A 115343-nucleotide genomic window follows, 5' to 3' on the forward strand; every position below is an offset into this window, starting at 1 on the left:
ACCTTTTTTGTATAACTTCTTGAAGGATTAGAGAATTTTATAATTTTTTAGGTTGTGATTATTAATTGTAGTATTCCTAAATATGGAATATAAGTATAATGATAGAGAAGAACTAGAAATAGGGGTGAATACTATGATTACATTAGAGCAAAAGTTAGAGCAATATAAACATACATATGTACAGTTAAAGGGAGAACTAAAATGGAAAACGAGTGATTCTCGAACAGGAATGATGATTGCTGCTATGTATGCAGGTAGTGATAAATTGTTTAATCTCGAACGTTTTTTAGAAATTAGTAGTTATATTAAGAATCAAGTAGGGATGTTTTCATACTTAAAGTCTTATCATCGTTTTGTAGTGGCCGCAACATTAGATATTCACTTTACAGATTACAAGAAAGCTTTTCGGACGTTTTTAGATTTATATGAACAATTGGTCACTAGTGGCTTTAGCCGGAGTATATTTACTTATCTCGCAGCAGCTGTGCTTTTAACAGAAGAAAATGAACAGCATGGCGCGCACATTCAGCGTTCGATGCAAGTATATAAACGCATGAAAAAGGATCACCTCTTTCTTACAAGTACAAATGATTATCCGCTCGCGGTTTTATTAGCAGGACAATCAGAGAATGTAGAAACATTTATGGATCGTGTAGAACGTCTGTATCAGAAACTAGCGAAAGCTGGTTTGCGTAAAGGGAATGATCTTCAGTTTTTAAGTCATATTCTTTCACTAAAGAAGGATGTCCGTGAAGAAATGTTAGTTGCAACATGTACAAACATATGGAATTTGTTAAAACAAGAAAAGGTAAAAGTGAAACAGATGCATTATCCAGCAATCGGGCTACTAGCGTTACTTGAAGATGGAGAAAAAGAGATTTATGCTATTAAAGCGTTGATTGAAAAACTGCAGGGGGAGAAATTATTCCGTTGGCATACAGATACGAATATTCTTATTGCTATTCAACTGTTCGTAAGTCAGAAAGGTGAGGAAAGTAAAGCTACCAACACAGGTTTACAAACTATGATAGAAGTCCTCATACAAGCACAACAAGCAGCTATGATGGCAACGATTGCCGCTTCATCTGCAGCAACATCTTCTGCTAGTAGTAGCTCATAATATGTAACTACTTTAATAAGGAAGGTAAAAAAGCCCATCACTTTCTAATGAGTGATGGGCTAACTATTTTTACATAATCAGCATTATTTTTTCGACTCTTTCAAATGTTTGAGTTGTGTAACAATCATAATGCTAATAACAACGAGTAAAAACCATGAACTAATTTTGCTTAAGTGAACGAGATTCCACGCTTCCCGTTGATTTGGATATTGCCATGCTCCGAAAAATGTTGCGATGTTTTCTGCAATCCAAATGAAGAATCCGATAAGGAAAAAGGAGAGAACGAGTGGCATTGTATATGTAACGCCTTGTAATGAAAATTGTACAAATGTGCGAGAGAAAACAATGAATAGTAGTAAAGTTAATATCCATCTAAAATCGTATGTAAAGTGGTGTGTGAAAAAATTGAAGTAAATCATAGCTCCTAACGGCACGGCAAAAATAGCTTTCGGCCAATGATGCATTTTTAAATGCAACCTTCTCCACGCTTGGCATATGTAACTTGCGACACTTGCGTACATAAAGCCGCTGTAAAGTGGAACTCCAAAAATCTTTGAATACGCCTCTTCAGGATAACTCCATGAACCGAAATGAACTTTATATATTTCTAGTAAAAGGCCGATGAGGTGAAAGACAGTAATTACTTTTAATTCGTCTTTCGTCTCAAGTCCAGTCTTGTACATAATCCACTGCATAAGAAGACATGCAATGAGTATGAAATCATAGCGATATAACCCTGGAATAGAAACGATTTTTGAAAGGGCTAGTGTTAAGAAAATAACGACTGGGAATAAGCAAGATAATGCTTGCTCGTAAGTGAAGTGTAGTAGTTGTTTTATATATAACATTGGGTCACCTTCGGTATTTTTATTTGAAAACTCGAAATAATGATTAAGTATACTACACTTTTAAAAATAAGCTAGTAGTCTATTTTGTGTGTATTTGTAATTTTTGGAAGGGAATTGTAATAAGTATTTTAATATTTAGCGAAGTGAAAAAATAGTTTGCTATTTAAAAAAAGTGGCGATATAATATCTAAATGAAAATGATAATTATTATCAATAATAATTACAAATAAAAAATAATTATAAAAAACAACTGAATATAAAGGATGAAATGAAACATGTTACATAAGTCTACTGTACATGCTGGTAATAACCGCTGGATACATATTAAGTTCATATGTTTCATGAGCTTAACAATTTTATGTTTAATTGGATCTATATTTTTAGCCATTTCATTTGGTGCAAAAGATATTCATTTACAAACGGTGTGGGCAGCGGTTTTGGATTACAACCCGAAACTAACACAGCACCAAATTATTTATGAATTAAGGCTCCCGAGAGTAATTGGTGCAGCAGTTGTAGGGGCAGCTTTTGCGGTTGCTGGTGCTGTTATGCAAGGTGTAACACGAAATCCTTTAGCTGATGCAGGTGTACTCGGAATAAATGCAGGTGCGATGTTTGTAGTAGCACTTAGTTTTGCTTTTTTCCCACATATGTCGTATTCCTATTTAATGATTGTTTCCTTTATTGGAGCTGTCTTAAGTACAGTACTTATCTTTGTTATTGGATCAGCAACATCAGGCGGGTTAACACCAATGAGGTTAACGATTGCTGGAGCGGTTATGGCAGCGCTTTTACATTCATTAAGTTCAGGTGTTGCGATTTATTATGATTTAAGCCAAGATTTAGCGTTTTGGTATGCTGGTGGTGTTGCAGGGGTTAAGTGGGAACACTTGAAATTTTTAGTCCCTATTATTCTTATAACGATTATTTTTGCGACAATGCTAGGGAGATCAATTTCACTCATATCAATGGGAGATGATGTTGCTACAAATTTAGGAGTGAAAACGAACCGAACGAGAATACTAGGGATGATTATAGTAGTTATTCTGGCAGGTGTTTCTGTTTCAGCTGTTGGTTCTATCGGATTTGTAGGACTAGTTATCCCGCACATTGCTAGAAAATTAGTTGGTGTTAATTATCGACTCATTATTCCTATGTCAGCATTATTAGGAGCTATGTTATTAGTTGTAGCTGACCTAGGAGCAAGAGCAGTAAACCCTCCTAAGGAACTTGCGATAGGGATTATGGTAGCTCTTGTTGGAGTTCCGTTCTTCCTCTATATAGCACGTAAAGTTGGGAGGGAGCTATAAGTGAAAGATCTTTTTAACACGGATAAAAAGAGAGCTATTACTGTAACTACAATATTCGGATGTGTAAGTATCGCTGTAATTTTAATTAGTCTAAATACAGGGACACTGAGTATAGAGCCACTTAAAGTAATTGAAACACTTTTTGGTTATGGTGATTTTGAGAGCGCAACCGTGCTATACGATTATCGTATGCCAAGAATTATAATCACAATGTTAGCTGGTATTGGCCTTGGGATTTCCGGTGCGATTTTACAAGGATTATCACGTAACGCACTTGCAGACCCTGGTATTTTAGGACTGCATTCAGGTGCATCTTTCGGGCTAATTATATTTGTTACATTCTTTCATTCTATTAATGAAAGTGCATCCATTTTAATACCGTTATTTACATTTGGCGGAGGAGTATTAGCTGCATTTCTTATTATTTTACTTGCGAGTGATCGGTCAAATGGTTTACTTCCCATTAGACTTATTCTCGTTGGTATTGCAGTTTCAGCTGGTTTTAGTGCAATTTCGTTATTTTTCTCTCTCAAGTTAAATGATGAGACGTATACATTCGCTTCTAGATGGCTAGTTGGTAACGTGTGGGGAAGGGATTGGATTCATGTCCTTGCATTATTACCTTGGATTTTCATACTAACCCCGTATGCATGGCTAAAATCTAAAACGTTAAATGCATTGTCACTAGGTGATAGTGTAGCAGCAGGACTTGGTGTTTCTGTTCAAAAAGAACGGTTATTACTTTTAGCTACAGCGGTTGGATTATCTTGCGCAAGTGTATCGATGGCAGGAGGGATTGGTTTTATCGGTTTAGTTGCTCCGCATATCGCAAGGAAGTTAGTAGGTACTACATATCAACACTTTCTTCCTTTAGCTGGCATTATCGGAATGATTATTTTAGTGCTAGCAGATACGATAGGTCGTTCTATATTTGAGCCAAACTCTATTCCAGCTGGTGTAGTAGTGGCAGCTTTAGGAGCACCGTATTTTCTTTATTTACTTACAAAAACAAAATAAATACTTCAAAGAGGAGAACATATGAAAAAGAAACTTACTATTTTATTTAGCATGATGTGTATTTTAGTATTAGCAGCATGTGGTCAAACGAAAGCTAATGAAGAGGCAACGAAAAAAACGGAAAAAAGTAATGACCCAAAAATTGCTTCAATGTCTATTCATTTAACGAATGATTTACTTGCATTAGGAATTACACCAGTAGGTTCTGTTATTGGTGGAGATTTAAAAGATTTCTTACCGCACGCAAAAGAGCAGTTGAAAGATACGAAGAAGCTTGGTGTTGTAACAGATCCGAATATGGAAGCGTTACTTCAATTAAAGCCAACTGACATTTATGTTGATGAAAAATATGCTGGTAAAGATGTAGCGAAATACGAAAAAATTGCAAAAACACATTCTTTCAATTTAGATGAAGGTACGTGGAGAGATCATTTAAAACAAGTTGGTAAACTTGTAAACCGTGAGAAAGAAGCAGATAAATATATTCAAGATTACGAAGAGCAATCAAAACGAGTAAAAGGTTTAATAGATAAAGAGCTAGGTAATAACGAAAAAGTAATGGCAATTCGCGTTACTGCAAAAGAATTGCGTGTATTTAGTACGAAAAGACCGATGGGACCAATTTTATTCCAAGACTTAGGGTTACAGCCTGCAAATGGTGTAGAGAAAATTGATGGAAACCGCCCTTTCGAAGTCATTTCACAAGAAGTATTACCTGACTTTGATGCAGATGCGATTTTCGTTGTTGTAAATAGAGATGATAAAGCAAAAGCAGCATTTAAACAACTTCAAGAAACGCCAATTTGGAAAGACTTAAAAGCAGTTAAAGGCAAGCACGTATACATTATCAATGATCAACCATGGCTGGACTATTCTGCTTTAGGAAACAAAATGGCAATGGATGAAGCGGAGAAAATGTTTACGAAATAATATAGTTTTGCTATTAGGAAAGGCCCTCTAAATTTGGAGGGCCTTTCTATTGTTGTTAGAATAAATAAAAAATTATACAATGAAGTTAATTCAATATGGAGGAGATGTGCCAATGTCAGCGCTTATTGTAAGTATCCCGTTTATGAAACAGTTTATGGAATAAGGGGATAAATAGGCTAAAATAAGTATCCCTGTTATTTAAAAGGGGGAGTTTGAAATGACAATGAATCTTTTTCGAAATAAAACGATTAAATTATCAGCTATGAGAGAAACAGATGCTGAAGTAATGGCTATGTGGCAAGAAGATAGTGAGTATTTAAGATATGTTGATACAGATGTAGCATTCCCGCAATCGATACAAGAAATAGCAAGTGATGGGCTATTAAAGGGACGGAGATCGAATAGTGTTTCTTTCATGTTAAGGACAGTTCAAGAAAATCGCTTAATTGGTTTTGTTGCAATTCATGGCATAGAGTGGAATAACAGAACGGGTTTATTAGCCATTGGTATAGGAGATGCAAATGATAGAGGAAAGGGATATGGAAGGGAAGCAATCCATCTTATCTTAAAATATGCTTTTTATGAATTGAATTTACACCGCGTCGGTCTTGATGTGATTTCTTATAATAAAGCAGCCATTGCGTTGTATAAAAAGATAGGTTTTCAGATGGAAGGGTGTATGAGAGAAGCGGTTCAAAGAGATGGGAAGTGTTTTGATCGTATCATTATGGGGATATTGCGGGATGAATGGATAGAGCTGCAAGGTTAGAAAGTACATTCAAAATTATATATGTAGTATGCAGGAGATATAATGATAATTGGCGAATTTTTACAATGTACTGATTGAACTTATAAGGAGTCATGAAAAATGAATTTAGAAAAAAGTAAACCAGTAAATGAAGAGGTCGCTGAATTAAAGGAATTAATTAAAGAATTACACGGAAGTGTACATCAACTTCAAAGTGAAGTGCAGCAATTAAGGCATGAAAGACCGGTTGTTGAAGTAAGAAAAGGTGTTCAATTATCACCAGCAATCGTTGGACAAATTGGTGGTATGATATTGGGTGGGTTAGCAATTATCGGTATATTTTGGTGATGAAAAAAGGTTTGCAGCACGATGCTGCAAACCTTTTGGATTTGAAGATATAATTTCATGCAATATAACTTTTACATTAAATAACGTAAATATATATAAGCATGTGATAACAAGAGTGCAACAATAGTTAATGGTAAACCAATTTTTAAGAAGTCCATATAAGAGAAGCCATGTCCTTCACGTTTTGCAATACCAGCAACGACTACGTTTGCAGATGCACCGATTAGTGTTCCATTTCCTCCTAAGCAAGCTCCAAGAGATAACGCCCACCATAGTACTTCGATTTGCGGAGAATCGACAGATAGTCCGAGTCCTGTAGCTAAGTCTTGAATAAGAGGAATCATCGTTGCGACAAATGGGATGTTGTCGATTGTCGCAGATGCGATGCCAGATACCCATAAAATAAGTATAGCTGCGAATCCGATGTCACCGTTTGTTACGTCGATTACTTCTCTTGCAAGTGAAGAGATAAGTCCGATATCAATTAACCCGCCAACGAGAACAAATAATCCGGCGAAGAAGAAAATGGTTACCCATTCAACATGGGCAAATACATCTTCAATATCATGTTCTTTCACGCCGATTAACATAAGAAGTGTAGCGCCTGTCATCGCGATAACAGCAGCGTCTACATGAATAATCGAATGAAGTACGAAGCCTAAAATAGTTAGTCCTAAAATCGAAATAGATTTTAAAAGGAGGCTTTGATCTTTAATGTAATCTTTTTCGTTTAATGCCATTAGTTTTTCGATTTGTTCAGGTGTTGTTTTTAGTTTGTTACGATACATGAAGTAAATAATGCCAAGTGTCACGATAGAAATAATAATTACGATTGGAGCTAAGTTAAGTAAAAAGGCGTTAAAGTCTAAATGCTTGTTTGCTGATCCAATCATAATATTAGGTGGATCACCGATTAATGTTGCTGTTCCGCCTATATTTGAAAACAGCACTTCTGAAATCAAATAAGGCACAGGATTTACTTTTAAAATACGTGTAATGGATAATGTAACAGGAACGATTAATAAAACAGTCGTTACATTGTCCAAAAATGCTGATCCGACAGCAGTTAATAGGGATAGTAATAATAAAATGCGAATCGGTTTTCCACCAGCTGCTTTTGCCGCTTTAATGGCCACAAATTCAAAGACGCCTGATTGACTCGTAATATGTACGAGAATCATCATCCCAATTAAAAGGGTAATCGTTTCCCATTGAATATGTGATGTGAAAGCAGTATGTAAATCTACAACTCCAAAAATAATCATAATAGCAGCACCGAATAGTGCGATTACAGCACGATTCAATTTCTCAGAAATAATAAATCCGTACGTGATTAAAAATACGGCAATTGCAAAATAATATTGCCAATTTGCTACTTCATGTGCTGACTGTTCCAATCATGTCACCTTCTTTAAATTATGTATTCAATTGTCGAAATGTATCTCGCTGCAATAATACGGGATAAAATATATTGTAGCAAATTCAAAAAAGAAAGAAAACTATTTAACAAAGTGAAGGAAAAAATGTATTTTTTACATATCATATAAAAAATATAAAAAACACAGTGCAAATTATTAGGAAAAGTGAGCGTTGTCCTCTAATATAGAGATAGCAATTTACATTATTTTTGCGTAAAATGGTTTAAAGAGGTGAATTCCGATGGAAATAGTAAAAGATAGTTCTCTTATTCAAAATGAAATTGAACGTTTTGTAAATAAAGATGTATATATTCATTTAGAAACGACAAACGGAGCGTATGCATCACACATAAATGAAAAGATGATGACAGTTGGTGCTTTCATTCGAAATGCGATTATCCGTTTTGAACGCGGGAAGATAACTGGAACAAATCCATACCGAGTTGGTTTGAAAATGGATCACGGTTGGGTATATGCTGAAGGTATTACGCACTGGGAAGTAGACGATCAAGAGCGTTTATTATTAGCTGGACATGATAATTTAGGTCGTCTAGCAGTTGCACTTGAGTTAAGCTTAACACCATTTAAGTAAGAAGGAGGGAAACTTATGGAGAGACATGTACTTGTTGTATTTCCGCATCCAGATGATGAAGCATATGCTGCGGGAGGAACAATTCGCTTATTAACAGATCAAGGAGTACCTGTAACGTATGCATGTGGTACTCTAGGACAAATGGGACGTAACATGGGTAAGAACGTATTCGCTAACCGTGAAACGATTCCACATATCCGTAAGAAAGAATTGAAAGATGCTTGTGAAGCGATGGGTATTAAAGATTTAAGAATGCTTGGCTTCCATGATAAAACGTTAGAATTTGAAGATGTTGATTTCGTTGCTGACAAAATTGAAGCAATTATTCAAGAAGTAAATCCATCTCGAATTATTACATTTTATCCAGAGCACGGTGTACATCCAGATCATAATGCATTTGGCCGCGCTGTCGTTCGCGCTGTATCACGTATGCCAAAAGAAGAGCGCCCAGTTATCCATGCTGTTGCGATTACGAAAAATCGTGAAGCAGTATTAGGAGAACCGGATGTTGTAAATAACATTAGTGAAGTATTTGATCATAAATTAACTGCATTAGGTGCGCACCGTTCACAAACAGAAGCAATGCTTGAAGACACGCATGCAAAAATAAAAAACAAAGATGCAGCAACATTAAAATGGCTGCAACTTGAACAGTTTTGGACTTATAAATGGGAGTAGGCTAGAAGGATACCTTCTAGTTGCTCTTACATAGAAAAAGCGCCGTCACTTGTGATGGCGCTTTTTCTTGTTGAAGACTATATATTTCTTAGGGTGCTTCAAAATTTTTAAATTAACGTGCAGTATAGCCTCCATCAACAAGAAGTGTTGTACCGTTAACAAAACTAGCATCATCACTTGCTAAAAATAAGACAGCTTTAGCGACTTCTTCTGGTGTTCCAAGTCTGCCTTGTGGATGAAGTGAAGCTAAATATTCTTTCTGTTCAGGATTAACACTACCAAGTAAAGGGGTGTCAATATAACCGGGGCACACCGCATTAATACGTATTCCATATTTAGCGTAGGCAGTACATAAATTTTGAGTTAATAGTTTCACACCACCTTTTGCAGAGGAGTATGCTGTTGGGGTAGGTAATGAAACAAAACTATGAATCGAACCAGCGTTAACGATGACACCACCTGTACCTTGTTTAAGGAATTGTTCAATCGAATATTTATTAGAAAGGAATACCCCAGACAAATTAATATCAATAGTCCTTTTCCACTTTTCATAGGATAATTCGTTTGCTGGTGCATCATCAGCAACGCCGGCATTGGCATACATAATATCTAATTTACCGTATGTACTTACTGTCTCATGAATTAGCTGTTTAATATCTGCCTCTTTTGTTACATCAGTTTTAATAAATAAAGTATTATATCCATGTGCATTCAATTCATCTGATAGTTCTTTTCCACGTTCAGAAAAGTCAGCAATAACTACTTTTGCACCTTCTTCGATAAAAAGACGAACAGTAGATTCGCCAATTCCACTTGCTCCACCAGTTATGATTGCTACTTTGTCTTTCAATTTCATATAAACCTCTCCATTCATCAATGAATTTAAGTCGAATTTTTAAATCTGGTTATGTCACTATTAACCTTAAATAGTAAGTAGATAGAAGAAACAGTTTGCGTTTACTTAATTGTGAGAGTGCTATTTTTTTATTGTAATTTTTTATACAGTGATGGAAGAAAATATTAATTAGGTCAATTTTATCATCAGATTGAATATTCAGTAAAGTATTCTTGAATAGAGTGAGTGCTGAAGTTAAACTACTAATCTACATAGATAGAACGAGAGAGACTACATATAGTTGCTCTTTTTATTTTATTAATTAACAAATTTTCAAACTTGCTGATGATGTAGTCGACTTAAATAAGTCACTTGTTTTTAAATTGAATCAAAAATAAAAAACAGTAAAAATAAAACGCTTAATAATAATTATTTATTGAAAAACGATAAATATAATGATATTATCAAATTGAAAATTAGTAAGAGAGGTGCTTTTTATAAAATGTAAAACGAATGTTATGTATTAAAAAGAAATTGATGTAAATTAGAGAAATTATATATTTTAATAGCGAAATAAAAAAAGGGAGTTAGAGCATGATTAATAAAACAGTAAAGAAAGTTATCTTGATTGCAGGTGGTTTGTATATTACATATTTAGTAGGTGTAGTTATTTTAGCGGAATCTATACCGTATCCTACATCTCAACAACTTAAAGAAGCCGAAAGAGTAGTTGAACGCTATGTAGGTGAAAATAATGGAGTAAAAATGATAAATACATCTAGCAGCTTCACGGCTGAGATGTTCAATCATACAATTCATATTGAAGGAAATTCAAAAGAAAATCCGGAACAATTATATCGAATGAATTTAGATCAAGTTTCTAATGAAAGTGAAAAAATAACCGAAAAATCGATAAATACAGTTTGTAAATCAAATGATGGAGGAAAGAATTTTACGTGTGCTGATACTGAATAGCTAAAAGTAGGATCCGTAGCAGCATAGTAACAGTTGATAACCATTACTCTAGTTAAATAGGAAAAAGCCTCGCAGGGGGGCGAGGCTTTAAACAGGGTATTAAAAATTATCGATTCATTAAGAATAACTTCTTTTGAATAAGCTAATTTTAGCATGATAACTCATCTATATGTGTTACGAATTTATGAACAAAAAATCAATGATAAAAATACAGAAAAGACAATAATTTATTTGGAATCTGTATCATTACATAAAGTTTGAGTGAAAAAGAAAGTATACTTTTGTATTGAGGAATAAAGATATAGTCTGCCTACGGAAATAGGCAGGCTATTTTTTTATAAAGAAAAGACAACTTGAGGTAGAGTCCGTGTTAAGAAATAAGATCGTTCAAAAGATAAAGATATTGTATTGAAACACGTCATTATTCGTGGAATAAGTTATATTTTTGATAAAAAATCTTTAAAAAGCATTATAATCCCTAGAAGAGATAAGACTTCAATTGAAAACCAAAATACACTTTTTTGAGGTTTTTTAAACTCCATTAGTATGGAGAAAAATAAAAAGATAGCAATGAGAAATATAATTAAGAGACGAAGTATATCAAACATAAATAGCACTCCTAATAGTTAATTTGTTTTACTATATAGTTATTTCCAATATTACAGAATGTAAGAAGCGACTTATCAATATTAAAGCAAAAAGTTCTCAGAAGCTATGAATTAAAAATAAAAATTTTTTTGAATCACTGAGCACAGGGGGATTATCTATTAATTAGCTTGGTGATTGAAAGAGTAATTTTTTAATCTCTTAAATGTCCGATTGGTTTAACTAAATAATCAGCGGGGAATGGACAAACCACCTACTGATTAGAATTTCACTTTATTTGTTTTCTTTTTTATCTAAATCCTTAGAATTGATATTTAGTAGTGATTTATAAGAAACATATATTTTGAATTATTTAATAGAATAATATATATTTATATTGATTTAGTGATTTTAGTTTGTTAAAAATGGGGAAATCGATATGAAAGTTAAATTTGCCGTAATAAAAGATGAGAATTTTGATTGTAGTATATTGGAAACAAAATTATTGAAAACTTTTAAAGAAGTAGATTGTGAAGCAGATATTGTAAAGGTTGAGGATGAAATTTTTGAAAACAATGATATACAAACGCATTTATCAGAAATAACCATTCATGTTACTGGAAAAAATATTGGATATAGATCCGTTTCAGCCAGTATATTTATTGTTCTAGAGAGTTTATCAATACAGCTATTTCGTATTCATATTAGTATACTTTAAGCAGTTCAAAAAGTGAATTCTTCAGAAAATCATACTGATTATATTGAGTTGTAAATATGAAAACAATAGAAATTATCGTAGGTGCTCCCGAATGGTGGATTGCACCTTGTTTGTTGTTAAATAAACAAGGGATTCCTTTTTAAATTTTAATCTATCTTAACGCTAATTTATAAATAGAAGAATGGAAACATGTGAGTAATTCAATTAGATTGTACAAATAATTTGGTACGCGGATATACGCAATGTATTCACAGGTAAGAGGGTTGTCTCATAATATATATAGATTTTTCTATTAAGATGAACAGAGGGTGTGAATATATGGAAGATGTTTACGCTAAAATTGACAGTCTCAAGGCGGAGCAAAAAGAAATGATGAGAGACATTCGAAATTTAGAAACGCGTACTACTATTAATGAGAAAGACATAGCAACAATCAATAAGCAATTAGAAAAAATAAGTACAAACACTACTTGGATTTTGCGAATTATTATTAGCGCGATAATAATGTCAGTTTTAGGATTGATATTAAAAGGGATGATTTAAAAGAAAGAGGGGAGCTCCCTCTTTCTTTTATGTAAATGAGAAACTATAAATTTTCCGTTTCCTTTTCGTCTGCATACTTATCCTCTAAGGAAATTAATAGAGGGATTGATATAGTTACAAGAATGATTAAAGTGGTGATAAAAGATTTAGAAAGAGAAAAAGAACCTTCAATTAAAGGTGATAAAAACTTGAATGAAAGTATACTTGTTATGAAGGAAATTACTAAAAAGCTCAAAAGAGATATATTTTTATTCTTTATAGATGTCTCTATAAAGTCTTTAACACAGGTTATTACGACAAATATAGTTAATATGATAAGAGAAACAAAATAATGTGTTAAATTCGTCATACTAATAGTAGGATCGTCTATTATGTAAGCAAGTAACTTAGATACTAATATTCCTCCAAACAATAAAATAATAAAAGCAAGTAATCCTTCCGATATATAAGTGCTTAAATTGTTTTTCTTGTCAAAGAGTTTATAGTTTAGAGTAGATTGGGTTATTTGAATTAGGAATAGGGTAATAATCCATACATAATATACAAATGGTAATTCTCCTGAGAATAGAGAAATTAGAAAGTTGACTACTGTCCTTAAAATTTCAATCATTACGAAAGTCCTCCTACTTGTTCAGCTTTATGACATTAGGAATATATGAGTATATCATTTTATAATTACGTTTACAGATTCAAACTATTTCTAATTATTCCATAATAAGGTGGTTATATCAAGTAGTTATCTTCTATGGCGTGTATTAGTTGTTCACTAATATAAAAAGAACATTTGAACGTTAATACTAGAAAAATAAAAGTAATATGTAATATAATTGAAAAAGTATATTTAAAAATCGATGTTAATATTACCCTCCTATAAGTATTAACATACGTAATTGAGGTGTTTTCTTTGTTGTTTTATGACCGGATTTCTATAATGGCCCCTCCTGTTCCGTAGCTAAGGAAAGTCTTTTTATTTCTGGGATTTTCAAAGTTATAGGAGGGTATGAAAAATGAAAAAAGTCTCAGTACCATCACTTTTGTTAATGATTGTTCTTGTCGCATTTCCGCAAATTAGTGAAACGATTTACACACCGTCTTTACCGGACATTTCAAAGGCGTTACATGTAAGTAATAATGAGGTGCAGTTAACGCTTAGTGTGTATTTTGCTGGATTTGCTTTAGGTGTATTTTTTATTGGATGGCTATCAGATATAATTGGCCGTCGCCCAGCAATGTTATTTGGAATTGTAATATATGGCGCTGGGAGTTTCTTATGCTATATTGCAAATTCCATTGAAGTTTTATTGGTAAGTCGTTTTATTCAAGCGTTTGGAGCAAGTGCAGGATCCGTGGTTACACAAACGATTCTTCGGGAAAGTGTAGAAGGGCATAAGCGGCATGTTATGTTTGCTCAAATCTCGGCAGTCATTGCTTTTACACCAGCGATAGGACCGTTAATTGGTGGCTTTCTTGATCAAATGTTTGGATTTAAAATAGTATTTTTAAGTTTAGTAGTTATGAGTATCGGTATTTTTCTGTATACGTTTGTTTCTCTTCCTGAAACAAAAACGGGCTCAGTAACGAATAAAATAAATGTATTTTCAGTCTTGAAGAGGTTAATTACAAATCCGAAAGTGGTAACATATGGGCTGTTAATTGGAGGAGCAAATGGTGTTTTATTTAGCTATTATGCAGAAGCGCCGTTTATCTTTATTGAATATTTTCAATTATCGCCTAGTATGTATGGATTTCTAGGAATTGTTGTTGCATCTGCTTCTATTGTTGGAGCGAAAATTTCAAAATGTTTACTTGCTACTTATAAACCAGAGAAAATTATATATATCGGTTGTCTCGTAATGACAGGAGGAGCTATCCTTTTATCTGTTATTACGTTTGTGGGATCAAATCCGAATGTAATATATATGGTTGTATTTTTAATAGCGATGTTTATATTGCTATTAGGAATTGGAGTAGCATTACCTAATTGTTTAAGTTTAGCGTTAGTAGATTTTCAAGATGTCATTGGTACAGCTGGAGCGTTGTTTAGCTTAGGATACTATGTAATTGTAACGATGACAATTTGGGGAATGAGTCAATTGCATACGGGCTCGTTACTGGTGATGCCACTTTATTTTCTAGTTATTGTAGTTATAATGGCAGTGTTTACTAGGATATTTATCTTTGGTAAGCAAACTTCGAAATCGATTTAAATATGAAATTGTAAAAGAGTCTCATTTTTTAATGAGACTCTTTTATATTTTGGCTGGGGTAAAGAAGTTAGTAGTTTATTAATATATTAAATTTCTCATTGGTATATAAATCGAATGTGTGGGAAATTACGTTATCAACTATAAAGGTTGAAGTATTTGACATATGAAACCGAGAAAGAAATGCTCTCCTCTGTTATTTATATTGTAATAATATACATGCCGGAATCATATTGAATAGATGTATTTTATTGTTAATTTAGTTAAAAATTAATCAGACTTATGTATAATAATTTATTGAAAAAATAATTGAATTTTTCAGATTAATGAATTAATATAAGGTAAGTAATTTTAAGATTTATAGAATATTGGAAGATGAAAGGTTTTGAGAATTTTATTAGGAGCGCAAAACGATTTTAGGATAGCTTTAAAGCTAGTGTAAAATGACGTTTGCTTCATCATTTTCAGAGCCGAAAGGAATTAGGCGAAAGCATCTTGTTTTAAAATGCGGCTATGAATCATCTAAGAGGGGGAAGTGAAGTGGCAAACAAAGAATTGAAAAGGGGTTTAGAAGCACGTCATATTCAAATGATTGCTTTAGGCGGAACGATTGGTGTTGGTTTGTTTATGGGGTCAGCCAGCACAATTAAATGGACAGGTCCGTCAGTAATGCTTGCTTATGCAATTGCAGGTATTTTCATCTTCTTCATCATGCGTGCCATGGGAGAAATGTTGTATATGGAGCCAAGTACAGGCTCATTTGCGACGTTCGGTCATAAGTATATTCATCCGCTAGCTGGTTATATGACAGCTTGGAGTAACTGGTTCCAGTGGGTTATCGTTGGGATGTCAGAAATTATCGCGGTTGGAGCGTATATGCAATATTGGTTCCCGGACTTACCAGCTTGGATACCAGGTATAATCGCAATGGTCATTCTTGGCGCAGCTAACTTAATTTCTGTGAAGTCATTTGGTGAATTTGAATTTTGGTTCGCGATGATTAAAATCGTTACGATTCTATTAATGATTATTGCGGGATTTGGCCTTATTTTCTTCGGAATTGGTAACGGCGGAGAAGCGATTGGCATATCTAATCTTTGGTCAAATGGCGGTTTCTTTACAGGTGGTTTCTCAGGATTCTTCTTTGCTTTATCACTTGTAGTTGGTGCATACCAAGGTGTGGAATTAATCGGTATTACTGCTGGTGAAGCGAAGGATCCAAAGAAGACACTTACAAGAGCGATTCAAAGTACAATTTGGCGTATTTTAATTTTCTACATCGGTGCTATTTTCGTTATTGTAACTGTGTATCCGTGGGATCAATTAAGTACAATTGGTAGTCCGTTCGTAGCAACTTTTGCGAAAGTTGGTATTACGGCAGCAGCTGGATTAATTAACTTCGTTGTTATTACAGCAGCAATGTCTGGTTGTAATAGTGGTATTTATAGTGCTGGTCGTATGCTTTATACGTTAGGTGTAAATGGACAAGCACCGAAATATTTCACGAAACTTTCTGGAAATGGTGTGCCTTTATTTGGTACAGTTGGCGTAATTATCGGTCTGGCGGTTGGTGTTGTTTTAAGTTACATCGCACCGAAAAACTTATTCGTATATGTATATAGTGCGAGTGTACTTCCTGGAATGGTACCATGGTTTGTCATTTTAATTAGTCAAATTAATTTTAGAAAAGAAAAGGGAGCAGAGATGAAAGATCATCCGTTCAAAATGCCATTTGCTCCTGTTACAAACTATTTAACAATTGCCTTTTTAATTATGGTATTAATCGGAATGTGGTTTAACGATGATACTCGTATTTCATTAGTTGTAGGTATTATTTTCTTAGCTATCGTTACAATTAGTTTCTATGCTTTTGGAATAGGAAAGCGAGCTCCGTTAGACGTTCAAAATAATAAAGAGATTTCAAGTAAATAAAGAAGAGGCTGTTCATCTGGAACAGCCTTTTCTTATTGTTGTTATTTGTTGATAAATCGATATAACTTGTCGAATCGTTGATATAATTTGATTTGTGATAGATATATTTGAAAAATCGTTGATATATTGTACGTTATGATAGATATATTCGAAAAATCGTTAATATAATTTTACATACTATCTGTCGCTATCATGATTAAAATTTCTCTAATACGATTTTCCCAATGGTGTGCCCGCTTTCAAGTAGTGTATGTGCTTTCTTTAAGTTTTCAGCGTTAATCGGTGTTAATGTTTCATTTAAAGTAAGAATCCTTTACTTCTATATTATAGATGGTGAAATATTGCTATGTAAAAAAATACCCTTTTTTTATGCAAGCTGTACTGATAGTCTAGAAGGAGTTTATTTCTAAAAAGAAGAATTTTTTACTGTATTACTTTATCCAAAACTAAATGTAAAGGTGGATACATAATGACAGTAAAGAAACTTTATTTCATCCCAGCAGGTCGTTGCATGTTGGATCATTCGTCTGTTAACAGTGCGTTAACACCGGGGAAACTATTAAACTTGCCGGTGTGGTGTTATCTTTTGGAGACGGAAGAAGGTCCTATTTTAGTAGACACAGGTATGCCAGAAAGTGCAGTTAATAATGAAGGGCTTTTTAACGGTACATTTGTTGAAGGACAGATTTTACCGAAAATGACTGAAGAAGATAGAATCGTGACTATATTAAAGCGTGTAGGGTATGAGCCGGACGACCTTTTATATATTATTAGCTCTCACTTACATTTTGATCATGCAGGAGGAAACGGTGCTTTTACAAATACACCGATTATTGTGCAGCGAACCGAATATGAGGCAGCACTTCATAGAGAAGAATATATGAAAGAATGTATATTACCGCATTTGAACTACAAAATTATTGTAGGGGATTATGAAGTGGTACCAGGTGTTCAAGTATTGTATACGCCAGGTCATTCTCCAGGCCATCAGTCGCTATTCATTGAGACGGAGCAATCCGGTTCAGTTTTATTAACGATTGATGCATCGTACACGAAAGAGAATTTTGAAGATGAAGTGCCGTTCGCAGGATTTAATCCAGAATTAGCTTTATCTTCAATTAAACGTTTAAAAGAAGTTGTGGCGAAAGAGAAACCAATTGTTTTCTTTGGTCATGATATAGAGCAGGAAAAGGGTTGTAGAGTGTTCCCGGAGTATATATAGTGCAAAAAGTCATGAGTTCGCGTGCTCATGACTTTTTCATTTAAATAATTTTTTTAAATAAATTATAAACTTTTTTTGAACTATCTTCGTTTAACTGATAGTACGTAAGGTTTACATCATCAGGAGTATTTTGCTGAGCAATCATCACTTCGCTGCTGTGATGATCAACTACCCATATGAAATATTTTTTATAAGTTCCATCCTCGAAAGTAATCCACATATCACAATCTATTAAGTCTGATCCTTCTTCATCTAATGTTAATTTCCCTTTTTTTGTCGGTATTCATACTGTTAATAAACGTTTTTAATTCATCTGTTTTTGTGAGAAAGATATCCTGTTTTGTTTTAATTGATTCTACATGTATATCTTTTATTTCCTGTTTTCCTAAAAAACAGGGGGCTCATTTGGATCTCGCGAGCTTGAAATAATAGTAGCTTTCTTTTTCGGTTTATTTGCAGTATAGAGATCTTGAATAGATTTTCCCGAGTTTATAAACCATGCAATTCCAGAAATAATTAATACGCTACCTAGCAATAAAATAATTTTTTTAATAGGATTTTCTCCTCTCTATTACTTCGTGTGAAGAGCTTTTCTATTAATATATGATAGGTAAGCGTAAAGTATTATAGTTGAACTTGGTTATGCTTCACAGTTTTTATCGGGCGATCTATGAGTAAATTGTAAGTGAGCCCAATTAATACGAAAATGCCACCGATAACTTTACCAATTGAGAGTTCATTTGTCAGGAAGAAATCAATAATAGTCCCCGCAAATAATTGTCCGATAAAGATGAGTAATGTTAAATAAAAGGCTGATATTTTAGGAGTAATATAGTTGGATAATGAAATAACGATAACTCCTACTAATCCGCCTAAGTATACGGCGATAGGAATAGATTGCAACTTATGAATAGGGATATACAATGAATCTGAACTGAAAATTAAAAATAACATAGAGAAAAATAATCCAGTAATATAATTGAAAAACGTGCCTTCCCAGTTTCCAATTTCCTTTGCTAAATTCGCGTTAATAATTCTAGCAACAACGATAGAAACACCAGCTAAAATAGCGATCGTAATATATAACATTTTCTTGCCCCCATTAATAAATTGTCATGATTATAATTCCAGAAGAGATGAAACATAATCCAATTAGTTTTTTCTTTTCAAACTTTGCAACTTTCATTCCTAATAAGCCGAAATGATCAATAATAATGGAAGCAATGGATTGGCCGAGTAAACTTAATGCGATCGTAATAGAGGCACCAAGGACGGAGAAACTTATATTGTTAAAAAGAACAGTGAATACTCCAATCGCTCCAGCGCTATATAAAAAAAGCGGAATACTTTTATCGAAATGAATTTTATGTTTGTTTAAGATTAAAATGAAAATAACTGCAATTAAACCGACAAGGTGAATGACAACGCTTGCTGTGTACTTGCCAATTAACTCAGATAAAATCCCATTCAATGGAAGCATAACGGCGATGAGCACACCAATAAAGACAGAAAGAAAGTTATACAATGTAATATCCCCTTTGTATTTCATATTTGTAATGACTGTATCATGCTGAAATTGTGTATTGTTATGACATATGTCATAGTGGAAGAAGAAAATTTTGATTACAATGGGGATGAGTTGTAAAGGTGGGGAACTATGAAGAAAGTATGTAATTCTATTAAATTAGCAGAGTATATGAAGAAAAATAATATTGATTCATTTTTTAGTCATGATATGAAGCCATATATGGAACTTATATTTTTTAAAAAGAATGAGTTTATTTGTAGAGAAAATGAAGAGATAGATTATTTATATTTCTTTGTTGAAGGAAAAGCGAAAGCGTTTAACACATTAAGTAACGGGAAATCCGTATTACTGTGTTTTTATGATAGTTTGCAGTTACTTGGAGATGTGGAGTTAATTCATTCCCAAAGGATTACTTCAAATGTACAAGTAATGGCAGATTCATATTGTGTTGGTTTACCATTAGGAAAAGTGAGAAATCAGCTATTTCATGATGCGAAATTTTTAAGATGTATTTGTGGATCGTTAGCACATAAGTTAAATCGACTTTCAAAAAATAGTACAATTAATTTATTGTATCCGCTTGAAAATAGACTTGCGAGTTACATGTTAGCAGCAGGGGAACGAGCAGTTCAGCATGAAAATAGAATTGTATTTAGTGGGAATTTAACGGAAATAGCGGAATTGTTAGGAACGAGCTATCGGCATTTGTTGCGAACATTAAATATTTTTTGTGATAAAGAGATAATAAAGAAGAACGATGGATGCTATGAAGTAGTAAACGTGGATGTTTTGAGAGAATTGGCAGCAGATGTTTATAAATAGGAGGAGAGTATAAATGATAACACCTATATTTAGAATTTTTGATATTGAAAAAGCAAAACTATTTTACTTAGGTTTTTTAGGATTTAAACTGGATTGGGAACATCGGTATGAGGAAAATATGCCATTATATTTGCAAATTTCGTTACAGGATGCTGTGATACATTTATCAGAACATCATGGTGATGCCTCACCAGGTGGTGCGATTCGGATTAAAATAGATGATGTAAAGGATTATCATTCTGTATTATTAAGTAAAGAATATACTTATTCGAAGCCGAATATAGAAAAAACACCTTGGGGTACAATTGAATTAACTGTAATTGATCCGTTTTCAAATAGAATTACACTATACGAGGAAAAATTGTAGAAATGGAATGAAGAGTAGTTCATAGAGCAGTGAACTGCTCTTTTTTATTTTGAGTAGATATTGAATTATATAAAAATAAAATGTTATGATTATGGAAACGTATGAATATATGAACAAGTATTCATACGTTTAAGAGAAGGAGGGATTAGAATGATAGACCTAATTATTATTGGAGCGGGTCAAGCTGGATTAACAATGGGATATTACTTGAAGCAAGAAGGGTATAATTTTTTATTACTTGAGGCAGGAAAACAAGTTGGTGATTCATGGAGAAATCGATATGATTCTTTGCAGCTTTTTACCCCAAGGTCTTACAGTAGCTTGCCGGGTATGGCGTTAATAGGTGAAAAAAATGAATTTCCATATAAAGATGAAATTGCAACTTATTTAGAAGAATATGCAAGACATTTTCAATTACCGGTACAATTACAAACGGAAGTTCTAAAAATAAAGAAAGAAAAAGAAATATTTGAATTACATACTCCTACAGAAGTTTTACAAACGAAAAAAGTTATTATCGCATCAGGTGCTTTTCAGCAACCGTTTATTCCCTCAGTTTCAGCAAATCTATCATCACATATTTTTCAAATACATTCATCACAATATAAATCACCATCACAAATTCCTAAGGAAAAAGTACTAGTAGTAGGTGGTGGGAATTCAGGAATGCAAATTGCAGTAGAACTGGCAAAGACTCATGAAGTTACGGTGTCTATTAGTCATCCTTTAACGTTTTTACCGTTACAACTTTTTGGAAAAAGTATTTTTAATCTGCTAGAAAAAGTGGGTTTATTGTACGCTGAAATAAATACAAAGAGGGGAAGATGGTTCCAGAAGAGAAAGGACCCTATTTTCGGTTTTGAAGGTAAGAAACTTATTCGTAATGGAGCAATCAAACTGCAAGAAAAAGTAGTAAGTGCATCAGGAAATAACATTATGTTTCAGAATGGTGATACTTATAGTGCAGAAAGCATTATATGGTCAACTGGTTTTGTTCAAAATTATAATTGGATTGAAATTGAACAGGCAGTGAATGAGAAAGGATTTCCTAATCATATAAAGGGAATCAGTCCAGTAAAAGGATTGTATTATATCGGTTTACCATGGCAATCTCAAAGGGGTTCCGCACTTATTTGTGGTGTAGGAAAGGATGCAGAGTATGTACTTTCTGAAATCAAAAAAATAGATCAGTAGCAATAACTACTGATCATCCATATGTACATGAATTAGGAGAGGTCAAACATTTATTAACTTTATTATAATAGATTTTTATAGAATTAAAAACTGAAAATTCAAATTTAATGTTGAGAAAGTTTTTTGTATCGAAATATATGAAAAAATAGGGATTTTTATTAAAACAGAAAAAGATATTTCTATTTTAGTAAATTATGATATAGTCTAAATAAGCGTGTTTTTCCATAAATGTAATTATTTTCATTGTAATTTTGTTTATATGAGGGAAGGAGAAGTAATTATGAAGTTTGATGATCAACGCTTACTAGGAGTCCGATTAGGTTCTGTACTTGTGACAGAGGAAAATCAATATTTAGTAATTAAGAAAAAAGATCATTATGCACTGTTAAATATACATAATTTAGAATGCACTCATGTTGAAGTGCAGTTAGAACATTTGGAAGAAATGTTGCGGGAAGATTTCCAAGAAAGTATAACGGAGATTATCGCACCAGAACATATAAAAATTGTTGCGAAAAATGTTATATAGATAAAGAAGCTGGAAGGAACAGCTTCTTTATTTTCATTATAAGGATAACGTTTTTACAACCTCACCAATGAAGTGTTTTCTTTTTTAGTTAGTTTGAAGTGAACTTTTGAAAAAATTTGTCTCGGTACATGTACATAACCCATGAGATTGTTATTAAAGAAATGATGATTTGTTTGTTTTTAATTGGTGCATTGAAAACAAGCCAACCAACTATATCAAATAACAAATGTAGCACGATTGAAAGAACTACAAATTGAAGTAACGTATTTAAAAATCTTTTTATAAAGTGTCCTCTTAAAATAATAGGTTTTATTAACAGTTTGATATAGTGATATTATACATTAAATGTGTATTGTGGTAAAATTTACATAAGTTAGTGGAATAAAGCAAATGAAAGTTAGTAAGGGGGAACATTCATGGAATTCTGGATGGTTATACTGATAGTAGCTGTTGGTTTCATTTATATCGCTGAAAAATTAACTACAATTGAAAAGAAAAATGATGCGCGTTTAAAGAGAATTGAAGATAGATTACAATTAATTACGAAAGAAATGGGAATTATAGAAAGAGAACCTGAAATTAATAAAGAACTACGCCAGCTTGTAGAAGAAGGCAAAAAAATTACAGCAGTTAAGAGAGTAAGAGAAGCTTTTGGTTTTTCCTTACTAGAAGCGAAGCAATATGTTGATAAATTATAAAAAAGATCATCCATTTGGGTGATCTTTTTCACTGCACCATGCGTGTATTTACATAAGCGGCGATTATAAAGTGTCCAATTAGAGTGATAGGAATAACGATTGTGACATTAGGCGTAGTGAAGACACTACCGATTGTCGCAATGACACCAGCAATTAAATTATAAAGACCTACTATTTTTGATAGTTTCACTTTATCAGGCACGCGGCGTTCGTTGAATCCTGATAAGAGCCAAGTGTACTGCTTTACTCCGATGAAATAAGCTAGTGCAAATGAAATGATTGCTACTATAAATAATGTTGGTGAAGCGAAGAGAGTCATTGCAAACACCTCCGTTAATGGACTATAAATAAATTATAGTCCGAATGTTATAATTTAACAAAATATAATTTAGGTTTTAAGTGTAATAGAAAAATGGAGTATTGGTAATGAGGGGAGATTAAGTATGAATATTGTGGAGTTTCAGAGGTATGTATCAAATTTCAGTAAAGAAAAAGGATTTCAAGATACAACAATTGAAGAGCGTACGATATATACGATGGCGGAATTAGGTGAATTAGCGGAAGTCATATTAAAGCGTGATACAATACAAGATGCGAAAAGAGAAATCGGTTTAGAAATGTTTGATGTAATTTGGAATGTATGTGATTTAGCAAATAAATTAAATATTGATTTAGAGAAGGCGTTTAAAGAAAAAATGAAAATTAATAAAAAGCGTGAATGGTAAGTAGAATTTTAATTTGTAAAGATGGGTGATATGAATGAAAAAGAAGCTTTTTATAGGAGGAATCTTTACTTTAATAAGTGTAATAAGTGTTGTCGTTTACTTAGTTTTTCAAGGCATATTCATTCCGAATCAAATAAGTGCTGATAAGTATGAAATAAAAGGTGTAGATGTCGCATCGTATCAAGGGGATATAGATTGGAGAGAGTTGGAAAAGCAAAATATGAAGTTTGCGTTTATAAAGGCGACTGAAGGAAGTTCGTTTGTGGATGAGTACTTTTCGAAAAATTGGAGGAATGCGAATAAGACAGATATGCGCATCGGAGCGTATCATTTTTTTAGTTTCAATAGTAAGGGTGAAACACAAGCAGAGCAATTTATACGAACTGTTCCAAAATATAAACAAGCATTGCCACCCGTGATTGATGTTGAGTTTTACGCTAACAAAAAAGATAATCCGCCTAAGCGTGAAGATGTTACGAAAGAGTTGGCGGTCATGATTGAAATGCTAGAAAAACATTACGATAAGAAAGTAATATTGTATGCAACGCAAGAGGCGTATGATTTATATATAAAGGATGCGAATCCAAAATGTGATATATGGATTCGTAGTGTTCTTACAAAACCGAGTTTATCTGATGAGAGAAAATGGACGTTTTGGCAATACACGAACCGCGGGAGATTAAGCGGTTATAATGGAAAAGAAAAGTATATTGATTTGAATGTATTTTATGGGAATGAGGAAGAGTTTGAGAATTATGGAATGGAAGATTAAGTTTTAAAGCGTACAACATTTTGTACGCTTTTTTATCATTTGTGTAAAAAAATGTAAAAAACGATGGAACAAAGATTTGAGATGAATTGTCTAATATAGGTAATAACTATTTAGTTTGAAAGGAAGGATGGAGAAAATGAAAAAGAATACATTATTAAAATTAGGGGTATGTGTTAGTTTACTAGGAATAACTCAATTTGTTAGTACAATTTCTTCTGTGAAAGCAGAACAAAAGCTAGAGCAAATAGTAATCAAAAATGAGACGGGAACCATTTCAATATCTCAGTTAAACAAGAATGTATGGGTTCATACGGAGTTAGGTTATTTTAATGGAGAAGCAGTTCCTTCGAACGGTCTAGTTCTTAATACTTCTAAAGGGCTAGTACTTGTTGATTCTTCTTGGGATAACAAATTAACGAAGGAACTAATAGAAATGGTAGAAAAGAAATTTCAGAAGCGCGTAACGGATGTCATTATTACACATGCGCACGCTGATCGAATTGGCGGAATAACAGCGTTGAAAGAAAGAGGCATTAAAGCGCATAGTACAGCATTAACCGCAGAACTAGCAAAGAACAGTGGATATGAAGAGCCGCTTGGAGATTTACAAACAATTACGAGTTTAAAGTTTGGCAATACAAAAGTAGAAACGTTCTATCCAGGGAAAGGACATACAGAAGATAATATTGTTGTTTGGTTGCCACAATATCAAATTTTAGCTGGAGGCTGTTTAGTAAAATCTGCGGAAGCTAAAGATTTAGGAAATGTTGCGGATGCGTATGTAAATGAATGGTCTACATCGATTGAGAATGTGCTGAAGCGATATGGAAATATAAATTCGGTAGTACCTGGTCATGGAGAAGTAGGAGACAAGGGATTACTTTTACATACATTGGATTTATTAAAATAAGAAATTGTAGAAATACAAAAGAAAGGAGAAATAATTTTCTCCTCTCTTTCTTCTAACTATATTTAAATGCTGAATCTGTCGATTACGTCAGCATATATTACTGAGATTTTAATTCCAAGTATACAAATACTAGTACTGTCATAATTGCAATAACAACGTAAGTAGCATCAAGCATTATAAGTGTTTTTAAAGTTTCAGTCATCGTAATTCACCCCTGTTATAAAAATATAACATGATCTTTTTATTGATTAGATTAGAGATCATAAAGATAAAATGTATATGAAATTTCTTAAGTAGCTTCTATATAAATATATCATATAAATAATGTAAGTAATGTTAAGATAGTGTAAATGTATTGTAAATAAAGAGGTTTACAATGAAGGCTGTAATAAAAAAATGATAGTTCCTTAAAATAAAAAATACGCTATTTTCATATGTGATGAATTGCAATTATTTGTATAAGGGATTCAAAAAAATTTTTCGTTGTATATATTTCTCCAAATTAATTATTTAGCTATTTAAAAGTATCGAAAGATGTGTGTACACTAATGTATATTTTTTGGATGTCAATAAAAGTATTATGTCAACAATATGAACTGTCACAAATCTTTATATATTATTGTGATTGATATCACATCACTTTTTTTCAATGGGTATTATGCTTAAGGTGTAATGAATGATTGGGAGAGGGTGGGATGATATGTTTTGTTATCAATGTGAACAAACGCCAACAGGCGGATGTAAAGTAATGGGTGTTTGTGGCAAGAATGAAACGATTGCGAGTTTACAAGATACGATTGTGTTTGGGCTAAAAGGAATTGCAGCTTATCGCACACATGCTGCTCAGCTAGGGTATACGGATGCATTTGTAGATGCTACAACACAAGAAGCTTTATATATGACATTAACAAATTCTAACTTTAACGAACAAGAGCATATTGATATGGCTATGAAAGTTGGGAAATCAGCTTTACGGGTGATGGAGTTATTGGATGAGGCACATACGAATCATTTTGGTGTGCCAGAGCCTGTACAAATTACACAAAATCGTGTAGAAGGTAAAGCAATTGTAGTTACGGGCCATAATTTATTTGCATTAGAAGAACTATTAAAGCAAACAGAAGGAAAAGACATTAATATTTATACGCATTCTGAAATGCTACCAGCACACGGATATCCGCAGCTGAAAAAATATAAACATTTAAAAGGAAACATCGGTAAGGCATGGTATGATCAAAGACGCCTTTTTGAAAAATTTACTGGTGCCATATTAGCTACAACGAACTGTGTTATGCCAATTAAAGGCTCGTACTCTGATCGATTCTTTTCATATGAAATTGCAGGTTTAGAAGGTGTACAAAAAATTGAAAATGATGATTTTACATCATTGATTCAAAAAGCACTAGAACTTCCAGAAGTACATATGGAGTCGGATGAACAGTTAGTGACAGGGTTTCATCATAATACAGTATTATCATTAGCTCCAGAAATTATTGATGCAGTAAAAGAGGGGAAGATAAAGCGTTTCTTTGTTATCGCCGGTTGTGATGCACCGGGAAAAGGCGGAGAATATTATCGTGAATTAGCAACGTCACTTCCGCCAGAAACGGTTATTTTAACAACTTCTTGCGGGAAATTCCGCTTTAATGATGTGGATTACGGTGTTGTACCTGGTACGGAAATTCCGCGTTACATTGATTTAGGACAGTGTAATAATTCAATTTCTACAGTGAAAATAGCGGCTGCTTTAGCTGATGCTTTTCAATGTGAAGTGAATGAATTGCCAGTAAGTATTGTACTATCATGGTTTGAACAAAAAGCGGTTGCCATTTTACTAGGGCTATTTAGTCTTGGGATTCAAGATATTCGCATCGGTCCAAAGGCCCCTGAATTTATTTCACCTGGCGTGCTTGATGTATTACAAGAAACATTTGGTTTAAAACTAATTACAAATGCAGCAGAAGACATGGCTATGATGTTATCGTAACAAAAAATGATCTGTCTTATTAATAAGAAGAGCTAGCCATATTCATTAACTTTGGTATAGTATAGCGCCCCAAAATAAAAATGTAGAATTTTTGTTTTGGGGTATTTTCTTTTCTTAGTGGGATAGGTATGGGGCAAAATAAAAAAGAAAATAGGCTGTATCGAATAGGTAATAGTTGATTTTAGAAAAATATAAAAATCGAGTTGACATCCATCTCTACTTAGTCATACAATGTACTTGTAATAAGCAATACTGAGTAGTGTTGTTTCTCAAAATATTTTCAGTAGACAATAGGTAATAGCGGATTTTAGAAAAAATTTGAAAATCAGTTGACATCTATCGCTACTTAGTCATACAATGTGGATGTAATAAGTGATACTGAATAGTATGAATTCAAAAAAACTACTCAGTAAAAAATTCGCCTTAGTACTCTGTAATACTGAATATAAGTCAGACAGAATAGGGGGTAAAGGAGGACCAGGATATGGAAAATTTAACTGAAATGTTGAAAGGTTCACTGGAAGGGTGTGTACTGGAAATCATTAGTCGCCGTGAAACGTATGGCTATGAGATTACCCGCCACCTGAATGACCTTGGGTTTACCGAAGTTGTGGAAGGTACGGTGTATACTATCCTCGTACGATTAGAGAAGAAAAAGCTTGTGAATATTGAAAAGAAACCATCAGATATGGGGCCGCCTCGTAAGTTTTATTCATTAAATGAAGAAGGTCGCCAGGAGCTTGAATTGTTTTGGAAAAAATGGGATTTTGTATCGTCAAAAATTAACGTCTTGAAGTCAAAATAGGTTCATAAGATAAAACGTTCCGGCCGATACTTTGGGAATTTCTTGTTCGGTTTTATAAAAAAGGAGGAAAATAAGATGTTAGAAATGTTCAAAAAGTTAATTGGTGATAAAAAAGAGTACAAAATGATGATGGCACGAGTTGAGGCTCTGCCAGAGGACTACCAATTTGTATTTAAGAAAATTCAAAACTACATGTGGAATTTCTCAGCGGGTAACGGGATGGATATGTTACACATACAGTATGAATTAATCGATTTGTTTGAAGCTGGTGCAGCAGAAGGAAGACAAGTGCTTGACATTACTGGGGATGACGTGGCTTCCTTTGCTGACGAACTAGTGGCAAATGCTAAAACTTACGTCTCCAAGTATCGTGAAGATTTGAATGAAAGTATTATGAAGAAATTGAGAAAAAAATAAATGGAATAAGTAGTACCGACTGATTAGCTGGTTACACATATGAATTGCCATCATAGCTATTCAGTTATATTTTTAACTCGGTACTAAGTAATACAGAATATCAGTGATACTAAATAGATAGAGATAAATAAATAGTCTTCGCAAAACATTTTTATAGGGAGGAAAAAAGTATGAGTCATGCAGCGATTTCTGTAAAAGGCTTGAAAAAATCCTTTAAAGACAAGGAAGTTTTAAAAGGGGTAGATTTTGAGGTGCAGCGTGGAGAAATTTTCGCGCTGCTAGGCTCAAATGGAGCGGGAAAGACGACAACGGTCAACATCCTTTCGACACTAATGAAGCAAGATAGCGGTGAAGTAAGTATTTGTGGATTTGATGTACAGAGTCAATCAGATCATGTTCGTCAAAGTATCAGTTTGACAGGGCAGTTCGCAGCTTTAGACGGTATGCTGACTGGGAGGGAAAACTTGATAATGATCGCCAAATTACGTGGTGTTTCCAATCCCGCTCAAGTTGCTGACAATCTACTTGCAAGATTTAGCCTGACTGATGCGGCAAACCAAAGGGCAGATCAGTATTCAGGCGGGATGAAGCGCCGGCTTGATATCGCGATGAGTTTGATTGGGGCGCCAGCAGTTATTTTTCTTGACGAACCAACGACTGGACTTGATCCTGAAGCGCGAATCGAAGTGTGGGATACAGTCAAGGAACTTGCTGGTAGCGGTACAACTATTTTGCTTACGACTCAGTACTTGGAGGAAGCAGAACAACTGGCAGACCGTATCGCTATTTTGCATGGCGGAAAAATTATTACGACAGGTACTCTTGCTGAACTAAAAGAGATGTTCCCGCCAGCAAAAGTGGAGTATATCGAGAAGCAACCGACATTGGAAGAAATATTCCTTGCGATCATTGGCAAAAAGGAGGAGATGTAAATGAAAAGTAAAACAGGTGTATTACTAGGTCGTTTAATGCGTAACATTATGCGCAGTCCGGATACAATTATTACAGTAGCGATTACACCGATTATGATGATGCTATTATTTGTCTACGTGTTTGGCGGCGCAATAAAAACTGGAACGGAAAACTACGTTAATTATTTATTGCCGGGAATTTTGCTAATGGCTATCGCATCCGGTGTAGCTTACACTTCCGTGCGACTCTTTACGGATGTAAAGAGTGGGCTGATGGCACGTTTCATTACGATGCCTATTAAGCGCTCATCGATATTGTGGGCTCACGTTCTAACCTCTCTGGTTGCTAATGTACTTACTATCGTGGTGGTTATTCTTGTTGCACTCTTAATGGGTTTCCGTTCCAGTGCTAATATTCTAGATTGGCTCGCGGTAGCTGGGATACTTGGGATGTTTACGCTGGCGCTAACATGGCTAGCTATCATTCCAGGATTGAAAGCGAGGTCTATGGAAGGGGCGACTGCTTACTCGTACCCGCTAGTTTTTCTTCCATTTATTAGTTCGGCCTTTGTGCCTACCGAAACGATGCCAAAAATTGTTCGTGTGTTTGCAGAGAATCAGCCTGTAACTTCAATCGTGAATGCGATTCGTGCTCTTTTATATGAAGGAACTGTTGGAAACGATATTTGGATTGCGCTCGCTTGGTGCGTAGGTATAATGGTCATCTCTTACTTTTTCGCCAGTAAAGCATTTAAACGTCAGTTAGGGTAAGAAACGTGATAAACGAAACCTTCAGGAATAATATATATTTAGAAAAGCACGGGAGATTTTCCGTGCTTTTATTATTTATCATGCTCTCATTGTAGTAAATGAAATGGTATTTAAAAATAGGATAATTATCCAGTGATAAAGCTTAATATTTGAGGCTCACTGCTTATGGAATGTATAAGCACACTCGTTTTTGTAAATCTGCTAATACTTCATCGGGTATTTCTTTGATTTTAATATCCTTCCCTAGAAAAAGCAGCCAATTTATTATTTCCGTCACTTCATCGGGATTGTTAACATTGATAAAAGTTTTTAAAATGGCTGTAGATTGGTAAGGATTAGTATAAGATATTGAAATTTTTAAAGGATGGTATTTTTTGAACTGGGCAATTGCTTTTGGTCCAAGTTCAAGTACCAAGTTGATTATTTCGTCCTTCTTACTTAGTTTTTCTAAAATCTTTTTCTTATTTAGCCTTTTGTTCGTCGTGTATGGTTCGATATTAATGAGATCATCGACAGGAAACATCATCTTCTTTTCTTTTTTTAAGTCAAACCCTTCAATGATCCAATGGCTTTTTTCTTGATAAAGGTGCAATAGATAAATTGGATAAGTCTTGATTTCTTCATCTTCTTTCATAGTAATCAATAAATGGTTATCCAAAAGAAGGATTTGAATGAGTTTTTCTAACATAGGATGGGGGAGATCAGAAAGCTCAAGTAGATCGGGATTATGAGGGTTAGTCCCTTGGAAAAGCAAGAGTTGATTTAAAAGAACGAGATCATCTTGCTGGGTTTCTGAGATGAGTCCTAGTAGTTTTTCGGCTAAAGATTGACGACTCTTTAGGTAGGGAAGTTGTTGATTCCTCGTAGCCATAAAGGCAATAAAAAGAGCTTTCACTTCATTATCAGTAAAGCGAACAACGGGCAGGATAGAATTATGCATAACAAAATATCCACCCGTTCTCCCAACTTCAGCGACCAGTGGCATTCCCATAGCTTCAATTTCTCTAATGTCTCTAATAGCTGTCGACCGTGAGATGTTAAATTCTTGTATAATTTCAGAAATTGTAAAGTGAGAGCGGTTGTTGATATACCGCATAATTGTATTAATCCGTTCAACTTTTTTCATTTTGGTCTCCTAAACAGTATCATTTTTTGACATGGTTTAAAGATATTATAAACGTATCAGATGAAAAGATAAATCGTTTGATTAATAAAAAAAGAGGCAGGTTTTGTATATGAAAAATTATACTATAGAAGAAAAAGATAGCTTTATTGTGTTAGGTATTGGAACTGAAATTAAGAGTGAGTACACAGACTTTGCTGGAATAAATAAAGAAAAGGAAGACTTTTGGTCGGCTGTTAAAGAAGATGGAAGGCTGGACACTTTAAAAGCTTTAGCGACAAATGAATACATTTTTTCTGTGAGCGAAGCGGTGAATAACAAAATGATGTATTATGCGGGTGTCATGACAGAAGCACAAATAGAAGAAGAATCTAGAGTGATTCAGTTTCCGAGGGGAGAATACTTAGTAGTAAAAGGGGAAGACAAAACAGCTGAAGAGTTAAGTAATAAGTTGACTGGCATCGCCTTCGGTCAAGCTTTACCAGATGCAAATGAGTTTGCTTATGTTGGTGGACCAAATACAACGGTTGAGATGGGGAAAAGAAACGGCTTAGTGTTTGGTGAAATATGGATTCCAGTTGTTAGGAAGTAAAGTGATAAAAGGTACGAATATGGGAAGTAGAGGCTAACAATCTTGGATTGTTGGCCTTTTTAACATGAATATAATATTCATGTGCTGCTACACAGTATGTTCTGATAAAATGGAATGAAAGGGAATTACTGTAAGGTGGTGGTGGGGTGAATAAAAAAAGGCTATTTGAGCTATTCATAGTAACGTTTGTTTTTCTATTCCTTCATGTAAGTACATTTACAAATGAGAAGTTTAACGATAAATTGGGTGCTTTTACTTACATTGTTTTATTTCTTATGCTTACTATCAACGCTATATTTATAGAAAGGTATTTTGGTGATATACAAAAGTGGATTCGAAATATTACATGTTGCTTTGCTTTATTCGTAGTGGTTTTAGTAGCTCTATGGATAGGTTATTTTTAGTCCTTACTTAAGAGAATGAGAAATATGTGATTACACTACATTCGATCCGATAATATTACTTAGCTGCATCGGTTTATATTAATTTTTTCTCTCCCCAATCATGATAAAATGTATAATAGGAAATTTTATGTAACATAAAGGGGGAAGGTTTATGGTCAGCTTGAGTACCTTGATAGCTTTTGCAATTGTTTCGCTTAGCATGGTTTGTTCACCTGGGCCTAATATGATTTATCTCATTTCCCGTTCCATTACGCAGGGACGTATGGCGGGATTTATTTCTTTATTGGGCATCATGCTCGGATTTGTAATCTATATAATCGCAACTATGTTTGGACTTACAGTTCTATTCCTTGCGGTTCCCGCTGTATATGAGGCAGTAAAGTGGGCAGGTGCTGCTTACTTACTCTGGCTAGCTTGGAATTCGATTAAACCGGGTGCTATATCTATTATGGAACCTCGTACGATTTCTAATGAACCACCACGGAAATTATTTTTAATGGGACTCATGACTAATCTTCTGAATCCAAAGATTGCTATTTTGTATGTATCACTTTTACCTCAATTTGAAGATCCAGAGAAGGGATCGTTGCTTTTTCAAGGTGCAGTTTTGGGCCTTACGCAAATCACTGTTAGCTTTATAGTTAACCTTCTAATTGTATGTACAGCAAGTAAAATTGCGAAATGGTTTGGCACACGTCCAACGTGGCTGCGAGTGCAGCGTTGGCTTATGGCAAGCGTATTGACAGGTCTTGCAGTACGTTTAGCTTTTGAACGTCGACAGTAAGAGCCTCTTTACCTTCAGTTTCTATAATATAACCTAATAAATATTAATATAAGTTATGTATAACAGATATTTACCTTATAAAATAAGGGGGGCATATTATGACTGAGACAAACGAATCTTCAGGAGTCAATTTGAAAAAAGATGTGAAGTTTTCTATTATAATTCCTGCACACAATGAAGAAAAGTACATTAGAAAATGTTTAGATTCAATTGCAAAGGCATCAGAGGCATATAAAGAGCAAACGGAAGTTATAGTTGTTTTAAATCGTTGCACAGATAAAACAGAGGAAATAGCAAAATCTTATAATTGTGTTACATTGAAAAATAACGATAAAAACTTATCTAAAATTCGAAATGCAGGGGCTAAAATAGCTAATGGAGAAATAATCGTCACTATAGACGCTGATACGATAATGACAGAGTCTATGTTGTCTAATGTAGATAAATATTTAGCTTCAGGTAAATACATTGGTGGTGGGGTAAATGGAAAGTTTGAAAGAATATCTTTAGGAATATTTCTCTCCGCAATGTTAATAATCATCCCCTTACTTTTTAAGTACGGAGCTATATCTGTAGGGATTTTTTGGTGCTATAGAAAAGACTTTATGGCAATTAAGGGATTTAATGAAAACATGCTTATGGCAGAAGATGCAGATTTCGCTAAACGGTTAAAAGAATGGGGAAAGAAAAATAATAAGAAATTCGGTACTATTAAAAATGGAATGATAACTTCATGCAGAAGATTTGATACATATGGAGACTGGACTTTACTTAAAAATCCAAAAGTAATTTTAGCTTATCTAAAAGGAAATGATAGAAAATACGCAGATAAGACATATTATGATAACCAAGAAAGATAAAAATGGAGAAAACCGGTAGAAAATAGTTAGTGCTTTTTTAGATATAATGAGAATCCAACTTAATTTAATAGATATTATAAGAAAACCATCAATTTGATTACCCTTTTTCAAATTGATGGTTTTTATTTTTGAAATAAATATGTATTTTTTTATGAAAATATTTTTTGACCCCCATAAAACTTTGTACTCCTCCGAATATGTATAGTGAAAAAAATAAATAGAAGAAAAATGACTATGAAAGAATATAGAAGTATTAATAAAATTACTAGATTAAGTGGCATCCAAAATGGAAGGATGAAATTACCAATTATATAGAGAAGAGTTATTCAAGAATTGCAGATAAAATAGAAAAAGAATAAGCAAAACGAACGGTAGAAAATAAGAAAGTAGATAAAAATACAAACTTAACTTTAGTGCCGAGAGAAAAGGAAAATTATTAAGAAAACGTTGGGAAAAGTTAGACTCGAAAAATATAACTAACAGCAAGAAAACAAGACCGAAGAAAAGTACCAAGAAAATCTGGTTAAATGGTCACTTGTGTAGTGGCCATTTTGCTATTTGAAGGAGGCTGGGAGATTACAAGTGTTGAGTTTAGTAATGAAGATCTTAAGAAAACCGAAAATAGAAGATATCGTATGTAACATACAAAACAACGAAGAAGACAAAGAAGCGTTTATCGTACAGTATCAGCCTTTTATTAGAAAATCAATCTCATCTGTCTGCCGTCGATATATTACAGAACAGGATGATGAATATAGCATTGGATTGTTTGCTTTTAACGAAGCAATTGAACAGTATTCCTATACAAAAGGAAAATCCTTTTTAGCGTTTGCTGATCTTCTTATAAAAAGAGATGTAATTGACTATATACGTAAGGAGTCTAAACATAACTTTGTCTTTTTAAAAGAAGATGAGCAAGAGGAAATGTTAGAAATGCAAGTGTCGCTTACGGAGTATATGAAAGAGATGGAAAATAGTAACCGTAAGGAGGAAATTCTTCATTTTCAAAGTGTGCTAGCTGAGTTTAAAATCACATTCTCAGAGCTTGCTAAAGAATCTCCTAAGCATCGTGATACACGTGAGCACTTAATAGAAATTGTGAAAATAATTATAAAAGAAGAGGAAATGATGGAAGAGCTGTTCCGAAAGAAAAAGTTACCGCTTAAACAGATTGAACCGCGTGTTAGGGTAAGTCGTAAAACGTTGGAACGACATAGAAAATACATTATTGCAATGTGTATTATTTTTGCAAACAACTATACATATATTCTGGATTACATAAGAGGGGAAAAGCATGATGACTAAAGGAATTGTGATGGATATAAAAAAGCATAGCGTAGTTGTTTTAACACCAAATGGAGAGTTTATTACGTGTAAAAGAAAAGGGGATTCTTGCATAATCGGGGAGGAAATCTCGTTTGATGAGCAAGAACAAAAAGCATCGCATTTTTCGATTCCTTTCTTTTTAAAGCCTGCATCAATACTTGTTGCTTGTTTTCTATTTGCAGTTTTGTTTTTCTACAACCAACCAGAAGAAAAAGTATTTGCTTACGTCTCAGTTGATATAAATCCAAGTTTAGAGGTGAGCGTAACGAAGGATTTTCGTGTTATAGATTTGCAGGCTTGTAATGATGATGGAAGGCGTATTTTAAAAGAATTGAAGCAATGGGAAAATAAACAATTACAAGAAGTAATACGTACTATTATAAATCAAAGTCAAGAGGATAAGTATTTAACGAATGATAAGCAAGTTATGCTAACAGCTGTTGCAAAGGACAAGGCACTAGAACCACTTTTGGAAAAGGCAATGAAAGAATTAAAGAAAGAATATGAGCTAAAACATATTACAGTTGAATATCAAAGTAGCACAATGCAAATACGAGAGAATGCTAGAAAAGCTGGAATTGGCACAGGTGTCTATATAAAGCAAGAGAATGAGAAGAACAAATCACTTACGCCTCCTGTCACCCCGTCTAATCCGGTGGAAAACGAAGAAGAGGTGCAATCACAGCCGGAGTCATCTCCTGATGCAACACTCGATTTGTCTCCTGTAAAAGAGAAAAAATATGAAAAGCAAGAGCAGAAAGAACAAAAGAAAACAGAGGAACAGCCATCGAAGCAAATAAAAGAAAACAATGGAAGAGGATCTCAGCAAGAAAATAGAGGGAATCAACAGGAGAATAACAGTAGAGAAGCTCAACAAGGAAATAATGGGAATCAGCAAGGGAATAACGGAAGAGGATCTCAACAAGGGAATAATGGAAATGGGCAAGGGAACAACGGAAGAGGATCTCAACAAGGGAATAATGGAAATGGGCAAGGGAACAACGGAAGAGGATCTCAACAGGGAAATAACGGAAACGAGCAAGGGAACAACGGAAGAGGATCTCAACAGGGAAATAACGAAAACGAGCAAGGGAACAATGGAAGAGGGTCTCAACAAGGGAATAATGGAAATGGGCAAGGGAACAATGGAAGAAATCCTCAACAAGGAAATAATGGGAATCAGCAAGGGAACAATGGAAGAGGATCCCAGAAAGAAAATGACGGAAACGAGCAAGGGAACAATGGTAGGGGGTCTCAACAAGAAAATAGAGGCCACCAGCAAGGGAATGAAAAGAAGAATCAATAGAATATGGAAGTGAGAGATTCATTTCAAAGCTAAAAGGATTTATTCCGCTATTTGCTGGGCAGCCCGATTGGTGAGGGCTGATGATTAGTGGGGGGTGAACAAAACCCCCACTGATTAAAGTTGCACTTTAATATTCTATAGTTCTATTAAGAAGGAGTATGTGAAAAATATAATGGAGAAAAACATTCAACAAGATAAAGAAAAACCTGTTTTTTATGATCAGAAAGGAAGGAGAAACATAGCCTTTATTTGGTTTCTATGTATCTCAATAGTTAGTGTAAGTGTTGTATTTTATTTTTTCTTTCAAAGTATTTTTTCAACACCAGAAATTCCAAATATGAATACCGCTGTACAACAAGATACTAAACTTGTACCAATTAATCAAAAACTTAGTGATCAGCAGTTAAAGAAGGAAGAATTTAACCCAAATACCGAAACGAAGGATAATAAAAATTTGGTGAATCCGCTGAAGGATAGTAAACATCCTAAAGAAGTGTATGGTTTTTATGTAAACTGGGATGAAAATAGTACCGCTTCTTTAAAAGAAAATATCGATTCATTAACTACGTTAGTACCAGAGTGGTATCATTTAAAAGCAGATTTAACGATTAGAAGTGAGATAAAACCTGAGATTGTAAAACTAGCAAAAAAAAATCATGTGAAGATTATGCCGTTACTTACTAACTATACAGAAAAAGCTTCTGGCCCTGATAGTGAGCTTATCCATAAGTTACTGAATTCGCCGAATGATGTGAAGACGAAATTTATTAATAATTTAGTAAGCGAAGTTAAAAAGAGTCAGTTTTCAGGTATTAATATTGACTTTGAGTCCGTACCTGAAAGTGATAAAGAAAACTTAACAAATTTTATGAAAGAACTTACTAAGGAATTTCATGAACATGATTTGCTCGTTACACAAGATGTTCCAGCTAATGATAAGGCTTTTGATTATAGTGCGTTAGCAAAAATAATAGATCGAATGATTGTAATGATGTACGATGAGCACTATGGAGCCGGGGAACCAGGACCAATTGCTTCAAATAAATGGTTCCAACATACATTGAAAGAACTGAATATTCCGTCTAATAAACTTATAGTTGCTTTCGGTAACTATGGATATGATTGGGAAGTAAATAGTAAAGAAGCTGCAAAGTCTATGACTTTCTCAGAAGTTATGGCAATGGCTCATGATTCAAATATAAAAATTCAATGGGATAAGATGAGTGGAAATCCGTATTTTAGATATAAAACAGGAGAGAAAGAACATACTGCTTGGTTCTTAGACGGTGTTACTCTTTATAATCAAGTGAAAATCGCAATGGACAATCATGCAAAGGGGTTTGCGCTATGGAGATTAGGAGCAGAAGATCCTACAATATGGAAAGTTTTAAAAAATCCTATTGAGGTACAAAAAAATCCTAATGTATTACATAAAATCAGTAGTTTAGATGAAGTGAATTATTCTGGACAAGGTGAAATTTTACAGATTGAGAATGAAAGAAAAAATGGATTGAGAGATTTTAAAGTAGGCAAAGATGAGTATATTACAGATGAAGTATATAGATCCTTACCATCTGCATATGAAGTGCAACGATATGGAAAACCAAATGGGAAACAAGTAGTATTAACATTTGATGATGGACCAGACCCGAAATATACGCCAGAAATATTAGATATATTAAAAGAGAATCAAATAAAAGCTGCTTTTTTTGTACTTGGTGAAAACGCGCAACTAAATACTAGTATTGTAAAAAGAATATACGATGAAGGGCATGAAATTGGCAATCATACTTTCAAGCATCCTAACATAGCAGATACGTCTTTACTACGAACGAAAGTAGAACTTAATACGACGCAACGTTTAATTCAGGAAGTAACTGGACATTCTACGGTTTTATTTAGACCACCATATGAAGCGGATGCTAACCCAGATTCATCAAATGAAATATTGCCTATTTTACGTGCACAAAATATGAACTATACAATGGTAGCGGAAAAAGTTGATCCCGAAGACTGGGCAACACCATCAACAAATGAATTAGTAAAGCGTGCTCTTAATCCCATTTATAAGGGAGAGGGAAATATTATTCTTCTCCATGATGCGGGAGGGAACCGTACACATACAGTAGAGGCGCTCCCAATCATTATTAAAGACCTAAAAAAGCATGGATATAGTTTTGTAACAATTTCAGATTTAATGAATAAAGAACGAGATGAAATTATGCCTCCTGTTTCTTCTGAGGGGAAGCAATATTTACTTTACAATAAAGCTGTCTTTTCAGGGGCAGGATACTTTAAGCATATATTAACAACTATTTTTTATATTGCTATTGGATTAGGGATTTTTCGATTTTTATTCTTAATTTATTTTGCATGGAAGCAGAAAAGAAAAACGTTATCTCGCTATATTAATTCGTCCTATCAACCTTTTGTTAGTGTTGTCATAGCAGCATATAATGAAGAAAAGGTGATAGCCAAGACAATTCACTCAATTTTGGATAGTAATTATAGAGAATTTGAAGTTATTGTTGTGGATGACGGATCGACAGATGGTACGTCAAAAGTAATGAAAGAAACATTTTATAAACACCCTAAAGTTCGTCTCATTCAGAAAGAAAACGGCGGGAAATCATCGGCAATGAACCTAGGGTTTCAACAATCGCGAGGAGAAATCATTGTCACTTTAGATGCGGATACTATTATTGCGCAAGACGCCATTTCTCTAATGGTTAGACACTTTGAAGATCAGAATGTAGCTGCAGTTTCAGGTAATGTCAAAGTGGGGAATAGACGGAATTTGTTAACTACTTGGCAACATGTTGAGTACATTACAGGGTTTAATTTAGAACGTAGAGCTTTTGATGAGTTAAATTGTATTACAGTAGTTCCAGGAGCTATTGGGGCGTGGCGCAAAAAGAATGTAGTTGAATCTGGATATTTAAGCGAAGATACGTTAGCAGAAGATACGGATCTTACTATTACATTTTTACGTCAAGGGCATAGAATTGTATATGAAGAAAAAGCGCATGCTTTTACGGAATCACCTGAAGATGTGAAAAGTCTCATTAAACAGCGGTATCGTTGGTCATATGGTACACTTCAATGTCTTTGGAAACATCGAAAAGCGTTATGTAATCCAAAGCATAAAACATTAGGATTTATTGCACTGCCTAATATGTGGTTATTCCAATATGTGCTGCAATTCATTGCTCCTTTTGCAGATATATTAATGATTATAGGACTATTTAGTAGTAATCCGCTAAAAGTTTTAGGATTTTATCTTGTTTTCTTTTTAATGGATCTTCTCGCTTCTCTATTCGCATTTAAATTAGAGGAAGAGAACCCAAAACCACTAGCATGGTTAATTTTACAACGCTTTATTTATCGTCAATTTATGACTTATGTTGTCATTAAATCTATATTCTCATCAATTCGAGGAGTAGCGGTAGGGTGGAATAAATTAAAGAGACTGGGGAGTGTTAAACATTCCACGGAACATAAGGAGGCATCATAAAAGGGCAGACTATCTGCTCTTTTTTTCATTGGTTTTAGTTAGTTGAATGTAGAGGTGTAGTATAAAAACTGCTGCTTCTATAATGAGATTCCTATTCATCATTAATGGTGAGACATTATGTTAAGCTAATCCTTTAGTTTCGGATTAAAGTTTTTTTATATTTTTTTAAAATGACGGACACAAAAACGCATATACCTTCGAATTATATATATGGATAACATAAATATGTATATAAAAGGGGAGAAATAAGATGAAAGAAAAAAAAGAAATGTTTCAAGAAATCGCTGAGGTGTTAAAGGTATTGGCGCATCCAGTTCGTCTATCTTTAGTAAAAATAATGCTTGCAAAAGGTCCTACTAATGTAACAACAATGTATGGGGATTTACAAATGCCTCAAAGTACAATTAGTCAACATTTATCTAAACTAAAAGCTGCTAAAATGGTTACAGGTACTCGGAAAGGATTAGAAATTTATTATGAGGTAACTGACAATCGCACAAAATCAATATTAGCATGTTTAGTTTAAATGATGATTTCTATTTCAAAATAAAAAGCGCTATTCTTTTCTATGATTTTACAGAGAGAATAGCGTTTTTTATTTTTAAGGAGTATCTTTTTATATGCCTATAGAATGGAGTGAAAGGTTCATGGGTTTAAATGTACCTACTATTACCTTAGGTTCTAATGCGTCTAATAATGAAAAAATTCTCGGTTTAGGGGTGCTTCTTTATAGCTTACGTACAATTGAGATTAGAAAAAGTAGAGCGAGCGTTTAATGAGGCGGAAGTAGTGTTTATATGCGAAACTTTATAGAAATCTCATTTTTCTAATTGTATCTTTTTAGATTGATGGATGTGGGGTCACGTCCATCAATCTAAGAAAACAAGTTAGCTAAAAAATGATGAAAATAAACTTTATAGAAATAAAAAATATGAACGTAGAGGATGAAACAAAGTATATAGTGCTTTTTTAGTCATGTAATCTTTTAATCTGATGATCTTTTCCCCATTCAAACAGATTATCCATTATTTGCATTAAAGATTTTCCGTATTCACTTAGTGTGTACTCAACCTTTGGTGGAACTTCTTGATATACGGTACGATAGATAATCCCATCAGCTTCAAGTTGCCGAAGTTGTTGTGTAAGAACCTTTTGTGTAATGTTTGGGATTTCTCGTTTAATTTCATTTGTTCGCATTTTTCCATCTGACAAAATACATAAAATATGAACTTTCCATTTTCCACCGATTACATCGAGTGTTGTTGCAATTGGGCAATTATCATTTTGATTCATATAACACCTCCACAGGTACTTTAAGGTTCCTATAGCACTTTAAAGTACGTACTTTTCAATTATATGTGACTCATTCATACTAATACGTAAAGGGTTGAATAATTTATAAAGGGGATGAAAAAAGATGAAAACACTTGTAATTGTAGCACATCCTGATATTGAAAAATCAAAAATTAATAAAAGATGGATTGAAGAACTTGAGAAATATTCGGATGAAATTAAGGTGCATGAATTGTATAAAGTGGCACCGAATTGGGAGTTTAATATTGAAGAAGAGCAAAAGTTATTAGTAGAACATGACAGATATATATTTCAATTTCCGCTTTACTGGTACAGCTCACCACCATTATTAAAAAAATGGTTCGATGATGTATTAACATATGGATTTGCGTACGGATCTAAAGGAGATAAAGTGAAGGGGAAAGAATTTGGTGTAGCTATTTCTATAGGTGGATTAGAAAAAGACTATGAAAATAGTGGAATTACAATGGATGAGTTGACGAAACCATTCCAAGCTACATGCTTATACACAGGTATGGAATTTATACCTTCCTTTTATTTATATGGTGCAGAATATAAACTAAGCGATGAAGAGATTGATAAAAGTGCACCTGAGTATGTGCAATATGTGATGAACAAGAAGTATTCTAATATATAATGGGAAATATCCATTTACTTGTAAAGTAAATGGATATTTTATATTCTTCTTATATTCACTAAGTGTAATCTTTAGTAAATTAATAGTTAATCTGGTAAAATAAAAAACCTAACATATATAAAGGGGAGTTTTACTTGAGAACGATGCGACAATTATTACAAAAGAGAGCAATGCAATCACCAAATTTGGAAGCGCTTGTAGGGGGGAAGAAAAGATATTCGTTTCAGCAATATAATGAACGAGTAAATCAGTTTGCACATTATTTGTTACATAATGGTGTGCAAAGAGGAGATCGTATAGGAATACTATGCAAAAATAATCACCCATTTCCAAGCGTTATGATGGCAAGTTTAAAAATTGGAGCGGTATTTATTCCGCTAAATCATCAGCTGACTGTTTATGAATTAGAAACGATTGTAAAAGAAGCGAAATTAAAAGTGTTAGTTATTGATGAAGAATTTAATGAAGTGTTATTAAAGGTTGATGCTGTTAAAGAAATTCCTTATGTAATTCAAACAACAAAAGAAGACTTTGGTTCATTTGAATTAGAGTTGCAAAAACAGCCAACGACAGAACCGAACGTAGAAGTTCATGAAGAAGACGATGCCATTTACTTGTTTACATCAGGAACGACTGGACAGGCAAAAGCATGTGTAATTGGACATAAAAACTTACATCATTATTTTGCTGAAATTGCGGGACAAAGAGAAATCCCAGCAGGTGAACGCTTTTTATCTGTGCATCCATTGTTTCATATGAGTGGCGTGCTTTCTATTTTAAATTGTATTTATCATGGCGTTACGATGATCTTCTTAGCTGATTCGAATCCTGCTCTTATTTGGGATAAGATTGAAGAAGAGAAAATTACTACGATGCTTGCTTTCCCAGCCGTTTATAGTTACATGCTTGATGAACTAAATAAAAAAGAACGTAACATTTCAACCTTTAAAGTAGCACAAAGCGGTGGTACAAAAGTGCCAGAAACACTCATTCAAAAATATATGGAAAAAGGCATATATATGGTGCAAGGCTATGGTAGTACAGAAGGTTGGGTTGTAACCTCATGGCATCCAATGATGGGAAAAGAAAAGATGTCTTCTGTAGGAAAGACCTTGAAAAATGTAGAGGTGAAAATTGTTCACCCAGAAACAGGACATGAACTAACAACAAATGAAGTTGGAGAGATTCATGTGAAAAGTCCATACATGTTTAAAGGATATTGGAATAATGAAAAGGCGACAAAGAAGGTAGTAAAAGATAGCTGGTTTAACATGGGCGATGCTGGCATGATAGATGATGATGGATTCCTGCATATTATGGGAAGATATAAAGACGTTATTATACGCGGTGGTGACAACGTATATCCAGATCAGGTAGAAGATGTTATTCATGAAATACATGGTGTTTTAGAAGTTGCAGTAGTTGGAGTTCCAGATGACTTTTGGGGAGAGGTTCCAAGAGCTTACATTGTGAAGGATGGCGAAACAACATTAACAGAAGAAAGTATTATTCAGTATTGTAAGGAGAAGTTAGCAAGTTATAAAATACCAGAAGTAGTATTCATAGATGAGTTACCGAAAAACGCTTTAGGAAAAGTGTTGAAGAGGGAATTACGAGATGCAGTTCTTGTGAAATAGAAAATTATGAAACGATGGAGAACCCAGTTATGTATAAAGCATGACTGGGTTTTTATGTATCAAAAACATAATGATTTACTAGATTTTGTATTTTGTGTAAGATAATAAAGAATATTCAATTAATATTTCGAGGGATGAAATTAAATGAAGCTATCGTTATTAGAAGTAGAGACGGATAGACTTATTATCCGTCCATTTCAAAAAGCTGATTATGAAAGTTGGTTAGATCGATTTTCTTATTGATTATAAAAATAAAGAAATGGACAAATAAGGGGAAAAGAAAATGAAGACTATAAACGTATTTCATTACGACGCATTTACGAATAAACCAAATAAGGGAAATCCAGCAGGTATTGTATTAGAAGCAGATGGATTAACGGAAGAGGAAATGCAAATTATTGCTGAAAAAGTTGGATATAACGAAACAACTTTTGTTCTTTCCTCAGAAGTAGGAGATATAAGAATGCGCTATTTTACACCTGGTTTTGAAATGGAGTTATGTGGTCATGGGACAGTAGGGACGATATATGCCTTGCGCGAAAAAGGTTTATTAGAAGAGAAAAGTAACCTTATGATTGAAACGAAGGCTGGGATTTTACCGATACAAATAGGTGTAAATGAAAATGGAGAAACCTTTATTAAAATGAGACAGGCAGCACCTCAGTTTAAAGAATTTACAGGTTCAGCAGAAGAATTAGCTCATAGTATCGGTTTAGAAATAAATGATTTAGATGTAAGTTTACCGATTGTATATGGAAGTACTGGTAATTGGACTGTAATTGTACCGATTAAAAATCTTAATGCATGTGAGAGAATGAAACCTAATAATGCTGCATTTCCATCAGTATTAAAAGAAATACCTAATGCTTCTATTCACCCAATTTGTCTAGAAACTTATGATGAAATAGCACAAATGCACGGCCGTCATTTTTCATCAGCTTACGCTGGGACGATTGAAGATCCAGTGACAGGAACAGCTTCAGGTGTAATGGGAGCGTATTATGCGGAGTATTTAGAGAAAGGTTTTGAACATGAATTGAGTTTAATCGTTGAGCAAGGACAGGAAATAAATAAAGATGGTCGTGTAACTGTTTATGTAACGAAAGGGATAGAAAACGAAAAGTTACAAATAGATATTGCTGGAACAGCGGTGTATGTGAAAGAGTTTGAAGTTTCAATATAAAGTGAAACTTTAATCAGTGGGGGTCTTACTGCCCGGTGAATAGCGGGATAAAAAGAAAGCCCGGAATACATCCGGACTTTCATTATCTGTTCAATACTTCAATGTACGAAGCATTTCCAGTTGTTCTTAAAGCGGAGCGGAAATTATTATTTTCTAACGCCTTAGCAACTTGTTGTAACTGCTGTGCATCATCATGATGAATAAGTAAGCTGTCAGCACCGCTTTCCTCTATATGAATGTGTTCGACATTTCCGATTGCATCATGTACAGCTTTTAAAAATTCAGGTTTCATATTGTCCTCCTATATGTATGTAACGTTGTAATTTAGTATTTCCTTATTTATGAAATATAAAAGTAAATGAAAGGAGAAATAAAAATGAATATAAAGCAATTTAATGAACATATAACATCACTATTTGGAGAGCATCTTCATAAATATGGCGATGATGAATATGGTTTTACTTATATAAGTAAAGATGAATTTCACAAAATCGGTTACACAACAAATTTAACGTTAGAAACTATTGAAGAAGCGTATCGAAATGGAGTCGATATGATAGTTACACATCATGCGCCGTGGAGTTTTTTATTTGGTATGGAAGAGGCTTGTATTGAGAAATTGAAGCAATATGAAATGAATCATTTTTGGATTCATTTGCCGTTAGATTTTGTAAAGTTTGGCACGTGTACATCGTTATTTAACGAAATTAGGATAGATACAATACTGGAATATTCAACCTATGAGGAAGAAGAACTACCAGGAATAGGAGAATATAAAGAAGCCATTCCTTTTTCAAACTTAGTTGGAAAACTTGAAGAAAAAATGGAAGAGAAAGTGAAGAGCTGGAGAAATCACGATAAACCAGTAAAACGGATTGCAATCTTAACCGGTGCAGGAAATAATACAAATTTGATTGAACGTGCATTAGAAAAAGGATGTGACACGTACATAACAGGTGAAAAAACATTATATACAGTGCAACATGCGAAATTTAAAGGAATTAATTTAATTGTAGGTAGTCATACGTTTACAGAAGTGTTTGGTGTAGAAAGTTTGGCTCATAAATTACAAGACAGAGACCCTGCAATAGAAATTATTAGAGTATATGAAGAGCATTTAGAGTGATAAAATCACGTTATCATAAATGGAATATTGAAGAAAGTCATTGTAATAAAATAAAATTGTTGTTTGTTATATCAGGGCGATTGAAAGGATTTTACTTTTGTTTGTCAAATGATAGTAAAGTTGTCTTTTGAATTAAGGAAATATTCGGAGTTGAAGGGTGAGAGAATGGACATTTCAATAATCACTGCACAACTAGTTAAGGAAAAAGTTATTTCACATTATCCAAATAGCGTAAAAGCATTAAACGGGGGAACGACAAGTACTATATATTTGTTAGATGAACAATACGTTATAAAGTTGAATGAATCGGATGTCATACGTGAAGAAGCTTATTTTCTTCAGTTTTATAAAAAGGACGAATTATTTCCAAAGCTTTTATATAAGGAACCTTTAAATCGCTATATTGTTTACTCATTCCTTGAGGGCACAACTTCTTGCAAACTAGGCCATAAACGGAGTGTTCTTAGTAAACTTGTAAAGGAAGTTATCAATAAGTATGAAGTAGCTACAGAGGTTGATGGCTGGGGATGGAAAGAAAGCCCAGTTCAATCTTGGAATGAATTTTTAACGACAAATGTGATGGAAGCTCATGAAAATGTAAGACGTTACATAAGTGAGGAAGAGTATAGAACGGTTTTTAAGTTAGCAAATAGTCCAAGTAGGGGGACTGGAATAAATCAGCCATTTTTATTGCATGGTGATCTTGGATTTCATAATTTTATATTTCAAGAGAATAAACTGCACGGTGTAATTGATCCTTTACCAGTGTTAGGAGATCCTATATATGATTTAATTTATGCGTTCTGTTCAACTCCGGAAGATTTAACAAAAGAAACGATTGGTTATGCGATGAAACAATGTGTATTTTATAAAAAAGACCGTGATTTATATGAAGAAATAGTCATAGGATTATATTTGCGTATAGATACATGTTTACGGCACCACCCGAAAGATTTAGAAGATTATTTAGCAGCTTGGCGTTATTGGATGGACGAGGTTGAGGTGACTTTATAGTACAAATATTTTGGGGGAGATAGTGAGATGAATGTTGCAGAAGCCAAAAAGGATTTACTGTAATTCCATTGTCAGTTACAGTTGTTTATTTACTTACTTTTATAAGTTTATTAATTGAAAATAAAAAAGTAGATTATTATCAACAAAAATCAGTTTAATAAAAATATAGGGATAGGGGGAATTATGATGAAAAATTACGTTTGTACAACGTGCGGTGTGCAGTATGCAGCGAGTGTAGAGGAACCGGTGAGTTGTCATATTTGTGATGAAGAGAGGCAATATGTGAATCCGAAAGGGCAGTCTTGGACGACTTTAGAAAATTTGCAAACAGATGATACATATAAAAATGTAATAATCGAAGAGGAAAATGGACTTTATAGTATTACGACAAAACCAGGATTTGCGATCGGTCAAACGGCATTTATAGTGAAAACAGAGTTATATCGTTTACTATGGGACTGTATTACGTATTTAGATGAAACGACAATTGCGAAAATAAAAGAGCTTGGTGGATTAGATGCGATTGCATTGTCTCATCCTCATTATTATTCAACGCAAGTAGAATGGGCAGAGACATTTGATGTACCAATTTATATACACGAAGATGATAAAGAATGGGTGATGCGCCCAAGTAGTCGTATTATTTATTGGTCTGGTGAGTCTTTACAATTAGCGGATGGGATTACTGTACATCGTCTTGGAGGACATTTTAGTGGTGGTTCTGTATTGCATTGGGAAGAAGGTAATGATGGAAAAGGGATTTTGTTAACAGGTGATATTATTCAAGTTGTAGCGGATGAGCGGTGGGTAAGTTTTATGTATAGCTATCCAAACTTAATTCCATTACCAGCGAGAAAAGTGGAAGAAATGGTGAACCGAGTGAAGTCGTTACAGTTTAATCGTTTATACAATGCTTTTCATCGAGTAGTAAAAGAAAATGCAGATGAGGCAGTTGAACGTTCTGCTGAAAGATATATAAAAGCAATAGAAGGAAAGTTGTTTCATACGTAAAAGGAGAGTAGCTTAATGAAAACGTTAGTATGCTTTGGAGATAGTATTACAGCTGATGAAACATTTTTTGATGGAATGCCGAGATTAACACCACGTTTGCAAGAGATGTTTCCGAAGTGGAAAGTAGTGAATGCAGGTGTTCCAGGGGATAATACATTCGATGCGTTAAATAGGATTGAAGAAGATGTAATATCATATAAACCAGATTTCGTAACAGTTTTTCTTGGTACGAATGATGCAGTTTCTTTTTCTCAAGTGTCATTACAAGCATATAAAGAAAACTTAGAGAAGATTGTGAACCATATTTCATCAGATAAAGTACTACTGATTAGTCCTGCACCAGTTGATGAAGAAAGACAGCGTAATAGAACAAATAGAGTGCTTGGTCAGTATGCAGACGTGGTGGAGAAAGTGGCGAGGGAAACAGGAAGTTATTTTCTAAACGTATTCGCTGAAATGATTCAAGAACGGGATTATAAAAGATTTGTAGAAAATGGTGAAAAAGATGGATTACACTTTGGACCAGAAGGCTATGAGTATGTAGCGAGGTTAATTGGTGAAAAGTTAAAAGGAATTTTATAAGGAGCAAAGCACTTAGTGTTTTGCTTTTTCTTGTTTTTTTGCAGTCTATAAACTTATTCACCGCTGTAATTTGCACAGATATTTTGTTTTTTTATATGCGTAAAAGGTTAGCTCTGTTTTAAAGTAATATAAATTTATTTTTAAAAATTTATATTTCGTAGTTGAAAATCAATAAAGGTGTAACTATAATAGTTACAGTGAGTTTGTTATTTTGAAATATACACATTGAATTACAAGAATGAAAGGAGTTTTTATGTAAATCAAAAAGTTATAAAAATCTATTAATTTTTATAATAAGATAAAAAGCTTTTCGGTTCATACACATTATTAAATATGTTAATTCTAATAGAAAACTAGAGGTGGAAAGATGAAAAATTTTAAAGGTATGTTGATATCATCACTTGCAATTACAACTTTTGCTGGGGTAGGTACGACATTTGTAACAAATACAGTATATGCTGCTAATGACAATTCTAGTAAAATACTAGTTCGTTCTAATAAGAGTATAAATACAACAACTAGCTCGAGATTGCCTGTATTATCAGTCAATCCTTATGATGAACCTAGATTTTCGAGACAGGGATATCTTGAAGAGGCACCTTTAGGAATTAATGCTCCTTATGCCTGGGGAATTAAAGGAGGAGATGGTCAAGGAGCAACTTTTGTAGATTTGGAAGAAGGCTGGTTATTAAATCATGAAGATTTAGTCGGTCAAAATATTGAATTTATGTCTGGAAAAATGAGTAATGATCTTTCTCATGGTACTTCAGTTCTAGGTGTTGTTTCTGCAGCTGACAATCGGATTGGGAACATTGGGATTGCACCAAAAGCAAAGGCAAAAGTAATTTCAGTGATCCGAGATAATGGAAGAATCGATGTAAGAGATGCTATTTTAAGTGCCGTAGATTCTTTACAGGCTGGAGATGTTTTATTAATAGAAGAATCCTTTAAATATGATGGATATGGAGATGACCCTTTACCAGTAGAAGTATACCCGAGTATATTTAACGCAATTCGCAAAGGTACAGATAAAGGCATTATTATTGTAGAAGCAGCTGGTAATGGTGGGATTGATTTAGATGAATTTAAAGACCGTAATGGTAAACAGATTTTAAATCGAAATAGTCCAGACTTTAAAGATTCAGGAGCTATTATAGTTGGAGCATCTACTGCAAGAGTTCCTCATAAACGTTTAGGTTTCTCTAACTATGGTAGTAGAATTGATGTATATGGTTGGGGAGAGTATGTTGACACATTAGATACATATCAAAATCAAAATAGTAAAGGACAAAAAGTTACAGATCAGAGTATAATGAATCGTTATACTTCTAATTTCCGTGGTACTTCTAGCGCTTCGCCTATAATCGCTGGGGCTGCTGTATCAATTCAAGGGATTGCTAAAGAACATTTAGGTAAGGCATATACACCAAAAGAATTGAGAGCAATTTTAAGTAATCCTAATACAGGCACAAAGTCTAATAATCCATCATCTGATAAAATAGGGGTTTTACCAGATTTAAAAGCGATTTTGTCTAACCTTGGATTTCATAGTGATTTAACTACCAATGATCCTATGGTATTTCCAGATAACGTAGAAAAAAATGAAGGAAAAGAAAATTCAACTTTCGTATTTCCAGGTGAAGAAACAAAAAAAACAGGGGAGAAAAATTCAACTGTAACATTCCCAGAAGAAGATTTAAAACAGGAGGAAAAAGAAGAGGGATTAATTGTTTTTCCTGATTAATAAAAAAATACTACCTTCCATTTGGAGGTAGTATTTTTTATTTCTTGTCATTAACAAGCAGGCATGAAATTTGTATTTGTTTATCTTTCATAATGAACTTAACCACAAAATCGAATATTTGACTGTTAATTAACTTTTTCGTCTCAATCAATTACATGAATCAATCTAGAAATGCTTGCTGCAATGCTTTGAGCCCATCACTGTAGATGCGATGAAACAGATTTATTGCCTCTTCATCACTAACCTCAACAGGAGTGAACGTACAAAACCACTCTACTAATGATGTTTTACTTTCAGCACCTTCTTTAACCCGGATTGTGGACTCATAATTAGTGACTGGGAATGGTGAATTCATGATTGAATACGTGTAGTACCGTTCCTTATCATTGAATACTTCTAAACGTTCTATAATCGTATCACCATCTGGATTAGCTAGGTGACGTACACGACCGCCTTCAGTTAATTTACTGCTAGGTATATAAGGTAACCAGTCTGGAAGGGAGTTGAATCCTCCGATTAATTGCCATACTTGTTCAGGTGAACCGAAAATTTCCATAGATGTAGTAGTATGTGCCATATTTGTTATGCTCCTTTTTAACCTGAATTTTTTTATTTAATATATAATTTATAAATCAAAACTATATACTTTTTATAACTAAACTATATAATAAATATAGAAACGAAAATTTATGAGCAAGGAAGTTGAAAAATATGACATTAACAATGGGCTTTATTGGATTTGGAAAGTCAGCTAACCGCTATCACTTACCTTATGTAAACACGCGTAATAATATAAAAATAAAAACGATTTTTGTACGTCAAATAAATGAAAAATTAGCGGCTCCATATAAGGAAAAAGGTGTTTACTTCACTACTGATTTGGACGAATTGTTGAATGACAAGGAAATTCAAGTGGTGACGGTCTGTACGCCAGCACATACGCATTACGAATTAGCGAAAAAAGTTATACTTGCTGGAAAATCAGTTATCGTTGAAAAACCATTTTGCGATACAGTGGAACATGCGAAAGAATTATTAGCTTTAGGACGAGAAAAAGATGTAGTAGTTATGCCTTATCAAAACCGCCGTTTTGATGGTGATTTTTTAGCTGTGAAGCAAGTAATTGAACAAGGATTCCTTGGTGATATTATTGAGATTGAATCACATATTGATTATTTCCGTCCTGGTTCAATCACTCATGAAGCTCCAAAAGAAGAAGGTTCATTTTACAGTTTAGGTATTCATACGATGGACCGTATGATTTCACTATTCGGCCGTCCAGATACGGTTACATACGATATTCGTAATAATGAAATGGAAGGTGCGGTTGATAACTATTTCGATGTTGGTTTACATTACGGAAATCAGTTGAAGATTAAGCTGAAAACGAACCATGTCGTAGCAAAAGATTATCCACGCTTTATCGTCCATGGAACAAATGGATCATTTATTAAATATGGTGAAGATCAGCAGGAAAATGATTTGAAAGCGGGGATTATGCCCGAGAGTGCAGGGTTTGGTGAAGATTCACCGATGTACTATGGAGTTGCTAAATATCGTAATGCAAATGGTGACTGGATTGAAAAACAAATTAAAACGCCGCTTGGTGATTATGGTCGTTTCTATGATGCTGCGTATGAAACAATTATAAATGGTGCACCAAAACTTGTGAAAGACGAAGAAGCGGTAACGAATATTGAAATCTTAGAAAATGGATTTGCTGCCCCATCACCTTCAGTTTACAAACTTGAGGCTTTACATTTGAATGAATAGAAGAGAGTTTGCAGTATAAAGGAGGTATGGAAATGGCAAGCGGATCAACACAAGTAAAATACCTCGGCATTTATCAAAAGATTAAACAGCAAATTTTAGACGGTGAATATAAAATCAACGAAAAAATTCCGAGTAGCCCCGTCCTTGCTGAAGAATTTGGTGTTTCAGCCCTTACTATTAAGAAAGCGTTGGATCTATTAGTTAGAGATGGCTACATTATCCGCCGGCGCGGAAGTGGAACAGTGGTGCAAGATTGGCGTCAACAGGAAAAGGCACGAATGATTCAAACTTTAACGGGTACGAAAGCTGTATACGGCAGTGAGGTAGAAAGTAAAATTATCGAGTTTGCGATTGTTGGGGCTGATGAAGTAGTTGCTGAGAAATTGGGAGTTTCAATCGGTGATTTCGTCTATAAAATCATTCGCCTCCGCATCATTCACAGCATTCCGACGATTATGGAGCATACATGGATGCCAATTTCGGTTATCCCAGGTGTTGAGGCTTCTGTTTTAGAGGAGTCGATATACTCACATATTCAAAATAAACTTGGTCTTGAAGTAGGGACATCTGTTGTCAGGGTTAAAGGAATTCGCCCAGATGATAGGGAAAAGCAGTTTATGAACTTAACAAATCAGGACTTCCTAATGCGAGTTGAACAAGTAGCTTATTTAACGGATGGACGAACTTTTGAATATTCTTATGCAGATCATCTACCCGAAACCTTTGAGTTTGAAACAGTCATTACTGCAAAAAATTATAAAGAGATATAAAAATCGGTTGAGGCAAGTATTGTCTCAACTGCTCCTATTATACGTTAATAGAATGAATCCAAGACTTAACATTTGATTTATAGAACTGTAAAGTTTAAAATTACAGTATAGTTTTTAGAAGTGAGTTGTTATCGTCTGTAAAATGTAGATAAATTAAATATTCTCGAATAAATAATATTGCTTGTATTTGATTCTAAACTGTAATTTTTTTTAATACATTTCAATAACCGATGTTTAAAATGTACGTTTCATAACATTAAAGGAGTGAGTTAAATATGGTAATTCTATATACAACAGCAAGCTGTGCTTCATGCCGAAAAGCGAAGGCATGGCTTGAAGAGCATCAAATTGATTATATTGAAAAAAACATCGTATCAAATTCTATGACAGTTGATGAGCTTAAATCGATTCTTCGTTTAACTGAAGAGGGGGCTACTGAAATTATTTCAACTAGATCCAAAACTTTTCAGGACTTAAATATAAATATTGAGGAGCTCTCGCTCAATGAATTTTATACATTAATAATTGAGCATCCACTAATGTTACGTCGCCCAATTATGCTGGACGAGAAAAGATTGCAGATTGGTTTTAATGAGGAAGAAATTCGTAAATTTTTACCACGTAGCGTTCGAACGTTTTTGAACATTGAATTGCAAAAATTGGCCAATTAATAAGTAGTATTTTTAGAAAAAGTTTTTTGAAAGGAGGAAGCAGAAGATGATTGAAGTATGTGTTACAGTTAATTATAATGATAGAAATTATCAAACAAATGTTATTGTGAGTAAAGATACGATTTGGACAAAAATTAAACAGTTGGCAGAAGAACAAGTGAAGAAACAGTGGAGTGTTTAATTTTATTTTCAACTTAAAAAGCTAAATGAAGTTATCAGATATAGGTGGGACCGGATAGAATATAAGAGAATTAATTTTTTATGGCAAGAAGTATTCTATATGTTTTAACGTTCTAACCTATCTGTAATATTTATGGCTACAGTTAATATATGAGAAACAATATTTTTGATCGTAGGAGGAAAATCATGAACAGCGACTTTACCTTGGCTATACACAGTTTAACTTATTTAGCTTTACAGCCAGATCGGATGTCAACAAGTAATGCTATTTCAGAAAGTGCAGGTGTACATCCAGTACGCATTCGCAAAGTACTAAGTTTGTTAAAAAAACATAAGTTTATACAATCGAAAGAGGGGACTGGTGGCGGTTTTATTTTCGCTCGCGATTTAGATGAAATTAATCTTTGGCATATTTATCAGATAACCTCTGAAGGTGCTTTGCAGCCGAAGTGTCCAGAATCAAACAATCAGTGTGTTGTAGGTTCGAACATGCGAAAAGTTCTTTTCGCTATTTTCTTAGGTGCTGAAGAGCATCTAGGTGAATACTTAAAGAATTATACAATGAAAGAAGTTGTTGACCTTATCAATCAAGAGTGTTAAGCGGCTTAATTATTATATAGCCGTGAGTTCTTAACACTTAAATGTAATGAAAAATATTACAGTATAATTGTTTTTATATCTTTTTTATCGTCACAAAAAATATTTATAGGAAGGTGAAACGGTATGATGTCAAATAATAATCATGTTTTAAAAGTAGGAGATTGGGTTCGTGGAATATCAAATGAAGGTGAATTAATAGTTGGTTATATTGTATCACTTGATGATGTAGAGGATATAGTTACAGTTAGTATTGTGAAACGTGACGGCCAGTACACAATAAACGAAGCGATTTTACTCTTTAGTAAACACGTTAACAAACTCCCTGAATCAAAGGTAATAAATAAGGAACAAATCCTTTATCTTATAGATCTTGCATTATTAACAGGGGATGAAGAATGGTTTATCGAGCTTTCTTCAAAATTAAACTCGATAAAAGAGCTAGTTAATGAGGGATTTTAAAATTTAAACTTTTGAGGGTGCACACAATCCGCCTTATGAAGAGGACACAATTACTTTTTGCATAAAAGGAAATGATGTAAAAACAATGCATTACAAACATAGAGCTATCCTTGAAGAAGAGCCGAACAAACTACAATTAAGATGATATTGAAGTGATTTGTTTGTGTGTGTATTCCTGATAACGATAATTATGTAAATGAGCTGTCCATATGGGGCAGCTTTTTTGCTTTTTGCTCAGTGTAGCTTTTTAAATTGTATATGAATTCAATATTAATAATATATATCCTAAAATTTGGTTTTTGTATTTTGGGATTTTTTCTTTTTACCTACATTAATTATTTATTAGAATATCTTTTATGTTTAAAATAAGATTTTTTGATAAAAGGGGATATAAGTATCTTTATAATAAGTCACCTAGAAAAACAATGTATTATTATATTTTTTTACTAACTAATTCAGCTTTAAGCGATAAAAACAATGGCTACATGCTAACTGTAAAATATTATCCATATAAAATTATTCCTCTTTAATATTTCTGAAAATATAAAAATATTAATTTTATAAATATACACGTTATAATGAGGGCGTCGAGAGAAATTTTATTATCTCTGGAGAAAATATAAAAAATGCGATTATTAGTAAGAAAGGTGTGTGATTAGAGGCGAAATGTATGTAATGTGCTTCAGTGGCTTGTGTAAGCAATATCATCAGTGCTACCGAAGTTATGAAGGTAATGTATAGAATTGAGAAAGAAATGCCTCGCAAATGAAGAGAGGCCGGTTTAGCTAAAATTACTGTTAAAAGTAAAAAAGAGAAACCATTAAAGTAATACACTGTATTAGAAATGTTGCAACGTATTTATGAAGTCTATTCTATATTGTTCTCTTAAGGGGTCTTTATATAAAGAGCGGATATTACGAGTAAACTTTTTTGTGAACGCTAACAATTATATTAGGACGCTAATTAGCGAATGTTTCAATTTGGATTCATTATGATGAAGGACATACAATGTGGGGCAACTTGTAAGGAATTCATTTTCCAGAAAGGGAATATTTGTTAGATGCAAAGAGAGATGCAGGAATAGATACAAGGGGGAGTTATTATATGAACGGGAATACTGCAAAGAAAATAGAAGTTCAAGCTGAAAATACCGCACCAAAAAATGAGCAATATGCAGATCCGAAAAAGTGGCATAAGCAGGATACTACATGGGCACTGAGTCTATTTGGAACTGCAATTGGAGCAGGGGTGCTCTTTTTACCGATTAATGCAGGTTCAGGTGGTTTATTATCTTTACTACTAATTACATTACTTGCATATCCAGTTATGTACTACTCACATAGGGCGCTTGCTAAAATGATATACGCTTCTAATTCTGCTGATGAGGGGATCACAGGTACAATTAGAGAGTATTTCGGAAATAAAGCGAGTATCATTTTTAACATCGTATATTTCGGTTCAATTTATACAATCGTACTAATGTATTCGGTTGCGCTTACAAACACTGCAAGTAGTTTTATCGTGCATCAATTGCACATGCCAGAACCTCCAAGAGCTATTTTATCACTTGTATTAGTTCTTGGTCTTATCGCTATACTGAATTTTGGTCAAGATATTACTGTAAAGGTAATGAGTATGTTAGTGTATCCTTTCATAGTTTCTCTACTTTTTATCGCAATATCTTTAATTCCACAGTGGAATACGTCAATGCTTAGTTTTTCAGCTGTTTCAACTGCTTCAACAGGAACAGGCTATTTTGGAACGATATTGATGATTCTACCAATCATCGTATTCTCATTTAATCATTCACCTATGATTTCATCATTTGTTGTGAAACAGAGAGCTACGTATGGAATCGAAGCCACTGATGCTAAATGTGCGCAAATACAAAAGGTTTGTTATATTATGACATTCGCTGTTGTTATGTTCTTCGTTTGGAGTAGCGCATTGAGCTTGACTCCAGATGATATAAAAATGGCAAAAGAACAAAACTTATCAATTCTTTCATATCTTGCTAATGAGCTTAATTCGCCTGTAATCACTATTGCAGCTCCAATTATTGCTTTTGTGGCTATTACAAAGTCTTTCCTTGGCCATTATATAGGAGCATTTGAAGTAATGCGTGACATGATTATTAAGTTCGGTAAATCACGTGGAAAAGATATTGAAGAAAAAACAATTAAGACAGTAATCCTTACTTTTGTTGTATTATCATGCTGGTTTGTTGCTTATACAAATCCAAGTATTCTTGGACTTATTGATTCTCTAAGCGGTCCATTAGTTGCTACTATCTTATGTCTATTACCGATGTATGCGATTCAAAAAGTTCCAGTACTAGCTAAATACAAAGGGAAAATGAGTAACGTATTTGTTATTATTGTAGGTGTACTTACTGTCTTAGCAAGTATTAAGTCATTATTCTAATTCACTATTATTCGTATTAGTGTAAAAATAGTTAATACGAATAACTTTTTGGACAAACTTCTCACATTGGAGAGTTTGTCCTTTTTTAGTCATTTTATCAACTTGCCGACAAACAGCCACCTTCCAGGCAGAAGGTGGCTTGTTTCGGTATTAATTTATTTTAACTATTCACGTCTGAATGGCCCTTTTGGAGCAATTAGCTCTAAATTAGTACTATCTGAATCGGGGGAAGTAGGCAACTCCTGTACCAAATCCAGTTTTCTAGCCGTCTTCTTGAAAGATAATTGGTTCGTCATCTGGGTGCTATCCTATGCCCATCAAGCTAACAAAATGGATTGCCTCTGAAACAAAAAATGATTTTTATTACTATAAAAAACGTAAAGTATCTGTTTTTAGAAAAAATTAATTTTTATAAATTGATGGAGATATAACTCAATTCTTTTATATATGTAGTTAAATATGATTGTCAGAATGAACTTAAAGTAATTATGATTTCTAGAAATACGAACTGATGTTTTGAATTGGTTTAAAGTTGCTGGAACAAAATAAAACCAATTGAGCAAAAAAACTTGCAAAAATAAAAAGAGAGATGTATATTAATTGATGTATCAATAATTGATACATCAATTAATGTTTTAACAAGAAAGAAAAGGAACATTTTATGAAGGAAATGTTCGTAAATATCAGTGGAGAAGAACGCAAAATACTTATTCATGTTCTATTACAGATGCAAAAAAATGTAGAGAATATTAAAGAATAGAGAGTGTAGGGGGCAGAATAGTGTGGAAATAATCGCAGCTATTTTAGTCGGGATCGTAGCATTAGAACATTTGTTTATCATGATCCTTGAAATGTTTTTTATTGATTCAAAAGTAGCGAAACGTGCTTTCAAATTACCGAAGCATTTAGAAGGAGATCGAAACGTAGCCATTATGTTTGCAAACCAAGGTTTATATAATGGATTTTTAGCGGCTGGTCTCATTTGGGGACTTGTACTTGGGCTCAATCCAATTGGTTATATTGTCCAATTATTTTTCGTGATTTGTGTGGTGATAGCAGCTATTTTCGGAGGTTTCACATCTAATAAATCAATTATTGTGAAACAAGGACTTCCAGCTGTTTTAGCATTGGTTGCCCTTTTATGTATAATATAGAATCAAAGTTTTTCAATAAAAGAACTCATTTTTGAAAAGAATACGCTATTCTTTCTTTAGAATTATAGGAAAGGATGGCGTTTTTGTATGTCTATTTCTATATGTAGTGATTTATAACTATTCTCTCAAGGGACTCAACTGCTTTTCAGCTTTTGGATATATTTTCATCCATCTTTGTTTCCTCCTATTGTTGGATAGTGTAATAATTGATAAAAATTTTGATGAAATTGGATTATAACGATTGATCAAAAAAGTTAGTGATTAAAAATATTATTCTTTAGTACATACATTTTTAAGATGTTAAATATATTTCATAATAGTCTCTGTAAGATAGGGATAAGTAGAATAGTACTTTTTATAACTTTGAATGTCATTCATAATAGCACCAGTAAGAAGAAAACAGGCTTTACGGTACTACTAGTTACCAAAGATGTTACAGTAGTTTATTTAGAATCAGATTGATTGAAAGGTTGTACTATATGGCCTAATAATTTCGAAAAAATGTCGGTGTGGCATAAAACAATTATGGAGGTTAAAGATATGAGTACTTCAAATTTGAATGAAATAAGTAAACAAATTTTAAAAGAGGAGGAAACACTTCAATTTTCCTCTTTTACAAATGAAGATGCCTTGCAACTAGGTTTATTTATCGTTGAAACAGCAAAGCGAGAGGGGAAATTGATTGCTGTTGATATAACGAAAAATGGTGTGCAATTATTTCATTTCAAGATGACAGGGACAAATGAGGAAAATACGAAATGGATTGAGCGTAAAAAACGAGTCGTTTCCCTGCATGATCGTAGCTCGTATTATATGCAGATACAAAGTGAAATAACTGGGGTCTCCTATAATGAAAAATATCTTTTAGATACTTCAGAATACGCTGCGTTTGGTGGATGTTTTCCTATCAGAATAAAAAACGTAGGGGTTATTGGAATGATAACAGTTTCAGGATTACCACCAGAAGAAGATCACGAATTGGTAATAAGGGCAGTTGAAAATCATTTGAAGCAATAGTAAAAGTAAATGTGATGGTTAAGTAAAAGCCAAGAATGAACATATTATTGTTCGTTTTTGGCTTTTTATTATTTTTTCTTATAGTCGGCTAAGAGGGTTCTTTTACAGGTAGTACTTAATTTTGCAATGTTCTTTAAATTGCATCGTTTTGTTCGAGTGAGCGAAATTGCTGTAATTGAAGATGCTCTAAATTAATGTGAAATTTGGTGATTAAAGGAGCTACATTTCATATTTGTGTAAATATGAAACAAGCAGGATACATGAATAGAGAATGGGTAAAATAGTACCGAATGATGATTAGATTTTATGAATGATGTTATAAGGCTTTTTTTAGGAAAACTGAAAGAAGCAGTGTGTTTAGATTTAGAATGACTGGCAATGGGTGCTAGGAAGTTCAATGATTCAAAAATGAACTCATTTAAACGCATACTATCTTCGAGATGTATCATTTTGAAGAATATTAAAACTTAGGAGGAACGGAATTATGACAAAAGATTTCTATACTGCACTGAAAGAAAGACGTACTTACTATGGGATTAATAAAGAGGTACAAGTATCGGATGAAAAAATTAAAGAAATCGTGGAGTTTGCTGTGAAATATACTCCATCCGCTTTCAATTCTCAAACTGCACGATTAGTTGTATTATTTGGTGAAGCTCATGATAAATTATGGGATATTACCACTGAAACATTAAGAAAAGTAGTTGGAGATGGAGATTTTTCAGGAACGCAACAAAAAATGGATTCTTTTAAAGCTGGTTATGGAACAGTATTATTCTTTGAAGATGAGGCTATCGTTAAATCGCTTCAAGAAAAATTTGCTGCATATGCTGAAAACTTCCCAATTTGGTCACACCAAGCGTCAGGTATGCACCAATTAGTCGTGTGGACAGGTTTAGAAGCAGAGGGATTAGGGGCATCATTACAACATTATAATCCATTAATTGACGATGAGGTAAAACAAGAATGGAATGTCCCTGCTAATTGGAAACTAATTGCACAAATGCCATTTGGTAATCCAACAGCTGCACCAGGTGAAAAAGAATTCCAACCACTTGAAGAGCGTGTGAAATTTCATAAGTAATATTCGAATGTAATAAAATAGAAATTTAATCAGTGGTGGTCTTACTGTCCGCAAATAGCAGGGGAAGCTAACTGTATTGTAAAAATAAAACTGTTTATTAATAAAAAAGCTTATTCGTTTTTTTATTAATCGAGTATGTATGAATAAAAGATTTTAAAACACTATTTTAATCTGTAAGGGAACAAGGTGATCGTTTTGATCACCTTGCTTTATTTCTTACATTTTATTTATTAAAAAACGCTAGCTTTTCATAAATGCTTGAAAAATTAGCGTTTTAATAATAGGTATCTGTAATTTGATTACTTAAAACTATATACGAAAAAGCTTTTATGTTATTCCTCAAGTTCTATCCATTCCTGTGACCATTCTTCTATTCCGCGAATAATAGCTTCTAAAGCAAATCCTTTTTGAGTTAAAGAATATTCTATACGAACTGGTGTCTCAGGAAAGACTTTACGTTCGACAATTCCTTCTAGTTCTAATTCTTTCAATCTTTCTGAAAGTAATCTTCCGCTAACAGGAAGAGAAGATTCAAGTGTACAAAAGCGCTGAGATCCAGAAAAAAGTTGGTAAATAATTAGTGCTGTCCATCGTTGACTAAAAAATTTCATTCCTTTTTCAAAGCGAGGGCATAATGTAGAATCATTCATTTTCCTTCACCTCCTAAAATAAATTATATAACATCTTACTATTAGTAACAAATGTTTTTATGATTAATTACTTGACGTAAATTGATTACGAATGTATACTCACTTACATAAAGTAACTAGGTTGTTTTATGTAACTAAAACTCTTTTCTTTAAATGGCCAAAGTTGTAATGATACATATTGCATATAAGCTGAGAGAAAAAAGAATAGCATCTGTAAAAACACTTACGTTGTGTAAGTTAAACAATAAAAAATATAACAATGGAAGAGAATTTTAGAGATTCTCTATACTAGGAGGTACCTAATGGTTACAACAGATACAATTCATATGTTAGAAGATAAAATTCAATTTATACATCAAGATGGAAAGGATATTTATTTAGTAGGCCCTATCAAATTGCCAATTAATTTATATGGGGAGACTAAAGTTTTTCAATGGTATTCTTGGTTACAATGTAGTGAGGTTACAAATAGTGTAGAAGGAATTATCGAAAAACTCTCATCTATTAATTTAGCTGATATGCAGCAATCTAGTGTACTTGTATATGGTGATTTTGAGAATTCTGAAGATGCCCTAATTCGTATGCATAGTATTTGTCACACCGGTGATATCTTTGGTAGTAAACGTTGTGACTGTGGATTCCAATTAAAGCAGTCTTTACAAATGATTACAGAACATGGTTCAGGTGCTTTATTTTACTTAGCGAATCATGAAGGAAGAGGAATTGGCTTGTTTAGTAAAGCTATGACGTACCTCTTGCAAGAAAATGGATTAGATACAGTAGAAGCTAATCTGAACCTAGGTTTTGAAGATGATGTTCGAAACTATGATGATACAATTGAAGTATTAAAAGCGCTACGCTCAAAACCTGTAAAACTTATTACAAATAATCCGAAAAAATTAGAAGCGTTACAAAAAGCTGGATTAAATGTTACGAGTCGTGAACCGTTATGGGGTGATGTCTCAGAGTTTAATGAGAAATATTTGCAAACGAAGATTCAGCGTTCTGGACATTTTGAAGGGGGACACTTACATGCTTGAGCATGAATTGTATATGAAGCTAGCACTAGAAAATGCCAAGGCTATGAAGGGACAAACGACTCCAAATCCATTGGTTGGATCTGTAATTGTAAATGATAATCGAATTGTAGGGGTCGGAGCACATATGAAGGCCGGAGAACCACATGCCGAAATACATGCGATACGTATGGCTGGAGAACAGGCACGTGGTGGTACAATTTATGTAACTCTTGAACCTTGTTCTCATCATGGTAGAACAGGGCCTTGTGCTGAAGCAATTGTACAAGCAGGAATTAAGAAGGTAGTAGTTGCTACACTTGATCCAAACCCGCTTGTTTCTGGACGTGGAATTAAAATTCTACAAGATGCAGGTATTGAAGTACTTGTAGGAGTGTGTGAAGAAGAATCTAAAAAAATGAATGAAGTCTTTAATAAATATATTTTGACAAAGCGCCCATTTGTAACGATTAAATCAGGAGTTACATTAGATGGGAAAATCGCTACGTCTTTATCGGATAGTAAGTGGATTACATCTACAGAAGCAAGACAAGAAGTACACCAAATACGAAACGAAAATGCGGCTATTTTAGTAGGAGCGAATACTGTTCAAAAGGATAATCCATCATTGACAACGCGTATTCCAAATGGCCGAAATCCAATTCGAGTAATATTGGACTCGACGTTACGCATACCGATGGAAGCTAACGTTGTTACAGATAGAGAAGCTCCTACCTGGATATTTACAACAAGTAATCATGCAGAGGAAAAAAAGAAAGCATTAGAAAATGCAGGAGTTAAAGTATTTGTTACTAGCGGAGAAAAGCATATAAACTTACATGAAATGCTTGATGTTTTAGGACAAAAAGGAGTTTCCTCCCTGCTTATTGAAGGTGGTGGAGAAGTAAATGCTTCGTTTATTGAAAATAAACTAATGGATAAAATTATTTTATATTTCGCACCTAAAATTATTGGAGGTAGATTGGCGCCTAGTTTTGTAGAGGGGACTGGTATTACTAAAATGAAAGATGCAATTGAATTTAAGGATATATCATTTACCCAGATTGGAAAAGATTATAGATTTATTGGCTATCCAGCATATCGGAAAGATGAGAAATAAGGGGAATAAAAACTACTTATATGTTCCGATAAATGGATTGCAGAAAGGAGCGATGAAGAGTGAAGTTTGGATTTGATATCGATGATACATTAATTGATTTAAGGCAGCATGCTTTTCATTTATATAATAAGAAATTAAACAAAAAAGTAGGGTTGGATGTATTCCATTCTTTAAAAACAATTGAAATTCATGAAGCATTTGGCATGACTTCGGAGGAAGGCGGTCATATGTGGAATAGTTTGCTGGATGAGATTTATTATACTTCTTGTTCACCGTTTCCGTATGCTGTAGAGACATTGCAAGAATTAGAAAGACAGGGACATGAAATTTACTATATAACGGCGCGACCTAAAGAGCATGGAGAGCAAACAAAAAAATGGTTAATAGAAAAAGGATTTCCGGTACATGAAGATCGCTTTTTCTATGGAATGAAGGATGAAGAAAAAATACACTTCATACAAGAAATAAAATTAAACTATTTCTTTGATGATAAGCCGGCTGTTTTAGAAACGTTAATAGGAAAACCGATAAATGTATATGCAAAAACTACTTCTTACAATCAATATCTCAATATCCCGCGTATTACAAATTGGATGGAGTTAGGAGATATTATAAAGAAAGATATGTGAGGATTTAAATGGAAAATCAAATAGGGCCAAGAGCATATTGAGTATTACAATTTTAGAGGAAAGACATACGTATTATGTCTTTCCTTATTTTTTAATACTATCGTTTTTATTAGTGTGATGTGCTAGGAGTACTTCTAATAGAGGGGAAATAGAAAAATGAGCAATAAGAAAAATATTTTTAAGCTAGTCTTGTATGGAAGCGTAATTTATATATCATATCAGTGATGGTTTTCCCTGGTGCCACAGTATATGCGGATATTTTGGATAAGAAGTTCAAGAATTAATGAGATGTGTTCATAATCATGAATTTTTGGAAAACGAAAATTACAATGTTAGGTTATTTTGAATCAGTAGTGGACGATATGCAAAATTACATATTACAAAATAAACATCGTAATTTTGGGATTCTTGGTATAAAATACATTACTTAAACTATATATTAGAATGGAGAAAGTGAATTGGAATTATTAAGAAACAGTAAGGTTGGTACAAAACTAAACATATTAATAACTATATCAAGTATTGCATGTATAGTATTATCCCTAATAGGGTTTTGGGGATTAGAAAGAGGGAAAAGTACTTCCTCTAATATGTATGAGGATAATTTACTACCAATTGAGTAGATTGGAATTGTAGAATCTAATTTTTATCACGTTAATATGAACTTTATGGAAATAATGTTATCAAAAGATGAAAAAAGAATGAACGAATTAATAAGAGAAATGGATGGGATTCGTAAGGAAAATGATCATCTTTTAAAGCAGTTTGAGGCTAAGCTTATTTCTACTAAAGAAAAAGAATTATATAACACGTTTCATGAAACATTTAATGAATTAAGGACTCAAATGAAGAAAGCACAAGAATTAGGGAAGTCTAATAATGAGGAAGCATATGCATATTATCTAAAAGAGATTGAACCTAATATGCAAAAATCAATAAAATCAATTCGTGAATTGATTTTATATAATAGTAATAATGCAGAGCTTTTACAGAAGGAAAATAATAATAGTGCTCAAAATACAATGATAATGTTTGTTAGTATTTCGATTTTAGCAATTTTAATAATTATATTAATTGGATATGTTATTAAATTAACTATCCGAAAACCACTTGCATTACTACAAAATGATATGGAAAAAGTAGCAGCTGGAGATTTAACAACACGTACTCCTTATAAAGCAAATAATGAATTAGGGCATATTGTTCAGTCTTTTAATAGTATGTTAGATAACCTTCAACAATTAATTGCGAATGTTAAGATGACAACACAAGAGGTTATTTTTACTACGGAGGGCGTATTACAAGATACAAATCGAGCGTCTAGTATTTCAAATGAGGTTGTACAGACTGTTTTAGAAGTAAAAACAAAAATAGAAGGACAGGTAACTAGTATTCAGGAGAGCTCATCCTCAATGGAAGAAATTACAACCGGGGTGCAAACTGTAGCTGAATCTTCAGCAGTAGTCGCTGAGGTAGCAGTAACGACTACAGAACGAATAAATATCGGTAGTGAAGTGATAAATCACTCTATTCTTCAAATGAATAGTGTGCATGATGTTGTCGAGGAAACATCAAAAGTAATAAATAAACTTGTTACACGTACACAACAGATTGATACAGCTCTCGCTGCAATTACTAATATTGCCGAACAAACGAATCTTCTTGCCTTAAATGCCGCTATTGAAGCGGCACGTGCTGGAGAGAATGGGAAAGGATTTGCAGTGGTTGCCGCAGAAGTTCGAGACTTGGCTGAGCAATCTAAAGAATCTGCAAAAGAAGTTAATCATTTAATAAAATCCATTCAAAAAGATACCCAAGATACAGTTAATGTCATGCAAAAAGGACAACAAAAGGCAGTAGAAGGAAAAGAAGCTGCTTACAAAGCGAATCAAACCTTCTTGTCTATTATGAGAGATATTGATAAGATTACAGGTCAAATTCAAGAAGTATCCGCAGCGACAGAAGAGATGTCTGCTGGTACAGAAGAAGTAAATGCTTCTCTTTCGCTAGTTTCTGAAACTGCAACGGATGTGAAAAAGGAGACTCTTCAAACTGTAAATTCAATTCAATCACAGGCCGAATCAATTGAACAAATATCAATCCAATCCAACAAAATGAAAGAAAAGGTGGAAGAATTAACGGAATTGGTTTCAAAATTTAATATTACAGAACAAAAAGAATGAGTAAATTGTAAAAGATTAGGTACGGCTATCAGCCTAAAAATAATTGTATTTTTTACGATTAAAAAGATTTTAGTAATTAATTCAATCACAAGTGTAATAACATGTATAAAAAACATGAAGACTTAAGAGTCTTCGTGTTTTTTTATTGAATAATGTCTGAAAAAATATTGATAATTATACGATATTTTGGAATTTATCACAAAATATTCATATATGCAAAATTACATACATTTAATGATTGATAATCATGAGTTAATGTAACTATAATAATTACACTGATAAGTAACTTATTGACGACAATTATAAGTGAAGAAGGAGGGCTTTATTGTATTTTGTATATAAAAAAATAGAGAAGGAGATATGCAAATGAAAAGGTTACTTGTTATAGGCCTAATGTATACAATGTTTTTCCTCATAGGAAATATACACTTACATGCTGATGAACGAATAAATGCAAAAAAAATTACTAGTTTAGAAGAGCCTACTTGGATATTTCAGGCGGGCATAAGTAAGGGGAAATATCATGATCGACAAGATTTAGGATTTATTTTGAAGAGAAATACACCATTAAAGGTAAGACAAACAAATCCTAATTTTAAAGACAAATTAACATTACGTTTATTGTCTAATGACTCAAAAAATGAAAAATTCATACAAGTAGGAAATGAATGGGTTACTATCCAAGGTGATACGTCTTTAGTTCCTTTCATAGATACTCCGTATGGTGAAGAGCACGCTGTACTTGAGTACCAAGTAGGGAATGAAAGTGCTACTAAACCCCTTCCCATTTATAAACAACAAGGAAGTGTATCTCAATTTTTTAGTACATGGGATCAATTTGATGGAGAGTATGCGTTACTTCAAGGGGAGAGTTTTCAATTATTTGTACCTAAAAAAGATAAAGAGTTAGTAAGATCTTTAAAAGATTTTCAATCATTGGATGAGTTAATTGCGTATTATGAAGATATTTTTGTGATGTATGATTCAATTATTGGTTTAGATGGCTCAACGTTTGAAAATAAAAAAAGTCAAAATCGTTATTTCTTAAAAGCAGATATATCTGGTGCTGGCGGTGCCTATTATGGCACAAATTGGACAGCGAATAGTACAGATAGTACAAAGATGTGGTTAGATAAACTAAGTTGGGGAACTTTACATGAAATCGCTCATGGATACCAAGCTGGTTTTGATAATCAAGGAATATTTACAGGAGAAGTTTCTAATAATCTATTTGGTGTTCAATATCAATATAGTAAATACGGCAAAAAAGCAGATCAACTTGGTTGGTTGTTTAATTTCGGGAAAAAGGAACAGGTAGAACGGAATTTATATAATGCTTTAATGAAAGAAAATAAAAATTATGATGATTTAGATTTACGACAAAAACTTATTCTTTTAACGATGGCGAAACAAAAAGCTGGCGATGAAGCATTTGCAAAAATGTATCAAGGTTATCGAAAACTAGCTAGCAATGCTGCTTTCAAAAAAGGTGACCATTCTTTACCAGATTTAATGAATCAGTATTATAGTGAGAATGGACAAGTTGATTTTACACCTGTTTTTGAAAGGTGGGGCTTTAAGCTTAATCATAAACAAATAGAGATGAATAGGGCGAAAGGTTTTCCGGCTGTTACTTCTTTAGCTTATATAGTGCCTGAATCACAATTAGCGAAAGCAAGAGCTATAGTTGATCCTGATATTCCGATAAACTCCAACTTCGAAATAGTTACGAATCAGCAAATTGCTCCACTTGGGCTAAAAGGGAATTTGCATATCCATTTAAATACAAATGAAATAGATACATTAAAAGGAGGAAAAATTAAATTAAAAGAAGGGAATACAGTTATTCAAGAGAAAACAATTGAAACAACAGATATCAATTTACAAGACATACCAAATGGAGTGTATACGGTTGAAATTTCAGGTGGGAAAACGAATAGTATGTACCATTTCAGTTCGTATTATGCCTATGTAAAAGAAAAAGATAATAGTCTAAAGATTGATATTAACGAAATGAAAGTGAGTAAGTTGGTAAATGAAACGATTCAATTCCTAGGATTAGGAGATGATCAGTTTGCCGTATTAAATACAGACTTAGAGCAAAATCGAGCTATTTTTACGATTACTACTAAAACGCCTCATAGCTATTATGCAGGTGAAAAATATGCATCGATAGAGGTCTTTAATGAAAAAGGTGAAAAAATTTATACGAAGGAAATGGAAGGAACAAATGTAACAATTGTAAAAGATATCATTCCACTAAAAGAGGGATATAGAATTAAAATCTATCATGATGAAATAAAAAAACGATTAACTAGTAAAGCTACTATTATTAATCCTATGAATAAAACGAATGAATTTATAATAACAAAATTGGGATTGAAAAATACTTCTTTGCAAAATAATCCAGAAGAAAATCTTATACAAAGAATTGATGAAGAAATGGAAGCGATTATAGGTAATCAGTTTTTAAAAGAGATACCAATGCAAAAATTAGAAATGAAAAAGAATGTGTGGATGGCAATAAATATGTTATCAGAACCACAAAAAATAACGTATATGAATAAATATAAAGATAGCTTATATAATGAGTAATTTTTGAGAAATGAATTGAATTGAATCTAAAAAAGTAGCAAACCAATCTATTAACCTATGTATGTAGAGGTATGTAAAAACGATTGGCTATAGTTAAAATTTTTTATCTATGCTTAAAATTCTAAAATACATTTATTTAATTTAATAATACGATTATAAAGGAGTAAAAATATGAATAATTTCGTAAAGGTAGGTCTAACTACAGGAGTGGTGTTATCGGCGATTATGCCTTATGGAGGAGTACATGCGGAAACAGAAGATTTAAAAGTGGAAACAAAGGAAGATACGTTCCGAACAGGTAATTTAACAGCACCTTCTCAAAATTCGGCAGAAAATGTAGCAAAGGATGCACTAAAAGGAAAAACAGAACAAGCATTATCATCAAAGCAAGTTAATACGGAATCCAAAGTTAATTATAATGTTACGCAAAGTCGTAAATCCTATGATGGTACTACATTGGTACGTCTTCAACAAACGTATGAAGGACGTGATGTATACGGATATCAACTAACAGCACATATTAATGATGATGGTGTACTTACGAGCGTTTCGGGAGATAGTGCCCAAGATTTACAACAACAGGAAGATTTGAAACAACCTATTACTCTATCAGAAGAGGATGCAAAGAAACAGCTTTTCAACATCTATGGAAATGATCTCACATTTATTGAAGAACCAGAAATTAAACAAGTGGTATATGTAGATGAAAATACAAATAAAGCTACAAACGCATATCAAATTACTTTTAGTGCATCTACACCTGAATATGTATCCGGTACAGTATTAATTGATGCTTTTGGTGGTAATCTATTAAAAGAACTCGTTCAAAAATTGGGTATACAAGTAGAGAGTAGTATTGTCCAATCTGCGACATCAAATAAATCAACAGATCCTTCAAAATTAACAGGTACAGGAAAAGATGACTTAGGTATTAATCGTACGTTTGGAATTACACAAAGAAGTGATGGAACGTACATGCTTGCAGATTATTCTCGTGGTAAGGGAATTGAAACATATACTGCTAATTATAAAGATTATAATAATTATAGAAGAAATGTATGGGGTTATCTCGATGATTTAGTAACAAGTAATTCTACAAATTTTACAGATCCTAAAGCAGTTAGTGCCCATTATTTAGCAACGAAAGTATATGATTTTTATCAAGAAAAATATGGCCGTAACAGCTTTGATAATAACGGACAAAAAGTAATTTCTGTCGTTCATGGTTGGAACACAAATGGTACGAATAAAGGAAATCCTAAGCAGTGGTTTAATGCATTTAGTAATGGCGCTATGCTAGTATACGGAGATCCAATTGTTAGAGCATTTGATGTGGCAGGACATGAATTTACACACGCGGTTACAAGAAATGAGTCTGGACTTGAGTACGCAGGAGAAGCTGGTGCAATTAATGAAGCGTTATCTGATATTTTAGGAGTAGCAGTTGAAAAGTATGCCAATAACGGAAAGTTCAATTGGACAATGGGAGAACAATCAGGTCGTATTTTTAGAGATATGAAAAACCCATCATCTATCTCTTCTAGATATCCAGAGGATTATAGGCATTATAATAACTTACCTATTGATGCTGACCACGATCATGGTGGTGTACACACGAACTCTAGCATTATTAATAAAGTAGCTTACTTGATTGCTAGTGGTGGAAGCCATAATGGAGTAAACGTACATGGCATTGGAGAAGATAAAATGTTTGATATTTTCTATTATGCAAATACGGATGAATTAAATATGACTTCTGATTTTAAAGAATTAAAAGAAGCTTGTATTCGTGTAGCAACGAACTTATATGGTAAAGACTCATTAGAAGTACAAGCTGTCCAACAAGCCTTTAAAGCAGCGTATATTTAATATTATTGTGATGAATTACAAACTCTTTCATTTTAATATAGTGATTAATTTGTATTTATAGAAAAAAACCTTGTAGAATTTTTCTGCAAGGTTTTTTTGAATGTTATCCCGCTATTTGCTGGGCAGTAAGACCCCCACCTCAAAATTTAGCTGTTATTTTTTTACTTGTTGTAAAGGATGGAAAGCTTTTAAGGTTGTGGCACGCCTTTTAAGAAAAAGATAAGGCGAAGCGATCTCGCTGTTATTTTCCAACAACAAACATTTGTTATTTGTATTATTTAGTGAAAGTTACCAAACGTTTTTCAAAACTATTTTACCTATTGCTTTATTTGACTCCAAATATTCATGTGCTTGTGCAACTTCATCAAACGTAAAAGGTTTAGAATCTAGCAATGGACGAAGTTTTCCTTCTTCTACAATTCGCGTTATTTTTGTTAAGATTTCTCCGCAATCATTACGCTTATCTGTATGTAATATTTTTAATGCCATAAAAGTAACGTGCAGAGAGAGTCCTTTTGCGTGTAAAGGAGAGAGGTCATGGGTTGAACGAGCTGCAATAGTTACGACAGTTCCATTGACCGCAGCAGCTTCAAAAGAATGATCAAGATTCTTGCCGCCTACTGTATCAAATATAACTTCAAATCCGTTTCCGTTCGTATGTTTTTGTACATATTCTTGAACAGATTCTTCTTTATAATTAATAGCTATATCGGCTCCTAAACGATGGGCTATTTCCATTTTGTTTTGCTGAGAAGCTGTTGTGAAAACTTTAGCGCCTGCCCATTTAGCTAGTTGAATGGCTACGTGTCCTACGCCACCAGTAGCTCCATGAATGAGAACATTTTGACCAGGTTTAATATTTGCACGATCAAATAAAGATTCCCAAGCTGTAATTGCAACTAATGGTAGAGCAGCAGCTTCTTCCATTGTTAAATTGTTAGGTTTGTGAGCAATTAATCGTGCATCAGCAAGCATAAATTCTGCAAGTGCACCTCCAGTTTCTTTAAAACCTCCGGCACATCCGTATACTTTATCCCCTGATTTGAATTTCGAAACACCTTCTCCTACTTCAATAACAATACCAGCTACATCGCCGTGTAATATAGCTGGAAACTCAGGAGCGACGGCTGAAACGGCACCACTACGCATTTTTGTATCGATTGGATTTACACTTGTTGCTTTTACATCGATTAGAACATGACCTGGTAAAAGTTTTGGTTTTGAAACTTCTTCTAATTGAAATACAGATGAATCCCCAAAAGAATGGATAATTTGTGCTTTCATAGTTTATACCTCCTGTTTGTGGTTATAGCATAGCAAAGTACGAAAAATAAGTATAATATTTTGAATTTTGTTAGTGAGAATTTTATATAGAGAAGGGGAAAGTACGTGAAATAATGTAACGTACTTGCGAAAGCAATTGTAAAGCTTTATGAAGAAAGGGTAGATGTTATTTTTGCAACATGATTTATTCATTATGTTTATTATTACTCACTTAGTATAGGTATTTTAAAGTGCCTACATCACTTTAAAGTACGTACTGCTATTCATGTTATGGCCGATTTATAATAACACTCGTAGCACAAAGAAAGTTATAACGGTTACAATAGGCAACAATGTGGTGTTACAGTATTGCCTATCAATTTTGAGTAGAAATATGAAAAGTATAGATTTATATGAATGAAGGAAAGAAAGAAAGTGGATTGTGAGCTACAAAAGGATTAAATCGTCTTATTATAGAGAAGCCTTTTGGTTATAATGTAACGTCTGCTCGTGAGTTTAGCAATAAATTAATTGAATATTTTGATAAAAATGATATTTATTATAACGATCATTATCTTTGAAAATGAATGGTAACTAGGAATACACTTAGAAAAGTATTACGAAATAAATCGTATGTAATTCAAGACATTTTTATTGACGATAATAATTTATGTGGTTAATATATTAGACATAAGATTATTTAATTACTAAAAGTAATCAAATATAAAATGTTTCGTTAAATTCTATAAATAAGTAAGTTGTGGTAGAAATGCTTTGAATTGCCACTATTAATATTGGGGACAATTAAAAAGCGAAAGGTATAAAAAGAATTGGGATTTGATAACTCTTTGTTTTTATAAAACATGAGCTTCTGTACAATTCATTTTTAAAATATTGACAAGGATTATACAACAAGAGGGGGACTGAAATTGGAATCAATGACCTTTGTTTTATTTGGAGCGACAGGGGACTTAGCGAAACGCAAAATTTACCCAGCACTATATAATTTATATAGAGATCAAAAGCTTCCAAAGCAAATATCCGTTATCGGGCTTGGGAGACGTCAAGTATCTCATGAAGATTTTCAAGAAAGAATAAAAGAATCAATAGAGACGTTTTCCCGTCATAGAGAAGAAGGTACTCCGGAACTGGAAGGTTTTTTAGATAATTTTCGCTATTGTCCATTAGATGTGAGTAAGCCGGAAGACTATGAGAGGTTATTACAAGTCGTTCGTGAAAGGGAAGAAGAATTACATATAAAAGGAAATAGAATGTTTTATCTTTCCGTTGCTCCTGAATTTTTCGAGACCATTGCTTTAAATATTAAGGAAAGCGGACTTGATAAAACGGATGGATGGAAACGTCTGATGATTGAGAAACCATTCGGGCACGACCTTACATCTGCTCGTGAGCTGAATGATAAGCTTAGTCGCACGTTTGAAGAAGACGAGATATACCGTATTGATCATTATTTAGGTAAACCGATGATTCAAAACCTTGAAGCATTAGAATTTGCAAATCCTGTTCTCCAATCAATTTGGAATAAAGAACATATAGCGAATGTGCAAATCACAGCGAGTGAAACAGTTGGGGTTGAAGAAAGGGCAGGATATTATGACCAGGCAGGGGCCATTCGAGATATGGTTCAAAATCATATGTTACAAATATTAATGATGACTGCTATGAATCTGCCGGAAAAGGTTAATGCATGTGAAATTCGAGAGGAAAAGCGAAAGGTAATGGAAACGCTTCGTAAAGTGAAAAAAGAAGACGTTCAAAGCCATATCATTCGCGGACAATACGCTGCAGGTGAGATAAAAGGCGGGCAAGTTGTAGCATACAAAGAGGAGCCAGGAGTAAATCCTTCTTCTAACATAGACACATTTGTTGCTGCTCGCCTGTGGATCGATAATCCATTTTGGACTGGCGTTCCCTTCTATATACGAACAGGCAAACGAATGAAAGAAAAGTCTACTCGTATTGTAATCGAATTTAAAAATACGTTAAAACAGCAATATCAAGATAATAATCCAAATGCAGCACCTAACTTATTAATAATTGAAATTAGCCCAGGTGAGAACGTTTCATTACAGTTAAACAGTAAAAATCCATTGAAAAATGGAGAAATTGAACCGATGCGTATTAACTTTACTTGTGAGCAAGCGGATGTGGGAGTACCTGAAGCGTATGAAAGACTCATTCATGATGCTGTGAGTGGAGACGCTACATTCTTTGCACATTGGAGAGAAGTTGAATTGTCATGGGAATGGGTACAACCAATTCTTGAAGCGTTCGAGGAAAACTTATTACCGCTTCATGAATATGAGTCTGGTTCATATGGTCCAGAAGCGTCTAATGAACTGTTACAAGAAAGTGGATTTAAATGGTGGTTAGATCAAGAGACGGAAAAATAAGTACTTTCTTTAATGAAAGCATTTAGGGGGACGATTACTATGACACAAAACATAAATCAATTAGCAGTGAATACACTTCGTACGTTATCGATTGATGCTATTAATGCGGCAAACTCAGGTCATCCAGGTCTTCCGATGGGAGCAGCACCAATGGCTTATGCATTATGGGCGAATCATTTAAATTACAATCCTAATCACCCAGAATGGTTTAACCGTGATCGTTTCGTTTTATCGGCGGGACATGGATCTAGTCTGTTATATAGCCTACTTCATTTAGCTGGATATGACGTTTCAATTGATGACTTGAAAAATTTCAGAAAGTTAAATAGTAAAACACCTGGACATCCTGAGTTTGGGCATACTCCTGGAGTTGAAGCGACTACAGGCCCGTTAGGACAAGGGATTGCTAATGCTGTAGGAATGGCAATGGCAGAAGCTCATTTAGCAGCGAAGTTCAATAAGGATGGTCACTCTATTATAGATCACAATACGTATGCTTTAGTCGGAGATGGTGACTTAATGGAGGGTGTCGCTTATGAAGCGATGTCAATGGCAGGACATATGAAACTTGGCAAGTTAATTGTACTGTATGATTCAAATGAAATTTCACTTGATGGTGAATTAGGCATTGCTTTCTCTGAAGATATTCAGAAAAGGGCAGAATCTGTACATTGGCAATATGTAAGAGTTGAAGATGGAAACGATGTTGATGCGATTACAAAAGCTATTCAATCAGCGAAAGAAAATACGGATCAACCTACTCTTATAGAAATTAGAACCATTATAGGTTATGGAAGTCCAAAAGTTGCTGGAACGAACAAAGCACATGGTAATCCGCTTGGAGTAGAAGAAGCGACAGCGACAAAACAAGTGTATGGTTGGGATTATGAGGAAGATTTCTTTGTACCTGAAGAAGTAAAAGCTCATTTTAATGAACTAAAACAAAAAGGTATTGAAAAAGACAATGACTGGAATGAGCAGTTCAACTTATACAGAGAAGCGAATCCTACACTGGCAGATGAATTAGAAAAAGCGATTACAGGTGAGGTTTTAATTGAAGCGAAAGACATTCTATCTTTTGATACTGAAAAAACGATTTCCACTCGTGTTGCAAGTGGGGAAGCTATTAATCATTATGTGAAATCGATTCCTTCTATTTTCGGTGGAAGTGCGGATCTTTCTCATTCTACGATGACAGATATAAAAGGTGAAGCAGTATATGCAGTAGAATCATATGCTGGACGAAATATATATTTCGGTGTACGTGAACATGCAATGGGCGCTGCAGCGAATGGATTGGCGCTTCATGGAGGAGTAAAACCTTTCGTAAGTACATTCTTTGTATTTAATGATTATCTTCGTCCGTCCATTCGACTGGCTGCACTGCAAAAGTTACCTGTTACTTACGTATTTACACATGATTCGATTGCTGTAGGAGAAGATGGTCCAACGCATGAACCAATTGAACAATTGGCAGCTCTTCGAGCAATTCCTGGTTTAACAGTTATCCGCCCGTCAGATGCAAATGAAACAGCAAGTGCTTGGGCGTATGCTTTACAGCAAACGGATGGTCCAGTCGTTTTAGTACTGAGTCGTCAAAATTTACCGGTGTTTAATGAAACGAAAGCGAACATAGAGAATTTCTCTAAAGGAGCTTACGTATTAACACAAACAAATGAAAATCCGGATGTAATTTTAATTGCGACAGGTTCTGAAGTATCCTTAGCTGCTAGTGCGAAAGCAAAATTAGAGGAAGATCAAGTTTCTGTTCGCATCGTTGCAATGCCGAGCTGGGAGTTATTCGATCGCCAATCGAACGAATATAAAGAATCCGTTCTTCCGTCTTCTATAACGAAACGAGTATCTCTTGAGATGGGTGTATCTCTCGGTTGGGAACGTTATGTAGGACAAGAAGGAAAAGTACTATCAATTGAAACATTTGGAGCTTCAGGAACTGGAGCTGAAGTCATGAATCTATTTGGATTTACGACAGAAAATGTTGTTCAAATTACAAAAAATGTGTTGAATTCTTAAGCTATGACTGTGAATACCTTTCTGTACATACTAACATTTCAGTGCTGAAAGGTATTCCAGATTGTAGTGATATGGATTTTTAATAAAAGATGATTTGAGGAGGAATTATATTATGCAAGTAGGATTAATTGGGTTAGGTAAAATGGGATTAAATTTAGGGAAAAATTTAATGGATCATAAACATGAAGTAGTAGCGTTTGATTTAAATACGAGCGCAGTAGAAGAAATGAAAGAGTACGGGGCAACAGGTACATCTAGTTTAAGTGAACTTGTTCAGTCATTACAATCACCAAGAATTCTTTGGGTAATGGTACCACACGCTGTTGTTGATTCTGTTATTGATGAGGTTACACCACTTTTATCAAAAGGAGATATTTTAATTGAAGCTGGTAATTCACATTATAAAGAGTCTATCCGCCGATATGAGCAATTAAAGAAAGATGGCATTCACTTTATGGATGCAGGAACTTCTGGTGGAATGGAAGGCGCTCGTAATGGTGCTTGTTACATGATCGGAGGAGATCAAGAAGCTTGGGACATCGTTGAACCTATCTTCCGCGATACTGCTGTAGAAAATGGATTCTTATATGCTGGAAAAGCTGGTAGTGGTCACTTCTTAAAAATGGTTCATAACGGAATTGAATACGGTATGATGGCTGCTATTGGTGAAGGATTTGAGATTCTAGAAAAAAGTGAATTTGACTACGATTATGAAAAAGTATCAAGAGTATGGAACAACGGTTCAGTCATTCGTTCTTGGTTAATGGAATTAACAGAAAATGCATTTTCTAAAGATGCAAAACTGGATGAGATTAAGGGTGTTATGCATTCTTCTGGTGAAGGAAAATGGACAGTAGAAACAGCATTAGACCTTCAAACAGCAACTCCTGTTATCGCAATGTCTCTATTAATGCGCTACCGCTCATTAGACAATGATACATTTACAGGAAAAGTTGTAGCAGCTCTGCGCAATGAATTTGGCGGACATGCAGTAGAAAAGAAATAAAGTGAAACTTTAATAAGTAGGGGCTTCATTCCACACAAATCGGGCTTTTACGGGATAAGCATATTAAACATGTAACTCATCAACGTTTAAAAACTGGAGGGAATTAATCATGAAATTTTTTATTGATACTGCAAATCTTGAGGATATAAAAAAAGCATATAAACTTGGAGTTTTAGCTGGTGTTACAACGAATCCTTCTTTAGTAGCAAAAGAGGGCATTAAATTTGAAGACCGTATTGCAGAAATTTGTCAGGCAGTTCCTAAAGTTGAATCTGTTTCGGCAGAAGTAACGCCAGATGCTGTTACAGCTGAAGAGATGATCGCCCAAGCAGAAGAACTGATTAAAATTAACGGTGGCGATGAAAAAGTTACAATTAAACTTCCGATGACGTTAGCAGGATTAGAAGCTTGTCGCTACCTTACTGAAAAAGGTGTGAAAACGAATGTTACACTTATTTTCACGGTGAACCAAGCACTTTTAGCTGCTCGAGCAGGTGCAACGTACGTTTCTCCATTTTTAGGACGTTTAGATGATATTTCTGAAGATGGTGTACTATTAGTTGCTAAAATTGCTGAATTATTCGATGTTCATCAACTAGATACACAAATTATTGCGGCTTCTGTTAGACATCCAGATCATGTAACTCGTGTAGCGATGGCAGGTGCTCACATTGCAACAATCCCTTATAAAGTAATTGAACAACTTGCTATGCACCCATTAACAGACCAAGGTATTGAGAAATTTGCTGCTGATTGGGCGAAAGCGCCTAAATTATAATGTTATGAAAGTGAAGGTGCTTTCCGAAAGTTGTTTTTCATGAGAAGACAAATCCTAAGTAACTTCATCGTTTAAAGTGGAACCTGAGTTTGTAGTCTTACTACGTGAAAACAGCAAGAGAAGAAAGTGTCATTCACTTTTAAAAAAGGGAAAATTGATCGCGCGAAGCGTTTATCACAATAACATTATAATTATGGAAGAGAAATCCCCTTATCAGAGAGGTGAGTTAACATGTATCTCTGATAAGGGAGATTCTTTTTGTATAAATTATTATTTTGTGAAGATGATTTGTATATCGATATATAAATTCTTACTCATGAAAGAACTATATAGGTTCTCTTAATTGTATAGAAATTTTGAAAGGGTTTACATAAAGGGGTGGAACTGCGTATGAATATGTACCTTTTAATGATTACATTATTATCAATCGTAATTGTTATTTTAGGGGTATCGTGGTGGAGATGGCATGCATTTATTAGTTTAACGATTGCAAGTTTGTTTTTAGCAATTATGTCTGGGATGCCAATGGATAAAATAGTGAGTGCTTATGAAACGGGAGTCGGCAGTGTTCTCGGGCATTTAGTAGGTATTTTAGTATTAGGTACAATTTTAGGGAAAATGATGGCAGAGTCAGGTGCTGGAATGCAAGTGGCAGAGTTCTTTATTAAATCCTTTGGGATAAAAAACTTACCATGGGCGATGTTAATTGCAGGTTTTATTATTGGAATCCCGGTGTTTTTTGAAGTAGGCATTTTAATATTACTGCCGTTAGTAATTTCAATTCATAAAACAACGAAACAAAATATTTTATTGATAGCATTACCAGCAATTGCTGGGCTATCTGTCGTACACGGCCTTGTTCCTCCGCATCCAGGGGCCATAGTTGCAATTGGTATTTATAAAGCGAATCTTGGGAAGGTACTAATGTATTCACAAACGTGTAATTCCTGAAAATGAGCCGGAATTGATTCGTGTAAATACAAAATCAACGAAATTACCAGGAATAGGAGTTTCATTTTTAGTTATATTGTTACCTGTTATGTTAATGGTTTTAGCTGCAGCAGCTCCTTATGTGCCTCTTTCTAATACTTTGATGAAGATTGTCACATTAATCGGTAGTCCTATAATTGCACTATTGATTGCATGTTTTGCGGCGTTCTATTTTCTTGGATTTCGTCAAGGTATCGATAAAAAAGCTATTAAGAAGATAACAGAAGATAGCTTATTACCAATTGGTTCAATTGTTGCGATTATTGGTGCTGGTGGGGGATTTAAGCAAATTCTCATCGATAGTGGGGTAGGGAATGCTATTGCTCAAATGTCTGAGCATTTAGCTCTATCTCCAATTGTATTAGCATTTATAGTAGCTGGGTTAATTCGAATTGCGACAGGGTCAGCGACAGTCGCTTTAACAACAGCAGCCGGTATCGTTTCGCCAATCGTTGAAAATACGACAGGTGTGAACTTAGAGTTACTCGTTATTGCAACAGGTGCAGGAGCGTTAATGTTTTCTCACGTAAACGATGCTGGGTTCTGGATGGTAAAAGAATACCTAGGCTTAACAGTGAAAGAAACATTTAAAACATGGACAGTATTAGAAACGTTACTTTCATTTATCGCTTTTGGAGGCGTTTTACTACTCGATATGTTTGTTTAAGATAAAGATGTTTCTATTTAGATAATTGTGGCATACAACGTTATCAATAGATAAAAGGAATGTATTTTTATGGTGGGATACTGTAGCAATTTTTTGTTAGGAGGAAGAGATGGTGAGCTCAAAATATATGATTGGTGTAGATATTGGGACAACTAGTACAAAATCAGTTCTATTTTCTACTGATGGATCTGTTATTGCTAGTCATGGAATTGAATATCCTTTATATTCTCCTACACCTGAAACAGCAGAACAAGACCCAGAAGAAATCTTTCATGCAGTAATAAATACGATTAAAGAAACTGTACGAATAAGTAGTGTACAGCCGAATGATATTCTTTGTGTCTCTTTTAGTTCGGCAATGCATAGTATCATTGCTGTAGATGAAAAGGGAAAGCCGTTAACGAGATGTATCACTTGGGCAGATAATAGAAGTGCAAGCTGGGCGGAGAAAATAAAGAATGATATGAATGGTCATGAAATTTACCTTCGTACTGGGACACCAATTCATCCGATGTCACCACTTTCGAAATTAGTTTGGCTACAGAATGAGCAAGCAGAGTTATTCGCAAAAAGTTATAAATTCATTTCTATTAAAGAATATGTTTTTTACAAGTTATATAAAGAATATGTAATTGATTATTCTATAGCATCAGCGACAGGAATGTTCAATTTAAAATCTTTAAAGTGGGATGAAGAGGCTTTACATGTAGCAGGAATTACAGATGAAAAGCTTTCAAAGCTTGTTCCAACAACGCACAGTTTAACAGGATTAGATGAAGAGTTTGCCAAAGAGATGAATGTACTTGTTTCTACGCCTTTTGTAGTAGGAGCGAGTGATGGAGTACTATCTAATTTAGGTGTAAATGCAATAGATCCTGGCGTTGTGGCTGTTACAATTGGTACAAGCGGTGCGATACGTGCTGTAACAAATCGTCCTGTAACAGATCCAAAAGGTAGAATTTTTTGTTATGCGTTAACTGAAGACCATTGGGTAATCGGTGGTCCAGTTAATAACGGTGGTATGATTTTCAGATGGGCTCGTGACCAATTGGGCACTTCAGAGATTGAACTTGCAAAGCGCTTAGGAAAAAATCCATATGAGGTGCTTACTGAAATAGCAGCAAAAGTGAATCCTGGATCTGACGGTTTATTATTTCACCCGTATTTAGCAGGGGAAAGAGCTCCTTTATGGAATGCAAATGCACGAGGATCTTTCTTTGGACTCGGATTGCATCATAAGAAAGAACATCTTATCCGTGCTGTTTTAGAGGGGGTAATTTATAATTTATATACAGTTCTTCTCGCTTTAAAAGAACTAATTGGCGAACCGAAAAAAATTCAAGCGACAGGCGGTTTTGCAAGATCGGAACTTTGGAGACAGATGATGGCAGATATTTTCCATCAAGACGTATATGTTCCGGAAAGTTTCGAAAGTTCTTGCTTAGGAGCTGCAATCCTCGGTTTATATAGTTTAGGTGAAATAGATACGTTGCATGTAGTTTCTGAAATGGTAGGTGCAGATTTTCATCATGAGCCAAATATGGAAAGTGTGGAAAAATATAAAGATTTAACGCCAATCTATATCCGTTTGTCCCGTCAATTGGAAGAAGAATATGAAAGTATAGCAGCGTATCAAAAAAAGTGGGTTTAAAAGCTATTTACCAAGAAAATATGGTAACGTATAAAGAGGTACTCCGATTTTTTAGGATACTCTTTCAACATAAAATATGTTAAGAAGTATGATGAATGAAAAATATAGGGAGAGAGGGTTATGAAAATGAAGGATAACAAAGAGTTTATCGGATATGTTGGAACATACACGAAAGAAAATAGTGAAGGAATATATAAGTTTACTTTAGACACAGAAGCAAAAAAATTAGTAATGTAACACTTGCCGCTAAGCTGGATAACCCTACATATGTAACGATTAACCGAAATAATGAATATCTCTATTCTGTTGTTAAGGAAGGCGAATCTGGCGGTGTAGCTGCTTATTCCATTGATAGTCATACTGGAGAACTAAAAGCGAAAAATAGACAAGTAGTAGAAGGTGCTTCTCCTTGTCATATTAGTGTTGATAGTGGGAATCATACAGTAGTTACAGCGAATTACCATAAAGGAACGATTGAGTCTTTTGAAATAAATGAAGAAAATGGAACTGTAAATCCTGCTTCATCTATTATGGCACATGAAGGTTCAGGTCCGAATAAAGAAAGACAAGAAAAACCACATGCACATTACGCGGGGTACACTCCTGATGAAAAATATGTAGTGGGCGTTGATTTAGGGATAGATAAAATAATTACGTATGAAGTAAAAGATAGTACATTAATAGAAGTGAATAGCCTGTCTGTGAATCCAGGAAGTGGACCAAGACACATTGCTTTTCATCCAAATGGAAAATACGCTTATGTAATGACGGAGCTTAGTTCAGAGGTTATTGCGCTAACATATAACTCGGAAGAAGGATCCTTTACAGAATTACAGTATATTTCTACTGTTCCAGAAGAGTTTGATGAAAATAATCAAGGAAGTGCGATTCATATTTCTTCTGACGGCCGTTTTGTATATGCAGGAAATCGTGGTCATAATAGTATCGCTGTTTATAGCGTAGATCAAAATTCAGGTCAGCTTACATTTGTGGAACATACATCTACAGAAGGAAATTGGCCGAGGGACTTTGTATTAGACCCTACTGAAAAGTTTCTTGTTGCTACAAATGAAAAGTCACATAATCTTGTGTTATTTTCAAGAGATGAATCTACAGGTAAGTTAACACTTTTACAATCTGATGTTGTTGTGCCAGAGCCTGTTTGTGTGAAGTTTTTAAATATATAATTTCAGATGCCTAAACAAAAGCAAAGCGATATCGCTTTGCTTTTTATTATTTCTTTTTCGGTCTACGTACTAATTCGCCGCCGCAGTTTGGACAAACGTTATGTCTTTCTTCTGTACATGGTGCGCAAAATGTACATTCATATACACAAATGTATGCTTCAGAATCTTGTTCGAGCGATTGATCGCAAATTTGACAGTTTGTTTTCATTTCTAGTGCCATAATAAGTCTCCTTTTTAGTTAGAAAATTTATAATTTAATTATAATTCATTAAATAGAAATAGTCCTTTTCAATTGAAAGGAAATCGAATGATAAAGTTATGAGTTGAAACGAAAGATGCTGGTTTATTTTAAAATTGATTATTTATTACAGTTGGAATATTATGAAATAGTCAAAAGACAACAGGGGGTATAGATTTTGACTAATCATAACGATCATTTAAAAGCAAACTGCGAAAAATGCTTCGGTCTATGTTGCGTTGCATTATCGTTCGCAGCATCGGTAGATTTTGCAGTGAATAAAGATGGTGGTAAACCATGTTCCAACTTACAATCAGATTTCAAATGTAGTATACATAAAAATCTTAGAGGAAAAGGTTATAAAGGTTGTACAGTATTTGAGTGTTTCGGTGCTGGACAGAAGATTTCTCAGGGTACGTTTAAAGGGATTGATTGGCGGAAAGATGCAAAGCATGCAAGAAAAATGTACGATGCTTTTCCAGTTATGCATCAACTTCATGAAATGCTTTGGTATTTGAATGAGGCGATTCTTTTAAAGGCAACACAGCCAATTCATAAAGAGCTGGAGAACGCAATTGAGGAGACAGAGCGACTTTCGAATTTAAATCCAGATGAGTTAATGAAAATAAATGTTCCAATGCATAGGGCAGAGGTGAACATTCTCCTTTTAGAAACGAGCGAACTAGTATGGAAGGAAATGAATACTGCGCGTAAGAAACGAATCATACACCGCGGAGCAGACCTTATGGGAGCGAATCTGAAAAAGAAAAATTTACAAGGTGCAAATTTAAGAGGAGCTTACTTAATTGCGGCTAACTTAAATGGTGCAGATTTAAGAGGAGCAGATCTCATCGGAGCAGATTTGCGAGAGGCAGATATTCGCGGGGCTGATTTTACTAATAGTATTTTTCTGACGCAAGTTCAAGTTAATGCTGCGAGAGGGGATAAGCATACGAAATTACCGAAATTATTGTCCCGTCCATCGCATTGGAGTGCGTAAAGAGTGAGGAGTGTTTAGTGTGGATATATTTCAGTATTTAGAAGAGATGCAAGAGGATGTCTTTTCGTTAGCAGTAGAGCAAATAGAAGCGAAGTATTATGATATTTGTTGCATGTTGGCGTCTACAGAATGTGCAGAGCGAATTAAAGTAATTGATTTAGAATCATATAAGGAAAGTATTCGAGTAGGTTTGGATGCAACTGTAGAAAGGGCTACTAATGAAGAAGCAAAAGCGATTTATTTTGAGTATGACCTTGATAACGAATGGGATAGTCAGTTCTATATTTGTGAGGAGTATTTTCCAATGGAAGAAGAGGATGACGATTGGGCATCTGAATGGACATATAATATTGAGGGGCCGGGGTCTGTAGAATTAGCAGATATGTATACTGAAAATGGCTTTGACACAAGTGAAAAAGCAGTCGGTATAACTTTATATTTAATTGCTAAAACGCTGTGTAGTTTTATAAGTGTACGTAGTGAAGTGCAAAGTAATATACCGATTTGTATTGGTTTTCACGACCAAGATCCAATTATGCGAACAGGCAGAGACTAAGAATCTCTGCCTGCTTTTTATTTCTTTTCAAAAGTAGTAATGAAAACGCTACATATAATGAGAATACCACCAATGAAAAAGTTACTATTTAATGTCTCATTTAATAAGAGCCAGCCAAGTAATGATCCAACGATAGGTTGGAAGAAGAAAAATAAGGAACCGATGCTTGCATCCATTAATTCTAATCCTTTATTCCAAAGGAAAAAGGCACCTGCTGTTGAGACGATTCCTAAGTATAATACGCCTAATATGACGTACGTATTTACTGTTCCGATAGAGGATGTTTGTAGTTCCCATATCATAAAAGGTGTAATAAAAAAGAGTGAAAAGAATATGGCATACGTTGTAATAACTAAGGATGAGAATTGGATTGAAGCGATTTTTACATAAATAGATAGTAAAGCCCACGTAATAGCGGCTCCAACTAAAATGATTGTTCCGATAAAATAGGAGCCGATTTCAATATCCCACCCGATTACGATAATGACGCCGATTGTCGCTATTATAGTAGATAAAAGTCTACGAGCAGTTAGTTTTTCTTTCAAAATGAGCGCTGCAAATATAACCATAAATGCAGGTGTAGCTGATGTAACTAACGAGCCTGTATGAGCGTCGGATAATTTTGTTCCGATAAATTGGCATGTGATCGAAATGAAATAGCCGATAAATCCAATCCAAGCGAAGAGGAGCCAATCTTTTTTGCGAATGGTTACTTTTTTCTTTTGCTTTTTTTCAGCTAGTTTTAAAATTCCATACAAAACAACAAAAGCGATAATAAAGCGTAGCCAAACGAGTGTTAGTGGTGGGATAAAATCGAGTACGTATTTGCTAACAACATACATACCGCCCCATATACTTGCTGCTAGTGATAAATATATAGCTCCTAAAATTGTGTGTTTCATGTAAAGTACCTCCGTCTATTTTTAGGGTATTATGAGTTCCCTAAGACGAGGCGTAGTGTATGTGTTATATGATTGCCCGTCTTAGTTTATAGACGGCCTACAGGTTGATCGTTTTCGAATGAAGTGTTGTAGTACATGCGTGCATTCCTCCTCTTTAAGTTATAATGATATTATAACTTAATTTTCTGATTATTGGAGGTTGTTATGAAATATATCGTTATAAAATCACATGTTAGCAATTATCCTAATCCAATTCGCTTAGAAGAGGGGGATGTAGTGAAAATGATAGAGAGTTACGCTGGTCCGGAAAACTGGGAAAACTGGATGTTTTGTCACGAAGAGAAGTATAACCGGAAAGGATGGGTTCCGGAGCAAATTATAAGAAAAGATATGAATGGAACAGGAATTATTATAAAACAATATACTGCGAAAGAATTAAATGTGAGTATTGGAGAAAGATTGATCGGATTAGAAGAATTGAATGGATGGGTTTGGTGCGAAGGAAGAGATGGTGAGAAGGGCTGGGTACCAAAGGAAAACTTACAAAAATATTAATAATAATATTTGATCAATAATTAGGAAACATATTTTTGCTTATGAGTATATTGGTTGTAGGATAAAAAGTAGATTAATAGAGAAAGAGGAGGAGATTATTATAACTACAACCGTTATTTCACATTTTTACAATGAAGAGTATTTATTGCCATGGTGGCTTATGCATCATACGAAACTTTTTGATCATGGTATTTTAATTAATAAAGGTTCAACAGATCGTTCCGTTGAGATTTGTAAAAAATTCGCACCGCATTGGGAGGTGCGAGATTCTGTAAATCCAGAGTTTGATGCATATGCGACAGATCATGAAGTGATGAGGATAGAACAAGAAGTACAAGGATGGAAAATGATTTTAAATACGACTGAGTTTCTTTGCGTGCAAGATAAAAATCAGTTTTGGAAATCGCTAAATGAATTGGGGGGGAGGATGTATTGGCTGGACGGGCTTATTATGGTTGATGATCCTAACTACAACTATTCGGACCTTAACTTTGGAATACCTTTAATGAAACAGCGGTTTCATGGTTATTTACCAGAGGAGTGGAGACTATGGAGAAGAGGTAGATTTATTCATAATCATGAGCATGGAAGTTATACGGTTGGAAGACATTTATCTGCGCATGAATCGATGATTTATCCACCTCTTGCCTGTATATTATGGTTTGGGTTTAGTCCGTGGAACGATGCGATGAGAAAGAGAAAATTACAAATTGGTCCGACTCTTTCTGAAGCTAGTAAGCATGGGGGAATGGGTACGCATCATATTGTTATGCCGGAAAGATTAGAAGAATGGTATAAGGAATTAGCGAGAGGAACGAAGGATTTACGTTTTAATGATGCATATCGTTATGTTTTTGTATAAATGATTTCCACCATAAAATTGTTTCTTCAATTCCTGTATTTAGATCGTATGTTGGTTTCCAGTTTACTTCAGTTTTTAAACGTTCTACATTAACCCCGACAAATAAAGGTTCATCTTTAGAGAAAGGGATTGCACCTAGTTTAATTAAATGTTCTTTTCTTATCTTTTTAGCAATGATAGAAGCTAACTCTTTAATTTGTACAGATTGACCAGAAGCGATATTGATGGTGCCTGTAACGCCGTGTTCTAATATTGTTACGAGAGCGTCAGCGACGTCACTCACATGGAGGAAATCTCTCGATTGTTTTCCATGTGTACATAGTGCTTCCTCGTTTTTTAATAAGGAAGTGATAATGTTAGAAACGAGCCGATTACCTTGTTCGTGAGGGCCATATATATGAAAAATGCGGCCCCAACACATGCTGAGGCCTGTTTGTTGTGCATACGTTTCTAGCCAGGAGTGCAGTGCATTTTTACATAAAGAATATGGGGTTTTATAGGAAAGGAGCGGTGAATCTTCAAATAATACGCCGTTAAACCATTCGTATTCTGCGCCAGTACCTGCAACGACAACACGCTTTCCGCCGCATGTTGTGAAGTGTTGAATCAATGAAATACTAGACTTTAGCCAATAGTAATTATTAATAGATACATAGCATGCTGGTGGCACTGCTTCCCAAGCAAGGTGAATGAGATGGCTTGGCTGAACGTCGTAAATGAATTGTTTTACTTCGTCATCGCGAAGCAAGTTTACTTTATGCCAATGGCAAGGGAGGTGAGAGGGTTTATTTTTATTATACGTGGCGTGCACTTCATATCCCTTTTGTATAAGTGAATGTACAACATATTTACCTATCCAGCCACTACCACCTGTTACAACAACTTTCTTCATGGCTCGATTACCTCAACTTCTGGAACCGTCACTAAAAATTTACCGCCCCATTCACGAATGAAAGAGCATTCTTTCATAATTTCGTCTTTCAAATTCCAAGGAAGTATGAAAATGTAATCCGGTTTTGTACGTTTAATTTCTGCTGGAGATTTTATTGGAATACGAGTTCCTGGTAAAAGGAGATTTTGTTTGTGAGGATTTTTATCTACTGTATAAGCTAGAAATTCTTTACCTATCCCGCAATAATTCAAAAGGGTGTTTCCCTTAGCTGGAGCACCGTAACCGATAATTTGTTTGTTTAAAGCTTTCGCTTCAATAAAAAACTTTAAAATATTTATTTTCAATTGTTCGATGCGTTTAGAAAAAAGGAGATAGCACTCTAAAGTATCTAACCCGTGGTCGACTTCTTTTTGAATTAATTTTGTAACATTGGAATGGATAGTTGATTGGGCACTTAGATGGTTTACAAAAATACGTAATGAACCACCATGCGTTGAAAGTTCTTCTACATCAACAATTTGTAAATGATGATAACTTAAAACTTTTTGAAGGCTTATAAGTGAGAAGTAGGAAAAGTGCTCATGGTAGATAGTATCGAACTGTTTAAAGGATATGAGGTTTAATAAGTGTGGGAATTCAATTGTTATCGTGCCATCTTGTTTTAATAACGTTTTTAAACCGGCAACAAAATCATGCAAGTTTGGAACGTGTGCTAATACGTTATTTGCGACGATTAAATCAGCTTGTGGCAATTTTTTTGCTAAGTCATTACTGAAAAAATTCACATGAGTAGGAATTCCTTTTTTGATAGCAATTTCTGCTACGTTTTTCGCGGGTTCAATTCCCAATGTCTCGATATTTTCTTTTTTAAAGTATTGTAATAAGTACCCATCGTTACTTGCGATTTCAATCACTTTTGAATGTTTCGTTAAGTTGAAACGCTTAATCGCCATTTCTACATATTGTTTAGCGTGTAGTAGCCAACTTGAGGAGTAAGAGCTGAAGTATAAATAGTTATGAAAAATATTTTGAGGAGATTCAAATTCATCTAGCTGTACGAGTAAACAAGAGTTACAAACAAATGTGTGCAGCGGATAAAAAGGTTCCATTTTATATGAGCTTTCAGGAGCTACAAATGAATTAGCAAGAGGGGAAACGCCCAAATCTAAAAAAGTGTTGCTTAGTAATGAGTGGCAAAAACGGCATTTTTTCTGTTCCATTTTATAGCCCCCTTATAAATTTTTGAATGCATCGATTTGTTGTCGTGTGAAAGATTCTATATTTTCACCAGATGCATATTTTTTGTACCAATCAACAGTCCAAGCGATAGCATCATCTGTTGATAACTTAGGAGTCCAGCCGAGTTTGTTTACTGCTTTTGTACTATCGAGTGTTAAAACAGGTGATTCATAAGGAGTATTTGTAGAGGAGGAAATGATTGTTAGTGGGTTATTCCATAATTTTATTACAGATTCAATGACATCATGAACGGTTCTGTTATGTTCATTCATCGGGCCGAAATTCCACGCTTCTGCATATTTAGCATCATTCCAAAGTTTCTCAGCTAAAAGGATATAGCCATGTAGAGGATCTAAAACATGTTGCCACGGACGGACGGCATATTTGTTTCGAATACACAAAGTATGATTGTGCAAATATGCCCGAATGATATCAGGGAATAATCGATCTTCTGCCCAATCACCACCGCCGATGACGTTACCAGCTCTGACTGAGGCGAGTTTCTGTGTATTAGTACGGAAGAATGATTTTTGATAGGATGTTGCTACTATTTCAGCGCAAGCTTTACTAGCGCTATAAGGGTCGAAACCTCCTAGTCGGTCATTTTCCACGAACGCTCGGTCGCCACTACCGTCATTCTCATAACATTTATCGCTTGTCACATTAATAATGGCACGTACGCTTTCGACGGACTTTGCTGCTTCTAGCACGTGGACAGTACCTAAAACATTCGTTTTGAATGTATCGATAGGATTTTTGTATGAAGCGGTTACGATTGGCTGAGCTGCTAAATGAAATATTATGTCAGGTTTATGCTGCTTCATGGCATGAAATAAAGAATGGTAATCTGTAATATCGCCTTTCATTGTCGTGCACTCTTTTGCTACGTTACCTTGTTCAAAAATGTTAGGAATGGATGGGGGATGAGAAGAAAAGCCTACTACTTCTGCACCTAAAGAACTTAAGAAAAGGGTGAGCCAGGAGCCTTTAAATCCAGTATGTCCCGTAATAAATACTTTTTTCTTATTCCAAAAAGATGATGAAGCCATATTACCAAACCTTCCACGGAGCGTTATTACTTTCCCATAGCTCGACTAATTTATTTTTATCGCGCAATGTATCCATCGGATGCCAAAAACCAGAATGTTGATATGCGGCCAATTCATTTTTGTTTACTAACTGAACTAAAGTGTCTGTTTCAAAAACAGACTTATCTCCACTAATGTAATTGAAAACTTCAGGATTTAAAACGAAAAATCCACCGTTAACCCATCCGCCATCACCTAATGGTTTTTCTTGAAAAGATGTTACAGACTGTTTATCTAATATGAGAGAACCAAATCTACCAGGAGGTTGTACGGCAGTAACAGTAGCTATTTTTCCATGTTTTTTATGGAATGTAATAAGTTCTTTTATATTTACATTACTTAATCCATCACCATAAGTGAGGCAGAAAGGTTCGTCTCCGACATAATTTTGAATCTTTTTCACTCGGCCACCCGTTTCGGTATTTACACCAGTATCGATTAGTGTAACTTTCCATGGTTCTACACGATGAGAATGGCTAGTAATTGTATTATCGTTTAACTGTATTGTGAAATCAGACATGTGTAAGTTGTAATTTAGAAAGAACTCTTTAATTGCATATCCTTTATAGCCTAAGCAAATAATAAACTCAGTAATCCCGTAATGACTATACAAACTCATAATGTGCCATAGAATGGGTTTTGTTCCAATTTCAATCATAGGTTTCGGTTTTAAATGTGTTTCTTCCCCAATTCTTGTACCGTACCCACCAGCAAGAATAACAGCTTTCATTTTTTCCTCCTAAAATAAAAATTTATTATTTATACAGTATTCATGTTTTATGCAAATGAAATTGTTTTTGATTAAGTGAATGAAAATGTTTGAGGTGATGACGATGCAGAAAATATTACGGTTTGAATTTTGGAAATAATTCTTGATATTCAGGGTTATGACGGAGGTCTTGTGTTAGGTTACTAAGCTCTAAAAAACGTATGTCCAGTACTTCAGGAGATTGACCGTAATGTGTTTGAAGTCCCATTTGAACACCCCTTTTTGAAAGGGTAGGTGTAATTTGTAATTTTCTTGCCTTTGATTGTTCATTCCAAGGGCTAAAATAAAATTTTAAAATAAATGAAGGATAGTCATAAATTATATATCCGTGTCGCGAATGATGTCTACCAGGTAAATATGCACCGTCTAGATGATTGTGAATAAATCTCCAAGCACATCCGAGATTTGGGTTATAAGGGAAGACACCGTGGTATCGCTGTTCTACTAAGGGGATAGAATATCTAGGCTTTGAATAATTATAATTATGATTATCTATCATTAAAATCATTCTAATCGCATACATGTTTTGGCCTAGTGTATGAAGAGATGAAAAAAATTCTTCAGTATTATTACAACAAAAGAATTCAGTAGTATTTAAAACGATTTTCCAACCTGAAACTTCTCTTTCAATTTCCATCACTTCAATATCAGTATTAGTTGGATCAAACTCAAGAAATCTTGAATTTCGTACTTCCCAGTGGGGTGCTAATAGTTTACAAATCTCTACGGAACGATCTGTAGACCCTCTATTAATTAAAATGCCGTGATCGAATATTTTCGTGTGATGCATAAGCCACCATGGAAGTAGGTATTCTTCATTATAAAAATGAGAAATGATTGTCTTTTTCATATTAATTCCCTCCTATACAAGCAATCATTATTAGTAGGATATGCTTTTAAATAAGAAAGGTTAAAAGTGGCAGACAATGTAGTGATTAGGTAGTAGTTTAGTAATTTTATTGTATAAGTGTAGATTTCTCGTATTGAATCATCATAGGAGGAGATTGGAATTTTGTATAAATTGTGAATAATAAACCGTCACGTTTGACTGTACAGTTTATGTGTTGTATGATGTAAGTAATATAAACAAGGGGGGAAGATCGTTGGGAAGGTGTATCGAATCGGACAGTTGGCTCTCATGGCTCACGTGTCGAAACGAACGATTGATTATTATACGAATCTAGGTATCTTAAAAGCGGAGCGATCTCAATCTAATTATCGCTATTACGACGAAACAGCATTTGAGACATTACAATTTATTGAGAAGTGCAAAGAAATGCATATGCCGCTTTGTGAGATTAAAGAGAAAATCGAGGAGAAGAAGAAGCTGCTCGGTATCAATGAACACGTTTCGAAACAAGTGAATGAAGTGACAGACCATATTCATCAATTAGAAGTGGAACTTACTGAGTTAAAGCCGCTTTTAGATGGATTGACTGATTCACAACGTGAAAAAATATCGAAATCTTTATCTGGTCAAACGACAGCTTTAATACAGACACTTGCTCTATTATTATAGAATAAGTGAAATCCGACCTCTTTAATTTTTGTATCGGGCTATGTTTTCTAACAAACAAATAAGAAAACATTATAGTATACAGGAGGTGGACACCTTAGTTTTTTAACTAAGGGGATTCATTGGAAATATTTAATTTAGTCATGGTTGCGATTTTAATCGCATTTACTGGATTTTTCGTAGCAGCAGAGTTTGCGATTGTAAAGATACGTTCAAGTCGTATCGATCAGCTTGTTGCGGAAGGAAAACGCGGTGCTTTAGCAGCGAAAAAGGTAACAACAAATTTAGATGAATATTTATCTGCTTGTCAATTAGGTATTACAGTTACAGCTATGGGATTAGGTTGGTTAGGTGAACCGACAATCGAAAAGTTATTACACCCGTTATTTGAGAAATGGAACTTAAATCCTTCTATTTCATCAGTATTAACATTTGGTCTTGCTTTTATGATTATGACGTATTTACACGTTGTAGTAGGGGAATTAGCTCCGAAAACGATGGCAATTCAAAAGGCTGAAAGGGTAACGTTATTATTGGCAGGTCCATTAATGATGTTCTATAAAGTAATGTATCCATTTATTTGGGTATTGAACGGTTCAGCACGTGTGATAACTGGTTTATTCGGTTTAAAGCCAGCTTCAGAACATGAAGTAGCTCATACAGAAGAAGAATTACGTCTTATCCTTTCAGATAGCTATGAAAGTGGCGAAATTAATCAAGCTGAATACAAGTATGTAAATAACATTTTTGAATTTGATAATCGAATTGCAAAAGAGATTATGGTACCGCGAACAGAAATCGTTGGTTTCTACCTGGAAGATTCAGTAGAAGAACACATGAAAGTAATCCAAAATGAGCGATACACACGTTATCCGATTTTTGGAGAAGATAAAGATGATATTATCGGTATGGTCAACGTAAAAGATTTCTTTATTCGATATATGACCGAGGATCAAAAAGATTTATCATCTATTCGCTCGTATATGCGTCCGATTATTGAAGTGATGGAAACGACTCCAATTCACGATTTATTACTTCAAATGCAGAAGAAGCGAATTCCGATGGCTGTTTTATATGATGAGTACGGAGGAACAGCCGGAATTGTAACGCTTGAAGATATCTTGGAGGAAATCGTAGGCGAAATTCGTGACGAATATGATGAAGATGAAGCACCACCAATCCAACATGTAAACGAGCAACATATCATTGTTGATGGAAAAGTGCTTATCTCAGAAGTGAAAGATTTATTTGGATTACACATCGAAGAAGATGATGTGGATACAATCGGTGGATGGATTATGATGCAAAATCATGAAATCGAAGAAGGACAACACGTTGAGGCGGAAGGTTATGAATTTAAAGTGTTAGAAAAAGACGCTTACCAAATTAAACGTGTTGAAATTCGTAAGATGGAACAAGAACAAGAAGAAGAGAAAGCAGCAACTGTGTAAGTTGCTGCTTTTCTTCTAAAAGTACAAAAAATGAGAACTTAGGAGCGGATATTTTGATTCAAGAAGCCTTACGTGTATATCGATTACAATTGTATGTGATCTTTAGTGGTTTACTACTTATGTGGACGATTACTCCGTTTGGAAAACAAGTGACAGGGTTCGGTATTGGATTAGCAGTAAGCGCCTATTGTCTTTGGTTATTAGCTCGCAGAGTGGAGAAACTCGGAAAAAGTATCGTAATGAAGGAAAAGGCTCCTGGATTAGGAGTTTTAAACCGATTTGCAGCTGCTATTTTAGGAGCTATCATCATGTATGAAATTGAGCATGAGATGGAAATGTGGGCATTCGGTACAGGTATTTTAGGTGGTCACTTTTTAATGATTGCAAATTTAGCGTATGCAAATATGCAGTTAGTGAAAGAAGAAGAGAAGCAAAGGGAACATGCTTCGAAAAACATAGAGCTATGATGAAAGGGACCTAATCGGGTTCCTTTTTTATTTTAGTAATTTGATACAAGTAACCAAATTAACGACAAATATAATACGCTTCTTTTTTGTGTTTTTCAATACTATGAAAAATAATAAAAATTTTTAAAAAACCCATCGATTTCTAAAGGTTATGTATGTTATTATGACAAAAGACTTTTTGAAAGAGGTGGATACCAATGTTACAAGCGCTACTTATTTTTGTGCTTCAAATTATTTACGTTCCCATTTTAACAATCCGTACGATTTTGCTTGTAAAGAATCAAACAAGATCCGCTGCTGGTGTTGGATTGTTAGAAGGAGCTATTTACATTGTCAGTTTAGGTATTGTGTTTCAAGATTTATCAAATTGGATGAACATCGTTGCCTATGTCATTGGCTTTAGTGCGGGACTGTTATTAGGCGGTTATATAGAGAATAAATTAGCAATTGGTTATATTACGTATCAAGTTAGTTTACTAGACCGTTGTAATGAATTAGTAGATGAATTACGTCACTCTGGATTTGGCGTTACAGTATTTGAGGGCGAAGGTATTAATTCTATACGTTATCGCTTAGATATCGTCGCAAAGCGTTCTAGGGAGAAAGAGCTTTTAGAAATCATTAATGAAATTGCACCGAAAGCGTTTATGTCTTCGTATGAAATTCGCTCGTTTAAGGGTGGATATTTAACGAAGGCGATGAAGAAAAGAGCGTTAATGAAAAAGAAAGATGAACATGCATCGTAAAAAAGAGGAGTAGTGCTGCATTAAAAGCGCAGTATAAGTCCAAATGTAAAAGGGAGGAATCTATTTTGATGTAGATTCCTCTCTTTTTTATTGTTAATTGAAAAACTAAATCGTATAATTATTTTTTCTACTCATCCTCAAATTAATGATTAGCCATATAACTTGAAAAAATACCGGTATGATAAACGCGATTAATATAACGATAAGTGATATTGATTTAATTTCAGGTGTTTGAATAACACCAGCACCATCAACCTCTCGTAACCAAATAATAGCGGCCCATATTCCAAAAACGATAATCCAAAATAGGTTACCAATCCACCAAGAAATCCATCGTTTTTTCATGTTAGCACCCCTTACATTTATCTACTGTTAAAAGTATATTTTCGTTCGTTACATTTATAATGAAACAACTTTAAAATTAGTTTTTAACTGTATATCTAACTTGTTTGAAGGTTACTATTTCTCCATCATCATTATCATCTTTCGTTTGCAAAAGTTGAACTTTTGGTTTGTAGTCTGTCCGATGAGCGTGTTCGATATCTTTAATGTTAAGCTTGTAGGATTCACCATTCTTTAGCTTTTGTTCTAACACTTTTTTATTAGCAACATAAATAAAAGTTACTTTATTTTCATCAATTCCCTCTGTCTTAATTTCTAACTCATTATCTTTTGCTGTGATCGTTGGTGTTAATAATTCCATACTGCCTTTCCCGTTTTCTAAAGAATTCTCTGCTATAGTTGAACATCCTGATAGTATGATTCCGGTGAATAGAAGAACAAGTAATTTCCTTTTCATAACATCCCCTCCGATTCTATGTGATTTTTGATTTTGGCATTGTTAGACTGCTAGTGTGGAGCGTAAATGTTTAGCTAGTACTCTTTTTATTGTACCATAATATGTAAATTAAAAAAGGCTGTATATCCAATGTAAGAGAGACTGAAAAATTTACTTATTGTTGTAAATTCGTGTGTTTTAGCTTCTAGTTCAATCGAAATGTAGACAGGAGAAAGAAATTTTTTGTGGGAATTACAATTTTTACATTTTACAATAATGATAGGGAATAGATGAATTCATTCACTTCGGAGGTAGTTATTTGAACATTAACGAGAGGGCAATTGAAATGTTTGAACAAAATAAATATGAGGAAGCAATGGAACTTTTTCAACAAGCAGTACATAAATCTAGAGGGGTACAATCTCTCAATAATCTGGCTTGGATGTACTTTTATGAGGAAGAGAACGATAAGAAAGCTCTTGAATTAATAAAAGAAGTTGTTAAGTTGAATCCTTCTTCATACTTTCCCTATAACATCTTAGGGGACATTTACATGAAACAAGAAAAATGGACAGAAGCGAAAGAAGCATTAAAAAAGTCTATTTCGATTCAACCATCAGATGAAGCATATCATAATGTAGCTGTAGCTCATTATAACCTTGGAGAGCTGGAAAAAGCTTCAGAATTTTTCTTGCGAGTTGCAGGGGATTCGGACTATATCATGTATAGCTATGTAAAATGTTTAATTGATTTAGAACGAACGACAGAAGCAAAAGAGAAGTTAGATACTTTTAACAGGGAATCTGATAATTTTTTAGGGGAAATTAATGTAGCAGATTTATATGTTGAATTGAATTGCTATAAAGAAGCAATTGAATGGTTCGAAAAGGGATATAAAGAATGCTGGAAAAGTCCTAATTGGATTGGTAGATTTGTGTATGCTCTATATAAAACGAATAATTTCTCCCGTATAAATGAAGTTATACGGGAATCTATCGAAGCGAAAACAGCAGATATAGAAGATGTTCAGAATGAAGAAGTAGAAGAAAACTGGACAGAAAATGATAAGAAAGAGTTAGTTGAGGAATATACAGAAGAGAATAATTGTTATAAAACAATGGTAGAACGTATCAAATCTGGATATGTTCCAGGGTTAGAATTTGAAACGGATTTTATAGGTGGGTGCTATTTGTTTGGTTGTAAAAGGCATAATCATCTTGAATATGAACAATAAAAAGATTCGACTGTCACATATGATGGTCGAATCTTTTTCGTTATAGGTCGCTTGTATTACATAGGTGTATATCCTCTTTAGAGGCCACTTTTTTTATATTCAAAATATGTAGTGAAATAAAACCAATAAGTCCTATTCCGCCAAAAATAAGCCATGGTGTATACATTCCGCTTAAGTTGGATGTAAAAGATGTACCGGTATAATTACCAATGATAAAACCAAATGCGAGTGATAGTTGATAAAATCCGAAGAAAGTGGCTGTATATGATTCATTACTGTAATTTGCAATAGCGATATCAGCGTTAGGTAATACGAGTGTTTCACCGATTGTAAATAAAATTACACAAATAAAGAGCCAATATGGGTGTTGAAATAAAGGAATGAGTAAAAAGGAAATACTCATTAATAAAACACCGTATTTAATAATCGAAAGTGTGTTGTATTTGTGGAATAATTTTCGGAATAATACCATAAATATGACGCCTGTTATCGCATTTATCGTAATAACGAGTGTAGCAAGTTGATTGCTATTACTAATGTTTTTCATATGAAGTGGAAGTGCGACAGTAAGCTGAGTAAACATAATATAGAAGAAAATCATGATAAAGGAAAACAGAAGGAAAGATTTGTTTTGTAAGATGACCTGTATTCCTAATGTAATAGACGTGTTTTCAGTAGTGACTTGGAAGTGATTTTTAAGTAAGTAAAAAATAAAAGCAAATAACAGCATAAGAGATCCTGTTAGAGAGAAAGCGTAGAGTGGATCGAGTAAGAGTAAGAATCCTCCTGCAATTGGTCCGATTATTGCACCGCAATTAAAGCTAAGGTTTAAATATGTAAATAAATTTTTTCTCAAATGAGCTGGCTGTGAGCCAAATATAGCGCGAGCGGCAGGTTCGTAAAATGCAGTTCCGAAGCCAATAAGTGCAGAAGAAATAGAAATTGTATAGAAATCAGAGCATATTCCTAAAGCGATAAATCCGACTCCTCTTAAAAATAATCCGGCTATCATCATAATGATATAGCCTATTTTGTCAGCAATTAACCCTGAGAATAATGGGATAACTCGTGATGTAATTGTCATAATCGTCAACACTGTTCCTACTTGGACAGCAGAAAAATGAAGAAAGGTTAATAGATAAATAGCTAAAAATGCGTATACTGCAAAATACCCAAAAGACATAAAAAATGAAGAAATAAGCATGAAACGTATCGGTGTTGAGAAACCTTTCATAGAAATCCTCCTAATTATGTAACTAGTAAAATTATTTGATGGTTAACTATTTTATACTATAATTATACATAAAGTCAGAAAAAAGTAAATTTTAAGAAGAAGGTGGATCGAATTGAATCAAAACGCTCCAAATGAACTAGAATATATTCGGGAATTTTTAAATACATGGAGAATACCAAACGATACGAGAGAGCCAATTGATTTGCTGCAAACAAAAGAAGATATAAAGCTCTTTATGAAAGAATATTTTGATGAAGAGTTTCCATTTCATAGGATAGAGGAATTAAGAGGTTTTCGAGAAGATATTCGGATGACAATTGAAGGCAAAGGATCATTGCAAAAATGGTTAGAGAAATACCCATTTCATGTACATATAAAGGATGATATGAAAGGTATTACATATGAACCAGTATATGAAAAGAATGTGTATACAAAAGTGTTAAGCATTGTATTAATGTCAATTCAAGAAAATGTGTGGGGAAGGTTAAAAGCATGTCCAGATTGTCGCTGGGTATTTTATGATCATTCGCGAAATGGAAGTAAAAGATGGTGCGGTATGTATGCTGGAGAAGAAGGAGGAAGAGCATGCGGTACGATTGCGAAAGTGAAAAACTACCGGGCGAAGAGAAAAGGGCGATCTGGTTATGATATGTAAGTAATATTAGAGAAAGAAAAATGGATGGGGGGAATGTAAAATATGAAAGGTACGCAAATGTTAGCTTTAAATAAAAAGTGTTGGGATACAGTTGCACCTTATTTTTTCAAGTGGATTGTTTACCGAAATACGGACCGTATACGGCATCTGAAGATGAGATTCATTTGTTCGATTCAATTAAAGATAAAAAGGTACTTGATATTGGGTGTGGAAGTGGACATTCGTTGCAGTATATGGCGGAACATGGCGCAGAAGAATTGTGGGGACTTGATCTTTCGAGAACACAAATTGAAACGGCACATGAAACGTTACAGTCGTGGAATCCAAAGTTAATATGTGGAGCAATGGAAGAGGAAGGAGATATTCCGAAAGGGTATTTTGATATTGTATATTCCATTTATGCATTAGGTTGGACTTCAGATTTAAGAAAAACGTTGGAACTGATTTATTCATATGTAAAGCCAGGAGGAAGTTTTATTTTTAGTTGGGAGCACCTAGTATATTCAAGTTTACAGTATGGTACAGAAGAAGTTGCTATAAAGTCTTCTTATCATGAGGAAACGCCCATTACGTTTGAAACATTTAAAGGAGAAAATGTACAAGCGACATTATATAAGAGAAAAATAAGTACATACATAAATGAGTTAAATAGAGCGGGATTTAAAATTGAGAGAATAGAAGAGCCTGAATCATCAAGCTCGTTTGATGGAGAACTAGCTGAGCCGTCTACGAAGTATTATTCCTTATATAAAGCTAGAATGGTGCCGACTACTTTTATTATTAAAGCTAGAAAGTAAAGTGTTTTTATAAAAGAAGCCTATGATTTCAAATAGATGAAATGATAGGCTTCTTTATTTTAAAAAAATGAGGTCAAAGGTGTACTTTTCTTATAAAAATGCATTTCATATAAAAGGTGTAATTATTTTGGGGAAGGGGGATTGTTGTGCGTCATCATAGAAAGTGCAAAAAATTTGGAGTGGCACTGCCTCTTCCGCTTATAGGAGCAACGGGTCCGACAGGTAATAGTGGTCCAATCGGTCCAACTGGAGGGCATGAAGGTCCTGTTGGTCCTACAGGGGTGACTGGACCGACGGGAGCAACTGGGCCCCAAGGTCCTCAAGGTATCAGGGGAATACAAGGTCCCCAAGGGACAACAGGAGCACAAGGAATACAAGGGGCTATTGGTGATACAGGAGAGCAAGGTATAACTGGCCCGACTGGTCTCCAAGGTGCTCAAGGATTAATCGGTAACCAAGGTCTAATTGGTGATATTGGAGTACAAGGATTAGAAGGAATACAAGGAGCTACGGGTCCTGCCGGTAGTCAAGGTATACAAGGCATACAAGGAATACAAGGGGAAATAGGTGAGCGAGGACAAACAGGGGCACAAGGAATGCAGGGAGAGAGAGGCATAACTGGAGTCTCGGGTATAACTGGTCCACAAGGCCCTCAAGGTGTTCAAGGAATACAAGGAGAGCAAGGGGCTATTGGTATACAAGGGGAAGACGGCTTCCAAGGGATACAAGGAATTACTGGAGAAGAAGGCCCACAAGGAGCTCAAGGAATACAAGGTGAAGTGGGTCCAACTGGTTCTACTGGAATGCAAGGTGCCCAAGGTATAAGTGGAATAAAGGGGATAACAGGTGTAATAGGTTTACAAGGACCACAAGGTGTGCAAGGAATACAAGGTATAACGGGAGCAACAGGTTTTCAAGGGATAAAGGGAATAAGAGGTATAACAGGAGCGACGGGTAGTATTGGCACTCAAGGCTCAGAAGGACCACCGGGCGGTCCGACGGGAGTGACCGGTCCAATTGGCCCTTCTAGTGGGGTGACTGGACCAGCTGGCCCACCCGGTCCACCAGGAGGTCCAACAGGTCCAACGGGTGCGACCGGTTCAACAGGTGTAAGCGGAGGGATAGGACCAATTGGAGCGCAAGGAGTGCAAGGTATAACAGGTCCAACAGGTTCTCAAGGTGTAAGGGGAGCGCAAGGTTCCCAAGGTGTAGTTGGAGCAGTTGGAGTACAAGGAGCACAAGGTCCTCAAGGTAACCAAGGTATAACAGGTCCAACTGGTGCAGAAGGTTCTCAAGGAATACAAGGTCCGCTGGGAGTAACTGGTCCAACTGGTGCAGAAGGTCCTAAAGGTATTCAAGGTATACAAGGTGTGATAGGTCCAACAGGTGCACAAGGAATGGTGGGAATACAAGGGATAGCTGGTCCAGTTGGTGTTACAGGAGCGGAAGGAGCTCAAGGAACACAAGGAATCCGAGGAGCAACTGGTCCTGCTGGAGCACAAGGTATACAAGGAGTTCAAGGAATTCAAGGGGAAACAGGAGCAGCTGGAACACAAGGTCCTCAAGGTGTTCAAGGGATACAAGGGACTACCGGATTGACAGGTACACAAGGTGCCCAAGGTCCTCAAGGAGTGCAAGGAATAATAGGACCGACTGGAGCTATTGGTTTGCAAGGTCCTCAAGGATTACAAGGAATAACGGGTCCAACAGGAGCGCAAGGAGTGCAAGGAATACAAGGAGTGCAAGGAATTATCGGCCCAACAGGTGCACAAGGAATTAGAGGTCCCCAAGGAAATACAGGGGAAGTCGGTATAACAGGCTCACAAGGAGTCCAAGGAGCGCAAGGTAGTCAAGGCCCACAAGGCCCACAAGGAAATGTTGGAATTACAGGAGCAACGGGCGAAACTGGAGCCACAGGAGCAACTGGGGCAACTGGACTACAAGGTGTGCAAGGTGTTCAAGGGATTACGGGAATACAAGGAATAACGGGAACGACAGGCAATACAGGTGCAACGGGTCCGCAAGGAATACAAGGTATACAAGGGATTCAAGGGTTGCAAGGCCCAAGTGGAGCAAGTGGGGTGACAGGTGCTAGTGGTAGTATAGGCCCAGTTGGAGCACAAGGTAGTCAGGGCCCAAGTGGCGTGGTGGGACCGACAGGAGCAACTGGTAGTGCAGGTTCAATAGGTTTCTTGGGAATAGCGGGAGCGACAGGAGCGACTGGCTTACCTAGCGGGGGAGGTTATTTCTTTTCTACTTCAACGAGTATAATTGCAGCGAATGCGTTAATACCAATTAATTCTGGATCTACAGTTTTTGGTTCTGATGTCAGTTTAACAAATGCAACAACTGTAACGTTAAGTACGCCGGGAATTTATTTAGTAAGCTATTATTTTCAAGGCGATCCAACTGCCGGAAATGAAACAATTTCAGTGAGGCTTACTTTAAATGGAATACAAGTCGCAGGGAGTTTTATTTTTTATGTTACAGGAGGTACTTTTATATTAGAACCAGCAGTTTCGAATACGATGGTCATTGAAGTTACTTCTTCAAATGCAACTTTGTCTTTACAAAATGGTCCGTTAGCTATCGGGCATGTAACGACATTATCTGGTGTGATAACAGCTAGTTTAAATGTATTAAAAATAGTTTGATACGTTAGTTATAACGGGGGAGATGCTTGTGAAGAATCAAGATAAGTGTAGTAAGTTTCAAGCACCTATTCCTTTTCCACCGCCAGGTATTACGGGGCCCACTGGTCCAACCGGTCCAACTGGTGCTTTAGGTGGACCGACTGGACCGCAAGGAATACAAGGCGTACAAGGTCCAATCGGTCCAACCGGCCCACAAGGAATACAAGGAGTGCAAGGGGTGCAAGGAGAAAATGGTCCAACCGGCCCAACAGGAGTACAAGGAATACAAGGAGTGCAAGGGGTGCAAGGAGAAAATGGTCCAACCGGCCCAACAGGAGTACAAGGAATACAAGGAGTGCAAGGGGAAATTGGTCCGACTGGACCAACTGGAAATACTGGTATACAAGGTGTGCAAGGTAATTTAGGAGGTAGTGGTTTACAAGGTGTAACCGGAATACAAGGAATACAGGGTCCGATTGGTCCAACAGGGCCAACTGGTTCTCAAGGAATTCAAGGGGAGCAAGGACCAATGGGTCCACAAGGGGAAACTGGTGTTCAAGGTTTACAAGGTCCCCAGGGAGAGATGGGGCAGGTAGGTCCAACAGGAATACAAGGAATACAAGGAGTGCAAGGTGTAATCGGTCCGACTGGTCCAACCGGTTTACAAGGTGATCCAGGTCCAACTGGCCCAACAGGAGCCACTGGGATAACTGGTCCGACAGGTTCTGCAACTGGCCCGACTGGAGCAACCGGTCCAACTGGTCCACCAGGAGGTCCAACTGGTCCAACCGGTCCAGCAGGATCACCAGGGGGTCCAACTGGTCCGACTGGAGCAACAGGGGCAACAGGAGCGACCGGAGCAACAGGAGCGACTGGAATTCAAGGGGTACAAGGAATACAGGGACCGACCGGAGCAACTGGTGTAACAGGTTTGCAAGGAGTACAGGGACCAATGGGGGCAACGGGTCCAACGGGTGATCAAGGCATTCAAGGTCCACAAGGGATACAAGGAGTAACCGGTCCGACTGGTCCGCAAGGTCTACAAGGAATCCAGGGACCGGTAGGAGCAACCGGTCCGACTGGTCCACAAGGAGTGCAAGGGGCACAGGGGCCAATCGGTCCAACCGGCCCTCAAGGGATACAAGGCATACAAGGTGAGCAAGGAGTAAGGGGAGCGACAGGTCCAACTGGTTTGCAGGGGCTACAAGGAATCCAAGGTCCACTCGGTCCAACCGGTCCTCAAGGTTTACAAGGAGTGCAAGGGATAAGTGGTATAACAGGTCCAACTGGTCCTCAAGGAATCCAAGGAATTCAAGGTCCACAAGGAGATATAGGTCCAACGGGAGCGACTGGAATACAAGGAGTGCAAGGCCCAGAAGGTCCAACCGGTGCAACTGGTGCAACAGGCCCGCAAGGGATTCAGGGAATACAAGGGATACAAGGTCCAACCGGTCCACAGGGAATTCAAGGTCTGCAAGGAATTCAAGGTCCGATTGGTCCAACAGGCCCGACTGGACCTCAAGGCATACAAGGTATAACTGGCTCGACGGGTCCAACCGGTGCAACTGGTGCAACAGGTCCGACGGGAGTAACGGGCCCTCAAGGTCCTCAAGGAATCCAAGGTCCACAAGGAGTAACAGGCCCAACAGGAGCGACCGGCTCTACGGGAGTAACAGGTCCACAAGGAATCCAAGGAATCCAAGGTTCGCAAGGGATAACGGGTCCGACGGGAGCAACCGGAGTGACTGGAATAACAGGCCCACAAGGAATCCAAGGAATTCAAGGCCCACAAGGTGTGACGGGAGCAACCGGCGCAACAGGAGCGACAGGAGTGACTGGTGCAACTGGACCGACCGGAATACAAGGCATACAAGGAATAACAGGAGCGACAGGGGGAACAGGAGTAACAGGCCCAACAGGTGCCACGGGTCCAACAGGCTTAACTGGAGCAACAGGATCATCTGCTATATCGACAGGTGGCGGATATTTCTTTTCTACATCAACAAGCACAATTGCAGCAAGTGCCAACATCCCAATTAATTCTGGATCCACTGTATATGGAACTGGTGTATCTTTAACTAGTGCTACGACAGTCACAGTAACGACGCCAGGAATATATTTAGTAAGCTACTATTTTCAAGGGGATGCAAATGGTGGGAATGAGACAGTATCTGTTAGATTGCTATTAAATGGAACGCAACTAACAGGGAGTTTTATACAAAACGTAACGACATCAACTGTAGTAATCGAACCAGCCATTTCAAATACACTTCTTGTGAATGTGACGAGTGCCAATTCAACATTAATATTACAAAATGGCCCGTTAGGTGTAGGGCATGTGACTACTATAGCAGGTGCGATTACAGCAAGCTTAAATGTAGTGAGAATTTTATAAAGAATATAAAAAACACAAGGAATGTCTTTGTAAGACACACCTTGTGTTTTTTAATATTAAATAAACATTTTCTTTATCTTTTCGGTTGAAAAATATGCTGAAAGAAGTATTTGTGATGTAAGTTATCTACAACCTTATTTGCTTGATATGTGCGTTGTTTTTCAATTCGAAGTCTTTGCTCCATCATTTTAATTGCGTGATCAGATAAACGTAACATAATACATTCTCCTTTTCTATAAATATAGGTGACTATTTGATATCGATCCCATATTTATAATTAAGGAGGCAAAATGTGTAACATAGGCAAAAAGCACCTTCCTCTCCCATTACGCTTACGAGGTTAGCTGTCGGACTCGGGAAGTGAGAGTTTCCCTACTTAAAAAAGATTCGCCCCAAGTAGCATAGCTACAAAAATGGTTCCCCCGCTCCAAAATTTGGACTCAGCAAAAGGTTTTATAAAGTAAAAAATAACATAAAGGAGCGAACAAGTCAAATTATTTTGTGTATTCTGTCTTTTTTAATTGCGTAAGAATCATACCGTCAGGAAGTATTGTATCTGATACTGTAATGAATCCGTGTTTTTTATATAAAGTAATAGCAGGGGTATTCGCTTTACCTGTTTGTACAATGTATGTCATTGAAGAGGGAAACATGTTAAATATATAAATTAGGAGTTTCGTTGCGATTCCTTTTTGAAAAAAATCGGGCGATACAACTAACCTGTGGATATCGATTAGTTTTTCTTCTTGTACAAAAGAAATAAAACCGACAAGTTTATTTTCAGAAAAATATCCATAGAATGTTTCAACGCAATTTTGAATATCGTTTACAGTATCATATAAACGAGGTATGGCAGTACTATTTAAGTAGTCTGCTTCAACTTTATAAGCTGGAATTTGAACCTGTAAAATGGATGTTGCTACTTCAAAAGAAGTGGAATTTAACTTAAGAATCATAGATAATGAAGCCTCCTTTAAATATGGTATATGAATATAATTGCTTTATGGGTGAGTTTGACAATATTTTTCTTTTTTGCATATAATATATGTATCTCCATATGTAAAATAGTAGTAAATATATTTCTATAGTGAAATATGATTAGCAATGATAAATACATATGTTTGTATTAAATCATACAAACTATAATAGAAATGGAGGACTAAAAATGGGATGGATTATCACATTAATAGTTGGTGCTATTATAGGTGCAATTGCTAGTTCTATAACAGGTAAAAATTTCCCAGGTGGTATGTTCGGAAATATTATCGCAGGTTTATTAGGTGCTTCGTTAGGTGGTAGATTATTTGGATCCTTTGGGCCAACATTTGGTGGGATTCATGTAGTGCCAGCATTATTAGGTGCAATCGTGTTAATTTTTATTGTATCATTTGTAGTGAAAGCTGCAAAGAAATAGATATATAGATTATGATGAAGAGCCCTGAATAAGGGCTTTTCATCATTCGAAGAGGTGGTTTCATTGGAGAAAATAAATATAAGAAAAAGAGATAAGTTAAGAAAGTTTTTTAGAGAACAAAATTATTTGGCGGTATTACTTGGATTTGCGTTATTGTTCATTAATATTTTATTGCTAACAAAAATATCATTTGTTTTTACACCGTTTATCGTATTTTTAAAAACAATTTTCTTCCCAGTACTATTAGCAGGCGTACTATTCTATATTTTACATCCATTCGTTTCGCTTTTAGAAAAGAAAGGTGTTTCAAGAATCGTATCGATAGCTTCTATATATTTAATCGTACTAGGATTATTTGTATTTTTAGTTGTAACGGTTATCCCTATTATTAAAGATCAAATTGATGCATTAATTGATAACTTACCGTATTTTGGCCATGAGATTGAACAAGCAGCACGTAGATTCGGGGAAAGTAATTTACTCGGTAAAATTCAGGAGAATTTAAATATTAATGTTGCGAATATGGTAAAAGACTATACAGTTGATTTTACAAAGTCATTATCATCAGTAACTGGGAATGTAACTGGATTTTTGAGTACTATTACAGAGGTTGTTTTAACATTTGTAATGGTTCCATTTATATTGTTCTATCTTTTAAAAGATGGCGAACAATTGCCGAATCACTTCTTAAAGTTCATTTCAGAGCAAAGACAACCAGCAGCAATGAGAATACTAGATGATATGCATTATGCGATTAGCTCGTATATTAGAGGTCAAATTATCGTCAGCTTATTTATCGGTATTATGCTATTAATTGGTTATCTTATTATTGGTATTAAATATGCGGTATTACTTGCGATTTTAGCGATGATTGTAAATATCGTTCCGTACGTAGGACCAATTATCGCGATTACACCAGCGTTAATTATCGCATTCATCGACTCGCCAGCAATGGTGTTAAAAGTAATTATCGTTATGATGGTTGTACAATTAGCAGAAGGTAAATTTATTTCTCCGCAAGTTATGGGGAAAAAGTTAGATATTCACCCGATTACTATCATTTTTATCATTTTAACTGCCGGAAACTTATTCGGGATTATGGGCATTATTTTAGCCATTCCAGGATATGCGATATTAAAAGTGTTAGTTACGCACGGTTATAGATTTGTTAAGTTGAATACGTGAAAAAAAGCGCTAAAACAAGTAGGGAACGTAGTTTTAGTCGCTTTTTTATTTAACAATTCATTTGCATATTGGCGCGCCCATTGATCCGCTTACAATACGAGGTTGAAACGTTTTGATTTGTTGCTCAAGAAGATCGATATTATAATTTGCGGTTAAACCGACGATTTTGAAATGTTCAGGATGAGCTGAAACGACATCTAATGCAGATGTGCCGATGGATCCTGTGGAACCTAAAATGGATATATATTTTACCATGAAAAAACCTCCAAAGTTGTTTCGAATATTTCTGCAAACCTATATAACATTAGACAATTGAATTGAAAATTCCTGCTATATAAAATAGAAAATTCGGGTTTGTTTGGAAGTGAAATGTGATAAACTGTAAAAAATAACGAAAAAGCAATGAAAGAGAAGAGTACATATTCGAAACTTTTCAGAGAGCTGATATGTGGTGGAAATCAGTAAGGGATGAATATGGAATGGACTCTGGAGCTTCTAACTGAAATGAGTAGGTAAAGACGGTTACTTCACGTTATTGAAGTATGAAGTGAGCTAATGATAGCTAATTAAGGTGGTACCGCGGGAGTCTCTCGTCCTTTTTTAAGGATGAGGGGCTCTTTTTATTTTGCGAAAGGAGGAGTTAGTGTGAGTGGAAAAATAATGTTAACAGGAATTAAGCCGACAGGTTATCCGCATTTAGGGAATTATATTGGTGCGATTAAACCTGCATTACAAATGTCAAAGAATAATGAAGGAAAAGCATTGTACTTTATAGCTGATTATCATGCATTAAATGCTGTGCATGATTCAGAAAAGTTCAGCAGTTATACGAAAGAGGTAGCAGCTACTTGGTTATCGCTTGGACTTGGGGAAGATGTTGTTTTTTATCGGCAAACAGAAGTACCGGAAATTCTAGAATTAGCTTGGATTTTAGCTTGCCTAACTCCGAAAGGTCTTATGAACCGTGCTCATGCGTATAAAGCGAAGGTGGAGCAAAATAAAGAAGCAGGGTTAGAGGTCGATGCGGGAGTGAACATGGGGTTATATACGTACCCGATCTTAATGGCAGCCGACATATTACTATTTCAAGCTACACATGTACCTGTCGGAAAAGACCAAATTCAACATATTGAAATCGCGCGTGATATTGCGACGTATTTTAATCATACATTTGGCACGACATTTACACTACCGGAGTATGTCATACAAGAAGAAGGAGCTATTTTACCTGGTCTTGATGGTAGGAAAATGAGTAAAAGTTACGGAAATGTAATCCCATTATTTGCAGAGCAAGAAAAACTTCGAAAGTTAATATTTAAAATCAAAACAGACTCTTCACTTCCAAATGAACCGAAAGAATTAGAAACATTATTTATGATATATAAAGAGTTTGCGACAGAAGACGAAGTACAGTCATTACGTGAAAAATATGAGACTGGAATCGGATGGGGCGATGTGAAAAAAGAGTTGTTTCGCGTTGTAGATCGTGAGTTAGCTGGACCTCGTGAAAAGTACGCAATGTATATGAATGAGCCGGATTTATTATATGAAGCATTAGAAAACGGTGCTGAGAAGGCACGCGCTATTGCGAAGGTAAATTTAGCAGAAATTAAAAAACGGATTGGATTTGAGAGGGAACGTTAAGCGTTCCCTTATTTTTTTAGATAATCTGTAATAATCTTCTCGATAACAGGAGGAAGATTATTAGGTAATTCATTAAGTGAAAAGAAGCGTAGTTCTTTCGATTCCGTATGGTCGCATACAAGCTCACCGTGGAATTCGCGGCAAATATAAACAACGAGTACACCGTGTACTTGATCGCCGTTTGGATAGATTTGAAAGTAATCTGGTCCAGAGTATGTACGGAATAGTTCTGGATTTTTAATAATAAGTCCAGTTTCTTCAAACACTTCTCGTTTTAAAGCATCTTCTAACGTTTCGTTATATTCTAGGGCACCACCAATAATGCTCCAGCGGTTAAAATCTGTACGGAGCTGCAGCAATACTTCATCTTTTTCATTTAATATAATGGCGTGTGATCCTATTAGAATAAGTGGATGATTTCCTACTAGATTTCTCATATCTTCAATATAACCCATGTCATTGCTCCTTGTATTTAATAATAGTTAGGAATTTCTTTTAACATTCTTTCTGTTTTACGTGCTGTAAAGGCTAAGTTATGGTCGTCTTTCGTTCTGAAAAATAATGTGCGTAAAAAGGTTTTAATGTTGGCACATAAAATACAATACTCATTAAGCGAAAGGCGTTTTCTAATTTGAGGAAGCCTTTTTATTTTTTTATGAATAATAGAAATTAACTCGTTTTGAGGAAAATCATGATACAGCATTGCTAGTAATGGAGTAACAATGCGTTCATCTTCGTTATTATGAAAAAGGTCAGATGGAATAAAGATTTTATTTAATAAACAATGAATTAATTCTTCGTACCATTCAAAAGTTGTATACGTATTATGAACAATTTCAGTAAAGGCATCAGATACGTGAGCAAGACAATGAGCCCATCCTTTATTTTCGATATAGCCCCGAAAATCCGTTTCTAAGTTTGTGTATGTAATGAGTTTATTTTTTATTTCTTCGATATCCTCCTCTGTACAAAAGTAGTGCGAATTAGCGAATTGGAGTATTAACGCAATTAACGAAACAGTGTAAGAACGTGTGAAAACCCCATCTGTATGTGGGGAGTAAATGTCACAATATAAATACTCATCACTTAAACAAGTTTGCAGAAGTAATTTCAGCTGATCGTCCATAAGGAATTCATGATGAATGAAATGTGCAAAACATTTATATATAAGTTGGTAACGAACGTAGCTATCAGTCGTTCCGATATACTGAAGCATGTTCAAAGTTAACTCATTTACGTCTATATGCTGTAGTTGCGTATAGTCATTTTGTTGTATAAGCTCTAACTGTTGTTGCAATGCTGTAATATCCACTGGAGAACCTCCTCCGCACTTTAAAGATGCGATCTTTTCTAGTATTCTATATATTCAAGGACAATCCTGCTCATGCAAGGAGAACGATTAGAAATTCGAGTATGATATAGATGAGGGAAGAATATGACGACGATAGAACAGTTAGAAAAACATTTTAAAATAAGAAGAAGTGCTTCTTCTATTATGATAAAAGAAAATAATGCAGAGATTTTTACAGAAGAGCAATTAGAGGAAATGATGCAATATTGCGTTGCTGAAGCTAAAAAAGATGGATTAGAAAAACTACATTTTGAAATCTCTTCAAAAAGTCCAAATTATGATGTGTATAAAAAATGTTTTGAAACGTATTCATTTGAATATGTTACGGAAAACATGATTGTATTTAAAGATATATATGAAGTAGAAGATGTAGAAAGTGAAATGGATTTTAAGCTTATTGAAGAAGTTGGAGAAGAGGCTTTTTATTCACTGTGGAATGAAGCGACGGGAGAACTAGTCGCTCATGATCAATTTGTGCATATGATGCTACAAGAAATTGGTGAGCAGTGGAAAGAACATTGCTTAACAGCGAGTGTAGGTGAAGAGCCGATAGGGATTGTAATTCCGCATATTGAAAGAGGTACGTTAGAAGAAGGGAAACTTATGTACTTCGCAGTTACTCCAAATATGCGTAATAAGGGATATGAAGCTGCATTATTTGCAGGTGCGATGTTTGTCTTAAAGGAAATAGGTGCATCTTATTATATTGGTGAGACAAATATACAAAATGAATGGATGAAGGATGTTTTTGAAAAGAATGGATGTCAGCTGTTTAGTTCAACTGAGAGATATGTGAGAAAGTTTTAGGAGGATGAATGATGTATACTCTCGAACTCGTATAGCGGGAGGGGACTATATATGTTAAAGCAATCCATGCATTCATTCGTGTTATTGTATCCAAATGTATTGTTAGAAGGCTGGAATGTTGAAAAAGTTTCAGAACGTTATGAAGGTGAAAAGTGGGGAAGTTTTTGGTTTCAGGTTGTTACTCCAACTGGGATGTTTCGAGTAAAGGAATTTTTTCTCGATATAATGGAACCAGTATTTCCGGATAGCTGTATTTCTCAAGCAAAAGGAGATTGTTTTCAATATAAAGGGCTTGTGTATTGGAAAGGTATAAATTATAAAGGAAAAGAAAGTTACGTTACATCTATATGGAAAACACAAGTTGAAATTTCTGTTGATCATGGATATGTAAACCAAGACGAAATGGAACGATTTCTATTTGAATTACAACCAGTAAATATGGAGCTTGGGAAAACGATATTACATACATCATTTCACTTATTAAGCTTTCAAGCGAAGAGAAGTGAAATGGGTGAGATAGGAAGATGTAGAGAGTGGAATGCTCCAGATGACGTATCCTATGTAAATTTGTTAATTCATGAAAAACTAAATTGGAAACTTGAATCGGTCGGTTTCGGAAATGACGAAACGCAGTATGTATACTGGGACGAAGTTAATAAACTATATGCACTTTGGGTTTGTAGACATAAAAACAAAGCGTATTATCCTATTTCTTCATGGACAATGAACTATGGCCCAAAACAAATTATAAACGGGTTAGAGTTTTATCCGCACCCTAATCGCGGAACAGTTGTATACGAAGATTTAGGTAATGAACAAATCGCATACGTATTTCGCGGTAATCCATGTACAAATTTTGAAGAAGTAAAAGAACTTTTTGCCTGTTTGTAAGATAAAAAGAAAAATGAGAACGACAAAGTGGATATTTGTATAATACAATAGAGTGAGATTCGATTATATGAGAAAGCGTTGGTGAAAGAATGGGGCAGCAAAGAAATTGGTTACAAGCAACTATAGAAAGAAATAAAGATAATACGTTACAAATAAAGTGGGAAAATAATATAGAAGAAGTTCGTATTTATTGGAGTACTTCACCAGATCATATTGAAGAAAATGGAGAATTACTTGCAACTGTAAATGGAGAATTATCATATACAATTGAAAACCAGAGTGAAAATGAACGTCCATATTTTAGACTAGTAGGAAGTAATGGACAAGCAGTGACAGTAGCTGAGCGTAGATTGCCATTACAAGGTGCGTTTAACTTCCGTGATATGGGTGGATATGAAACGACAGATGGACGTAAAGTGAAATGGGGCAAATTATACCGTTCTGAAGAATTAGCAGGACTAACAGAGTGGGATATCGACTATTTACAAAAGTCTGGTTTAAAGTTAATTTGTGACTATCGTACAGACTTTGAGGTAAAGCATAAGCCAAATCCTGAGATTACAGGTGCTCGTCAAGTGTGCTTACCAGTTATGCAAGACTTAGCGAAAGACTTAAATATAAATGAGTTTTTTCAAGTTGGTGACCTTTCTATGTTAGGAAAACCAGGTGAGTATCTTGTGAAAATGAATCAAGATTTCGTAAGTGGTAACGAGGCATTCGTGAGCTTCTTAAACTTAGCGCAAAACCCGGAAAACTTACCGTTAGTAAACCACTGTACAGCTGGAAAAGATCGTACTGGATTTGGTTCAGCATTATTACTACTTTTACTAGGTGTACCAGAAAAAACAGTAATGGAAGACTACTTACTAAGTAACGGATTCCGTGAAAAGCTAAATGAAAAAATGATGGCCTTTTTAGGTGCGAAATTACAAAACGATGAGAGCAGAGCGATATTAGGTGCAATGTTTGAAGCACGTGCTGAATACTTGCAAGCTGCGATTGGTGAAATTCAAAAGCAATACGGATCAGTTGAAGCATACGCTGAAGAATCTCTCGGCTTTACGAAAGAGTCGTTAGAGGAAATGAAAGTGTTATTGCTGGAAGATAAGTAAGAAGAAGGAGGCTGGTTTTAATTAGCCTCCTTTTCTTATTGTTGATATAATTAAGCTATGAGAATATAGGAATTGAGGAGAACATCATGAAATACAAATTTATATTATTCGACGTAGACGATACATTATTAGATTTCCCTGAAACGGAAAGACACGCATTACATAATGCGTTTGTACAGTTTGGTATGCCTACAGGGTATAATGATTATCTTGCAAGTTATAAAGAGATTAGTAATGGATTATGGAGAGATTTAGAAAATAAAATGATTACGCTAAGTGAATTAGCGGTAGATCGATTTAGACAATTATTTGCCCTTCATAATATAAAAGTAGATGCGCAGCAATTTAGCGATGTATATCTTGAAAACTTAGGGAAAGAAGTACATCTTATAGAAGGTGCAGTGCAATTATGTGAGGATCTACAAGATTGCAAGTTAGGTATTATTACGAATGGATATACGAAGGTGCAACAATCGAGAATTGGAAATTCGCCTGTATGTAATTTCTTTGATCATATTATTATTTCAGAAGAGGTTGGTCATCAAAAACCAGCACGTGAGATTTTTGATTATGCGTTTGAAAAGTTTGGGATTACAGATAAATCAAGTGTATTAATGGTTGGAGATTCGCTTTCTTCTGATATGAGAGGCGGAGAAGATTACGGCATTGATACGTGTTGGTATAATCCGAGTTTGAAAGAAAATAGGACAGATGTTAAGCCGACTTATGAAGTGGAGAGTCTGCTACAAATTTTAGAAATTGTAGAAGTGACTAAAGAAAAAGTAGCTTCATTTTAAGTGTATTGATATATGTTCAGTTACAGTCAATATAGGAAAGAGCTGTGTAACAACTAGAGGTGAATAAAGGATGTTAACGTTTTTATTTGAGTTAGACAAGAATCTCCCGCAGAAGGATGAGCCATGGTATGATGCTTATTCAAAGGGCTTTATCGAAGGAGATGTAACGATTTGCGCGAGTGACAGTGTATTTTTTCAAAAATCATGTATGAAGGTTGCAGAGCTGGGGATTTATTTAGGTCAGTGGATGGAACAAGTTCAACATGGGCAGAACGTGCCTATGAAATATGAAACGGCTGACCGTGAAGAGGTAATTCTTGGTTTCTTCTACGAAGAGGATTATAATCAATGGAATGTTTTTTCCAGCTGGCAAGAATTTGAACTTCAAGAGCGTATAGCTACTACAACATTAATAGAGAGCGTTCAACGCTATTTATATGAGTTAAATAAGGAACTGCGCATGATAGAATATCCTGTGACGTTTGATCAGTACTTAAGAGGAGAGCGAATGATGCAACTCTCTTACAAACGACCGTGTGATAGCAAGGCAGATACGACGCCGATAGAGGTTTATAATGGAAGTGAGCAAGTAGGTGTAGTAAGGGGCTATTATAAAAATACGCTGATGAGAGTGCTGGATTTTATTCCGAAAATTGGTAGTAATATTATTTATGAAATAAAGGATAGTAAGGACAATATTCGCGTCATTGCAAAGGATGTAAGTAGGCAGCGCCAAAGAAGGATTTTAGTAACGTACAAAGATAATCATGATGCAGAGCATGAAATACTTGTATGTGACGGAAAGTTATTGGATGCAAATTTCTTATTTACCTTTACATATAAGGCAGAAGAATATGTTGTTCATAAAACTTCATTTGGAATGGGAAAGTTATTACGAAAGGGCTATGTAATTGCAGATTGGAATATTCGTCTTGAGGAAGATATGTATTACATTGAGATGAATGTATATGATGAAGATTACATGCAGGATCAATACTTACTATTAGGCGTATTTCATGCGGTTTTATATGGATAATCAATGAGAAATACCGTCATTCTTCTTGGAAAGAATGACGGTATTTTTTATTTATCCTCAAAAATAAAAATCTCATCAATCGTACTATGTAGTGCCTTCGCTATATCGTGAGCAAGTTGTAAGGAAGGATTGTATTTAACTTTTTCGAGATGACTAATTGTTTCACGTCGCACACCAACGCTCTTTGCTAAATCTTCTTGTGTCATGTTCAACTTGGCGCGGTATTCTTTTATTTTCGTTACGAACGCCATGGTGCATCTTCCGTTTCATCAACAGGTTTATCGTAAAAGAACATAGAG

117 protein-coding genes, 12 pseudogenes, 1 riboswitch and 1 other annotated feature (1 of these 131 cut by a window edge) are annotated in these 115343 nt (G+C 34.9%); of the genes and pseudogenes, 95 read left to right on the forward strand and 34 right to left on the reverse strand.

Annotated features, from left to right (window positions below; all coding sequences use genetic code 11):
* Positions 1–82 precede the first annotated feature (82 nt).
* Complete coding sequence (locus HMPREF1014_RS07570) at positions 83–1120, forward strand: DUF4003 domain-containing protein (protein ID WP_009326658.1); 1038 nt, start codon at positions 83–85, stop codon at positions 1118–1120.
* Positions 1121–1203: 83 nt separating this feature from the next.
* On the opposite strand, the gene HMPREF1014_RS07575 is transcribed toward HMPREF1014_RS07570, so the two are convergent.
* A complete protein-coding gene (locus tag HMPREF1014_RS07575; RefSeq protein ID WP_000965751.1) occupies positions 1204–1968 on the reverse strand; it encodes a DUF817 domain-containing protein in 765 nt (254 codons plus the stop codon).
* 275 nt (positions 1969–2243) lie between these two features.
* Between HMPREF1014_RS07575 and HMPREF1014_RS07580 the strand changes: the two genes are divergently transcribed.
* From HMPREF1014_RS07580 to HMPREF1014_RS07600, 5 genes are all read left to right on the forward strand, one after another.
* Positions 2244–3278, forward strand: a complete 1035-nt coding sequence (locus HMPREF1014_RS07580) for a FecCD family ABC transporter permease (protein WP_000902722.1) — start codon at positions 2244–2246, stop codon at positions 3276–3278.
* The gene (locus tag HMPREF1014_RS07585; protein WP_000653826.1) at positions 3279–4295 is read left to right on the forward strand and encodes a FecCD family ABC transporter permease; all 1017 of its coding nucleotides are present in this window, start codon (positions 3279–3281) and stop codon (positions 4293–4295) included. It abuts the gene before it with no gap.
* A gap of 21 nt (positions 4296–4316) precedes the next feature.
* The gene (locus HMPREF1014_RS07590) at positions 4317–5225 is read left to right on the forward strand and encodes an iron-hydroxamate ABC transporter substrate-binding protein (protein WP_000728222.1); all 909 of its coding nucleotides are present in this window, start codon (positions 4317–4319) and stop codon (positions 5223–5225) included.
* 217 nt (positions 5226–5442) lie between these two features.
* Positions 5443–5994 carry a GNAT family N-acetyltransferase gene (locus tag HMPREF1014_RS07595; RefSeq protein WP_000178510.1) on the forward strand — a complete coding sequence of 184 codons (552 nt, stop codon included), beginning with the start codon at positions 5443–5445 and terminating at the stop codon, positions 5992–5994.
* Between the two features lie 99 nt (positions 5995–6093).
* Positions 6094–6321, forward strand: coding sequence for a coiled-coil domain-containing protein (locus tag HMPREF1014_RS07600; protein ID WP_001047523.1), 228 nt, complete (start codon positions 6094–6096; stop codon positions 6319–6321).
* A gap of 71 nt (positions 6322–6392) precedes the next feature.
* Here the strand turns inward: HMPREF1014_RS07600 and HMPREF1014_RS07605 are convergent, their stop codons facing one another.
* A complete protein-coding gene (locus tag HMPREF1014_RS07605; protein WP_000437992.1) occupies positions 6393–7718 on the reverse strand; it encodes an ArsB/NhaD family transporter in 1326 nt (441 codons plus the stop codon).
* 262 nt (positions 7719–7980) lie between these two features.
* On the opposite strand from HMPREF1014_RS07605, the gene HMPREF1014_RS07610 reads away from it, so the two are divergent.
* A complete protein-coding gene (locus HMPREF1014_RS07610) occupies positions 7981–8331 on the forward strand; it encodes a YojF family protein (RefSeq protein ID WP_000407045.1) in 351 nt (116 codons plus the stop codon).
* 15 nt (positions 8332–8346) lie between these two features.
* Positions 8347–9009, forward strand: coding sequence for a bacillithiol biosynthesis deacetylase BshB2 (bshB2, locus tag HMPREF1014_RS07615; protein ID WP_000439483.1), 663 nt, complete (start codon positions 8347–8349; stop codon positions 9007–9009).
* A 112-nt stretch (positions 9010–9121) separates the two neighbouring features.
* On the opposite strand, the gene HMPREF1014_RS07620 is transcribed toward bshB2, so the two are convergent.
* Positions 9122–9865, reverse strand: a complete 744-nt coding sequence (locus HMPREF1014_RS07620) for an SDR family NAD(P)-dependent oxidoreductase (protein WP_000768020.1) — start codon at positions 9863–9865, stop codon at positions 9122–9124.
* A 573-nt stretch (positions 9866–10438) separates the two neighbouring features.
* Between HMPREF1014_RS07620 and HMPREF1014_RS07625 the strand changes: the two genes are divergently transcribed.
* From HMPREF1014_RS07625 to HMPREF1014_RS07635, 3 genes are all read left to right on the forward strand, one after another.
* Positions 10439–10819: a hypothetical protein gene (locus tag HMPREF1014_RS07625; RefSeq protein ID WP_000608950.1), complete on the forward strand. Its 381-nt coding sequence runs from the start codon at positions 10439–10441 to the stop codon at positions 10817–10819.
* Positions 10820–11843: 1024 nt separating this feature from the next.
* Entirely contained in the window at positions 11844–12122 is a 279-nt protein-coding gene (locus HMPREF1014_RS07630; protein WP_000865000.1) for a hypothetical protein, read from the forward strand.
* Between the two features lie 318 nt (positions 12123–12440).
* On the forward strand, positions 12441–12665 hold the full coding sequence (locus tag HMPREF1014_RS07635; RefSeq protein WP_000390469.1) for a hemolysin XhlA family protein: 225 nt from the start codon (positions 12441–12443) through the stop codon (positions 12663–12665).
* 43 nt (positions 12666–12708) lie between these two features.
* On the opposite strand, the gene HMPREF1014_RS07640 is transcribed toward HMPREF1014_RS07635, so the two are convergent.
* Complete coding sequence (locus tag HMPREF1014_RS07640) at positions 12709–13275, reverse strand: DUF5823 family protein (RefSeq protein WP_000570038.1); 567 nt, start codon at positions 13273–13275, stop codon at positions 12709–12711.
* Positions 13276–13672: 397 nt separating this feature from the next.
* On the opposite strand from HMPREF1014_RS07640, the gene HMPREF1014_RS07645 reads away from it, so the two are divergent.
* Positions 13673–14872 carry a multidrug effflux MFS transporter gene (locus HMPREF1014_RS07645; protein WP_000758009.1) on the forward strand — a complete coding sequence of 400 codons (1200 nt, stop codon included), beginning with the start codon at positions 13673–13675 and terminating at the stop codon, positions 14870–14872.
* Between the two features lie 537 nt (positions 14873–15409).
* Complete coding sequence (locus HMPREF1014_RS07650; protein ID WP_001284404.1) at positions 15410–16801, forward strand: amino acid permease; 1392 nt, start codon at positions 15410–15412, stop codon at positions 16799–16801.
* Positions 16802–16997: 196 nt separating this feature from the next.
* Here the strand turns inward: HMPREF1014_RS07650 and HMPREF1014_RS29625 are convergent.
* Positions 16998–17105, reverse strand: a pseudogene (locus HMPREF1014_RS29625) (zinc-binding alcohol dehydrogenase family protein); the annotation flags it as partial.
* Positions 17106–17270: 165 nt separating this feature from the next.
* Between HMPREF1014_RS29625 and aiiA the strand changes: the two are divergent.
* Entirely contained in the window at positions 17271–18023 is a 753-nt protein-coding gene (aiiA, locus tag HMPREF1014_RS07655; protein WP_000216584.1) for a quorum-quenching N-acyl homoserine lactonase AiiA, read from the forward strand.
* A gap of 40 nt (positions 18024–18063) precedes the next feature.
* On the opposite strand, the pseudogene HMPREF1014_RS07660 reads toward aiiA, so the two are convergent.
* From HMPREF1014_RS07660 to HMPREF1014_RS07670, 3 genes and pseudogenes are all read right to left on the reverse strand, one after another.
* Positions 18064–18558, reverse strand: a pseudogene (locus HMPREF1014_RS07660) (hypothetical protein).
* Positions 18559–18647: 89 nt separating this feature from the next.
* Positions 18648–19112 (reverse strand): DMT family transporter, encoded by a 465-nt coding sequence (locus HMPREF1014_RS07665; protein ID WP_000965811.1) that lies wholly within the window; start codon positions 19110–19112, stop codon positions 18648–18650.
* A 13-nt stretch (positions 19113–19125) separates the two neighbouring features.
* Positions 19126–19572 (reverse strand): DMT family transporter, encoded by a 447-nt coding sequence (locus HMPREF1014_RS07670; protein WP_009326661.1) that lies wholly within the window; start codon positions 19570–19572, stop codon positions 19126–19128.
* A gap of 108 nt (positions 19573–19680) precedes the next feature.
* On the opposite strand from HMPREF1014_RS07670, the gene yeiL reads away from it, so the two are divergent.
* The 4 genes from yeiL to HMPREF1014_RS07690 all read left to right on the forward strand — a co-directional run bounded on the left by yeiL (position 19681) and on the right by HMPREF1014_RS07690 (position 22463).
* Entirely contained in the window at positions 19681–20373 is a 693-nt protein-coding gene (gene yeiL / locus HMPREF1014_RS07675) for a transcriptional regulator YeiL (protein WP_000754830.1), read from the forward strand.
* Between the two features lie 13 nt (positions 20374–20386).
* Positions 20387–20740: a glyoxalase superfamily protein gene (locus HMPREF1014_RS07680; RefSeq protein WP_000632405.1), complete on the forward strand. Its 354-nt coding sequence runs from the start codon at positions 20387–20389 to the stop codon at positions 20738–20740.
* A 150-nt stretch (positions 20741–20890) separates the two neighbouring features.
* Entirely contained in the window at positions 20891–21934 is a 1044-nt protein-coding gene (locus HMPREF1014_RS07685; RefSeq protein WP_000566228.1) for a flavin-containing monooxygenase, read from the forward strand.
* 280 nt (positions 21935–22214) lie between these two features.
* Positions 22215–22463 (forward strand): hypothetical protein, encoded by a 249-nt coding sequence (locus HMPREF1014_RS07690; protein ID WP_000666948.1) that lies wholly within the window; start codon positions 22215–22217, stop codon positions 22461–22463.
* An 88-nt stretch (positions 22464–22551) separates the two neighbouring features.
* Here the strand turns inward: HMPREF1014_RS07690 and HMPREF1014_RS07695 are convergent, their stop codons facing one another.
* Positions 22552–22746, reverse strand: a complete 195-nt coding sequence (locus HMPREF1014_RS07695; RefSeq protein ID WP_000819660.1) for a hypothetical protein — start codon at positions 22744–22746, stop codon at positions 22552–22554.
* Between the two features lie 133 nt (positions 22747–22879).
* Here HMPREF1014_RS07695 and HMPREF1014_RS07700 point away from each other — a divergent pair, with 133 nt between their 5' ends.
* A complete protein-coding gene (locus HMPREF1014_RS07700; protein WP_000397724.1) occupies positions 22880–23161 on the forward strand; it encodes a hypothetical protein in 282 nt (93 codons plus the stop codon).
* A 28-nt stretch (positions 23162–23189) separates the two neighbouring features.
* Here HMPREF1014_RS07700 and HMPREF1014_RS07705 read toward each other — a convergent pair whose 3' ends face one another.
* Entirely contained in the window at positions 23190–23480 is a 291-nt protein-coding gene (locus tag HMPREF1014_RS07705) for a DUF3784 domain-containing protein (RefSeq protein WP_000171773.1), read from the reverse strand.
* Between the two features lie 124 nt (positions 23481–23604).
* On the opposite strand from HMPREF1014_RS07705, the gene HMPREF1014_RS07710 reads away from it, so the two are divergent.
* The 8 genes from HMPREF1014_RS07710 to HMPREF1014_RS07745 all read left to right on the forward strand — a co-directional run bounded on the left by HMPREF1014_RS07710 (position 23605) and on the right by HMPREF1014_RS07745 (position 30459).
* On the forward strand, positions 23605–23886 hold the full coding sequence (locus HMPREF1014_RS07710; RefSeq protein ID WP_001028132.1) for a MazG nucleotide pyrophosphohydrolase domain-containing protein: 282 nt from the start codon (positions 23605–23607) through the stop codon (positions 23884–23886).
* A 34-nt stretch (positions 23887–23920) separates the two neighbouring features.
* Positions 23921–24658 carry a glycoside hydrolase family 25 protein gene (locus HMPREF1014_RS07715; RefSeq protein ID WP_000727666.1) on the forward strand — a complete coding sequence of 246 codons (738 nt, stop codon included), beginning with the start codon at positions 23921–23923 and terminating at the stop codon, positions 24656–24658.
* Between the two features lie 136 nt (positions 24659–24794).
* Positions 24795–25568, forward strand: a complete 774-nt coding sequence (bla2, locus tag HMPREF1014_RS07720) for a BcII family subclass B1 metallo-beta-lactamase (protein ID WP_000742461.1) — start codon at positions 24795–24797, stop codon at positions 25566–25568.
* Between the two features lie 700 nt (positions 25569–26268).
* Positions 26269–27555, forward strand: coding sequence for a hydroxylamine reductase (gene hcp, locus HMPREF1014_RS07725; protein WP_002098191.1), 1287 nt, complete (start codon positions 26269–26271; stop codon positions 27553–27555).
* A 484-nt stretch (positions 27556–28039) separates the two neighbouring features.
* Positions 28040–28360 carry a PadR family transcriptional regulator gene (locus HMPREF1014_RS07730; protein WP_000429488.1) on the forward strand — a complete coding sequence of 107 codons (321 nt, stop codon included), beginning with the start codon at positions 28040–28042 and terminating at the stop codon, positions 28358–28360.
* A gap of 75 nt (positions 28361–28435) precedes the next feature.
* Positions 28436–28777 (forward strand): DUF1048 domain-containing protein, encoded by a 342-nt coding sequence (locus tag HMPREF1014_RS07735; RefSeq protein WP_000891986.1) that lies wholly within the window; start codon positions 28436–28438, stop codon positions 28775–28777.
* 170 nt (positions 28778–28947) lie between these two features.
* Positions 28948–29709, forward strand: a complete 762-nt coding sequence (locus tag HMPREF1014_RS07740) for an ABC transporter ATP-binding protein (RefSeq protein ID WP_000017473.1) — start codon at positions 28948–28950, stop codon at positions 29707–29709.
* Entirely contained in the window at positions 29710–30459 is a 750-nt protein-coding gene (locus HMPREF1014_RS07745) for an ABC transporter permease (RefSeq protein WP_000837818.1), read from the forward strand.
* 163 nt (positions 30460–30622) lie between these two features.
* On the opposite strand, the gene HMPREF1014_RS07750 is transcribed toward HMPREF1014_RS07745, so the two are convergent.
* Complete coding sequence (locus HMPREF1014_RS07750) at positions 30623–31585, reverse strand: helix-turn-helix transcriptional regulator (protein WP_000755022.1); 963 nt, start codon at positions 31583–31585, stop codon at positions 30623–30625.
* A 109-nt stretch (positions 31586–31694) separates the two neighbouring features.
* Here HMPREF1014_RS07750 and HMPREF1014_RS07755 point away from each other — a divergent pair, with 109 nt between their 5' ends.
* The 9 genes from HMPREF1014_RS07755 (at position 31695) to HMPREF1014_RS31505 (ending at position 41144) form a co-directional block, all read left to right on the forward strand.
* Positions 31695–32174 carry a GyrI-like domain-containing protein gene (locus HMPREF1014_RS07755; protein WP_000801037.1) on the forward strand — a complete coding sequence of 160 codons (480 nt, stop codon included), beginning with the start codon at positions 31695–31697 and terminating at the stop codon, positions 32172–32174.
* A 146-nt stretch (positions 32175–32320) separates the two neighbouring features.
* Positions 32321–32578 carry a DUF3963 domain-containing protein gene (locus tag HMPREF1014_RS07760; protein ID WP_001036206.1) on the forward strand — a complete coding sequence of 86 codons (258 nt, stop codon included), beginning with the start codon at positions 32321–32323 and terminating at the stop codon, positions 32576–32578.
* 151 nt (positions 32579–32729) lie between these two features.
* Positions 32730–33362, forward strand: coding sequence for a LysE family translocator (locus HMPREF1014_RS07765; protein ID WP_000254104.1), 633 nt, complete (start codon positions 32730–32732; stop codon positions 33360–33362).
* Positions 33363–33460: 98 nt separating this feature from the next.
* Positions 33461–34222 carry a glycosyltransferase family 2 protein gene (locus HMPREF1014_RS07770; RefSeq protein WP_000141005.1) on the forward strand — a complete coding sequence of 254 codons (762 nt, stop codon included), beginning with the start codon at positions 33461–33463 and terminating at the stop codon, positions 34220–34222.
* 582 nt (positions 34223–34804) lie between these two features.
* On the forward strand, positions 34805–35527 hold the full coding sequence (gene sigI, locus HMPREF1014_RS07775) for an RNA polymerase sigma factor SigI (RefSeq protein ID WP_009326663.1): 723 nt from the start codon (positions 34805–34807) through the stop codon (positions 35525–35527).
* Positions 35517–36854: an anti-sigma factor domain-containing protein gene (locus HMPREF1014_RS07780; RefSeq protein WP_009326664.1), complete on the forward strand. Its 1338-nt coding sequence runs from the start codon at positions 35517–35519 to the stop codon at positions 36852–36854. Before sigI ends, HMPREF1014_RS07780 begins: the two co-directional genes overlap by 11 nt.
* 172 nt (positions 36855–37026) lie before the next feature.
* The gene (locus HMPREF1014_RS07785; RefSeq protein ID WP_000414276.1) at positions 37027–40368 is read left to right on the forward strand and encodes a trifunctional glycoside hydrolase family 18/polysaccharide deacetylase/glycosyltransferase family 2 protein; all 3342 of its coding nucleotides are present in this window, start codon (positions 37027–37029) and stop codon (positions 40366–40368) included.
* Between the two features lie 250 nt (positions 40369–40618).
* On the forward strand, positions 40619–40894 hold the full coding sequence (locus HMPREF1014_RS07790) for an ArsR/SmtB family transcription factor (RefSeq protein ID WP_000660066.1): 276 nt from the start codon (positions 40619–40621) through the stop codon (positions 40892–40894).
* 94 nt (positions 40895–40988) lie between these two features.
* Positions 40989–41144, forward strand: coding sequence for a hypothetical protein (locus HMPREF1014_RS31505; RefSeq protein ID WP_001121202.1), 156 nt, complete (start codon positions 40989–40991; stop codon positions 41142–41144).
* A 193-nt stretch (positions 41145–41337) separates the two neighbouring features.
* Here the strand turns inward: HMPREF1014_RS31505 and HMPREF1014_RS07800 are convergent, their stop codons facing one another.
* Positions 41338–41661 carry a winged helix-turn-helix transcriptional regulator gene (locus HMPREF1014_RS07800; RefSeq protein WP_001072981.1) on the reverse strand — a complete coding sequence of 108 codons (324 nt, stop codon included), beginning with the start codon at positions 41659–41661 and terminating at the stop codon, positions 41338–41340.
* 124 nt (positions 41662–41785) lie between these two features.
* On the opposite strand from HMPREF1014_RS07800, the gene HMPREF1014_RS07805 reads away from it, so the two are divergent.
* The 4 genes and pseudogenes from HMPREF1014_RS07805 to HMPREF1014_RS07815 all read left to right on the forward strand — a co-directional run bounded on the left by HMPREF1014_RS07805 (position 41786) and on the right by HMPREF1014_RS07815 (position 45139).
* The gene (locus HMPREF1014_RS07805) at positions 41786–42319 is read left to right on the forward strand and encodes an NAD(P)H-dependent oxidoreductase (protein ID WP_000855227.1); all 534 of its coding nucleotides are present in this window, start codon (positions 41786–41788) and stop codon (positions 42317–42319) included.
* Positions 42320–42462: 143 nt separating this feature from the next.
* A complete protein-coding gene (locus HMPREF1014_RS07810) occupies positions 42463–43956 on the forward strand; it encodes a class I adenylate-forming enzyme family protein (protein WP_074626312.1) in 1494 nt (497 codons plus the stop codon).
* A gap of 144 nt (positions 43957–44100) precedes the next feature.
* Positions 44101–44193: pseudogene (locus tag HMPREF1014_RS31850) on the forward strand (GNAT family N-acetyltransferase); the annotation flags it as partial.
* 46 nt (positions 44194–44239) lie between these two features.
* Positions 44240–45139, forward strand: a complete 900-nt coding sequence (locus HMPREF1014_RS07815) for a PhzF family phenazine biosynthesis isomerase (RefSeq protein WP_000849328.1) — start codon at positions 44240–44242, stop codon at positions 45137–45139.
* Positions 45140–45221: 82 nt separating this feature from the next.
* Here HMPREF1014_RS07815 and HMPREF1014_RS07820 read toward each other — a convergent pair whose 3' ends face one another.
* Complete coding sequence (locus tag HMPREF1014_RS07820) at positions 45222–45431, reverse strand: hypothetical protein (protein ID WP_000801651.1); 210 nt, start codon at positions 45429–45431, stop codon at positions 45222–45224.
* A gap of 84 nt (positions 45432–45515) precedes the next feature.
* On the opposite strand from HMPREF1014_RS07820, the gene HMPREF1014_RS07825 reads away from it, so the two are divergent.
* The 6 genes and pseudogenes from HMPREF1014_RS07825 (at position 45516) to HMPREF1014_RS07845 (ending at position 50616) form a co-directional block, all read left to right on the forward strand.
* Positions 45516–46265, forward strand: a complete 750-nt coding sequence (locus tag HMPREF1014_RS07825; protein ID WP_001022449.1) for a Nif3-like dinuclear metal center hexameric protein — start codon at positions 45516–45518, stop codon at positions 46263–46265.
* Positions 46266–46430: 165 nt separating this feature from the next.
* Positions 46431–47279, forward strand: coding sequence for an aminoglycoside phosphotransferase family protein (locus HMPREF1014_RS07830; RefSeq protein ID WP_000355252.1), 849 nt, complete (start codon positions 46431–46433; stop codon positions 47277–47279).
* 41 nt (positions 47280–47320) lie between these two features.
* Positions 47321–47437: pseudogene (locus HMPREF1014_RS32560) on the forward strand (DUF7010 family protein); the annotation flags it as partial.
* A 25-nt stretch (positions 47438–47462) separates the two neighbouring features.
* Positions 47463–48290: an MBL fold metallo-hydrolase gene (locus HMPREF1014_RS07835; protein ID WP_084796631.1), complete on the forward strand. Its 828-nt coding sequence runs from the start codon at positions 47463–47465 to the stop codon at positions 48288–48290.
* 15 nt (positions 48291–48305) lie between these two features.
* Positions 48306–48872: an SGNH/GDSL hydrolase family protein gene (locus tag HMPREF1014_RS07840; RefSeq protein ID WP_000855202.1), complete on the forward strand. Its 567-nt coding sequence runs from the start codon at positions 48306–48308 to the stop codon at positions 48870–48872.
* 367 nt (positions 48873–49239) lie between these two features.
* Positions 49240–50616, forward strand: a complete 1377-nt coding sequence (locus HMPREF1014_RS07845; protein ID WP_009326666.1) for a S8 family peptidase — start codon at positions 49240–49242, stop codon at positions 50614–50616.
* Positions 50617–50776: 160 nt separating this feature from the next.
* Here the strand turns inward: HMPREF1014_RS07845 and HMPREF1014_RS07850 are convergent, their stop codons facing one another.
* Positions 50777–51193, reverse strand: coding sequence for an SRPBCC family protein (locus tag HMPREF1014_RS07850; protein WP_000951524.1), 417 nt, complete (start codon positions 51191–51193; stop codon positions 50777–50779).
* Between the two features lie 134 nt (positions 51194–51327).
* Here HMPREF1014_RS07850 and HMPREF1014_RS07855 point away from each other — a divergent pair, with 134 nt between their 5' ends.
* The 8 genes and pseudogenes from HMPREF1014_RS07855 (at position 51328) to HMPREF1014_RS07885 (ending at position 57493) form a co-directional block, all read left to right on the forward strand.
* Positions 51328–52389 (forward strand): oxidoreductase, encoded by a 1062-nt coding sequence (locus HMPREF1014_RS07855; protein WP_000176640.1) that lies wholly within the window; start codon positions 51328–51330, stop codon positions 52387–52389.
* A 32-nt stretch (positions 52390–52421) separates the two neighbouring features.
* Positions 52422–53159 carry a GntR family transcriptional regulator gene (locus HMPREF1014_RS07860; protein WP_000146278.1) on the forward strand — a complete coding sequence of 246 codons (738 nt, stop codon included), beginning with the start codon at positions 52422–52424 and terminating at the stop codon, positions 53157–53159.
* 275 nt (positions 53160–53434) lie between these two features.
* Positions 53435–53830 carry a transcriptional regulator SpxA gene (gene spxA, locus HMPREF1014_RS07865; protein WP_000236190.1) on the forward strand — a complete coding sequence of 132 codons (396 nt, stop codon included), beginning with the start codon at positions 53435–53437 and terminating at the stop codon, positions 53828–53830.
* 46 nt (positions 53831–53876) lie between these two features.
* Positions 53877–54011 carry a BA3454 family stress response protein gene (locus HMPREF1014_RS07870; protein WP_000573532.1) on the forward strand — a complete coding sequence of 45 codons (135 nt, stop codon included), beginning with the start codon at positions 53877–53879 and terminating at the stop codon, positions 54009–54011.
* A 185-nt stretch (positions 54012–54196) separates the two neighbouring features.
* Positions 54197–54610 carry an Rrf2-family transcriptional regulator SaiR gene (gene saiR / locus HMPREF1014_RS07875; RefSeq protein ID WP_001083464.1) on the forward strand — a complete coding sequence of 138 codons (414 nt, stop codon included), beginning with the start codon at positions 54197–54199 and terminating at the stop codon, positions 54608–54610.
* A 123-nt stretch (positions 54611–54733) separates the two neighbouring features.
* Positions 54734–55069, forward strand: coding sequence for an IDEAL domain-containing protein (locus HMPREF1014_RS07880; RefSeq protein WP_000987462.1), 336 nt, complete (start codon positions 54734–54736; stop codon positions 55067–55069).
* A 7-nt stretch (positions 55070–55076) separates the two neighbouring features.
* Positions 55077–55214, forward strand: a pseudogene (locus HMPREF1014_RS29640) (DUF3888 domain-containing protein); the annotation flags it as partial.
* A gap of 959 nt (positions 55215–56173) precedes the next feature.
* A complete protein-coding gene (locus HMPREF1014_RS07885; protein WP_001014186.1) occupies positions 56174–57493 on the forward strand; it encodes an aromatic amino acid transport family protein in 1320 nt (439 codons plus the stop codon).
* Positions 57494–57657: 164 nt separating this feature from the next.
* Here HMPREF1014_RS07885 and HMPREF1014_RS32425 read toward each other — a convergent pair.
* Positions 57658–57793: pseudogene (locus tag HMPREF1014_RS32425) on the reverse strand (VOC family protein); the annotation flags it as partial.
* A gap of 482 nt (positions 57794–58275) precedes the next feature.
* Between HMPREF1014_RS32425 and HMPREF1014_RS07890 the strand changes: the two are divergent.
* From HMPREF1014_RS07890 to HMPREF1014_RS07900, 3 genes are all read left to right on the forward strand, one after another.
* Positions 58276–58647, forward strand: coding sequence for a DUF1304 domain-containing protein (locus HMPREF1014_RS07890; RefSeq protein ID WP_000402469.1), 372 nt, complete (start codon positions 58276–58278; stop codon positions 58645–58647).
* Positions 58648–59148: 501 nt separating this feature from the next.
* Positions 59149–59664 carry a heme-degrading domain-containing protein gene (locus HMPREF1014_RS07895; RefSeq protein ID WP_130068296.1) on the forward strand — a complete coding sequence of 172 codons (516 nt, stop codon included), beginning with the start codon at positions 59149–59151 and terminating at the stop codon, positions 59662–59664.
* A 484-nt stretch (positions 59665–60148) separates the two neighbouring features.
* Positions 60149–60748, forward strand: coding sequence for a nitroreductase family protein (locus HMPREF1014_RS07900; RefSeq protein ID WP_000158938.1), 600 nt, complete (start codon positions 60149–60151; stop codon positions 60746–60748).
* 332 nt (positions 60749–61080) lie between these two features.
* Here the strand turns inward: HMPREF1014_RS07900 and HMPREF1014_RS07905 are convergent, their stop codons facing one another.
* The gene (locus HMPREF1014_RS07905; RefSeq protein ID WP_001000104.1) at positions 61081–61398 is read right to left on the reverse strand and encodes a winged helix-turn-helix transcriptional regulator; all 318 of its coding nucleotides are present in this window, start codon (positions 61396–61398) and stop codon (positions 61081–61083) included.
* Positions 61399–61700: 302 nt separating this feature from the next.
* Between HMPREF1014_RS07905 and HMPREF1014_RS07910 the strand changes: the two genes are divergently transcribed.
* From HMPREF1014_RS07910 to HMPREF1014_RS07935, 8 genes and pseudogenes are all read left to right on the forward strand, one after another.
* Positions 61701–62438 (forward strand): GTP cyclohydrolase II, encoded by a 738-nt coding sequence (locus tag HMPREF1014_RS07910; protein ID WP_000258865.1) that lies wholly within the window; start codon positions 61701–61703, stop codon positions 62436–62438.
* Positions 62431–63534: a bifunctional diaminohydroxyphosphoribosylaminopyrimidine deaminase/5-amino-6-(5-phosphoribosylamino)uracil reductase RibD gene (gene ribD, locus HMPREF1014_RS07915; protein ID WP_000889428.1), complete on the forward strand. Its 1104-nt coding sequence runs from the start codon at positions 62431–62433 to the stop codon at positions 63532–63534. The genes HMPREF1014_RS07910 and ribD overlap by 8 nt, the downstream gene beginning before the upstream one ends.
* A 59-nt stretch (positions 63535–63593) precedes the next feature.
* Positions 63594–64163: a 5' nucleotidase, NT5C type gene (locus tag HMPREF1014_RS07920; protein ID WP_000668223.1), complete on the forward strand. Its 570-nt coding sequence runs from the start codon at positions 63594–63596 to the stop codon at positions 64161–64163.
* Positions 64164–64465: 302 nt separating this feature from the next.
* On the forward strand, positions 64466–64594 hold the full coding sequence (locus HMPREF1014_RS32050; RefSeq protein ID WP_002000310.1) for a hypothetical protein: 129 nt from the start codon (positions 64466–64468) through the stop codon (positions 64592–64594).
* A 27-nt stretch (positions 64595–64621) separates the two neighbouring features.
* Positions 64622–65164: pseudogene (locus tag HMPREF1014_RS32565) on the forward strand (MCP four helix bundle domain-containing protein); the annotation flags it as partial.
* A 27-nt stretch (positions 65165–65191) separates the two neighbouring features.
* Complete coding sequence (locus HMPREF1014_RS07925; protein WP_496204230.1) at positions 65192–66346, forward strand: methyl-accepting chemotaxis protein; 1155 nt, start codon at positions 65192–65194, stop codon at positions 66344–66346.
* A gap of 366 nt (positions 66347–66712) precedes the next feature.
* Entirely contained in the window at positions 66713–68941 is a 2229-nt protein-coding gene (locus HMPREF1014_RS07930; protein ID WP_000826244.1) for a putative mucin/carbohydrate-binding domain-containing protein, read from the forward strand.
* A 171-nt stretch (positions 68942–69112) separates the two neighbouring features.
* The gene (locus tag HMPREF1014_RS07935) at positions 69113–70810 is read left to right on the forward strand and encodes a M4 family metallopeptidase (RefSeq protein WP_001058948.1); all 1698 of its coding nucleotides are present in this window, start codon (positions 69113–69115) and stop codon (positions 70808–70810) included.
* Between the two features lie 288 nt (positions 70811–71098).
* Here the strand turns inward: HMPREF1014_RS07935 and HMPREF1014_RS07940 are convergent, their stop codons facing one another.
* A complete protein-coding gene (locus HMPREF1014_RS07940; RefSeq protein WP_000647255.1) occupies positions 71099–72094 on the reverse strand; it encodes a zinc-dependent alcohol dehydrogenase family protein in 996 nt (331 codons plus the stop codon).
* Between the two features lie 407 nt (positions 72095–72501).
* Here HMPREF1014_RS07940 and HMPREF1014_RS29655 point away from each other — a divergent pair.
* From HMPREF1014_RS29655 to HMPREF1014_RS07980, 9 genes and pseudogenes are all read left to right on the forward strand, one after another.
* A pseudogene (locus HMPREF1014_RS29655) lies at positions 72502–72654 on the forward strand (glucose-6-phosphate dehydrogenase); the annotation flags it as partial.
* Between the two features lie 348 nt (positions 72655–73002).
* Entirely contained in the window at positions 73003–74487 is a 1485-nt protein-coding gene (gene zwf / locus HMPREF1014_RS07950) for a glucose-6-phosphate dehydrogenase (RefSeq protein WP_000445352.1), read from the forward strand.
* A 39-nt stretch (positions 74488–74526) separates the two neighbouring features.
* Positions 74527–76521 carry a transketolase gene (gene tkt, locus HMPREF1014_RS07955; RefSeq protein ID WP_000193046.1) on the forward strand — a complete coding sequence of 665 codons (1995 nt, stop codon included), beginning with the start codon at positions 74527–74529 and terminating at the stop codon, positions 76519–76521.
* Between the two features lie 112 nt (positions 76522–76633).
* Entirely contained in the window at positions 76634–77527 is an 894-nt protein-coding gene (gene gnd, locus HMPREF1014_RS07960) for a phosphogluconate dehydrogenase (NAD(+)-dependent, decarboxylating) (RefSeq protein WP_001195925.1), read from the forward strand.
* Positions 77528–77636: 109 nt separating this feature from the next.
* Positions 77637–78305, forward strand: a complete 669-nt coding sequence (gene fsa / locus HMPREF1014_RS07965; RefSeq protein ID WP_000667676.1) for a fructose-6-phosphate aldolase — start codon at positions 77637–77639, stop codon at positions 78303–78305.
* Positions 78306–78695: 390 nt separating this feature from the next.
* Positions 78696–79962 (forward strand): annotated as a pseudogene (gene gntP / locus HMPREF1014_RS31175) (gluconate permease GntP).
* A 109-nt stretch (positions 79963–80071) separates the two neighbouring features.
* The gene (gntK, locus tag HMPREF1014_RS07975) at positions 80072–81613 is read left to right on the forward strand and encodes a gluconokinase (RefSeq protein ID WP_009326687.1); all 1542 of its coding nucleotides are present in this window, start codon (positions 80072–80074) and stop codon (positions 81611–81613) included.
* A gap of 120 nt (positions 81614–81733) precedes the next feature.
* Positions 81734–81850 carry a beta-propeller fold lactonase family protein gene (locus HMPREF1014_RS32055; RefSeq protein WP_002198017.1) on the forward strand — a complete coding sequence of 39 codons (117 nt, stop codon included), beginning with the start codon at positions 81734–81736 and terminating at the stop codon, positions 81848–81850.
* A pseudogene (locus HMPREF1014_RS07980) lies at positions 81824–82800 on the forward strand (lactonase family protein); the annotation flags it as partial. The gene HMPREF1014_RS32055 and the pseudogene HMPREF1014_RS07980, both read left to right, overlap by 27 nt.
* Before the next feature lie 46 nt (positions 82801–82846).
* Here the strand turns inward: HMPREF1014_RS07980 and HMPREF1014_RS07985 are convergent.
* A complete protein-coding gene (locus HMPREF1014_RS07985) occupies positions 82847–83020 on the reverse strand; it encodes a DUF1272 domain-containing protein (RefSeq protein WP_001162788.1) in 174 nt (57 codons plus the stop codon).
* Between the two features lie 196 nt (positions 83021–83216).
* Between HMPREF1014_RS07985 and HMPREF1014_RS07990 the strand changes: the two genes are divergently transcribed.
* Together HMPREF1014_RS07990 and HMPREF1014_RS07995 are read left to right on the forward strand one after the other, a co-directional pair.
* On the forward strand, positions 83217–84038 hold the full coding sequence (locus HMPREF1014_RS07990) for a pentapeptide repeat-containing protein (protein WP_000181452.1): 822 nt from the start codon (positions 83217–83219) through the stop codon (positions 84036–84038).
* 19 nt (positions 84039–84057) lie between these two features.
* Positions 84058–84594, forward strand: a complete 537-nt coding sequence (locus HMPREF1014_RS07995; protein ID WP_000350936.1) for a hypothetical protein — start codon at positions 84058–84060, stop codon at positions 84592–84594.
* Positions 84595–84611: 17 nt separating this feature from the next.
* On the opposite strand, the gene HMPREF1014_RS08000 is transcribed toward HMPREF1014_RS07995, so the two are convergent.
* Complete coding sequence (locus tag HMPREF1014_RS08000) at positions 84612–85496, reverse strand: DMT family transporter (protein WP_000683262.1); 885 nt, start codon at positions 85494–85496, stop codon at positions 84612–84614.
* Between the two features lie 204 nt (positions 85497–85700).
* Between HMPREF1014_RS08000 and HMPREF1014_RS08005 the strand changes: the two genes are divergently transcribed.
* Together HMPREF1014_RS08005 and HMPREF1014_RS08010 are read left to right on the forward strand one after the other, a co-directional pair.
* Positions 85701–86051: an SH3 domain-containing protein gene (locus tag HMPREF1014_RS08005; protein ID WP_000875289.1), complete on the forward strand. Its 351-nt coding sequence runs from the start codon at positions 85701–85703 to the stop codon at positions 86049–86051.
* 61 nt (positions 86052–86112) lie between these two features.
* Positions 86113–86913, forward strand: coding sequence for a glycosyltransferase family 2 protein (locus HMPREF1014_RS08010; protein ID WP_084796633.1), 801 nt, complete (start codon positions 86113–86115; stop codon positions 86911–86913).
* On the opposite strand, the gene HMPREF1014_RS08015 is transcribed toward HMPREF1014_RS08010, so the two are convergent.
* The 5 genes from HMPREF1014_RS08015 to HMPREF1014_RS08035 form a co-directional block, all read right to left on the reverse strand.
* Positions 86882–87805, reverse strand: a complete 924-nt coding sequence (locus HMPREF1014_RS08015; RefSeq protein WP_000758369.1) for an NAD-dependent epimerase/dehydratase family protein — start codon at positions 87803–87805, stop codon at positions 86882–86884. The genes HMPREF1014_RS08010 and HMPREF1014_RS08015 overlap by 32 nt on opposite strands.
* Positions 87802–89025 carry a class I SAM-dependent methyltransferase gene (locus tag HMPREF1014_RS08020; protein ID WP_000435746.1) on the reverse strand — a complete coding sequence of 408 codons (1224 nt, stop codon included), beginning with the start codon at positions 89023–89025 and terminating at the stop codon, positions 87802–87804. The genes HMPREF1014_RS08015 and HMPREF1014_RS08020 overlap by 4 nt, the downstream gene beginning before the upstream one ends.
* Before the next feature lie 12 nt (positions 89026–89037).
* On the reverse strand, positions 89038–90093 hold the full coding sequence (rfbG, locus tag HMPREF1014_RS08025; protein ID WP_000168656.1) for a CDP-glucose 4,6-dehydratase: 1056 nt from the start codon (positions 90091–90093) through the stop codon (positions 89038–89040).
* A gap of 1 nt (position 90094) precedes the next feature.
* Positions 90095–90862: a glucose-1-phosphate cytidylyltransferase gene (rfbF, locus tag HMPREF1014_RS08030; RefSeq protein ID WP_000648802.1), complete on the reverse strand. Its 768-nt coding sequence runs from the start codon at positions 90860–90862 to the stop codon at positions 90095–90097.
* Positions 90863–90977: 115 nt separating this feature from the next.
* The gene (locus tag HMPREF1014_RS08035; RefSeq protein ID WP_000750973.1) at positions 90978–91751 is read right to left on the reverse strand and encodes a glycosyltransferase family 2 protein; all 774 of its coding nucleotides are present in this window, start codon (positions 91749–91751) and stop codon (positions 90978–90980) included.
* 261 nt (positions 91752–92012) lie between these two features.
* Between HMPREF1014_RS08035 and HMPREF1014_RS08040 the strand changes: the two genes are divergently transcribed.
* The 4 genes from HMPREF1014_RS08040 to HMPREF1014_RS08055 all read left to right on the forward strand — a co-directional run bounded on the left by HMPREF1014_RS08040 (position 92013) and on the right by HMPREF1014_RS08055 (position 95081).
* Positions 92013–92420: a MerR family transcriptional regulator gene (locus tag HMPREF1014_RS08040; protein ID WP_000285635.1), complete on the forward strand. Its 408-nt coding sequence runs from the start codon at positions 92013–92015 to the stop codon at positions 92418–92420.
* Between the two features lie 119 nt (positions 92421–92539).
* Complete coding sequence (locus tag HMPREF1014_RS08045) at positions 92540–93868, forward strand: hemolysin family protein (protein ID WP_000402258.1); 1329 nt, start codon at positions 92540–92542, stop codon at positions 93866–93868.
* A 53-nt stretch (positions 93869–93921) separates the two neighbouring features.
* Positions 93922–94335: an ATP synthase subunit I gene (locus tag HMPREF1014_RS08050; RefSeq protein ID WP_000613876.1), complete on the forward strand. Its 414-nt coding sequence runs from the start codon at positions 93922–93924 to the stop codon at positions 94333–94335.
* A gap of 197 nt (positions 94336–94532) precedes the next feature.
* Positions 94533–95081 carry a DUF2179 domain-containing protein gene (locus HMPREF1014_RS08055; RefSeq protein WP_000938438.1) on the forward strand — a complete coding sequence of 183 codons (549 nt, stop codon included), beginning with the start codon at positions 94533–94535 and terminating at the stop codon, positions 95079–95081.
* 105 nt (positions 95082–95186) lie between these two features.
* Here HMPREF1014_RS08055 and HMPREF1014_RS08060 read toward each other — a convergent pair whose 3' ends face one another.
* Together HMPREF1014_RS08060 and HMPREF1014_RS08065 are read right to left on the reverse strand one after the other, a co-directional pair.
* Positions 95187–95426 carry a DUF3923 family protein gene (locus tag HMPREF1014_RS08060; RefSeq protein ID WP_000747695.1) on the reverse strand — a complete coding sequence of 80 codons (240 nt, stop codon included), beginning with the start codon at positions 95424–95426 and terminating at the stop codon, positions 95187–95189.
* 76 nt (positions 95427–95502) lie between these two features.
* Positions 95503–95880, reverse strand: a complete 378-nt coding sequence (locus tag HMPREF1014_RS08065; RefSeq protein WP_000823780.1) for a hypothetical protein — start codon at positions 95878–95880, stop codon at positions 95503–95505.
* A gap of 298 nt (positions 95881–96178) precedes the next feature.
* Here HMPREF1014_RS08065 and HMPREF1014_RS08070 point away from each other — a divergent pair, with 298 nt between their 5' ends.
* A complete protein-coding gene (locus HMPREF1014_RS08070) occupies positions 96179–97093 on the forward strand; it encodes a tetratricopeptide repeat protein (protein ID WP_001024486.1) in 915 nt (304 codons plus the stop codon).
* Between the two features lie 40 nt (positions 97094–97133).
* Here HMPREF1014_RS08070 and HMPREF1014_RS08075 read toward each other — a convergent pair whose 3' ends face one another.
* Entirely contained in the window at positions 97134–98327 is a 1194-nt protein-coding gene (locus HMPREF1014_RS08075) for an MDR family MFS transporter (RefSeq protein ID WP_000675759.1), read from the reverse strand.
* Between the two features lie 112 nt (positions 98328–98439).
* On the opposite strand from HMPREF1014_RS08075, the gene HMPREF1014_RS08080 reads away from it, so the two are divergent.
* The 4 genes and pseudogenes from HMPREF1014_RS08080 to HMPREF1014_RS08095 all read left to right on the forward strand — a co-directional run bounded on the left by HMPREF1014_RS08080 (position 98440) and on the right by HMPREF1014_RS08095 (position 104807).
* A complete protein-coding gene (locus HMPREF1014_RS08080) occupies positions 98440–98982 on the forward strand; it encodes a CGNR zinc finger domain-containing protein (RefSeq protein WP_001072940.1) in 543 nt (180 codons plus the stop codon).
* Between the two features lie 42 nt (positions 98983–99024).
* Positions 99025–99779 (forward strand): annotated as a pseudogene (locus HMPREF1014_RS08085) (class I SAM-dependent methyltransferase).
* A 146-nt stretch (positions 99780–99925) separates the two neighbouring features.
* Positions 99926–102433: a collagen-like protein gene (locus tag HMPREF1014_RS08090; RefSeq protein WP_001215796.1), complete on the forward strand. Its 2508-nt coding sequence runs from the start codon at positions 99926–99928 to the stop codon at positions 102431–102433.
* 22 nt (positions 102434–102455) lie between these two features.
* The gene (locus HMPREF1014_RS08095) at positions 102456–104807 is read left to right on the forward strand and encodes a BC_3345 family exosporium-associated protein (RefSeq protein WP_043306323.1); all 2352 of its coding nucleotides are present in this window, start codon (positions 102456–102458) and stop codon (positions 104805–104807) included.
* 73 nt (positions 104808–104880) lie between these two features.
* Here the strand turns inward: HMPREF1014_RS08095 and HMPREF1014_RS31510 are convergent, their stop codons facing one another.
* Both HMPREF1014_RS31510 and HMPREF1014_RS08105 read right to left on the reverse strand, forming a co-directional pair.
* On the reverse strand, positions 104881–105024 hold the full coding sequence (locus HMPREF1014_RS31510) for a hypothetical protein (protein ID WP_000945243.1): 144 nt from the start codon (positions 105022–105024) through the stop codon (positions 104881–104883).
* A 96-nt stretch (positions 105025–105120) separates the two neighbouring features.
* Positions 105121–105263: riboswitch (cyclic di-AMP (ydaO/yuaA leader) on the reverse strand.
* A 38-nt stretch (positions 105264–105301) separates the two neighbouring features.
* The gene (locus HMPREF1014_RS08105) at positions 105302–105763 is read right to left on the reverse strand and encodes a GNAT family N-acetyltransferase (RefSeq protein ID WP_000601229.1); all 462 of its coding nucleotides are present in this window, start codon (positions 105761–105763) and stop codon (positions 105302–105304) included.
* A 209-nt stretch (positions 105764–105972) separates the two neighbouring features.
* Between HMPREF1014_RS08105 and HMPREF1014_RS08110 the strand changes: the two genes are divergently transcribed.
* Both HMPREF1014_RS08110 and HMPREF1014_RS08115 read left to right on the forward strand, forming a co-directional pair.
* Positions 105973–106221, forward strand: coding sequence for a GlsB/YeaQ/YmgE family stress response membrane protein (locus HMPREF1014_RS08110; RefSeq protein ID WP_000539736.1), 249 nt, complete (start codon positions 105973–105975; stop codon positions 106219–106221).
* Between the two features lie 63 nt (positions 106222–106284).
* Positions 106285–107406 carry an AI-2E family transporter gene (locus HMPREF1014_RS08115; protein ID WP_000411480.1) on the forward strand — a complete coding sequence of 374 codons (1122 nt, stop codon included), beginning with the start codon at positions 106285–106287 and terminating at the stop codon, positions 107404–107406.
* 87 nt (positions 107407–107493) lie between these two features.
* Here the strand turns inward: HMPREF1014_RS08115 and HMPREF1014_RS08120 are convergent.
* Positions 107494–107661 (reverse strand): annotated as a pseudogene (locus tag HMPREF1014_RS08120) (1-deoxy-D-xylulose-5-phosphate reductoisomerase); the annotation flags it as partial.
* Positions 107662–107799: 138 nt separating this feature from the next.
* Positions 107800–108007 (forward strand) — a binding site (T-box leader).
* Positions 108008–108051: 44 nt separating this feature from the next.
* Between HMPREF1014_RS08120 and HMPREF1014_RS08125 the strand changes: the two are divergent.
* Positions 108052–109050 (forward strand): tryptophan--tRNA ligase, encoded by a 999-nt coding sequence (locus HMPREF1014_RS08125; protein ID WP_000014567.1) that lies wholly within the window; start codon positions 108052–108054, stop codon positions 109048–109050.
* A gap of 8 nt (positions 109051–109058) precedes the next feature.
* Here HMPREF1014_RS08125 and HMPREF1014_RS08130 read toward each other — a convergent pair whose 3' ends face one another.
* Together HMPREF1014_RS08130 and HMPREF1014_RS08135 are read right to left on the reverse strand one after the other, a co-directional pair.
* On the reverse strand, positions 109059–109505 hold the full coding sequence (locus HMPREF1014_RS08130; RefSeq protein ID WP_000540467.1) for an NUDIX hydrolase: 447 nt from the start codon (positions 109503–109505) through the stop codon (positions 109059–109061).
* A 17-nt stretch (positions 109506–109522) separates the two neighbouring features.
* Entirely contained in the window at positions 109523–110362 is an 840-nt protein-coding gene (locus tag HMPREF1014_RS08135; protein WP_000355452.1) for a DUF2785 domain-containing protein, read from the reverse strand.
* A gap of 123 nt (positions 110363–110485) precedes the next feature.
* Between HMPREF1014_RS08135 and HMPREF1014_RS08140 the strand changes: the two genes are divergently transcribed.
* The 5 genes from HMPREF1014_RS08140 to HMPREF1014_RS08160 all read left to right on the forward strand — a co-directional run bounded on the left by HMPREF1014_RS08140 (position 110486) and on the right by HMPREF1014_RS08160 (position 115044).
* Entirely contained in the window at positions 110486–111208 is a 723-nt protein-coding gene (locus HMPREF1014_RS08140; protein WP_000207403.1) for a GNAT family N-acetyltransferase, read from the forward strand.
* A 51-nt stretch (positions 111209–111259) separates the two neighbouring features.
* Positions 111260–112099: a hypothetical protein gene (locus tag HMPREF1014_RS08145; RefSeq protein ID WP_009326691.1), complete on the forward strand. Its 840-nt coding sequence runs from the start codon at positions 111260–111262 to the stop codon at positions 112097–112099.
* Positions 112100–112188: 89 nt separating this feature from the next.
* Positions 112189–113211, forward strand: a complete 1023-nt coding sequence (locus tag HMPREF1014_RS08150) for a tyrosine-protein phosphatase (protein ID WP_000531488.1) — start codon at positions 112189–112191, stop codon at positions 113209–113211.
* A gap of 86 nt (positions 113212–113297) precedes the next feature.
* Positions 113298–114008: a YjjG family noncanonical pyrimidine nucleotidase gene (locus tag HMPREF1014_RS08155; protein ID WP_000875417.1), complete on the forward strand. Its 711-nt coding sequence runs from the start codon at positions 113298–113300 to the stop codon at positions 114006–114008.
* Between the two features lie 70 nt (positions 114009–114078).
* Positions 114079–115044 (forward strand): tubby C-terminal domain-like protein, encoded by a 966-nt coding sequence (locus HMPREF1014_RS08160; protein WP_000955113.1) that lies wholly within the window; start codon positions 114079–114081, stop codon positions 115042–115044.
* A gap of 47 nt (positions 115045–115091) precedes the next feature.
* Here HMPREF1014_RS08160 and HMPREF1014_RS08165 read toward each other — a convergent pair whose 3' ends face one another.
* Positions 115092–115295, reverse strand: coding sequence for a helix-turn-helix transcriptional regulator (locus tag HMPREF1014_RS08165; protein ID WP_000896306.1), 204 nt, complete (start codon positions 115293–115295; stop codon positions 115092–115094).
* A protein-coding gene (locus tag HMPREF1014_RS08170; protein WP_000859233.1) for a DUF3796 domain-containing protein crosses the window boundary here: on the reverse strand, positions 115283–115343 show its end. It continues 299 nt past the right edge of the window; 61 of the gene's 360 nt are visible here — the last part of the coding sequence; its start codon lies beyond the right edge, outside the window; its stop codon occupies positions 115283–115285. Before HMPREF1014_RS08170 ends, HMPREF1014_RS08165 begins: the two co-directional genes overlap by 13 nt.

This window comes from Bacillus sp. 7_6_55CFAA_CT2 (genome assembly GCF_000238655.1).
Lineage (GTDB): Bacteria > Bacillota > Bacilli > Bacillales > Bacillaceae_G > Bacillus_A > Bacillus_A cereus.

Bases quoted from the DNA above. Each gene is read 5' to 3' on its own strand.
- HMPREF1014_RS07610 (WP_000407045.1), top strand. From the start codon at position 7,981: ATGGAAATAGTAAAAGATAGTTCTCTTATTCAAAATGAAATTGAACGT.
- HMPREF1014_RS07850 (WP_000951524.1), bottom strand. From the start codon at position 51,193: ATGGCACATACTACTACATCTATGGAAATTTTCGGTTCACCTGAACAA.
- HMPREF1014_RS07670 (WP_009326661.1), bottom strand. From the start codon at position 19,572: ATGAAATACAAAGGGGATATTACATTGTATAACTTTCTTTCTGTCTTT.
- HMPREF1014_RS31510 (WP_000945243.1), bottom strand. From the start codon at position 105,024: ATGTTACGTTTATCTGATCACGCAATTAAAATGATGGAGCAAAGACTT.
- HMPREF1014_RS07705 (WP_000171773.1), bottom strand. From the start codon at position 23,480: ATGACTCTCTTCGCTTCACCAACATTATTTATAGTAGCAATCATTTCA.
- HMPREF1014_RS07860 (WP_000146278.1), top strand. From the start codon at position 52,422: ATGGCAAGCGGATCAACACAAGTAAAATACCTCGGCATTTATCAAAAG.
- yeiL (WP_000754830.1), top strand. From the start codon at position 19,681: ATGAAGAAAGTATGTAATTCTATTAAATTAGCAGAGTATATGAAGAAA.
- gnd (WP_001195925.1), top strand. From the start codon at position 76,634: ATGCAAGTAGGATTAATTGGGTTAGGTAAAATGGGATTAAATTTAGGG.
- HMPREF1014_RS08150 (WP_000531488.1), top strand. From the start codon at position 112,189: ATGGGGCAGCAAAGAAATTGGTTACAAGCAACTATAGAAAGAAATAAA.
- bshB2 (WP_000439483.1), top strand. From the start codon at position 8,347: ATGGAGAGACATGTACTTGTTGTATTTCCGCATCCAGATGATGAAGCA.
- HMPREF1014_RS07815 (WP_000849328.1), top strand. From the start codon at position 44,240: ATGAAGACTATAAACGTATTTCATTACGACGCATTTACGAATAAACCA.
- HMPREF1014_RS07640 (WP_000570038.1), bottom strand. From the start codon at position 13,275: ATGATTGAAATTTTAAGGACAGTAGTCAACTTTCTAATTTCTCTATTC.
- HMPREF1014_RS07940 (WP_000647255.1), bottom strand. From the start codon at position 72,094: ATGAAAGCACAAATTATCCATTCTTTTGGGGATTCATCTGTATTTCAA.
- HMPREF1014_RS07745 (WP_000837818.1), top strand. From the start codon at position 29,710: ATGAAAAGTAAAACAGGTGTATTACTAGGTCGTTTAATGCGTAACATT.
- HMPREF1014_RS08110 (WP_000539736.1), top strand. From the start codon at position 105,973: ATGGGATGGATTATCACATTAATAGTTGGTGCTATTATAGGTGCAATT.
- HMPREF1014_RS08005 (WP_000875289.1), top strand. From the start codon at position 85,701: ATGAAATATATCGTTATAAAATCACATGTTAGCAATTATCCTAATCCA.
- HMPREF1014_RS07810 (WP_074626312.1), top strand. From the start codon at position 42,463: ATGCGACAATTATTACAAAAGAGAGCAATGCAATCACCAAATTTGGAA.
- HMPREF1014_RS08065 (WP_000823780.1), bottom strand. From the start codon at position 95,880: ATGAAAAGGAAATTACTTGTTCTTCTATTCACCGGAATCATACTATCA.
- HMPREF1014_RS07905 (WP_001000104.1), bottom strand. From the start codon at position 61,398: ATGAATGATTCTACATTATGCCCTCGCTTTGAAAAAGGAATGAAATTT.
- HMPREF1014_RS07680 (WP_000632405.1), top strand. From the start codon at position 20,387: ATGATAACACCTATATTTAGAATTTTTGATATTGAAAAAGCAAAACTA.
- HMPREF1014_RS07885 (WP_001014186.1), top strand. From the start codon at position 56,174: ATGAACGGGAATACTGCAAAGAAAATAGAAGTTCAAGCTGAAAATACC.
- HMPREF1014_RS07685 (WP_000566228.1), top strand. From the start codon at position 20,891: ATGATAGACCTAATTATTATTGGAGCGGGTCAAGCTGGATTAACAATG.
- HMPREF1014_RS07935 (WP_001058948.1), top strand. From the start codon at position 69,113: ATGAATAATTTCGTAAAGGTAGGTCTAACTACAGGAGTGGTGTTATCG.
- bla2 (WP_000742461.1), top strand. From the start codon at position 24,795: ATGAAAAAGAATACATTATTAAAATTAGGGGTATGTGTTAGTTTACTA.
- HMPREF1014_RS07715 (WP_000727666.1), top strand. From the start codon at position 23,921: ATGAAAAAGAAGCTTTTTATAGGAGGAATCTTTACTTTAATAAGTGTA.
- HMPREF1014_RS07770 (WP_000141005.1), top strand. From the start codon at position 33,461: ATGACTGAGACAAACGAATCTTCAGGAGTCAATTTGAAAAAAGATGTG.
- HMPREF1014_RS07835 (WP_084796631.1), top strand. From the start codon at position 47,463: ATGATGAAAAATTACGTTTGTACAACGTGCGGTGTGCAGTATGCAGCG.
- HMPREF1014_RS07630 (WP_000865000.1), top strand. From the start codon at position 11,844: ATGAAAGTTAAATTTGCCGTAATAAAAGATGAGAATTTTGATTGTAGT.
- HMPREF1014_RS07710 (WP_001028132.1), top strand. From the start codon at position 23,605: ATGAATATTGTGGAGTTTCAGAGGTATGTATCAAATTTCAGTAAAGAA.
- HMPREF1014_RS07575 (WP_000965751.1), bottom strand. From the start codon at position 1,968: ATGTTATATATAAAACAACTACTACACTTCACTTACGAGCAAGCATTA.
- HMPREF1014_RS08145 (WP_009326691.1), top strand. From the start codon at position 111,260: ATGTTAAAGCAATCCATGCATTCATTCGTGTTATTGTATCCAAATGTA.
- HMPREF1014_RS08020 (WP_000435746.1), bottom strand. From the start codon at position 89,025: ATGGAACAGAAAAAATGCCGTTTTTGCCACTCATTACTAAGCAACACT.
- HMPREF1014_RS07645 (WP_000758009.1), top strand. From the start codon at position 13,673: ATGAAAAAAGTCTCAGTACCATCACTTTTGTTAATGATTGTTCTTGTC.
- HMPREF1014_RS32050 (WP_002000310.1), top strand. From the start codon at position 64,466: ATGAATTTTTGGAAAACGAAAATTACAATGTTAGGTTATTTTGAATCA.
- HMPREF1014_RS08015 (WP_000758369.1), bottom strand. From the start codon at position 87,805: ATGAAGAAAGTTGTTGTAACAGGTGGTAGTGGCTGGATAGGTAAATAT.
- HMPREF1014_RS07735 (WP_000891986.1), top strand. From the start codon at position 28,436: ATGTTAGAAATGTTCAAAAAGTTAATTGGTGATAAAAAAGAGTACAAA.
- HMPREF1014_RS07930 (WP_000826244.1), top strand. From the start codon at position 66,713: ATGAAAAGGTTACTTGTTATAGGCCTAATGTATACAATGTTTTTCCTC.
- fsa (WP_000667676.1), top strand. From the start codon at position 77,637: ATGAAATTTTTTATTGATACTGCAAATCTTGAGGATATAAAAAAAGCA.
- HMPREF1014_RS07925 (WP_496204230.1), top strand. From the start codon at position 65,192: ATGTTTGTTAGTATTTCGATTTTAGCAATTTTAATAATTATATTAATT.
- HMPREF1014_RS07600 (WP_001047523.1), top strand. From the start codon at position 6,094: ATGAATTTAGAAAAAAGTAAACCAGTAAATGAAGAGGTCGCTGAATTA.
- HMPREF1014_RS07635 (WP_000390469.1), top strand. From the start codon at position 12,441: ATGGAAGATGTTTACGCTAAAATTGACAGTCTCAAGGCGGAGCAAAAA.
- hcp (WP_002098191.1), top strand. From the start codon at position 26,269: ATGTTTTGTTATCAATGTGAACAAACGCCAACAGGCGGATGTAAAGTA.
- HMPREF1014_RS07665 (WP_000965811.1), bottom strand. From the start codon at position 19,112: ATGTTATATATTACGATCGCTATTTTAGCTGGTGTTTCTATCGTTGTT.
- HMPREF1014_RS07880 (WP_000987462.1), top strand. From the start codon at position 54,734: ATGATGTCAAATAATAATCATGTTTTAAAAGTAGGAGATTGGGTTCGT.
- HMPREF1014_RS07780 (WP_009326664.1), top strand. From the start codon at position 35,517: ATGATGACTAAAGGAATTGTGATGGATATAAAAAAGCATAGCGTAGTT.
- HMPREF1014_RS07595 (WP_000178510.1), top strand. From the start codon at position 5,443: ATGACAATGAATCTTTTTCGAAATAAAACGATTAAATTATCAGCTATG.
- HMPREF1014_RS07750 (WP_000755022.1), bottom strand. From the start codon at position 31,585: ATGAAAAAAGTTGAACGGATTAATACAATTATGCGGTATATCAACAAC.
- HMPREF1014_RS08035 (WP_000750973.1), bottom strand. From the start codon at position 91,751: ATGAAAAAGACAATCATTTCTCATTTTTATAATGAAGAATACCTACTT.
- HMPREF1014_RS07910 (WP_000258865.1), top strand. From the start codon at position 61,701: ATGGTTACAACAGATACAATTCATATGTTAGAAGATAAAATTCAATTT.
- rfbG (WP_000168656.1), bottom strand. From the start codon at position 90,093: ATGGCTTCATCATCTTTTTGGAATAAGAAAAAAGTATTTATTACGGGA.
- HMPREF1014_RS07590 (WP_000728222.1), top strand. From the start codon at position 4,317: ATGAAAAAGAAACTTACTATTTTATTTAGCATGATGTGTATTTTAGTA.
- HMPREF1014_RS07625 (WP_000608950.1), top strand. From the start codon at position 10,439: ATGATTAATAAAACAGTAAAGAAAGTTATCTTGATTGCAGGTGGTTTG.
- spxA (WP_000236190.1), top strand. From the start codon at position 53,435: ATGGTAATTCTATATACAACAGCAAGCTGTGCTTCATGCCGAAAAGCG.
- HMPREF1014_RS07800 (WP_001072981.1), bottom strand. From the start codon at position 41,661: ATGAATCAAAATGATAATTGCCCAATTGCAACAACACTCGATGTAATC.
- HMPREF1014_RS07870 (WP_000573532.1), top strand. From the start codon at position 53,877: ATGATTGAAGTATGTGTTACAGTTAATTATAATGATAGAAATTATCAA.
- HMPREF1014_RS07820 (WP_000801651.1), bottom strand. From the start codon at position 45,431: ATGAAACCTGAATTTTTAAAAGCTGTACATGATGCAATCGGAAATGTC.
- HMPREF1014_RS07785 (WP_000414276.1), top strand. From the start codon at position 37,027: ATGGAGAAAAACATTCAACAAGATAAAGAAAAACCTGTTTTTTATGAT.
- HMPREF1014_RS08160 (WP_000955113.1), top strand. From the start codon at position 114,079: ATGTTAACGTTTTTATTTGAGTTAGACAAGAATCTCCCGCAGAAGGAT.
- HMPREF1014_RS07620 (WP_000768020.1), bottom strand. From the start codon at position 9,865: ATGAAATTGAAAGACAAAGTAGCAATCATAACTGGTGGAGCAAGTGGA.
- HMPREF1014_RS07985 (WP_001162788.1), bottom strand. From the start codon at position 83,020: ATGGCACTAGAAATGAAAACAAACTGTCAAATTTGCGATCAATCGCTC.
- HMPREF1014_RS08000 (WP_000683262.1), bottom strand. From the start codon at position 85,496: ATGAAACACACAATTTTAGGAGCTATATATTTATCACTAGCAGCAAGT.
- HMPREF1014_RS08165 (WP_000896306.1), bottom strand. From the start codon at position 115,295: ATGGCGTTCGTAACGAAAATAAAAGAATACCGCGCCAAGTTGAACATG.
- HMPREF1014_RS32055 (WP_002198017.1), top strand. From the start codon at position 81,734: ATGAAAATGAAGGATAACAAAGAGTTTATCGGATATGTTGGAACATAC.
- gntK (WP_009326687.1), top strand. From the start codon at position 80,072: ATGGTGAGCTCAAAATATATGATTGGTGTAGATATTGGGACAACTAGT.
- HMPREF1014_RS31505 (WP_001121202.1), top strand. From the start codon at position 40,989: ATGCCTATAGAATGGAGTGAAAGGTTCATGGGTTTAAATGTACCTACT.
- HMPREF1014_RS08155 (WP_000875417.1), top strand. From the start codon at position 113,298: ATGAAATACAAATTTATATTATTCGACGTAGACGATACATTATTAGAT.
- rfbF (WP_000648802.1), bottom strand. From the start codon at position 90,862: ATGAAAGCTGTTATTCTTGCTGGTGGGTACGGTACAAGAATTGGGGAA.
- HMPREF1014_RS07700 (WP_000397724.1), top strand. From the start codon at position 22,880: ATGGAATTCTGGATGGTTATACTGATAGTAGCTGTTGGTTTCATTTAT.
- HMPREF1014_RS07790 (WP_000660066.1), top strand. From the start codon at position 40,619: ATGAAAGAAAAAAAAGAAATGTTTCAAGAAATCGCTGAGGTGTTAAAG.
- HMPREF1014_RS07825 (WP_001022449.1), top strand. From the start codon at position 45,516: ATGAATATAAAGCAATTTAATGAACATATAACATCACTATTTGGAGAG.
- HMPREF1014_RS07570 (WP_009326658.1), top strand. From the start codon at position 83: ATGGAATATAAGTATAATGATAGAGAAGAACTAGAAATAGGGGTGAAT.
- HMPREF1014_RS08055 (WP_000938438.1), top strand. From the start codon at position 94,533: ATGTTACAAGCGCTACTTATTTTTGTGCTTCAAATTATTTACGTTCCC.
- HMPREF1014_RS07900 (WP_000158938.1), top strand. From the start codon at position 60,149: ATGACAAAAGATTTCTATACTGCACTGAAAGAAAGACGTACTTACTAT.
- HMPREF1014_RS07690 (WP_000666948.1), top strand. From the start codon at position 22,215: ATGAAGTTTGATGATCAACGCTTACTAGGAGTCCGATTAGGTTCTGTA.
- HMPREF1014_RS07845 (WP_009326666.1), top strand. From the start codon at position 49,240: ATGAAAAATTTTAAAGGTATGTTGATATCATCACTTGCAATTACAACT.
- HMPREF1014_RS08140 (WP_000207403.1), top strand. From the start codon at position 110,486: ATGACGACGATAGAACAGTTAGAAAAACATTTTAAAATAAGAAGAAGT.
- tkt (WP_000193046.1), top strand. From the start codon at position 74,527: ATGACACAAAACATAAATCAATTAGCAGTGAATACACTTCGTACGTTA.
- HMPREF1014_RS08105 (WP_000601229.1), bottom strand. From the start codon at position 105,763: ATGATTCTTAAGTTAAATTCCACTTCTTTTGAAGTAGCAACATCCATT.
- HMPREF1014_RS07765 (WP_000254104.1), top strand. From the start codon at position 32,730: ATGGTCAGCTTGAGTACCTTGATAGCTTTTGCAATTGTTTCGCTTAGC.
- HMPREF1014_RS07805 (WP_000855227.1), top strand. From the start codon at position 41,786: ATGAAAACACTTGTAATTGTAGCACATCCTGATATTGAAAAATCAAAA.
- HMPREF1014_RS07730 (WP_000429488.1), top strand. From the start codon at position 28,040: ATGGAAAATTTAACTGAAATGTTGAAAGGTTCACTGGAAGGGTGTGTA.
- HMPREF1014_RS08060 (WP_000747695.1), bottom strand. From the start codon at position 95,426: ATGAAAAAACGATGGATTTCTTGGTGGATTGGTAACCTATTTTGGATT.
- HMPREF1014_RS07895 (WP_130068296.1), top strand. From the start codon at position 59,149: ATGTCGGTGTGGCATAAAACAATTATGGAGGTTAAAGATATGAGTACT.
- HMPREF1014_RS07840 (WP_000855202.1), top strand. From the start codon at position 48,306: ATGAAAACGTTAGTATGCTTTGGAGATAGTATTACAGCTGATGAAACA.
- HMPREF1014_RS08130 (WP_000540467.1), bottom strand. From the start codon at position 109,505: ATGGGTTATATTGAAGATATGAGAAATCTAGTAGGAAATCATCCACTT.
- HMPREF1014_RS07830 (WP_000355252.1), top strand. From the start codon at position 46,431: ATGGACATTTCAATAATCACTGCACAACTAGTTAAGGAAAAAGTTATT.
- ribD (WP_000889428.1), top strand. From the start codon at position 62,431: ATGCTTGAGCATGAATTGTATATGAAGCTAGCACTAGAAAATGCCAAG.
- HMPREF1014_RS08095 (WP_043306323.1), top strand. From the start codon at position 102,456: ATGCTTGTGAAGAATCAAGATAAGTGTAGTAAGTTTCAAGCACCTATT.
- HMPREF1014_RS07580 (WP_000902722.1), top strand. From the start codon at position 2,244: ATGTTACATAAGTCTACTGTACATGCTGGTAATAACCGCTGGATACAT.
- saiR (WP_001083464.1), top strand. From the start codon at position 54,197: ATGAACAGCGACTTTACCTTGGCTATACACAGTTTAACTTATTTAGCT.
- HMPREF1014_RS07755 (WP_000801037.1), top strand. From the start codon at position 31,695: ATGAAAAATTATACTATAGAAGAAAAAGATAGCTTTATTGTGTTAGGT.
- HMPREF1014_RS07740 (WP_000017473.1), top strand. From the start codon at position 28,948: ATGAGTCATGCAGCGATTTCTGTAAAAGGCTTGAAAAAATCCTTTAAA.
- HMPREF1014_RS07855 (WP_000176640.1), top strand. From the start codon at position 51,328: ATGACATTAACAATGGGCTTTATTGGATTTGGAAAGTCAGCTAACCGC.
- HMPREF1014_RS08075 (WP_000675759.1), bottom strand. From the start codon at position 98,327: ATGAAAGGTTTCTCAACACCGATACGTTTCATGCTTATTTCTTCATTT.
- aiiA (WP_000216584.1), top strand. From the start codon at position 17,271: ATGACAGTAAAGAAACTTTATTTCATCCCAGCAGGTCGTTGCATGTTG.